Here is a 115,343-nt window from a genome sequence, read left to right as displayed (position 1 = left end):
CAACACAAGAAGTAAAAGCCGATATGGAAAGCGATCGCCCGATGGATCGTTTGGTCTGTGGTGACGTTGGTTTCGGTAAAACCGAAGTTGCGATTCGTGCTGCTTTTAAAGCTGTAGACAATAGCAAGCAAGTGGCCGTTTTAGTTCCGACAACTATTTTGGCTTATCAGCATTATAGAACTTTTACAGAACGTTTGAAAGATATGCCAGTTTCTGTTGGTTATTTGAACCGATTTAGAACCGCAAAGCAAAAAACGCAGACTTTAAAAGATTTAGCTGAAGGAAAACTGGATATTGTAATTGGAACACATCAATTAGTAAATAAAAATGTAGTTTTTAAAGACCTTGGTTTATTGATTGTTGATGAGGAACAAAAGTTTGGCGTAAACGTAAAAGATAAATTAAAAACGATTGCCGCAAATGTTGATACATTGACCTTAACAGCAACGCCAATTCCGAGAACACTTCAGTTTTCGTTGATGGCAGCGCGTGATTTGTCTGTAATTACAACACCTCCTCCAAATCGTTATCCGATAGAAACAAATGTTGTTGGATTTAATGAAGAAATAATCCGTGATGCGATTTCGTATGAAATTCAAAGAAACGGACAGGTTTTCTTCATCAATAACCGAATCGAAAATATAAAAGAAGTGGCAGGAATGATTCAGCGTTTGGTTCCAAATGCGAGAGTTGGAATTGGTCACGGACAAATGGAAGGCGCGAAACTTGAGGAATTAATGTTAGGTTTCATGAACGGAGATTTTGATGTTTTGGTAGCCACCACAATTATCGAAAGCGGTTTGGACGTACCAAATGCCAACACGATTTTTATCAACAACGCGAATAATTTTGGATTGTCAGATTTGCATCAAATGCGTGGGCGAGTAGGGCGAAGCAACAAAAAAGCATTCTGCTATTTCATCTGTCCGCCGTATTCTTCTATGACTGAAGATGCCAGAAAACGTATTCAGGCTTTGGAACAATTCAGCGAACTCGGAAGCGGTTTCAACATTGCCATGAAAGATCTTGAAATTCGTGGTGCCGGAGATTTATTAGGTGGCGAACAAAGTGGTTTCATTAACGAAATTGGTTTTGATACTTACCAAAAAATCATGAACGAAGCCATCGAAGAATTGAAAGAAAACGAATTCAAAGATTTATATCCGGAAGAAAATAATATTGATACCAAAGAATACGTAAAAGACATTCAAATCGATGCTGATTTTGAGTTGTTGTTCCCAGATGAATACATCAATAATGTCTCAGAACGTTTAGTTTTATACAACGAATTGGGCGCAATAAAAGACGAAGCAGGTTTACAAGAATATGAAAGAAAACTGATCGACCGTTTCGGACCACTGCCAAAACAAGCAACAGCTTTATTAAATAGCATCCGCATAAAATGGATCGCGACAAAAGTCGGAATCGAAAAATTAGTCTTGAAACAAGGCAAAATGATTGGTTATTTCGTCTCAGATCAACAGTCCGATTATTATCAATCTTCGAAGTTCAGAAACGTTTTAACATTTGTACAAAAACATAGTTCACTTTGCAAAATGAAAGAAAAACAAACTGTAAACGGATTACGTTTGTTATTGACTTTTGATAATGTAAAATCAATCAAACGAGCTTTGGAATTGATGGAGTTGTTTGAGGAGTAGATTGAAGTAAAAATAAAAAAGGTTTTCGCTTTTTTGCAATCAAATTGAAACTTGAAAAGTCATAGAACATATGTGTTAAATTGCTAAACATAAATTATTTAAAGTTTTTTTTTAATCACATTTTTGCATTATTAAAAAAATAACTTCACAAATAAAGTATTTCACCGTTAGTTTTGTAATTTTAATAAAAGATGTCTTAAATTTAAACAAATAAATAAATTGGTTTTAAAGCTATTATTAGATCAACTTCTTGAACAAAAATATAGACAAGAAGCAGATTTTGTCGATGAAGTGCGTTTTTAACTAAAAAAAATAACTAAAAAAACATCTTTTTTTAGTTATTAACATTTGTTATTAACAAAAGTTGATATATTTGTATCATTATTTATAATGAATTTTATGTTTAGAGTTCAAAACTATTGATTAAACTAAATAATTCCTTATGTATCTAGCGCAATTAAGTACTCTTCAAACCCAGGCTCCTTTTTATATCAATATAATCGAAAATATTATATCAGGTAAAAGTAATGTTGAAAATAAAAACAACATTGATTCTGCTATTTCAGAAGCCATAGAAGTTGCAAAAGAACAAAAAAATGTTTTTTCAATTAACAATAATCATTATTTCTTTATAACAACCTTGCTATCTAAGTTTAAGGAAGAATTATTGCAGATAGAAAATAATAACTATTCAAATCAAATATATTCTAAAATATTAGATACATTGAAATAGTTGTTAGATGAATTATAAAACAATTGAACTTCAGTTACTTCAACTAGAAGAATCTTTTTCAAAAAGTAGGAGCAACATCTATTCAGATAAGAAAAAGGAAACACATTTCTCAGAGTTATTTAAATTATTTAATTGTATTAAATCAGGTAATTATTCATCATTTACAGACGATGAAATTAATTCTCATTTCCAAATCTTAACTTATATTTTTAAAGGTTTAGAGTTTTTGGATAATAGTACTTTAAATGTTATTCCCTATGAAATAATTTCATGCCTGCAAATAGCTCTTGATGAGTGGATTAAAGAAGATGATTTTATTATAGTAACATCTTTGTCGAATAGAAATTTAGAGTTTTATTTTGAATCAGATGACTTGGAATTTTTCAATAATTTGAATGGCTATATTTATAATTTGTATGGACTACATATTACCAACAGATTAATTAAAATAGTTCTTCCAAAATCATTATCTAGAGATTATTTATCTATAGTCGTATTATATCATGAATTGGGTCACTTTGTTGATACGGAATTGCATATTAGTGATAAGATTATTATAAATAAATATGGAGTTCTACCATATTATACTGAAATACAAATAAAAGAATATAACCATTACAAAGAATTTTTTGCTGATTTATTCGCTGCACAGTATATTAACGATGCATCTAACTTATTTTTAAATTATATTGCATATAATAATTTAGATTCCCATACTCATCCATCAACAAAAAAAAGAATTGAAGTTGTTGATAATTTTTTAAAAGAGATAGATGATACTGAAATAATAGAGATTAATACAGCTCTAATTAATTCAGGAAATGAAAGATTTAAAATTAAACATGAAATAATTCCTTTAAAAAAATCTGATTTTTTAAATTTAATTCCTCAGAAAATAAATAATAATTCAGAATTACATTATCTATTTAAATTAGGGTGGGAATGTTGGAACACATCAGAAACTAATTTTTTGAAAAAATTTAATTCAAGGCAGAAATATCATATTATTAATAATCTTATTGAAAAATCTATTTCAAATTATACTATAAAGAAGAAATGGCAAGAAATATCATCAAGAGAGTTCTTGGATTAGATGATAGGGGAACTTTATCTAAAATTCAAATTGAAGATTTATTAAAAAAGAAGAAGTTAATTATTGAACCTCTTTTAGAAAAAAATCAAATAGGAGAGGTAAGTATAGATTTACGAATTGGAACTGATTTTCTTGCTTTAAACCAAGGTAGACAAGCCTATATTGATACAACTCAAGACAATTTTGAAAAAAGACCAATTAAAAGTCATTTTACAGAAACTAGGAGAAATATTGGGGAAAGTTTTTTACTACATCCTTCACAACCAATTTTATTTTCAACATTAGAGTATTTGAAATTGCCTTCCGATGTTTATGCTATTTTAACCCTTAGAAGTTCATTTAGTAGGCTTGGACTCACGATTTCTACGATTATTCAGCCAGGTTATTGTGGTTGTGCTTCTGTTGAAGTTGTTAACTCAGGAAACACACCGATTAAAATTTTAGCAGGAGCTCGTTTTATACAGGCTCGATTTGTGAAAATTAAAAATGATTCTGAATATTTTAAAGTTCATAGAAAATATACTTGTCAAGTACGACCTATGGCATCTAAAGCTAATGAGGATGAAGAATTGATTAAATTGTTAAATATCAATTCCTCTAAAATATAAAATTTCTGTACAAGAATAAAAAATGGCGTATGAAAATCTCATACGCCATTTAGTTTAATCTAAACAGAATTATTTAACGATCAGTTTTTTAGTTACTTTAAAATCTTTAGACACAATATTTACAATATAAATTCCCGAAGCTAAACGATGATCGATTTTTCCTGAAGTTGAAAGTCTTTGAGATAAAACTGTTCTTCCGTTCATGTCTGAAACTGAAATTGCAGCAGAATCTCCATTTTCTAATTCTGGCAATAAAACATGAAATTCATTATTCGTTGCCGGATTCGGATAAATACCAATTACCTTTTCAGTTTCTGAAACTCCATTAATTGTTATTGCAGATTTCCCTGTTCCAACTGTTGTTGGCTCTAATTGCCATTGAGCACTGTACCAGCCATCTTGCGAATTGCCGTATTGTGCAGAACCTGTTTGGTTTTCAACATGAATAATATTTCCAGACTGCCATCTGTTTCTTAATCTTGTCCATGTTCCATCAATATAATCGCTAGACCATTGTGCACTCCAGAAAGTAGTATCTGTTATATTAGATTGAACAGTTCCTGTTTGGTTTTCAATATTGATTAATTCACCTGTTGCTACATTTTTCAAAACAAAATAAGTCGCATCAATAGCAATTTTTTGCCATTTGTAACTGTTGCCAGAAACCGTAGTTCCGTATCCAACATTTGCTCCGGCATCAGATAAATAAGCACCAGTCCATCTGTTTTTGATCGTGTAATAAGTTCCTGTTGCCGTCGAAACGGTTATTGAAGCTGTACTTGTTTTGCTTCCATCAACAGTTGTAACCGTAATAGTTGCAGTTCCATTTGCAATAGCAGTAACCAAACCTGAACTGTTTACAGTTGCAACAGTTGTGTTGCTTGAACTATAATTCACAGATTTGTTTGTAGCATTTGCAGGAAGGACAGTTGGTGTTAATTGCTGTGTTCCTCCAACTGATAATGAGGCTGAAACCGGACTTAAACTCACACTTGTAACGGCAACATTTGATGCATTTACCGTAACTGCACAAGTCGCAGTTTTTGCGCCATCCTGCGTTGTAACGGTAATTGTTGCAGAACCTGCAGCAACAGCAGTAACCAAACCTGAACTGTTTACAGTTGCAACAGCTGTATTACTTGAACTATAAGTTACCGTTTTATTTGTTGCATTTGAAGGATTAACTGTTGGAGTTAATTGCTGTGTTGCGCCAACTAATAAAGTTGAAGTTGTTGGTGATAAAGTTACGCTTGTAACCGCAACAACAGTTCCCGGATTTGAATCGTACCAAGTCGTATTCATGTACCATCCTGTTTTGTTTCGGCTTAAATCGGCAGTTTGGTTTGTTCCGTCGTTAAAAATTAAATTCGTCGACGTTACATTTGTAAATGTATAACTGTACCATCCGTTTCCTGCATCGGTCATGTTTACGCCAGGCCAGTTTACAGCTACTAAAACTCCTGTTGGCAATGCATTCCAATAATAAATTTTAATTCCTGTTCCCCAATTTGATGGTTTATAGAAATACACCGTAAAATTAGTATTTGGATTTACGGTAATTGTAGCCGAAGCTATTTTATTGCCATCTTGTGTAGTGGCTGTAATAGTTGCTGTTCCGGCAGAAACCGCTGTTACAAGTCCGCTTGAATTTACAGTTGCAATTGCGGTATTACTTGAACTCCAAGTTACATTTTTATTAGTTGCATTTGCTGGCGAAATTGTCGCTGAAAGCTGTTGTGTATTTCCTGCATACAAACTTGCCGTAGTTGGCGAAACCGCTACAGAAGAAACAGGAATTGCAGCGACTGTTACAGCCGAAGTTGCCGTTTTGTTTCCGTCAACTGTTTTTACTGTAATTGTTGTTGTTCCTGCTGCAACAGCTGTAACTAAACCAGATGCATTTACAGTTGCAACAGCTGTATTGCTTGATGTCCATGTTAAGTTTTGGTTTGTTGCATTTGCCGGAGCAATTGTTGCATTTAATTGTTGTGTTGATCCTAAACCAACAGTTACTGTTGTTGGGCTCACAGAAACTCCTGTAACGGCTACAACCGGAGCATTTGTATTAGTTAAAACTAAATATTCATAAGCAGCAAATGTTCTTGTCGCGCCTGTTGTTAAAGTTACTGAAGCGTTATTGTTATATGGATTTACGTAAGTTCCCGCCAAAGCTGCCGGAATTACATACGATTTTGAGGCATTTCTCAAATTCGACATTACGATTACTTTTTCTGTACCTAATATTTTAGTGAAAATGCTGATGTCATCATTGGCATACGTGGTTAAATCACCGCGTCTGATGGCTGCGCTTGTTGTTCTGAAATTTAAGATTTTCGCGAAATCTGCAGCCGCAGTTGGATTTTGTGACCAGTTGAATTTAAAGTTCGTCCAAGGCCAGTCTGTTTTTGGTTCGTAGTCGATTTCCTGTCCGCTCATTAAAAAAGGAACCCCTTTCATATAAGCTGAAACTAAGAAGTTAGCAACGATTCCGTTGTGACTTTTGAATGGAATAATTGGTCTTCTTACGCCATCATCATTTGTGTAAGTATCATGATTTCCAGTATATCTAACTATTTGCTGGTTTCCGGTTGCTTTAGCATATTCATAAGTGGACTGGTCCTGAAGCCTTTGAGAAACAGGCCCTCCATTAGCAATATCATATAAGCCGCTATGAAACCATCTGTCACCATAATTCATGTCGAAACCAACCTGAAAGTTCTCTTGTCTATCTCCTTCGGCTAACATTAATAAATTATGAGAAGAAATACCTCGAAGGTTTGAATTCACTTCAGACCAAAAATCCAAAGGCGGATTATTGGCATAATCGCAACGGTATCCGTCAATATTTGCTGCGAAAATCCAGTAACGCATTGCATCTTTTATAGCCGCTCGTGTAGCTGAACTATTAAGATCAAGGGCTGCAATATCAGAGAAGTTTCCTAATTGCTGAATCGTTGTTCCGGTTCGCTTATAATATTCTGGATGCGAAACGGTCCAGACATTATCCCATGAAGTTCCGTTGATGGCTATATCCAAAATAACGGCCATTCCACGACTGTGAGCTCCATCAACTAAAGCTCTTAAATCCGCAAGAGAACCATATTCTGATCCTACGGCTTTAAAATCTTTAATACAATAAGGTGAAGCCGAACTTCTGGAATCTGTACCATGCGGATAAATTGGCATTAAATAAATAACATTAGTGCCGAGTGCTTTTATATTGTCTAATCGGGCGGTTACTCCGGCTAAATTTCCATTGGCACTAAACGGACGAATATGAACCTGATACATATTTACATCTCGTGTATCTGGTACGCCGGCAAATGGAGTTCCATATTGAGGCGGATCTTGTGCATAAACTGAACTTGCAAATAATAATAGAAAACAGACTAGTGCTTTCGTAATATGAAATAATCTTGTGGTAATTTTGATTTTCATAACAATAGTTTTTTTGCATGCTTGTCAGCATCTCTAACTAAAATTCATTCTCACTCGCATTGTTTTTAAATTTGACAAACATTTTGTGGTTAATAGTTTTCAAGTAGTAAAATTTTAATTTTTGCCCAAAAAAGAGCATAAGTTTCTGCCACGAATTCACAAATTAAGCATTCATCTTAGTAAATCTTAATTTGAAAAATTCGTGAAATTCGTGGCAAAAAAACTCAGTAATCTATAACTTTTTCAATCCCTTTAATTCTTCAGCATTTGCTTCTTTGATGCTGATTGCAACTCCTCCTCCCGGAGCTAAATACTGCTTTAATTTGCTTTTGGAGTTTACAATAACTTTGGTAACGGTATATTTCTGTGGATTTTTATTCCAATTGGCTTCTTTGGCATCGGCATAAATTGTAGCTATGAAATTTTTTCCGGCAGGTAAATAATCAAATGAAATGTTTGTTGTTCTTGCATTTTCATCTGTAATTCCGCCAATAAACCACTCATTTTTGCCTTTTGCTTTACGTGCAATTGTAATATAATCTCCAGGTTCAGCTTCTAAAATGTAACTGTTATCCCAATCTACAGCAACATCTTTAATGAACTGAAATGCATCTGGAAAACGCTCATAATTCCCCGGAATATCAGCGGCCATTTGCAATGGGCTATACATCGTTACATAATACGCCAATTGTTTTACCAAAGTAGTATTGACACGCTGTGAGCTTCCGGTTCCATAATACGAAAGATCGGTTTGGAAAATTCCCGGTGTATAATCCATCGGACCCCCCATTAAACGTGTAAATGGTAAAATCGTAGTATGATCTGGAGCTAATCCTCCCATAGATTCAAACTCGGTGCCGCGCGCTGACTCCTGAGCGATCCAGTTTGGAAAGGTTCTGTTCAAACCAGTTGGGCGAACTGCTTCGTGGCTGTCAATCATAATTTTATAATCGGCAGCACGTTTCGCTACGTTAATGTAATGGTTTACCATCCATTGTCCGTCATGATGTTCGCCACGTGGAATAATTTTTCCCACATAACCTGTTTTTACAGCATCATAACCATTGTCGTTCATAAATTGAAAAGCACGATCTAAACGACGTTCGTAATTGGTTGCAGATCCTGAAGTTTCATGGTGCATGATAATTTTGACACCTTTTGAAGCGGCATATTCATGAACTGCTTTTACATTAAAATCAGGATACGCTGTTACGTAATCAAAAACTTCTTCTTTCCAGTTGTTGATCCAGTCTTCCCAGCCAATGTTCCAACCTTCGATAAGGATGGCATCGAAACCATTTTTAGAAGCAAAATCAATATATTCTTTTGCACGTTCTGTTGTGGCTCCGTGTTTTCCGTTTGGAGTAAGTTTTGTAAAATCGTCAGTTAATTTTACATTATTTTCTTTTCCAAAAGCCCAGGTACTTCTTCCTGCTACAAAATATTCCCACCAAATCCCGATGAATTTTACAGGTTTAATCCACGAAACATCTTTATAACTTGTTGGTTCGTTGAGGTTCAGAATTAATTTTGAAGCTAAAATATCTGTTGCTTTATCGCTTACTACAATGGTTCTCCAAGGCGATTGAGCATCGGTCTGTATATAGCCTTTTGCCCCCACAGCATCTGGTGCTAAATGACTAATCATTTTGTTGTTTACAGCATCAACTTCAAGATACATTGCCGGATAATTGATTAATCCCGCTTCGTGAATGTTGATGTATAAACCATCATCAGATTTCATCATTGACGGCGTTTGTACTGATAATTCTTTTATTGGCCACTGCGAATTGATTTCGATAGTAGCTTTTTTCATCAGCGAAGGAATCTCTGAAATTTTTGATGTTGTATACGCATATTCGTTTGTATCATAATCTCCCGGAATCCAGAAAATTTTATGATTTCCAGCCAAATTAAACTGCGAACGTTCTTCTTTTATTACAAAATAGTTTAGATCATTTTGTTTTGGAAATTCATATCTAAATCCCAGTCCGTCATTGAATAAACGGAAACGAATACGAATAAATCTATTGTTGTTTTTTGCTTGAGCTAAAGTGACAACCAATTCGTTGTAATGATTACGAATTGTTTTTTCTTCGCCTAAAACCGGATTCCAATTTTCATCAACAGAAGATTGTGCTGTATTTGTAATGGAAAAACCATCCAAAAACGAAGGCAGGTTTTGCAGTTCTAAACCCAAAGAACTTGGTTTTATTACGGCTTTTTGTTTATATGATAATTGGTAAGAAGGAATGCCGCCTTCTTTTAATTCAAATTTTAGAGTAAGATTTTTGTCTGGCGAAGTTATTTCTTGTGCCTGAAGCCAAATTGTGCTTATGAATACAAAAAATAAAAGCGCTGTTTTTTTGCTCAAACGAATTTGAAGCAATAATTTTTGGGATTGAAAATTCATGTTATTTTGTTTTTTGCAAATCTAATTTTATTTAAAACTGCATTCGAATTAATTTTTCAATACTATATATTGAAAAGGCTGCAATGTTATTTCTGCACCAACAGTAACTGCTGCTCCGGTAAAAGCGTCTTTCCAGTTTCCTTTTAAAGTCGACGGAACAAGATGTTTTACTGTTGCATCTGTTAAATTAGAAAGGACAAAAACTTTTTCGGCATCTTTTATCATCGTAAATGCACTTACAGCGTTGGTGCTGTATCCTGTAAAAGTTCCTGTTTTAATAGCTTTGCTTGTATTTCTAAATGCAATGATTTTTTTGTATTCGGCAAGCATTTCATTATCTGCGGTCGACCAGTCGATTGGGGTTCTTGAGAAATAATTTAGTCTTTGCGCATATCCAATTTCTTGTCCGTTATAAATCATTGGAACAGATTTTAAATAAGCAGCAACAACAAAAGTGGCAACAGATCCTTTTTTACCTCCAAAAAGTTCTAAAGGCGTCCCATCTGAAAGGTTAACGTCGTGATTGCTTGTATACCTAACTACTCTGTTTTCCGGATTGTAATTATTAGCATATTCTGTTGCATTAGAATCCTGAATTGTAGTTGCAGGTTTATTTTCTTTAAAAAGCTTTTCTAAAGTACTGAAGAAATTAAAACCAAATGTATAATCAAAACCAGAAGCAAAGTGGTTATATTTTGAACCTTCAGCCAGCATTAAAATAGATTGGTTTTTTTTGATTTTTCTCAATTTTGTTATGGCATCTGCCCAGAAATTATTAGGTACAAAATCAGCATAATCGCATCTGAAACCGTCAATATTAGCATTGTAAACCCAATATGACATAGCATCAATCATAGCATCTTTCATTTCTGTATTATCGAAATTTAACTGCGCTACATCATTATAATTTGTTCCCGACGGAATTATAATGTTTCCGGCAGCATCTTGCTGATACCAGCTTTTATGCTGTGTAATCCAGGCATTGTCCCAAGCTGTATGATTGGCAACCCAGTCTAAAACAACGGCCATGTTTTTCTTGTGTGCTTCTTCAACTAATGTTTGAAGATCTTGTAATGTTCCAAAATCAGGATTTACGGCTTTATAGTCTTTTACAGCGTAAGGAGAACCTAATTCGCCGGAAGCTCTTTCTTTTCCAACAGGAAAAACAGGCATTAAATAAATAACATTTACTCCCAATTCCTGAATTTGAGAAAGTCTGTCCTGAACTCCTTTTAATGTTCCGGCCTGACTAAAGGCACGAATGTTTACCTGATAAATTATCGCATCTTCTTTTTTTGGCATTTTTTCAAAAGGAGTGCCATATTGTGTATATGGAGATTCGGGAGTTTTTTCTGAATCATCATCAGAAGAACTGCACGAAACAAACGCTACAGCCAACAGTAATGCGTAAACAAATTTTATATTAAATTTCATAATTTTTATATTTTAAATGGTTGAGGAGTAACCTGCCTTTCGAAGTAAAAAGACAGGTAAACTCAAACCAAACTAAACTTAATTTTTGTTATTTTTTAACGATGGAAGTTATTGCAGTTGCCGGATAACCTGTACTTGCCGGATCTGTTTCAACAATTTTAAAAGTTACTTCATAAGTTCCTGCTTCACCAATGGTGTAAGCGCCGCTATTATCAAGATTAACGATGTTTGTTGAAGCATCTGCAGGTCCGTAATTCACTGTCCATGCATCATTCAATCTGAATTTTAAAGCACCCGCTAATAAATTTGCTGTTATTTTCCATGTTTTTGTTACATGGTCATAAGACATTGGTACGGAATGATTCCATCCATAATTTGGATCTCCAGCTGTTTGTTCTGCTGTTGCAGATGCTGGCCCAACAATTCCCCAGGCATAAGGAGTCTGCGTCCATTTTAATGTATTTGTATTTACTTTGATTTGATATGAACCTGCACCCGGAAGCACAAAATCAGTATCGCTCATGTTTTTCAAATCATTATTTGTTGCTCCTGCACCATAGAATTGTGCCCAGTTTCTTCCTTTATTTAATTTAAATCCAGGACCTGCACCTTCTGCGACAGTCATGTAACCCTGATACACTCCTAATTGAATTTCGGTTAACGCAGCTGCTGTTTCTACAGCCCATCCCTGATAGCTTCCCGGCATATAAATTTCTCCAAAAACAACGGTCTTCAAGTATGGTGTAACCGTTATTGTAACAGGATTTGAGTAAGTTCTATGATCCATTGAAGCTTCTACACGAATTACTAATTCTCCCGGAACATTAGGTTTTAATCCTAAGTCTAAGGCGATTTTATTTAATTCTAATCCGGTAAATGATTTGCTTAAAACATCTTCTCCGGCTTCAACTCGTTTTGCTTTTGACCAAGCCTCACTTCCTTTGATGTCAGTAGGCAAATCTAATTGTACGGCATAGCTCACAGGCGCTGCAATTGGGTAGGTTACTTTTGGATAGGAAACTAGTAAAGCAGCCTGGTCTGAAGTCTCTTCTTTAAGTACTATTGTATTAGATGATACCTCAATTCCAGAAGGAAAATTTACTGATTTTAGTGTCGTTACTGTTCCTTCAGTTTCACAGGAAGCGGCTAGAAAAACCAAACTTCCAAGTAAGAATAATTTATTGATATATTTTTTCATGATAGTTTTGTTTTTAGTAACCTGGGTTTTGTTTAAGCCCACGATTGGCATCTAAAGCAGATGTTGGAATTGGGAACAATTTTCTATAAGCAGGTGATGCAGGTCTAAATTCGTTTGCCAATAAAAATTTGTCAAAACGAATCATGTCTTGTCTTCTGTGGCCTTCCCAGCTTAATTCGAACCCTCTTTCATTATAAATATCATCAAGAGTAGGATTAGCAGCTAATGGATCTAATCCTGCACGTTGTCTGATTTGATCTACAAAAGGTTTTGCATCGGCAAAATTTCCTAAACGAGCGTTACATTCTGCCATCATCAAGATTACGTCAGCATATCTGAAAATTGGAAAGTCATTCGAAGCTCCTCCTCCTGATTTTACTCCTGCAGGATAAAATTTAACATTACGAACTCCTGCCTGAGGAAGTGCTCCGGGATTGTCTAAAGAACCAACTTCAAGAGTGTAATTGAATCCGCCAGGCTGTTCACCTACTAAAAACTGTTTTCTACGAATATCATTTACATCGTATTTCAGGAAGAAATCTTTAGGAACAATAGTTCCGTTCCAACCGCTTAATCCAAATAAATTTACACCCTGTGGACCATATACACTACGAACAGCATAAACATTACGAGAAACAACATCAAGAGTTGCATAAATAGGTAAAATAGTTTCATCATCAGGAAGTACATCTCCAAATAATTCAAAATACTTATTTCCTAAAGGATTTGCAGCATCGGCCGTACCAGAATGAAGTGTAAATCCGCCTTCAGAAACTTTGTTACAAGCGGCTAAACATTCTGTCCATTTTGGAGTTCCTGTGTAAACCTGAGCGTTTAGATACACTTTTGCAAGCAATGTGTAACCAGCCCATTTGTTGAATCTTCCATAATAATTGCCGCCTTTTGCTACCGAAAGTTGTTCTACGTTTTCTGTTAATTCTTTAACGATAAAATCAAAGACTTCCTTACGGCTTGACTGAGGAATTTTATCAACGGTAATATTGTTGTTTGTATAAAAAGGAACATCACCAAAATCATCAATTAATAAATAATAAAAGAAAGCACGTAATACTTTTGCTTCAGCAATTTTTGAAGGATCTGCACCTGATTTTTCTAATAACTCAACGGCCAAATTTGCATTGAAAATAGATTTGTATAACCAGTTCCAAGTATTGTTGATAATGAATTCAGAAGGAAGCCATTCGTGTTTGTGCAAACGGGCAAAATCCTGCTGCCAGTTACCATCTGTTCTATGTGGAATTACCTGCTCATCTGATGACATACAGTTCATGTCGTACCAGCCGTTATCAGCTCCTGCATAACCTACGCCAGGTACACCTTTACGTTCAAAGTCTCCAGGAATTTCTGCATAAACACTGGCAAGGGCAATATTAGCTCCTTCCGGAGTTCCATAAAAGCTGTCGGGTTGATATTTGTCGTATATATTTTCGTTGATATCTGTACAGCTAAAAAGTGTTAGAAAACATACGCTTCCTGCTGCTACTATATTTTTAATTTTCATCTCTTTTTACTATTTAAATTTTACAGTCAAACCAAATGCAACACTTCTGGTACGAGGATAAATTCCTTTATCGCCTCCAAAATTATCATTAGGGTCACCACTTCCGCTTACATTCAATTCAGGATCAACACCTGTGTAATCTGTAATTAGCAGTAAATTGCTTCCTGTAAGAGAAAGTCGAACAGAGTCTACATATTTATCAGTAAAACGGAAAGTATATCCTGCTGTAACGTTCTCTAAACGAACAAATGAACCATCTTCTAACCATGCATCAGATCCGTATGGAGAAGAAAAAATTCCTTTATCAGGAGCGCTTTCCAAAACATTCGAACTACCAGTGTTCTCCAGCATACTCAACCTTTGATTAAGGTTGTTGTAAATTTTGTTTCCTCCAGAACCTCTCCACAACATAGAAGCGTCAAAGTTTTTGTATCTGTAAGACGGGTTAAATGCAAAAGTGTAAGTTGGCAATGCTGAACCTGCATAGTAACGATCCGGACTTGTAACGCCCTGATCAATTTTACCATCTCCATTTTGATCCTTTACGGTTTCAACACCATTTGAATTTGTACCGGTACTTTCTAAAATATAAAATGATCCAATTGGCTTTCCTTTTACCAATAAAGAGTTCGGTGCTCCCCAATTTACATAGTCAGTATTTAAAGGAATACCGTTAATACTGCCGCTTAAATTAAGTACTTCGTTTTTCATAAAAGAAACGTTTCCTGCTAATGTCAGTGTACTGTTATTAGTTCTGATAACATCGTATGCAAGTGCAGCTTCTAAACCTTTGTTAGAAATGCTTCCTACGTTTGCTTTGATTCTATTATAAGGATATGGAGGCTGAGGTACAGTATAATCAAATAAAAGATTATCTGTTGTAGAATCGTAAACATCTATGCTGCCTCTTAATCTATTATCTAAAAGAGCGAAATCAAGTCCAATATTAGTTTGTCTTTTAGTTTCCCATTTTAAGTCAGCATTTGCATTTTGAGCAATACCAAAATTGGTAATGATAGATCCTCCAAAATAAATATTTCCTGCGCTGTCCACTAATGGTAACGAAGTTTGTGGATAAAGACCTTGCTGATTACCCGTTTCACCATAACCTACACGTAATTTTAATTCACTAAATAGATTTTGATTCAACATAAACGACTCTTTGTTAATTTGCCAAGCAACAGATGCTGATGGGAAATTTCCCCATTTGTTGTTGGCACCAAATACAGATGAACCATCTCGTCTGATACTTGCTGTAAGTAAATAACGATCTAATAAAGAGTAGTTTAACCTTCCTAAATAAGAAACTAACGATCTGTCATTTTTATAAGATCTGATGTCTCCGGCTCTTACTTTAGATAAATCACCAAACTGAAGTGCATTGTAAGTAGCTTCATCACTAATAAAACCTCTTGCCTGAGTGTAATTACCCTGATAAGTCTGGCTTTGCCATTCGTATAAAGCTAATGCATTAAAAGTATGGATTCCTAAAGTTTTTTTATAGCTAAGACTAACATTGGTTAATTTTTCATTTTGTCTGGCATTGTCAATATTTGCAAAACCTTGCTGTTCAACTGCATACGCTTCTGTAGATTCTGCCGGCATGTAATAACCTATAGTTCTATTGGTTTTTCTCCAGCTTCCAAACCAGTTTGCTGTAAAACCTTTGCCTAATTCTAAATCTGCTTTTAAACTTCCAAATAAATTATCATCTTGTCTTTCATTTGTAACCGTTTGTGCAGCTGCATAAGGGTTTAAATAATGAAATACGGTTCCATCTGTAAAATAAGTTCCATCAGTATTATAAACAGGATCTGTTGGTCTTGCCAATAATGCATTTGTAATTAGGTTTGATGTGTAAGCTACTGTACCAATGCTTCCAATACTGCTTGTTGTATTATTTATTCCTGAGTTTAAGTTAAAAGTCAATTTTAATTTATCATCAAGTGCCAATTGTGTTGCCTGAATACGCCCAATATATTTTTGATTACTAGAATTAATTACAACTCCGTCTTGCATAATAGCTGTTATAGAAGCTCTGTAGTTGAATTTATCCGTTCCGCCGCCAAATGATAATGTGTGGGTCTGGGTAATTCCCGTTTCAGTCAAAAGGCCGTACCAATTTGTATTTGATCCGTGATTTGAAGATGCCGGAACACCAACACTTTGAGCAGTTTCCCACCATTGGTTAGCATCAAGCATGTCTAATTTTTTTGGAATAAAATCAACAGATGTTGATCCGATGTATTCGATCGTAGTTTTTCCGGCTTTGTTTTTCTTAGTTGTTACAATGATAACTCCAGGCGCTCCTCTAGAGCCATAAACAGCCGTAGCAGAAGCATCTTTTAAAACATCGATACTTTCGATTTCACTTGGAGGAACCTGATTTAACAAATCCATGTTTCCCTGAATTCCATCCACAACAACCAAAGGATCATTTCCTCCAATTAAAGAAGAAATTCCACGAATACGAACACTTGGTCCTGAACCGGGCTCGCTTCCTATCTGAGTGATATTTACACCGGCAGCTTTACCTGCAATTAACTGTAAAGGATTTACAATTGCACCCTGATTCATATCTTTTGCAGCAATTGAAGAAACTGCCCCAGTTACATCTTTTTTTATTGCAGTTCCGTAACCAACTACAACAATTTCCTGTAAGTCAGTTGCATCCGGAAAAAGCTGAATGTTTATTACATTTTGGTTTGCCGTTACTTTTTTCTCTTTATATCCTACAAATGATACAATAATTACAGACTGGCTGCTTTCAACAGTAATTTTATATTTTCCGTCAAAATCAGTTACCATTCCGTTTTTAGTTCCTTCTTCAAGAACAGAAGCTCCGGGTAAAGGCAGACCATTTTCATCGGTAATTACACCTGAAACAGTTTGTTTTTGAAATTCGATTACCTGTGTTCTAAGTTCTGGTTTTTTAAGGATAATCTGCGTATCTCTGATTTTAAATTCAGTTGGAGTTCCTTTAAAAATTTTATCTAAAACCACATATATCGATTGATCTTTTACAGAAATGGAAACTGTTCGATCTAAGTCGATATCGTTCAGTTTATAAATAAATCTGAAATCTGTTTTTTGTTCAATGGTCTCAATAACCTTCTCGATTGTTGAATTGTTTAATTCAAGGGTTACTTTTGTTTTTTGGGCATAAGTATTCCCTCTAATATTAAACATGGCGACCAAAATAAGTAGTGTAGTTAGTTTCAATTTTAGGTCATTTTGGAACAATGAGTATAGGAACCCATTATTCTTAGATTTTTTTTTCATAATTTTGTTAATTGATTGTAGTTAATTCGTTATATTCAATCACTTAGTTAATCGGAAATTGTTCGCAGCTCTTTCCGATTTTTTTATTCCTGTAATCTTAGTTTTTCATATTTTTTCATTGGTTTTAGTGGTTATTTAATTAGTATTTGATCGTTTTTTATGGTGTAATTAATACCGTGGATGTCGTTGAAATAACTCATCACTTTATCAATTGATTCGTCGCTGAAACTTGCATTGAATTTTTCGTTTGCCAGTTTTTCATTTTTATTTACAATAGTAACATTGTAGCGTCTTTCCAGTTTTGTAATAATATTTTTGAAAGTCATGTTTCTAAATGTCAATCCGCCGTTTATCCATGAAGTATAAATATCAGTAATAACCGGTTTAGTCGAAATTTTGGCATTTTCTTTGTTGAAACTTCCTTTAAATCCTGGTTTTAGAATAGTATTTTTTAAAGCATCAAATTCTTCGTTTGACTGATACATTCCAACAGAACCTTCAACTAAAACAACATCTGTCGCAGCATCTTCAGGATAATTTGAAACGTTGAAATGGGTTCCTAAAACTCGAACGTTCAATTCATCGGCATTTACGATAAAGGGATGTTTTTTATCTTTTGCAACATCAAAAAAGGCTTCTCCATCAAGAAATACTTGTCTATTTTCGCCGGAAATAAACTTTACAGGATATTTTAAAGTTGTTCCTGCATTTAAGTGAACCATAGTTCCATCGGATAACTGGAGGCGGAATTTTTTTCCGTATGGAATTTTAATCGTGTTATAAACTAATTTTTCCGGATCTAAACTGTTTTCATAAACAATTTTATCTCCATTTTGATTTCCAATAATATTTCCTTTTGCATCTTTTACCTGAGCCGAATTATGCTCTGATAAAATTTGAGTCTCTCCATTTTCTAACTGTAATACAATGTCAGAGCTTTTAAAATCGAATTTTGGTTCAACAACTTTGTCTGAAAGATTTTGTTTATAGAAAAAGCCAATTCCCAGTAAAACAATTACAGAAGCAGCGATCGAAATATATTTTCTGAAATTTGATTTTCTCTCAGGCATTTCAATTACGGTTTCTTCTTCTTTTGAAGCTGATAAAATATTCATGAAAATATCATCAGCAGTTTGTTTATCCATTTTCGGCATTTCGACAAGAAGATTTTGAATGTCTTCTACCGTTGGAAAATCCTCAGTAAGCTGGTTTTTTTTATAATAAGCAATTACCTCGTTTGTTTCCTCGGGCGTACATTGGTTTAAAACAAACTTTTGTAAAAGACTTTTTATTTCAGAATTTGAATTCATTACGAATTGTTTTTAGGTCGGGTTCTGAATATAATACAGCCGAAAACGATTTCAGTACTACTCAAACGTTGTAAATTTTTAAATTTTAACATTTAAAAAGATAAAATTTATCGTAAGTTGTTGATTTGTAAGTGATTTTAAAATGAAGTTTTTTTGTAAAAATTAAATGGAATGCAGTTTTTGCCCACAGATTTAGCGGATGAAACAGGTTTACACAGGTTTTTTATTTAAAATATAGCCCGTGGTTTCAACCACGGGACACGCATCGTGATTATACATTGCTTATATATTGCGTCCCCACGGTTGAAACCGCGGGCTATATTTGAAATTCAGTGTTATAAAAGAATATTGAGTTGAATGAAAAAAAAACAAAAAACCTGCGAAAATCCATTTCACCCGTAAAATCCGTGGGCAATCTATTACAGTAAAGGCAAAAAAAAATCACCCGGAAAGAGTGATTTAATTGGTTAAAAATTGGTTTTGGTTAGATAATCTCGTCGTGAACCTGAAAAAAGACCCGCATTGATTCTAATGCTTTACTCATTTGATTCCTGACAGTATTTATAGAGATGCCGAGTTCCTGACTAATTTCTTCGTAACTCATGCCTTTCTTTCGTGACATTTTAAAAATTTGTTTCCGCTTTGGCGGTAATTGTTTCATTGCCTCTTTTCGCAGTTTCTTGCAGTCTTCTTCCCGAATGGAATAATCTCCGTATTCATGCGATTTTTGACTTTCATAAAAAACAGCTTCCTTCAAAACCAAATCATTTGCTGCCTTATTCAATGTATTAAAAGCCTGATTTCGGGCAATGGTAAAAATATAAGCTTTAAAAGATTGTTCTATGTTTAAGTTCTTTCGATGCTGCCAGACTTTCATAAAAACATCCTGTACATTTTCTTCGGCGGCTTCTTTCGATTTTAAAAGACTTATACTGTAACCATAAATATCCTGGTAATACAAATCAAAAAGAGAACGAAATGCTTTTTCGCTGCCATTTTTTAATTCGCTTACCAATAATTTGTCGCTATAGTCTTTGGCTTTCAACATTAAATTAATTAGTTTGTATTTAAATCTAATTATATTACGATACTATCAAAATCGATACTCTAATGCGTTGAGTGGTTAGCAAATATATAAAAATATTATTCGCAGCAAATAATGGTAAAATAAACTTATTTCGGTTTTTTGTGATTTATTTTATATGAAATCTCAGTAAACACGGCAGTAAAATGCTTTTTATCAAGTTGATGGCTTTTTTGCTAAAATTTTAAAAATTAACTATATTGAACCCTATTTTTTGAGAATATTCTTATTTGATAATGGTTTGATTGAAAAGCATGAATTGTGAATTTGTAAAGAAAATCCTTTTATCTTTTTTGAGAAAGACAAAAGGATTATTGAAAATTGAATTTATTTAAGATCTAAAATTAAATTTTTGGCGATTAGTTTTTCAAATCTTTAATTACTTTAAAAGCAACATCAACCTGATCTTCTCCAACAAGAATTGTAAATTCATTTGAAGTTGAAATTACCTCATTTATAATAATTCCTTCCCAAGCTAAACGCTGGAAAATAAAATAATAAATACCAGGAACAACAATATTTTCTTTTGGTAATTTTACAGTAATCGAAGCCAGATTATCTAATTTCTGAATTAGTTTTTCTCTCATAAAGTGTTTCTCCACTAAATGATTTACACTGCTGCTTACTACAATATTAGTTTCGTTTACACCACGAGATGAGGTATAGAAAATATCAGATAAAGCGTTGATGTCAGAAATTAAATCGGCTTGTTTGTTTAATACAGTTTCAGAAGCTGCGAAGGTGTAATCTGTCAACTCAGATCTAACTGTAATTTCACCAATATTCTTGATTACCTTATTGATTTTATGGTTTAATTTAAAATCTAATTCTTCTGTCAATCGCTTCAGTGACATTACAACAGCCCCTTGTTTTACTTCTTTGCCAAATTCATTTTCTAACTCGGTCATAATGTTCCGAGAAAGAGAAGTCAGGTTTATAATCCCAAGAGATAAAGCGTTTAACAGAAATGGTTTCGTTTTGATGTAATTTTCGACGATGGAAGAAACGGTTTTCATAATTTTTTTTTCTTTTTTTTTGTAACTTAATAGGTGTGGTTTAGTTAATTTGATGTTATAAATCTATGCAAATATAAATAAAAAAACAATTTGTTACAATTATAACAAGAAAAAATTATGTTAAAAATGATAAAAAGCATCAGTAAGATGTTCAATTGCAAATGATTCCCCGTCTTTATGGATCGCAACGATGTCAAAACGGATATTTAAATCATCATTAAAATCCTTTTCCCTATAGTTTATGTAGGCATTTACTGCTTTTATTAAGAGTTGAATTTTTTTTGGCTTCACAAAATCCTGCGGAGAACCAAAATCTAAACTCGATCTTGTCTTCACTTCGACAATTGCTAAAACATCATCTTTTTGAGCGATAATATCTATTTCGGCTTTTTGAAAAACCCAGTTTCGATCTAAAATTTCATAACCATTTTGTTGTAGATATTCTACAGCAAGTTCTTCTCCTTTTTTGCCAAGTTCATTGTGTTCTGCCATGTTTTTTGGTTTTCAGTCTCAGTTTTCAGTTTCTTCTGATGGATTTGGGATTATTTAAAAATAAAAAACGCAAAGTCACAAAGTATCCAAACTTTGCGGCTTTGCGTCTCTGCGAGATTTTATGTGTGGTATTTAAGAGACTTTCTTAAATCGAATTATTATATGCTGTTATTTCTGAAAAGTAACCGTGCTTCCGGATGCATTTACATCAATAGAAATAGTACTTCCCATAACTAACGCTCGATTATCCTGAATATGTCCGGCCGGGAAATTAAAGATTACAGGAATATTGTATTTTTTGGTTACATCATCAATGATTTCTAATGCATTTTTCCCCCACGGAACTTCATTGTCTTTCATTTTGGTCATTCCTCCAATGATAATTCCTTTAAGGTTTTCGATACAGCCGTTGCGTCTTAAATTCATCATCATACGATCGATATGATATAAATATTCATCTAAATCTTCAATAAACAAAATCTTGTCTTTGCAATCAATTGCAGAAGGAGAACCTAATAAACTGTATAATATGGAAAGATTTCCACCGACTAATTCGCCTGATGCTTTACCAAAACGGTTCATGCTGTTTGGTTCGACAGAATAGGAAAGAGGCTCACCAAATAAGCTGGATTTCATTGAACTAATCGCAGCCGGAGTAGCACGCGGAATCGTAACCGGCATAACACCATGAATAGATTTATACCCCATCGTGTTTAAGTGATTGTGTAAAACGGTAACATCACTAAAACCAATAACCCATTTTGGATGTTGTTTGAATTTTGTAAAATCCAGCAGATCTAACATTCTTACAGTTCCGTAACCGCCTCGAACGCACCAAATAGCTTTAATATTCGGATTATCTAGTTGCTTTTGAAAATCGGCGGCACGCTGTTCATCAGTTCCGGCTAACTGATGGTAATCTAATCCAATTGAACTTCCAACAACAGCTTCTAATCCCCAGCTTTTAAGCAAATCAATAGTTGGTTTTAAATTGTCGTCGATATTTTTTCTGGCAGTTGCTAAAAGTGCTACAGTATCTCCTTTTTGTAAATAAGGTGGTGTTATCATGATTTGTTGGGATTGACAGGTAAATGATTGTAAAGCAAAAATAAGAAATGCCAGTTTAACACCATTAAAATATTTCGTGATAGTAAGGAAGCTTTTCATAGTTTCTTTTGCTTATTTGAATGTTGAGATTAACAAATATAAATTATTTACTCAATTAAAATATTGAGAATTCTTACAAAATATTTAAATTGAGCTCTTAAACTTTTAAAGTTATGCAAATTATTAAATTTCACTTTTGTTTACTCGCCTTTTTTATAATTTCTCTTTCAAATGCACAATCTAAAAAATATGTTATTCATACCGCAGCCTTTTACAATTTAGAAAATCTCTTCGATATTTATGATGATGCAGGCAAAAATGACGACGAATGGACACCAGCTGGAGCTCAGCATTGGACAAAAGAAAAATACGAACAAAAACTAAAAAATCTTTCAAGAGTAATTTCTGAAATAGGGACTCCTGAAAATTCTAATGCACCCACTTTGATTGGATGTTCAGAAGTTGAAAATCGTGGTGTTCTTGAAGATTTAATTAAACAAGAAAAAATATCAGGCTACGATTACGGAATTATCCATTTTGATTCTCCCGACCAACGTGGAATTGACGTTGCGCTTTTGTACCAAAAGAAATATTTCAGGCCAACTTCTTATGCTAATATTCCGTTATTGATTTACAAAAACAAACCGATTATTAAGGAAGATAAAAATGAAGATTTAGGAGATGTTGAAATTAAAATAGATACTAAAAACCGGGTTTTTACCAGAGATCAGCTTTTGGTAACAGGTTTTTTAGAAAATGAAGAAATCCATATAATTGTCAATCACTGGCCATCAAGATCTGGCGGAGAAAAAGCCAGCAGTCCGTTTCGTGAAGCGGCAGGAAAATTAAATCGAAAAATTATCGATTCGCTTCAGCAGATAAATCCAATGGCAAAAGTAATTACAATGGGAGATCTAAACGACGGACCTTTTAATAAAAGTGTGAAAATCGAATTAGGAGCAAAATCAAAAAAAACAGACGTTCCTGAATTTGGGGTTTATAATCCATTCGAAGAAATGGCAGAAAGAGGAATGGGAACTTTAGCGTTTAGAGATTCCTGGAATATTTTTGACCAAATTATAATGACCAAATCTTTTACTGAACCTGATTTTTCAAGTTTCAAATTCTGGAAAGCCGGGATTTTCAATAAACCTTATCTTATCCAAACTTCGGGAAGATATAAAGGATATCCGTTACGGAATACTTTAACTGAAGCTGGTTTTAGCGATCACTTTCCGGTTTATGTTTATTTAATACGAGAGATAAAATAGATCACAGTTTGCAGTCACAGTTTGCAGTCTGAATACTGAGACTGCGACTGTTTACTGAATACTTTTCACTACCTTAGCTTTTCATAAATTCTGAAAAAAATGGCTATAGCAAAACCATTCAATCTAACAAAATGGATTGAAGATAACCGACACTTACTAAAACCACCAGTTGGGAATAAAAATCTATATGTTGATTCAGGCGATTATATCGTCATGATTGTTGCCGGACCAAATGCACGAAAAGATTATCATTATAATGAAACCGAAGAACTTTTTTATCAGCTTGAAGGAAGTATAAAAGTAGTGATTCAGGAAGATGACGAACGTAAAGAAATGGAATTAAATGCCGGAGATATGTATTTACACCCCGCTAAAATTCCGCATTCTCCAGTTCGTTCAGAAGGTTCAATAGGGCTAGTAATTGAGCGTAAACGTGTCGGAAAAGGATATACTGACGGTTTACTTTGGCATTGTGATAATTGCAATCACAAACTTTACGAAGTGTATTTTGAACTGCATAATATCGAAAAAGACTTTCTTCCTCATTTCGAACATTTCTACAATTCAGAAGAATTAAGAACCTGTGATAAATGCGGAACCGTAATGGAAACTGATCCAAGATTTACGGCTAAGAAATAACTTATTGATCTAGAGTACGAGTATTAAACCCGACAGGTTTTAAAAACCTGTCGGGTTTAGATTAAGTAAGTTAATCTAACAATTTCTGAAAATTTGTTAGGTATTATTAAATACAAAGAATAATATAAAAATGAAGGATTCAAAAAAGCTAGAGGACTCAAATGCAAATATAAATAATAGCTTAGAAGAGGATTTCTTGTCACACTTAAAGGCATTGAAAAAGCAAAAGTAGAACTTAGGAATGGTGAGTTTATTACTCATGAAGAGATGTTATTGGAGTTGAAAAGAAAAAAAATTATTTAAACTACAACTCAATTTTTTTCCCTTGTTCGGGATACTTAATCTTCAATCCTAAATCATTTTGAGCTTTTAATTGCTCTTTAATTTTAGCAATATTTTTAGCCGGCGGTTTTAAATGCGTAATAATGATTTTGAAATTATTCAAAGAACCTTTTCCAGCTAATTCTTCCAAAACATGAAGTTCAGTCATTAAGTGGTTTGGCGTTAAGTGTCCAAATAAAAATTTGTCCGGCTGTTCATTCGGGAAAGAAACTTCGATTAAAATACCTTTCAATTGTTTGTTTTGAACCAAAGGGGCAATTGTTGTCCACAGAGCTTTTAACTTATCGCTTTTTTCTACAGAATCAGGGCCTGTATCTCCTAAATAAAGAACGTAATTATCTTCATTTTTAATTAAAAAAGCAGTGCTTTCAAAAGGATTTACATGACTTAAAGGAAAAGCTTTAACTGTCATTGTTGTATTCGAAAGCGGCGTTTCTTCATTTATATTTAAAGTTTGAAAATGATATTTTTTCAACGGAAATCCCACGCCTTTATCTCCAAAATTAGCCCAGGTTTGATCGTTGAAATAATGATTTTCCATCATTTCCATACATTTTTCTGTTGCATAAACTGTTTTAGAAGAATCGGCAGGAGAGTTGATAATTAAACCAGAAACATGGTCTAAATGTGCATGCGAAATCAAATACCCTTTTATATATTTTCTTAAAACTTCGCTGGTCGACACTTTGAAGACTTTGTTTTCAATTGCTTTTTCAATTCCGGCATTTACAGTTCCGGCATCCAGACAGACAAAATCTTTTGTATTTGATGGCGCTATTAAATAAGCCGAAAGATTTTTCTCGTCGATTCCGCCTTTTATTCCTAATGGCACTATTTGGAAAGAAGATTTCTGTTCTTTTTGAGAAAAAGCATTAAATGAAATTAAGACAAAACAAAGCAAAAGCCGACTGAGAAAGTTCATATTTATAATTTTTAAGAATGCAAATTTCATCAATTTTACCGAATAAATCAGGATGACTTTGCGTTAATACTTGTAAAATAACGCTAAATTTACTTTGTCTTTAATAGTTCAATTCAATTTGAAATTAATTCTAAAATAATATCTTTACATAAAAATATAACAATTTTAACTAAAAAAGTTACAATGACAACAATAGCATCACAATTTGGCATGAATGAAGCTTTGGAAAAACTAGGAATTAAACTAGTTAACGAAGGAACTTCAACTGGAGTAGAGAACTTTTCATCGGGTGAAATTTTAGATAGTTTTTCGCCTGTAGACGGAAAATTAATTGCATCTGTAAAAACTTCAACACTTGAAGATTACGAAAAAGTAATGCGTTCTGCAACTGAGGCATTCAAAACTTTTAGATTAATTCCTGCGCCGCAGCGTGGAGAAATCGTGCGTCAGTTTGGAGAAAAATTACGTCAAAATAAAGAAGCTCTTGGTAAATTGGTTTCTTATGAAATGGGAAAATCATTGCAGGAAGGTTACGGAGAAGTTCAGGAAATGATCGATATCTGTGATTTTGCCGTTGGACTATCTCGTCAGTTACACGGATTGACAATGCATTCAGAAAGACCGGGACACAGAATGTATGAACAATATCACTCATTAGGAGTTGTCGGAATTATTTCGGCGTTTAATTTTCCGGTTGCCGTTTGGTCTTGGAACACTGCTTTAGCATGGATTTCTGGAGATGTTTGCGTTTGGAAACCTTCTGAAAAAACACCTCTTTGCGGAATCGCCTGTCAAAATATTATTGCTCAGGTTATCAAAGAAAATAATCTTCCGGAAGGAATTTCTTGCTTAATAAACGGCGATTATAAAATAGGCGAGTTGTTGACAAAAGATACTCGTATCCCACTAATTTCTGCTACAGGTTCTACCAGAATGGGAAAAATTGTTGCACAAACCGTTGCCGCAAGATTAGGAAAATCTTTATTAGAATTGGGAGGAAATAATTCAATTATTGTGACTCCGGATGCTGATATTAAGATGACTGTTATTGGAGCAGTTTTTGGAGCCGTAGGAACTGCGGGACAGCGTTGTACATCAACTCGAAGATTGATTATTCACGAAAGTATTTATGATAAAGTTAAAGATGCTTTAGTAGCAGCTTATAAACAATTACGCATCGGAAATCCGCTTGACGAAAACAACCATGTTGGACCGCTTATCGATACACATGCTGTCGAAATGTACGCTGTGGCTTTGAATAAAGTTGTTGCTGATGGTGGAAAAATTTTGGTTGAAGGAGGAGTTCTTTCGGGCGAAGGTTACGAAAGCGGCTGTTACGTAAAACCTGCAATTGCTGAAGCTGAAAATTCTTTTGCAATTGTACAACATGAGACTTTTGCTCCGGTTTTATATTTGATTAAATATTCTGGTGATGTCGATAATGCTATCGAACTTCAAAATGGAGTTGCACAAGGATTATCTTCTGCAATTATGACAAATAATTTACGTGAAGCTGAAAGATTTTTATCTGTAACAGGTTCTGACTGTGGAATTGCGAATGTGAATATCGGAACTTCGGGTGCTGAAATTGGAGGCGCTTTTGGTGGTGAGAAAGAAACCGGCGGCGGACGTGAATCTGGTTCTGATGCCTGGAAAATCTACATGAGACGTCAAACGAACACGATTAATTATACAACCAATCTTCCTCTGGCACAAGGAATTAAATTTGATTTGTAATTAAATATTTTTTAAAAGATAAGCAAAAGGCTTCCAAATTTTGGAAGCCTTTTAGTTTTTATAAATTATTATCAGTTTTATTTTTTAATAATAGTTTGGTTAAACGAATCCTCAGCAGTATAAATTTTTGCTAAGTAAGTTCCCGTTGAAAGCTGACTGATATCAATACTTTCGTTTCCTTTTTGAATAGTTTTTACTAGTACGCCTGAGATATTATAGATCAGAACCTTTTCTATTTTTTGATTTGGATCTGATACATATATAATGTTTGATGCCGGATTAGGATAAACAAATACTTTTTCAACTTCTGTATCAACAGGAGCTTCTATTTTTGCCATACGAAGCGTTCCGCCGCTGTAAACTGTACTCATGTAAAATAAATTTGAAGTGTCTTTTTTCGTAATAGTATGACTTCCCGCAGCCAATGATACTGTTACGATTCCGTTAGAAGCTGTTTTATCAACATTGTCAACTTTTATTGTTGCCGAAGCTTCCACAAAAACAAGTGTCAAAGTACTCGCCTGACTTGTAGTAAATGAAATATTGGTAGAAGACTCGATTTTTAAACATTGTGTCAAAGTCAAACCGTTATAGGTAACAGTGCCTTTACTAGTGGAAAGATTTCCTGTAATTGCATAGAATGTGCTTGTTTTTCCAGAAGTTGTAAAATTGTGAATTTCGCTTCCAGATGTACCTGTATTTACCGTAATTGTTCCAGATCCTGTTGCTGCAGTCCCTGTTCCTGTCGTCGTAATTGAATACGAAACTGTTGCAGTTGGAGTTCCTGCAATAGTTATTGTTTTGGCCGATGTATTTTTTACAAAAGTTAATCCAGATGCTGGTAAACCAGTTAAAGTAGCATCAGTTGCGGTTCCTCCCCAAGTAAATACGATTGAGTTAATGGCAGTTCCGCTGGTTACAGTTTGGCTGTTATTATTTGTTGATGTTAAGGTTTGAGTTCCCGCTGCATTTACGGTAATAGTTCCTGAGCCAGTTGCAGGAGTTCCTGCCGTTCCTGTTGTAGCGATTGAATAATTTACGGTTGCAGTTGGAGTTCCTGAAATTGTAATTGTTTTGGCTGAAGTGTTTTTCACAAAACTAATCCCAGAACTTGGCAAACCAGTTACAGTTGCATCGGTTGCAGTTCCTCCCCAAGTAAAAACAATTGCACCAATAGCAGTTCCGTTGGTAACGGTTTGATTGTTATTAGAAGTTGAAGTTAAAGTTTGATTTCCAGCAGGAGGATTTGTTCCGTCCTGAACATAAACTAAATTAGTTTGATAATTTGTCAAAGCAGATTTTAATCCTGTATTTACCGCATCGGCAGTATCATCAACAGCATTATTAAAAGTCCATTGCAAATCACCGCCAGACACACGACCGGCATATTGCATAACATTTGTTCTTGCAGTTTCTGGACTGTCAGGTGTATAAGAATACATTACACTTGAATTAGTATCAAAATTATTATACGTTTTAGCACCTTTTTTTGATGTAATACTGCTGCTGATAGTTTCATTTCTGGTCGATGCTACATAAGCATCAAATTCAACAGGATAAGTTGAAGAATTGTAACCTACAAAACGAGTTTGTCCGCTCATTGTATTATTAAAAGCTTTTATGGTTCCGCCGTCTTCGCTCGAAAAAGTTCCCTCGGCACCATTATAAACATCAGTTCCCTGCATTGAAGTCAACATTGGATATTTACAATTTCTAAAATAATTAGCTTCTACAAAAACGGATGAGCCTAAAGTTGATCCAACACCGTATTTTGAATTTCCATCATAATAGTTATTATAAACGTGAGCAGAATAGTAGCGCACACGAGGATGACGAGAATCGGAATGATCGTACCAGTTGTGATGGTATGTAATATATAAACCAGCAGTAGTTCCTTCGCTTAAACCTAAAAGATTACTTTTTCCTGAATCCCAAAAGTGATTGTATGAAAAGGTAATATATGTAGATTTTTTACAGTCTAATGCTCCATCGCCTTTAACCTGGTCGGCATCACTTCCTGCATTTCCATAAAAGAAATCACAATTATGTACCCAAACGTAATCATTATCTTGCTGCAGACCAATATTATCGCCTTCACCGCTGTCGCAGTTCATTGTTCCAATATTTCTAATTTCGATGTTTGACGCATTTTTAACTCTTATTCCCCAGCCATCTGCAACAGCATCATTTCCTATTCCTTCCAGAGTTAGATAAGCCGAAGCATTTTTGCTGTTTTCAATAACAATATCACCGCTCATCATATAGGATAAATCAGTAATTTGCCCAACCAAACGAATGATTATAGGTCTTAACTCTTTACCTTTTTTGTATCCGTCAAGAATGGTTTGTAATCCAACACAAGGATTTGCTGTCGCACCGGTTACATCAAGAGAAACGGTATTTTTAGTCTGCTCCGTCACGTAAATAATCACAGCATTACTTTTTGGTGTTCCATCAGCATTGTACCCGCCAGGAACACGAGAATTGGCAAAAGCAAATCCAGATCGGTCATGTGCTTTAACAGTTAAAGAACCAGTTGTTGTGCCAGTTCCTTCCACACCGGAAATAACCGGTTTGATTTTTACATTATAAGACCCAGCTTTTAAACCCGGAATATCGGCACGAAAATAAGTTCCATAGCTTCTAATAAGCTGATTGTCAATTTTTCTGTCAACAATTCCTTCTCCAGAATAATAGACATTGTAAGTTTGGGCATTGCTTACTGGCTGCCATTTTACAAAAACGGATTCAAGCCATCCGCTGGCTTCATTAATTTGCTGGGACCAAGTTTGGACAGCAATAAAAAACATAGCTAAGAAAAGTAGGTTTTTTTTCATAATTGTTTAAGTTAGACATTAATAAAAGTTTTTGTGGTTTTTGTGATTCTCGATTAAAATAAAATTGTAATCGATTACACGAAATTATACAAAATTTTGATATTCTTATTTATTTTGTCTTAAAAAAACATATATGAAAAATTAATCAACAATATTTTAGTTAAAATGTAATTTATTGCATAAATTGTAATTTATTACATGTTAAAATATTTTAATTAAATGCCTAATTTTATTGATGTTTTAAAGAAATAAAAGTGAATGTATTTTTAGAGGTTACATTTTTATAACTTTTTAAGTTATTTTTGTTAAACATTATTTTTTGTAGGAAAAAGAATATTTTTTTAAATTGTTTGTATTTTAACCTGCGAAGTAATTATTAGAATATATAGCACAAAAAAAGCCTTTTTGAATTTCAAAAAGGCTTTTGTATTTAGAAAGAGCGAAATTAATTCTTACTTGACAATTTAGATAATAATCTTAAAAATTCGATATACAACCAAACTAATGTAATCATTAATCCCATTGCACCATACCATTCCATGAATTTCGGCATTTTTTCTTGGACACCTTTTTCAATAAGGTCGAAATCTAAGAATAAATTCAGAGCCGCAATTATAATTACAAAAACACTGATACCAATACTCATCATTCCATTTCCGTAATGTACCGGAGTAAAATTAAAAATTAAAGAAGCAATCCATGAAATTAGATAGTAAGTAGCGATTGCCAAAGTAGCAGCAATTACAACTGATTTGAATTGTTCTGTAACTTTTACGATTTTAAATTTATATAAACCTAAACAAACTAAGAAGGTAACCAATGTGGCCCCAACTGCGTTTATTACGATTCCAGGGTACATAGCTTCAAAAATAGCTGAGATTCCTCCAATGAATAATCCTTCAAATAAGGCGTAACCCGGAGCAAGATACGGTGATAATTGTGGTTTAAATGCAGAAATTAGAACAAGAACAAATCCAACAATTGCACCACCAATAGCAGGAAGCATAATATTCATTCCGTTAAAAGCCATCCACCATGTTACCATAGCAGCGCCGCATAATATTAAAAATAAAATAGCTGTTTTATTAATCGTACCAGACAAAGTCATTTCCTGATTGTAATCAATAATCTTTGCTTCGTGTACTTCTTCAGCTCTTGAAACAGCATTTGATGAAAAACGCTTGTTACTTAAAAAAGGATTTTTTGAATTGAAGGCCATAGTTTTTATGCTTTTAGTGAACCCAAATATATGGAGTTTTTTCGAAGTCTGTAATTTACCTTTGAATTTTTAACATGAAATTTTCTTTTGAAAACGGCTGTAAAACAAAAAATCCATCAAAAGAAACTCTTGATGGATTTGTATATTTTTTATCTGAATTTTTAATTCAATAAATCTAAAACTAATGAAGGGAACAAGCCTAAAGCAATATTTAAACCAATTGAAATAATAGCAACGGCATAAATAAGAAATGGTTTTCCTGTACGCTCTTCATTTGGTTCTTTAGAATACATTGCCAAAATTAATTTGAAATAATATCCAACACTTATGATAGAGTTGATTACTGCAACAATTACGATGGCAATATAACCCGCATGAAGTGCCTGATCAAATAAGAATAATTTTGCAAAAAATCCTGAGAAAATCGGAATACCGGCCATAGATAATAATGAGCCAGTCAAGATTGCAGCCAATAACGGATTTGTTTTTCCTAAACCGTGAAAATTTGTAATATCTTCGTTATCCTGATTTTTACAAACGTATAAAATAACACTAAATGCAGCAATACCAGCTAAAGCGTAGGCAGCAGTATAATACAATAGAACTCCTGCAGAAGTGGCAATAGTTAAGAATGTTATTAACATGAAACCTGCATGTGAGATTCCAGAAAAAGCCAGCATACGTTTTACATTTACCTGACGCAAAGCCATGATATTTCCAACGGTCATAGAAGCGATTGAAATTACAAGAATGATATTTTCAAAAGTTCCTAAAAGATCTTGGTTTTCTAAAGATGGAATTAAATTCAATCCTGAAACTAATTTAAATAATGTTGCAATCGCTACTACTTTTGCCAAAGTACTCATTAAAGCAGTTGTTAAAGCCGGAGAGCCTTCGTAAACGTCTGGCGCCCAGAAGTGAAATGGTACAGCGGCAACTTTAAAGAACATTCCAATTGTCATTAAAATCATTCCGATAGGAAACCAGATTGGCAGCTCGGCAGATAATGAACTTTCGTGAATTTCTGCAATATCAAAAGTTCCCATAGCCCCGTAAATCAAACAAATTCCGAACAAGATAATTCCAGATGCGAAAGATCCCATTAAGAAATATTTCATACCGGCCTCATTACTTTTAATATTCAAACGATCGCTCGCTGCAAGAACATATAATGCGATAGATAAAATTTCGATTCCAAGGAAAAACATAGCTAAGTTTCCAAAAGAAACCATAGCAACTGATCCGGCTAATAAAAATACTTTTATAGCAATATAATCAGAGATTTTTGTCTGATGATTTTCGTAAAAATTATGACTTAATGCTACAAGGAAAATAGTCAAAATAATAAACAATGATGAAAATGCAGTAGAGAATTTGCTCACCGTAATCATATTATTGTAATAACTTGCTGTTGTTCCAAATTCGTAAAAATTAAGCGCCAAGACACCCAATAAACCTAAAATGGTAAACGGAACAATGCCTTTTCTAAAATTTAGAATTTCAAACAATAGGCAGAAAATACCCAATCCTGTTATAGCTATTAATGTATTCATTTTTGTTTTTTTGATTTAGGAAATCTAAAACTAATGATGCCCTAATTTATTTTTATTTAAAATATATTTTTAATTTTTCCTTCGATAATAATTTTAACTTTTTAAGAGTCAGGTAAATCTGAAATCACAAATCGTTAACCTTCAATCTAAAATCTTAATTTTTATTGATAACGTTTAAAATCGTTTCTAAACTTGGAGTAATCAAATCTGTAATTGGTTTTGGATAAAATCCAAAGAATATTAAAACAGCAATAATTGCTACCATAGAAATTCCTTCGTTTATAGAAACATCAGCAAAAGTTTTTGAATTAGTTTCTCCCAACATTACATTTTGGAACATTTTCAGCATATAGTAGGCTCCTAAAATAATAGTTGTTCCACCTAAAACAGCAAACCAGATATTAATTTGAGAAAGACTGTATAATACTGTAAACTCTCCAATAAAGTTAAATGTAGTTGGTAAAGCAACAGATGCCAATACCAAAATTAAAAACATTGAAGTGAATTTTGGAGACTGTGTACGGATGCCGCCTAATTCGCTAATATTTCTAGTTTCAAATCTTCTGTAGATAATTTCTGCAGCGTAGAATAATCCAACTACTACAAAACCGTGAGCGATCATTTGTAAAACAGCTCCGCGGAAACCATCAAGAGTTAAAGTATAAGATCCTGCAGCAATTAATCCAACGTGAGCAAGAGAGGAATAAGCTAATAATTTCTTTAAGTCTTTTTGTCTCAGCGCTACGATTGAGCCGTAGATAACTCCGGCAATTCCCAAAGCAATAAAAATATTCATGTATTCTTTTGCAGCAAGAGGAGCAATTGGCAACTGCCAGCGAATAACACTATATAATCCCATTTTTAACATGATACCAGATAAAAGCATTGTTCCAACAGTTGGTGCTTTTTGGTATACGTTTGCCTGCCATGTATGGAAAGGAATAATTGGAATCTTAATAGCATAAGCAAGGAAGAAAGCAAGGAAAATCCAAAGCTGCTCGCAAGCAGATAATTCTACTTTATATAAATCTTGAATTAAGAAAGAACCCGCTTTTTGGTATAAATAGATAAAAGCAGTCAACATAAACAATGAACCGGCAAGTGTGTAAATAAAGAATTTAACCACTGCTTTTCTGCGTTCTTCAGCATCTCCGTTACCCCAAATAAGAGCAATAAAATAAATAGGAATAAGAGCTAACTCCCAGAAAATATAATATAACAGACCATCTGCAGCAAGGAAAGTTCCTGTCATTGCAAATGCCATAAATAAAATTAGAGCATAAAAAGCTTTAGCATTTTTATATTCATTCCCAAAAGAAGAGAATATAATAATTGGGGTTAAAGCTGTTGTCAATAAAAGCATTGCAAGACCTAATCCGTCTGCATTTAGCGCAAAAGAAATTTTAGGCTGTGTGATCCACGCATTAATAAGGCTGATGTTTTCTCCAGCATTAAAATGGCTTAACAATACAACCGAACAGCCTAAAGCTGCCAAACTAAAGAACAAAGCTACTTTTGAAGCGAGTTTGTCACCAGCAAAATAGGTGATAAATGCACCAACTAAAAGAATAATTAATATAAGAGAAACGTTCATAGTTATAAAATTATTGAGCTAAAAATATATAAGAAACAATCGCGCAAAGACCTAAAACGAAAGCAAAAAGGTATAATCCGATACTCCCAGTCTGTAGTTTTTTACCTTGAAAAGCTAATTCATTTGTTATTTTTCCTAATCCAAAAACAAGTGTAGATAAGCCTGTTTCAACTTTGTCTCTAAAGAATCTTGATAATATGTTTACGGGGCGAACAATTATGAAATCATAAATTTCGTCTACATAATATTTGTCATATAAAAGTCTGTTCAAACCTATAATATTATCATCTGATTCAGGAACATTATCTTGTTTGAAATATTTGATATAAGCAATTAAAATTCCTAATAATCCGCCTAAAACAGCAACTCCCATTAAAATATATTCTGTTGCTCCTAAATGATGTTCTTCGCCAGCCGCTTTCGTGAAAAGAGGAGCTAAATATTCATTTAACCAGCTGTTTCCAGGTAAACTTATTAATCCTCCAAAAGTAGCTAAAAGAGCTAAAATCATTAAAGGGAAAGTAATTAAACCGTCACTTTCGTGTAAATGATGTTTTTGCTCTTCAGTTCCTCTAAAATCTTTAAAGAAAGTTAAGAACATCAATCTGAACATATAAAAAGCTGTCATAATTGAAGCAATAGATCCAATAACATATAATGGAATACTATGGTGGAAAGCAGTTAATAAAATTTCATCTTTTGAGAAGAAACCTGAGAAAAACGGAACTCCTGAAATGGCTAATGAAGAAATCAACATTGTCCAGAAAGTGATTGGCATTGCTTTACGCAATCCACCCATTTTACGCATATCCTGCTCACCGTGTAAACCGTGAATTACAGAACCAGATCCTAAGAATAAACAAGCTTTAAAGAAAGCATGTGTGATTACGTGAAAAACAGCTACTTCATAAGCTCCAAATCCTAATGCCAAAAACATTAATCCCAATTGAGAAACTGTAGAGTAAGCCAATACTTTTTTAATGTCAGTCTGTACTAGACCAATTGTAGCCGCAACTAATGAAGTTATGGCTCCCACAATTGCAATTACAGTCTGCACATCTGTTGCAAGATCAAAAACAAAGTTCAATCTCGTCACCATGAAAATACCAGCTGTTACCATCGTAGCAGCGTGAATCAACGCAGAAACAGGAGTTGGTCCCGCCATCGCATCTGGCAACCAAGTGTACAACGGAATTTGAGCTGATTTACCACAAGCTCCAATAAACAAACATAAAGCAGCTAAAGAAAGCAATGGTAAATTTAAGTTTGCTGTTCCCGCGATTGCAGTTTTTAAAGTTGTATAATCTAATGTTGAGAACATTGAACCAATAATGAACATACCAATTAAAAGACCTAAATCTCCAATTCTGTTCATGATGAAAGCCTTTTTTGCAGCATCATTATAATCCTGGTTTTTATGCCAGAATCCGATTAGTAAATAAGAGCAAAGTCCAACACCTTCCCAACCAATAAATAGAACTAATAAGTTGCTTCCAATTACAAGCGTAATCATAAAGAATACGAACAGATTTAAATAAGCAAAAAACTTGTGCATATTCTCATCGTCATGCATGTAACTGATAGAGTATAAGTGAATCAAAGATCCAATTCCGGTTACAAACAATAACCAAAGAACAGATAATTGATCTAATAAAAATCCAAGATTGATTTTTAGATTACTAATTTGAATCCAGTCAAATAAAGTAACTTCAATTCCTTTTCCAGTTGAAGTTATTTGATTAAAAAGAACAAGAGTAACTATAAAAGAAACAGCCACGGCAGCAGTTCCGATAATTCCGGAAACTGTTTTCCCTAAGCTTTTTCCAAAGAAAACATTGATTAAAAATCCTAAAAAAGGAGCTAAAACTAAAACTAAAGCTAAATTGGTATCCATTTCTATTTTATCCTTTTAAATTTTTTAAATTATCGATACTAATTGAACCGATGTTTCTGAAAATAGAAACTAAAATCGCCAATCCTACCGCAACTTCAGCAGCAGCAACCGCCATCGAAAAGAATACAAAAACTTGTCCTTGTGCATCCTGATGGTAAGTTGAAAAAGCCACAAATAAAAGGTTTACTGCATTTAGCATGATCTCGATAGACATGAAAACGATAATTGAATTTCGTCTGTACAATACACCAAAAACACCAATACAAAAAAGTACAACACTTAAAAAGATGTAATTTTCAATACCTATTTGATTTAATATATTACCCATTATTTATTTAATTTTTCTTTTTTAGACAATAATACAGTTCCAATCATCGCTACCAAAAGTAAAACAGAAGCAAATTCAAAAGGCACCATATATTCGTTTAATAATATTTTACCCAAAACTTTAATTGATTGGAAATCTTCTCCAGTTGAATCGTAATCACCAACAATTGGTTTAGAATTGATGAAGATTGCAATTAAAACAATAACAATCAAACAGAAAGAAACAATAGCTCCCAAACGCGTAATCCTTGGTCGGTGAACATCTTTTTGTTCGTTAAGATTCATCAACATAATCGTAAACAGGAACAAAATCATAATCGCTCCGGCGTATACTATTATATGTACAACAGCTAAAAATTGAGAGTTCAATAATAAATAATGGCCAGCAATAGAGAAGAAGCAAATCACTAAATAGATAGCAGAGTGAATTGGGTTTCGGCTAAAAATGGTTAAAAATGCAGTTATTACCGTAATAAACGCTAAAATACAAAATATAACACCTACAGGAGTTGCGTTTGCGAAATCAGGAATATGTATCATTAGTTAGCGTTATTAAGTTGCGAATTTTTAATAGCCATTTCTAAAGGCATCACTAATTTGTCTTTTCCAAAGATGAAATCTTCTCTTTCATAACTTGCAGGAACTAAAACCTTAGAAGTTGTCAAGTAAATCGCGTCTTTTGGGCAAGCCTCTTCACATAAACCACAGAAAATACAACGAAGCATATTTATTTCATAAATCGAAGCATATTTTTCTTCTCTGTATAAATGTTTCTCGTCTGGCTTACGTTCAGCAGCTTTCATTGTAATAGCTTCAGCAGGACATGATAAAGCACATAATCCACAGGCAGTACAGTTTTCACGACCTTGCTCATCACGTTTCAACATGTGCTGACCACGATAAACCGGACTCATTTGTCTAACCTGTTCAGGATAATGAATCGTAACTTTTTTTCTAAAAAGGTGTTTAAGCGTGATAGCCAGACCCTTTACAATCGCCACAAGATACAATCGCTCAATAAAAGTCATGTCTTTATTTGACACCACCTTTTTTCTACCCGATAATGATATAGTTTCTATTGACATTTTACTATTATAATTTATGATTCAAAATTTGATTAATCAAATTCAAATCTATTTTGTTTTTTATTTGAAACCAATTACGGTTCTTAGAATCCTAGAGCTGCTGCGATATCGTGTCTTAAAATAACAGCACCCGTAATCATAATATTAATAATCGAAAGCGGAATTAAAATTCTCCAGCCCAAGTTCATTAATTGATCATATCTAAATCTTGGAATTGTCCAACGTACCCACATGTAAAAGAATATGAAGAAACATATTTTTACAAATAATACCGCAATCCCTAAAAGATTAGCTGTGTTTACACCAACATTTTCTACCATCCATTGCATTCCAGGATAGTTGTAACCTCCAAAGAACAATACAGAAATAATAGTTGCAGAAGTAAACATACTCGCATATTCAGCAAATAAATAGAATCCCATTTTCATGGAAGAATATTCAGTATGGTAACCTCCAATTAATTCAGATTCACATTCAGCCAAATCAAAAGGAGTTCTGTTAGTTTCTGCAAATGAACAAATTAAGAAAATTAAAAATGACAAAGGCTGATAAAAAACATTCCAGTTCATTCCTTGTTGCTGTAATGACATTTCTTTTAAACTCATTGTCCCTGTCATCATCAATAATGCGATCATTGATAATCCCATGGCAACTTCATAAGAAACCATTTGCGAAGCTGCGCGAACTGCTCCCATTAATGAGAATTTATTGTTAGAAGCCCATCCACCAATCATGATACCATAAACTCCAACAGAAAGAACTCCAAAAATGTATAATAAAGCGATGTTTACATCAGTTGCCTGAAGAATAATGTCTCTTCCAAAAAGATGAAGTCTGTCTCCCCAAGGAATTACAGCACTTGTCATCAAAGCTGTACTCATGGCAATTGCCGGACCTACAACAAATAAGAATCTATTTGGTGTGTTTGGGAAAAATTCTTCTTTAGAGAATAATTTCATACCATCGGCAAGCGGCTGTAATAGACCTCCCCATCCCGCACGGTTTGGTCCAACACGGTCTTGTAAGAAAGCCGCAACTTTACGTTCAGCCCAAGTAGAATACATTGCCATAATCATTGTTACCGCAAAAACGACAACAATAACAACACTTTTTTCTATAATAAATGCACCATCTACCATTGTTAAGAATTTTGGTTGTTAGTGTTTAATGGAATTTCAGCCATACTAATTTTTTTACGGTCAATATCTCTACCCATAAGAATATTCTTTTCAGTATCGATTTGTACTTTTTCTAATTTTTGTACGTAATTGTTTTGGTTGATAACAGAATCTTTTTCAAATTCTCTTGGTCCTTCAATTACCCAGTCATTTACATTTTTGTGATCAAAACGACAGCTGTTGCAAATGAATTCTTCCACTTCATGGTACTCGTCTTTACGGCCCGTTACACGTTGAATTTCTCCACCAAACATCCAAACTGTAGTTTTTCCGCAGCATCCAGGAGTAGTACACTCTCTGTGCGCGTTATAAGGTTTATTAAACCAAACTCTTGATTTAAAACGGAAAGTTTTATCAGTTAAAGCTCCAACCGGACAAACGTCAATCATGTTTCCAGAAAACTCATTGTCGATTGCTTTAGAAATTCCAGTTGAAATATTAGCGTGGTCACCACGATCTAACACTCCGTGAACTCTGTTGTCTGTCAATTGATCTGCAACTTGTACACATCTTTGGCATAAAATACAACGGTTCATATGCAGTTGAATATTTGGACCAATATCTTCTGGTTCAAATGTTCTTTTTTCTTCTATAAAACGTGATTTTGGGTTTCCGTGCTCAAAACTTAAGTTTTGAAGATCACATTCACCCGCCTGATCACAAATAGGGCAGTCTAATGGGTGGTTGATCAATAAAAATTCGGTTACAGATTTACGTGCTTCGGTAACTCTGTCAGAAGATTTACTGTTTACTTCCATTCCGTCCATACATCCTGTTACACAAGATGCCATTAATTTTGGCATTGGTCTTGGGTCAGCTTCGCTACCTTTAGAAACTTCAACTAAACAACAACGGCATTTTCCGCCACTGCCTTTTAATTTTGAGTAATAGCACATGGCTGGCGGTACCAAATCTCCACCAATCATACGTGCAGCCTGCAGGATCGTTGTTCCTGGCTCTACGTCTATACTTTGACCGTCTATGGTTACTTTCATCTCTTATTTGTTTTTTTAGTTTCAGGTTTAAAGTTTCAGGTTGCTAAACGTGAAACTATAATAACTTGAAACTTGAAACTATTTTAAACTTTTTTGTTGAAAGTCGGAATATTTTAAAGAATTGCTGTCCTTTTTAATATTATGAACTTTATAACTTTCTGCTTTTTATTTTTATACGATTACTTTACCGCCTACTAAATGCTTTACTTGCGAAAAAGGTTCAGCAACAAAGTGATCTCTATTTTTGATTTTTTCTGGGAAACGAACGTGATATTCGAACTCATCTCTAAAGTGACGAATCGCTGCTGCTACTGGCCAAGAAGCTGCGTCACCAAGCGGACAAATTGTGTTTCCTTCAATTTTACTCTGAATACTCCAAAGCAATTCGATATCCTCTTCACGGCCTTGACCGTTTTCGATTCTCCACAAGATTTTTTCTAACCATCCAGTTCCTTCACGGCAAGGTGTGCATTGTCCGCAAGATTCGTGGTGGTAAAAACGAGCAAAGTTCCAAGTGTTTCTTACGACACAAGCAGTATCATTGTAAACAATAAACCCGCCTGAACCTAACATAGATCCGGTAGCAAAACCACCATCACTTAATGATTCGTAAGTCATTAAACGATCTTCACCGTTTGCTGTTTTGAAAATCAATTCTGCTGGTAAAATTGGCACTGATGAACCTCCCGGTACAAATGCTTTTAATGGACGGCTAGAAGACATTCCTCCTAAATATTCATCAGAATTCATGAATTCGTCAACACTTAAACCTAATTCAATTTCATAAACTCCAGGATTTTTGATGTGTCCGGAAGCAGAAATTAATTTAGTTCCTGTAGAACGTCCAATTCCAATTTTTGCATAATCGTCACCTGAATTGTTTACAATCCACGGCACAGTTGCGATAGTTTCAACATTGTTTACTACTGTTGGATTTGCCCAAAGTCCCGAAACCGCAGGGAATGGCGGCTTAATACGAGGATTTCCTCTTTTACCTTCCAAAGACTCGATAAGTGCAGTTTCTTCTCCGCAGATATAAGCTCCGGCTCCACAGTGAACATGCAGTTCAAGATCGTAACCTGAACCTAATATATTTTTTCCTAACCAGCCTGCAGCTTTAGCCTCGGCGATTGCTCTTTCTAAAATTTTGTAAACCCACATATATTCTCCACGAATGTAGATATACGAAAGGTTAGCGCCTAAAGCGTAACTAGAAGTAATCATTCCTTCGATCAATAAGTGAGGAATAAATTCCATCAAATAACGATCTTTGAAAGTTCCCGGTTCTGATTCATCGGCGTTACAAACTAAGTGTCTTGGTTTTCCTGATTTTTTATCAATAAAGCTCCATTTCATTCCGGCAGGGAAACCCGCACCGCCACGACCACGAAGACCTGATTTTTTTACTTCTTCAGTAACTTCATCTGGTGTAAGTGTTTTTAAAGCTTTTTCTACAGAAGCATAACCGCCATTTTGACGATATACTTCGTAGGTTTTAATTCCAGGAATATTGATTTTATCTAATAATATTTTTTGTGACATCTTATTTATCGTGTAATATTATTTTATCATCTTTACAATCAGCGATTAACTGATCGATTTTTTCTTCTGTCAATTTTTCTTTGTAGAAATCGCCTAACTGCATCATCGGAGCGTATCCGCAAGCACCTAAACATTCTACACCAGCAATGGTAAACATTCCATCTGCAGTTGTTTCACCCATTTTAATGCCTAATTTTTCAGAAGTATAATCCATTAAATTTTCGGCACCGTTTAAACAACAACAAGAAGTCTGGCAAAACTCAAACATGTATTTACCAATTGGCTTTTGGTTGAACATGGTATAGAAAGTAACCACTTCATAAACCTCAATTGGTTTTATCTGAAGAATTTCGGCAACTTTATCTTGTAGTTCAGTACTAAGCCAGTTGTTATGTGCATCTTGAACCTCATGCAAAACAGGCAGTAAAGCCGATTTTTGTTTGCCTTCCGGATAATGACTAATCAATTCATTGATACGAGTGATCAATGCCTCAGTCATATTTATTTCTTGTTTGTAATGTTTACGTTCCATTTTTATTTTAGATTTTAGATTTTAGATTTTAGATTTTTTCAATCTTTGTCCGTAATCCATATTCTGCAATCTTGTATTAGTTTTTAGATCCTTGATCTGAATTCTTCAATTCTATATAAGTTAGATTTTCAATCTAAATTTTGGATATGCATCTGCGATCTAAAATCTAAAATATTCAATCTAAAATTTTTTTACGCGTCTAATTCTCCTGCAATTACATTTAAACTTGATAATATAACAATTGCATCAGAAAGTAAAGCACCTTTAATCATTTCAGGATATGCTTGATAATAAATAAAGCAAGGTCTTCTGAAATGTAATCTATATGGAGTTCTGCTTCCGTCTGTAACCAAATAAAACCCTAATTCTCCATTACCTCCTTCAACAGGATGGTAAATTTCGGCAACAGGAACAGGAACTTCTCCCATTACAATTTTAAAGTGATAGATTAAAGATTCCATCGAATTATATACGTCTTCTTTTGGAGGAAGATAATAATCAGGAACCTGAGCATGATATTCGTTTCCTTCTGGCATTTTTTCCAAAGCCTGGCGAATAATGCTTAAACTTTCCCAAACTTCAGCGTTACGAACACAGAAACGATCATAAGTGTCACCTGATTTTCCAACCGGAACAATAAAATCAAAATCTTCGTAGGAAGAGTAAGGTTGTGCAACACGAACATCGTAATCAACTCCTGCAGCACGTAAGTTTGGACCTGTAAATCCGTATGCCATTGCCTGCTCTGCAGTAATTGCACCAACGTTTACAGTTCTGTCAAGGAAAATTCTATTTCTTTCGAATAAGTTTTCGAATTCTTTCCAAGCAATTGGAAATTCTTCAAGGAAAGTATCTAGTTTTTTGAAAGCTTCTGGAGACCAGTCTCTTTCAAAACCACCAATTCTTCCCATATTTGTAGTCAAACGAGCTCCGCAAATTTCTTCGTAGATTTCGTAGATTTTTTCTCTAAATTGAAAAACGTACAAGAAACCAGTATACGCACCAGTATCTACACCTAAAATCGAGTTACAGATAAGATGGTCTGTAATACGGGCAAGTTCCATTATGATAACTCTTAAATACTGCGCTCTTTTTGGAACTTCAACACCTAACAGTTTCTCTAATGTCATCCACCATCCCATATTATTAATAGGAGAGGAACAATAGTTCATACGGTCTGTAAGAGGTGTAATTTGGTAAAAAGGACGATTTTCGGCAATTTTTTCGAAAGCTCTGTGGATGTAACCAATAGTTGGTTCAGCTTCTAGAATTCTTTCACCATCCATTAATAGGATATTTTGAAAAATACCGTGAGTCGCAGGGTGGGTAGGACCTAAATTTAGAACTGAAAGCTCGCTTCCGTCTTCGTTTAGTTTCTCCTTAATTATTTTAGCATAACGATGCTCTGGTGGTAATAATAGTTCTGACATTTTATAATGTTGAATTATTTATTTTTTAGCAATTTGTTGTTGTTCTTCCAAAGAATCTGTCGTCTTTATCAGTTCTTCCGCTGTCTTCCATTGGGAATTCTTTTCTCATTGGGAAAGACACCATTTCATCCATATTCAAAATACGTTTCAATTGCGGGTGGCCAATAAAATTGATTCCGTAGAAATCGTATGTTTCTCTTTCCATCCAGTTTGAACTTAAGAAGATATTAGAAACAGTTTTGATCTCTGGTTTTTCGCCATTCAGATAAACTTTAATTCTAAGACGTTTGTTTTCGTACCAGTTGTGTAAATGATATACGATAGCAAACTGACGTTCTGAATCGTTGTCCGGGTAATGAACCCCGCATAAATCTGTTAAAAAGTGAAAACGCAGTTCAGAATCGTTTTTAAGGAATAAAATCAACGCTGTAATTTTATCAGCTGAAGCTTCTAAAGAAAAAATATCTCTTTCTTGCTGAAAGTTAAAAACATCGTTATTAAATGTTTCTGTAAGTTTATCTTGAATCAGGGTATTTTCTAAAGCCATCTTATGAGATATTATATGAAGCTAATAATTCTTGGTATTCTGGTGAACTTCTGCGTCTAACAGATTCGCTTTTTACCAATTCTTGTAATCTCATTACACCATCAACAATTTGCTCTGGTCTTGGCGGGCATCCAGGAACATACACGTCAACCGGGATTACTTTATCAATTCCTTGTAAAACTGAGTAAGTGTCGAAAATACCTCCTGATGAAGCGCAAGCTCCAACAGCAATTACCCAGCGAGGCTCAGACATTTGTTCGTAAACTTGTCTTAAAATTGGAGCCATTTTTTTAGAAATTGTTCCCATTACTAATAACATATCTGCCTGACGAGGAGAGAAACTCACACGTTCAGATCCAAATCGTGCTAAATCGTAATGTGAAGCCATTGTTGCCATAAACTCAATTCCGCAGCAAGATGTTGCGAATGGTAAAGGCCAAAGAGAATTCGCGCGTGCCAAACCCACAACATCATTTAGTTTTGTAGCGAAGAAACCTTCTCCTACAACTCCTTCCGGTGGCGCAACCATATTTACATTTGAATCGCTCATTTTAATTTTAGATTGTAGATTTCTGATTTTTGATTTTGTCAATCCTGAACCGAAATCAATATTTTAAAAATCAATATTGTATTTTGAGAATTTTTGTTTTTCAAATCTAAATTCTAAATCTCTTTCAATCTAAAATCTATAATCTGAAATCTAAAATTTCTTTATTCCCACTCTAATGCTTTCTTTTTGATGATGTAGAAAAACCCAACCAAAAGTAAAGACATAAAAACGATCATTTTAAGCATTCCTTCTATGCCAAGATCTTTAAAGTTTACTGCCCAAGGATAAAGGAAAATTACCTCTACGTCAAACAATACAAACAAAATTGCTACCAGGAAATATTTTACAGAAAAAGGAATACGGGCATTACCAACAGATTCGATACCACACTCGAAGTTTTTATCTTTAACTTCAGAGGTTCTTTTTGGGCCTAATTTTCCAGAAATAATGATTGTTCCTACCACAAAACCAACAGCCAGAATGAACTGCATTAAGATAGGAATGTAACTGTATTGATCAGATTGCATAAGCTTAGCTTTTTTACTTAAAGAATAAGCCACAAAGATAACTTTCAACTATGTAAATCACAAACTAAAGGGAGATATAAGTACCCCATCAAAGCGCGTTTACATGTAATTTTTATTGATTATAAATAACACATGCTTTTTTTAATATTTTTTTAAGAAATGGACAAAAAAAAACGTTTCGAAATTAATCGAAACGTTTTTAAAACCATTCAGAGGCAAAAAAAATAAATTGCTATATTTTTCTTAGATTACTGCTACTTTAGCAGCAACTTTCCCTTTTCTTCCTTCTTCTTCTTCATAGCTTACACGGTCTCCTTCGCGTAATTCTTCCGCGTTAATTCCTGAAGCGTGAACGAAGATGTCCTTTCCTGTTTCTTCGTCTGTAATGAATCCATAACCTTTAGATTCATTGAAAAATTTTACTGTACCTGTACGCATTGTAATTGTAATAATAATTTATAATAAAGCAAATGTAATATATAAATTCATACAAAAGACATCTACCTGTTAATTTTTTGTAAAAATTATTGATTTCCAGTGTTTTTACGTAGTTTATTGCATCAAATTATATATGAAATACCATAATTTGAGAATCATTAATTGTAAGAATATCAAAAAGATGAACTTGTAGGAATTTAATATTTTAATAAGTGTAAATCTGCCCATTATTTTTTGTGCCTTTAAGACATAAAAAAACAGCTGAAACTCAGCTGTTTTTAATATTTAAATTTCTATTAATATATAGAATCAATTTTAATATGTAATTCTTTCAATTGAGATTCATCAATTGTTGATGGAGCATCAATCATAACATCGCGTCCTGAATTGTTTTTAGGGAAAGCGATAAAATCTCTAATAGTTTCCTGACCGCCTAAAATGGCAACCAATCTATCCAAACCAAAAGCTAAACCGCCGTGAGGAGGCGCTCCAAATTGAAAAGCATCCATTAAGAAACCAAATTGAGCTTTTGCTTCTTCTTCAGTAAATCCTAAATATTTAAACATTAACTGCTGTGTCGCTTTATCGTGAATACGAATAGATCCACCGCCAATTTCGTTTCCGTTTAAAACCATATCGTAAGCATTTGCACGAACTTTTCCCGGTTCTGTTTCCAACAAAGCCATATCTTCTGGTTTTGGTGAAGTAAATGGGTGATGCATCGCATGATAACGACCGCTTTCTTCGTCAAGTTCCAATAATGGGAAATCAACAACCCATAACGGTGCAAACTCTTCAGGATTACGCAATCCTAAACGAGTTGCTAATTCCATACGAAGTGCTGAAAGCTGCGCACGTGTTTTATTTGCCGGACCAGAAAGTACAAAAATCATGTCTCCGGAATTTGCTTCTGTAGCTTTTGCCCAGTTTGCTAAATCATCATTATCGTAGAATTTATCTACGGATGATTTGTATGTTCCGTCTTCATTGCATTTTACATAAACCATTCCAGACGCTCCAACTTGCGGACGTTTTACCCAGTCAATTAATCCGTCAATTTCTTTACGGGTATAATTTCCTGCTCCCGGAACTGCAATTCCCACCACTAATTCAGCTGAATTGAAAACTGGGAATTCTTTATGCTGTGCAAATTCGTTTAACTCACCAAACTTCATCCCAAAACGAATGTCCGGTTTGTCATTTCCGTATGTTTTCATAGCATAATCGTAGGTAATTCTCGGAAATTTATCTACTTCTATACCTTTAATTTCTTTCAATAAATGTCTTGTCAAACCTTCGAAAACATTCAAAATGTCTTCTTGTTCTACAAATGCCATTTCGCAGTCAATTTGTGTAAACTCAGGCTGACGGTCTGCACGTAAATCCTCATCACGGAAACATTTCACAATTTGAAAATATTTATCCATTCCACCCACCATCAATAATTGCTTGAAAGTTTGCGGAGATTGCGGCAATGCATAAAATTGTCCTTCGTTCATACGGCTTGGTACAACGAAATCTCTTGCTCCTTCCGGAGTCGATTTGATTAAATAAGGAGTTTCAACTTCGCAGAAATCTAAATCAGATAGATATTTACGAACTTCCATTGCTACTTTATGACGGAACAATAAGCTGTTTTTTACCGGATTTCTACGAATATCTAAATAACGGTATTTCATTCTGATATCTTCACCACCGTCAGTTTCATCTTCAATTGTGAAAGGAGGCGTTAAAGCAGCATTTAAAATCGTTAATTCAGAAACTAAAATTTCGATTTCACCAGTCGGAATGTTTTTGTTTTTTGCTTCACGCTCAATAACAGTTCCTTTTACCTGAATTACAAACTCACGAGCAAGAGTTTTGGCCAATTCAAAAACGGTTTTATCAGTACGACTTTCGTCGAAAATAAGCTGTGTAATTCCATAACGGTCGCGTAAATCGACCCAATTCATAAATCCTTTATCACGTGATTTTTGAACCCAGCCCGCAAGTGTAACTTCGGTATTAATATTTGAAGCGTTTAATTCGCCGCAATTATGACTTCTATACATAATCTCAATTTTAGACTGCAAAAGTAAACACAAAATTCAAATTAATATAACAAAGTGTGCAACTAGATGATTATTAATTTGAAATATTTTGTTAATTCTTAAATTTTGAACTTGTAATTTCTTTAGATTTGATGTACTAAAAACAAACTTAAATACTATGAAGAAACTTCTTATTGCAGGTTTAGTGCTTTTCAGTGCTTTGAATATCAGCGCACAATCTAAAAAATATGTGACTTTTGAAGCAAATATAGCCAACAGAAATACTGACATTATAAAGATTATTAATGAAGGCAGAGTAATCAAAACCATCTATGTCGATAAGAATGGTATTTTTAAAGATACTCTGGTTGTTGATGGAGGCAGAAGCCGATTATATGATGGTGTAGAATCGACAGAATTGTTTCTAAAAAATGGTTACGATATAAAACTGAAAATGGATGCCAAACAATTTGATGAATCTATTGTTTACACTGGTAAAGGAAGTGCAGAAAACAACATTTTAGCGCAGCGTATTTTAGCCGATGAAAAACTTTATGACAATAGTGTTGCTTCTCTGGACGATGCTGCTTTTAATAAGTTGGTCGATGCAAAAAAAGCCGGCGATGCTGCTCGTTTAAAAGATAAAAATCTAGATCCAGAATTTGTAAAAATTGAAACAGAAAATGGAGCTAACGCAATTGCAGAAATATCTCAATATCGTAAAGAAGCTCAGGATATTGCAAAAATGAATAATAAGCCATCTCCTGAGTTTGACTATGAAAACCATAAAGGAGGTAAAACCAAACTTTCTGATTTAAAAGGTAAATATGTTTATATTGATCTTTGGGCAACGTGGTGCGGACCTTGTAGAGGAGAAATTCCTTATTTGCAAAAAGTGGAGGAAAAATATCATGGAAAAAATATTGAGTTTGTAAGTATTTCGATAGATACTCCAAAAGATCATGATAAATGGCAAAAGTTTGTAACCGATAAACAACTTGGAGGTATTCAGTTATTTTCTGATAATGAATGGAAATCGGAGTTTGTAACAAGTTATAATGTAACCGGAATTCCGAGATTTATTTTGATTGATCCAAAAGGGAATGTTGTTGATGCAAATGCGTCCAGACCCTCTTCTCCAGACCTTGAAAAGCAGTTAGATTCATTATTGAACTAATTTATGGATTAAATTTATAACGTTATAGTGATTTTAGTTTTTTGCTAAAACACCAGTAAAACCAATGCTTTAGCGTTGGTTTTTTTGTTTTTGGGAAATTTCCAATGTTAAGTTTTTATTCAATGTTACCAAATTGTTAAGTAAAAGTTTTTTTAATGTAAACATTTGATTATATTTGGTAATGATTTCTTAACATTAATACCTAAAGATATGAAAAAGAGTATAATTTTAGCTGCAGTTTTGTTCTCTGGAATATTAGCAGCACAAGAAGTAAATCCAGAATTAGAAGCTGTTGGTAACACAGTAAAAGCTACTTATTATTATGACAATGGTAAAGTACAGCAAGAAGGCTTCTTTAAAGACGGTAAATTAGATGGTGTTTGGGTATCTTATGACGAAAAAGGAAATAAAAAAGCAGTTGGAGAATACACAGACGGAGTTAAAACTGGCAAATGGATTTATTTTAATGAAAACACATTAAGCGAAGTTGCTTATGTTGACAACAAAGTGAGTTCAGTTAAAAGCTTGCAGAAAAATGCTTTAGCAAACAGAAACTAATTAAGTTTCGACGATTTATAAAAAAACCATCTCGTTTTTTAACGAGACGGTTTTTTTATGCCTGTTTTTTAGATTTTTTTCTTCTTCCAAACCAAATTATAAAACCGGTTACAGGTAAAGCCGACGCTATTAAGCTTACTGTAAAAGCAATAATTTTTCCGGGTAAATCCAAAATTTGTCCGGTGTGAATTCCGTAATTCATTTCCACAACCTGCAGACCTAAACTTTTTGAATGATACGGGTCACTTTGAATTAATTTTCCGTCTTGCGGATGAAAATAATAATTGCTTTGATGATCGTATCTTAAGGTATGAGGATATGCTCCTGTGCTGATGATGTCACCTTTTTGCTGTGGATATAAAACAAAAAGCATTTCGGCTTTTGGCTGTAATTTCAGGGTTTCAATAAAAGCGCGATCGACGGCTGTTATCGAGTTTGAATCGAATTTTGTTGTGTCGATTATTGGTGCTTTTGTTTCTACGGCTTTATCCCCGCCAAAATTGAAAGCTTTATAAATTCCGTCGCCAACCCACTCGTATGTAAAAGTTAAACCAGTTATGGCAAGAATAAATACAATGAGAAAAATGTAAAAACCAGAAGTATTGTGCCAGTCATAATTTACACGACGCCATCTTGCCGACCATTTTACAGTAAAACTTCTTTTGATGTCACTTTTTCGTTTTGGCCACCATTGTATAATTCCGGAAATTAATAAAAGAATAAAAATAATGGTTGAGCCGCCAATAATATGTTTTCCGATATAATCCGGCAGAAGCAAGTACAAATGAATGTATTCTACAATAATGAAAAAATCGGTTTCGGGATTTTCGGTTTTTAAATATTCTCCTGTATAAGGATTAAAGTAGAGATATAAATTTTCGGTATCAGAATAAGTAAAAACAATAGCCGAACGGTTTTTTCCATAATACGAAACCATTGATTGTTTATTCTTTGGAAGAATTTCCTTTGCTTTTTCCTGCAAAACAGAAGGCATTAAAAAAGGTTTGTTTTGAGGTTCAACCAAACGCCACTCTTTTCGTGTAATGTCTTTTATTTCATCATGAAAACAGAAAATGCAGCCCGTAATACAGACTATAAAAACAATAAGCCCGGAAATTAATCCGAGCCATTTATGTAGAAAACGTATTTGCGTTTTAAATCCCATTTTTTTGATTAAAAGCGTAAAAGTATACGCAAAATCAATAGAGGGCAAATTATTTATGCTAATTTTTAAGCGACTGCTTTTTTAGGCTTTAAGTGATACGCTGTATAAAGTGTTATGGAAGCCAAAGCGATCCAGAAAACATCAATAAAGAAGATCTGAATTTTGTGCTCCATAAACGAAGTCCAAAACCAATCTCCAGAAACAATTCCGTTTGTAATTGGGATTAAAAAACCTAAAATACTTCCTGAAATTAAACAGAATTTATTCGTAAAATCATCGTTCTTTTTGATGATAAAGAATATTGTCAATAACAGCCATCCGCCAAAATACAAACTGAATAAGTTGGACTGGTTTAATGGATAAAATATTTTTGAACCGATAAAAGCCAAAGCTGTAATTGGGTACATGCTTAAACAAATCGCCAGATAAATACGTACAACCGCAGCGTTGAAGCGTCTTTTCTTTTCAGGTAAATTATTCTTTTGTCTTGCTACTAACCAAATCATTACTCCAGAAATGATGACAAAACAAGTTATTATTCCCAAAATGAAACTTACGATTTTTAGTGCATATCCTCCATAATCGCCAAAGTGAATTCGGTACAAAACATTTTTTACAACATCAATATAACTATTTTGAGTAACAGGATTTTTGCGGGCAACTTCTTTTCCGTCAGCAATACGATACACTACTTTTCCAATTCCGGTAAACTTTTTATCACTCAATAATTCACCTTCAACCAAAACGTGCATATTGGCGTCGCCATAATTTTGAATAAAAACTCGTGTAATTTCAAAATCAGACCAATTGCTTTTTGCTTTAGAAACAAGCTCATTAATGTTAAAAGGTGAGGCTAATTTTTTATTGTCAAATTTATAATCAGGATCGTTATATTCTAATTCTTTATATAATTTGTTTTCATCGCCTTTATACAAAGCCATTACGGCAGGTGCAACGATTAAAAGTTTAATCATGAAAAATGCTCCGGTTACAGCATAAACAAATTGAAACGGAAGTCCAATCATTCCTAATGCTGTATGCGCATCTGTCCATAATGTTTTTAATTTTTCCTTTGGGCGGAAAACATAAAAGTTAGAAACAATTTTTTTCCAATGCAATAGAAGTCCGGTTACAATAGCAAATAAGAAGAATAAAGCTGTAAATCCTGAAAGATAATATCCAATCGGATACGGAATCTGCGCCAGGAAATGCAAACGATATAAAAACTCACCTAAAGAATAAGATTCTTCGTAAGTATAGGATTTGAATTTTTTGTTGTCCAGATAAAAGAAAGATCCTTCTTTTTGTTTGGCAGGAGCCAAAGTATCTTTGGTGCCTTCCATATAAACCGCAACCCTGTTTTCTGTAGACGGTTTAGATATAGTAATATTTCTTCCGTGTAAAACGTATTCTTTGTCAAGATTTTCTAAAGCTTTGTTGTAATCTAATTGAATTTCTCGTGTAATGGCGGTAGATTCACTTCTTTCCCAATTGATGATTTCATCTCTAAAAAAAGAAAAAGATCCTGCAAAAAAGATCACAAAAAGTACAACGCTTATAACAATTCCGCTAACGGTATGTGTATGAAAATAGATATTATAATGACGGTTATTCATAAGGATTATGCAACAGGATTATAAGTTTGACCAAGATAAATAATAAGAGAAAAAATTAAAGAAAGGAGAATGTAAATTCCCCAAATTTTCCACCCGCTTTTTGCTAAGAAAGCTAAAACCATCAAAGCAACCCAAAGTATAAATCCGCTAAAAGCCATTGTCATCAAAACATCTGCACGATTAAACCAGGAAGCTAAAGCTAAATGAAAAGTAACAGAAACAAAGTAACCACCTAAAATGGCTGCGGTAATTTTGGCAAAACGAGGCCAAAATGCAGGAGTTAAATATTTTGAATTTGCTGGCATTGGTCAAAAAAGTTTAATTGTAATAAAGTTCTAATAAAGCAACAAGAATCAGGATTGTAAAAAGTGCTTTACTATTTACTTTTTTTAATGGTCTAAGAATGATAATTAAACTCCCAATGGTCATTAGCTGAATAAAAAACATTAAAGTTCCGCTTCCTAAAGACTGCGTAAAAAGCCAGATTGCATAAGCAGTTAGAAGAAGTGCTAAACCTGTGATTTTAGTTTGTTTTGGATTTTTCTGCATCCATTTTTCAAAACCCAGATCATACGATAATGCGGCTCTTTTTGAAGTGTAGTAAAGGGTATAAAAAGCTAAAAAAACGATAAGACTTGCTATTGTTATCATGATTTTACAGATTGAATTAAATTATCTTCTATTTTTAAGATGATGATTTTAAAATTGTTTTTGATTCTGCAAATCTAAGTCATGAATGCCAACAATCCAAGCTATTTTTATTTATTCTAAATTAAATTTTAAAAATTAAATGATTTAATTCGGTACTATAAATAAAAAAACCTGCTCAAATGAATGAACAGGTTCTGTATATAATTGAAAAATTATTCTGATTACAATTCTAAAGCACGTTTAGCATCGCCATTCATTAATAATTCTAATGGGTTTTCTAAAGCTTCTTTTACAGCAACTAAGAAACCAACAGACTCACGTCCGTCGATAATTCTGTGGTCATAAGAAAGAGCAACGTACATCATTGGGTGAATTTCAACTTTTCCGTTTACAGCAATTGGACGCTCAATAATATTGTGCATTCCTAAAATTCCTGATTGAGGAGGGTTGATGATTGGAGTTGATAACATAGAACCAAAAACTCCACCGTTAGTGATTGTAAAAGTTCCACCAGTCATATCGTCAACTGTAATTTGACCATCACGAGCTCTTAAAGCTAATCTTTTGATTTCAGCTTCGATGCCGCGGAAAGTTAAAAGTTCAGCATTACGAACAACAGGAACCATTAAACCTTTTGGTCCAGAAACTGCGATTGAGATATCAGCAAAATCGTAAGCGATTTTGTAATCACCATCCATCATTGAGTTAACATCTGGATATAATTCTAAAGCTCTTGTAACTGCTTTTGTAAAGAATGACATGAAACCTAAACCTAAACCACCATGCTTCGCTTTAAAAGCATCTTTGTATTCATTACGAATTTGGTTGATTGGCGTCATGTTTACTTCGTTGAAAGTAGTAAGCATAGCTGTTTCGTTTTTAGCTGAAACTAGTCTTTCTGCTACTTTACGACGTAACATAGATAATTTTGTACGCTCAGTTCCACGGCTTCCACCAGTTGGAGTTCCCATTGAAGGTACTGCATTTACAGCATCATCTTTAGTAATTCTGCCACCTTTACCAGTTCCTGAAACTGTTGCTGGAGCTATATTTTTTTCGTCTAATATTTTTCTTGCTGCCGGAGATGGAGTTCCTGCTGCATAACTTGCTGCTGCCGGAGCTGCTTTTGGAGCCTCAGTTTTTACTTCTGCCTTTGGAGCTTCAGCTTTCGGAGCCTCTGCTTTTGGAGCTTCGGCTGCTGGTGCATCACCTGCAGGTTTTGCTGCATCAGTATCAATTAAACAAACTACAGCGCCTACTGCTACTGTATCACCTTCTTCAGCTTTTAGTGTAATAACACCGCTCATTTCAGCAGGTAATTCAAGCGTAGCTTTATCTGAATCAACTTCAGCAATAGCCTGATCTTTTTCTACATAATCTCCGTCTTTTACTAACCAAGTTGCAATTTCAACTTCTTTTATTGATTCCCCTGGTGATGGGACTTTCATTTCTAAAATCATCTTTGTTTTTGTTTAAGGTTTTTATGGTTTCAGGTCTCTTGTTATTAAACTTGAAACCTGAAACTTGAAACATTTTTTTTATCTGAATAAATTTTTATCGAATACCATTCTAATTGCATCTGCGTGACGACGTTTTGCACGTGTGTAACTTCCAGATGCCGGAGCAGCGTATGCTTTTAATGAAGCCAATCTCCATTTTACAAGATCAAAGTTCATTAACATAAAGCTGTAAGCTCCCATGTTTTTAGGTTCTTCCTGAGCCCAAACATAATCATCAGCATTTGGATATTGTGCGATAATAGCTTTTAACTGCTCAACAGGTAAAGGGAATAATTGCTCGATACGAACAACAGCAACATCATTTCTTCCGTTATTTTCTCTTTCTGCAACGATGTCATAGTAGAATTTACCAGTAACAAAAACTAACGTTTTTACTTTCTTTTTATCTACTGCATTATCATCAATTGTTTCCTGGAAACTTCCGTTTGCTAACTCTTCAACTGTAGATACGCATCTTGGATCACGCAATAAACTTTTTGGAGAGAAAACCACTAAAGGTTTACGGAAATTTGTTTTCATTTGTCTTCTTAACAAGTGGAAGAAGTTTGCCGGAGTTGTACAATCAGCAACATACATGTTTTGTCTTGCACAAAGTTGTAAATAACGCTCCATTCTTGCAGAAGAGTGTTCTGCACCTTGTCCTTCATATCCATGAGGTAATAATAAAACGATACCATTTTGGTTATTCCATTTATCTTCACCACATGAAATATATTGGTCAATCATAATTTGAGCTCCATTTGAGAAATCTCCAAATTGTGCTTCCCAAATCGTTAGTGCATTTGGATTAGCCAATGCATATCCGTAATCAAAACCAAGAACACCGTATTCAGATAAAAGTGAATTGAATACGCCGAATTTTCCTTTTTTGTTTTCGATTCCGTCTAATAGAATTACTTCTTCTTCAGAATCTTCTACTTTAACTACCGCATGACGGTGAGAGAAAGTTCCACGCTCAACATCCTGACCAGAAATACGAACATCAAATCCTTCCGTTAAAAGTGAACCGTAAGCTAGTGCTTCTGCAGTTCCCCAGTCAAGAGTGTTATTGTCGTATCCGGTTTTTCTGTCCGTAACAATTTTAGATATCTTACTGATGAATTTTTTGTCTGCTGGTAAAGTTGAGATTGTATTGATGATAGAATCCAATCCTTTTTTGTCAAAAGTAGTATCTACTTTTTGAAGCATTTGTGTATCAGTTACCTGAACAAATCCGTCCCATTCGTTTTTCATGAATGGAGTTATAATCGTCAAATCTTTTTTACGGGAAGCTTCTAAATTTTCTTCTAAAGCAGATTTGTATTCTTTTTCTAAAGCATTTACATAAGATGCATCAATTACGCCATCAGACAATAATTTTTCTGCATAAATATCTCTTGGATTTTTATGTTTTGCGATGATTTTATATAAAACCGGCTGTGTGAAACGAGGTTCGTCACCTTCGTTATGACCGTATTTTCTGTATCCTAATAAATCAATAAATACATCACGTCCAAACTGCATTCTGTAATCTAATGCAAAAGATACAGCGTGTACAACTGCTTCAGCATCATCAGCATTAACGTGTAAAACTGGAGATAAAGTTACTTTAGCAACGTCTGTACAATAAGTAGATGAACGAGCGTCTAAATAGTTAGTTGTAAACCCAACCTGGTTATTAATTACAATATGGATTGTTCCTCCAGTTTTGTAACCGTCAAGCTGTGCCATCTGAATGATTTCATACAAGATACCCTGTCCTGCAATTGCAGCATCTCCGTGAACGGCGATAGGTAATACTTTAGAGAAATCGTCAGCATAATATTTATCTTGTTTTGCTCTTGTAATACCTTCAATTACAGCTCCAACAGTTTCTAAGTGAGAAGGGTTTGGTGCTAAATTGATGTTGATACTTTTTCCTGATCTTGTTTTTTTGTCAGCCGTAAGACCTAAGTGATATTTTACGTCACCATCAAAATATTCCTGATCGTAATCTTTACCGTCAAACTCACCAAAAATATCCTGAGTTGATTTTCCGAAGATGTTTGCTAAAACGTTCAAACGACCACGGTGAGCCATTCCCATTACGAATTGTTCAACACCTTTTTCTGCAGCCTGCTCGATTAAAGCATCCAAAGCCGGGATAATAGATTCTCCACCTTCTAGTGAAAAACGTTTTTGTCCAACATATTTAGTGTGAAGGAAGTTCTCGAAAGAAACAGCTTCATTTAATTTATTTAAGATTGTTTTCTTTTCTTCTGTAGAGAAATTAGGCTGGTTTACATTAACAGCCAGTTTTTCCTGAATCCATTTTACAACGCCAGGATTCCTGATGTACATATATTCAATACCAATATGCTGGCAGTAAATAGCTTTAAGACGATTTACGATAGTTTCTAATGAAGAAGGCGGAATTCCGATTGTCTGTGCAGCATCAAAAACAGTTGAAAGGTCGGCTGCTGATAATCCGAAATTCTCAATATCTAAAGTAGGAGAAGAAGTTCTACGGTCACGAACTGGGTTTGTTTTTGTAAACAAATGTCCGCGCGTACGATATCCATCAATTAATTTTAAAACATTAAATTCTTTTTGCAGTTTGTCTGAAACCTGACTGTAATCTGTATTTGGGCTAGTCACATACTCAACAATCGTCTGCACTGGATTTTCGTCATTATAAGTCGTTTGTCCAAAGTCAAAACCTTGAAAGAAACTTCTCCAGCTAGGCTCAACGCTGTCTGGGTTAACTAAATATTGATCGTATAATTGTGCAAAAAACTCGGTATGCGCTGCATTTAAAAATGAAAACCTATCCATAATATTAGTGAATATACTTTTTGTTAAATAGAATGGCAAAAGTACAACAATCGACTTTATTTAAACCTTTTTTTTACGTACTTTTACGTAAAAATTTGTTAAAATAAACGTTAACTATGAAGAAAAAACATTTTTCAATCGATTGCAGATCTTTTTTTGTGATTTTGACAGTCTTATTCTCAGGTTACGCAAATGCGCAGCAAACGTATGTTATTGATAACAAAAACCATTTCTGGGATAAAGTGCAGTTTGGAGGCGGACTCGGTTTAGGAATTGGTTCCGGATATACGGATATCTCAGTAATGCCAAGCGCGATTTACAATGTTAACGAAATTGTTTCCTTTGGTGTTGGTTTACAATTTGGTTACTTATCTTCAAAAAACTATTATGAATCGTATGTTTATGGCGGAAGTTTAATTACGCTTGTAAACCCAATTCCGGAAGTTCAATTATCTGCCGAATTAGAGCAAGTAAGAGTAGATACAAGATATGAAGCCAACATCAACAGACCCGCTTTTTCTGATAGTTATTGGAATACCGCTTTATATCTTGGAGCTGGTTACAGAACCGGAAATGTGACAATTGGCGCTCGTTACGATGTTTTGTATGATCCAGATAAAAGTCTTTATGGTTCTGGATTTATGCCTTTTGTTAGGGTATATTTTTAGAAGTTTCTAAGGTTCTTAGATGCTGAGATTCTAAGATTTTTAATTAGGGAAAATAGATTATATGAAAAAATACTTGACTATACTTTTAGGGGTTTTATTTGGAATTTCCTCATGTCAAAAAAAAGAAGTAAATAATTTTGAAGATAGAAAGCAAGCAGAAAAAGAAGCAAATAAAAAAGTAATAAAAGCTTTAATTGATGGAGGGGATAAACTTATTGTACCAAGAGAGGTTTTTCATTGGATTTATTTTAAAAATGAGAATGACAAAAACAATTATCTTAAAGAAGTTATTAAAAAAGGCTTTGTTCTTGTAAGCTCGAATACAATTAAAGATAAATTTCCATACCAATTACAAATTAAAAGAATTGATAAAGTAGATGAAAATAGTGTAAATGAATATGCAATCTATTTATGGGAAAAGGCAATTGAATATAATGGAGATTATGATGGTTGGGAAACAAGTATTGAAAAATCTTAGAATCTCAGCATCTTTTTCACTTGTAATGGTTTCTAAACCATACCTTCTGCCATTCTCTTTTTAAAATCAAAAAAGAAACTTGTTCAGCTAAAATCACCAAATCAGAACCATCGAGTTTTTTGATTTCGATTTCAGAAACATCAATAATATAAAGCAGGTTCAGATATTCAGCAAACTTGTACTGAATCATTCGGTAGATTTTTTCGTGAAGCTGGATTTTTAGTTCTTCGGGAGAAATACTAAGCGGAAAATCAATTCCTTCATTGGCCAGATTAAAATCTTTATTGATTTGCTCAATCAAACTTAAATATAAATTTTCTCTTTCGGCATCAGCCAATAAAAAATCGGTATTTTCAGGAATTGGAAACATTGATGCTCTTTAAGAATTGAGGCAAAGTTAAAACTAAAAAATCATTTAACCGTTGATTCTCTTTCAATGATTCTCGTTGGAAGTTCTATAATTTGATGCGTAACAGGTTTGTGTTCTTTTATGTCGGCAATTTCATCAATTAAAATAGAAACCGCTGTGTGTCCCATTTCAAATCCGGGCTGATCAATTGTCGTTAATTTAGGTGAAATAACTGTACTCATAAACCAATTACTAAAACCAAAAACCGCAACCTGATCCGGCGTTTTTATTCCTGCTTCATTAAAATATTTAATAATCCCGATAGCGACTAAATCCGTAATGGCAAAAATAGCATCAATATCAGGATGTTCATTCATGATTTTTTGAGCATTCTCGTAACCGTCTTCAAAATCAGTATTATTGTCGCAAACGTAAACTAACTTCGAATCGTATTCAATTCCGTGGGCTTCAAGCGCGCGTTTATAACCTAAAAAACGATCAATAGAATTTTGCGGGACATACGAACCTCTAAAATGTGCAATTCTTTTATAGCCTTTATTAATAAGATACGTAACGGCGTCATAAGCAGCTTTTGCATCATTAATAACCACTTTAGAACAATCAACCCTTTTGGCAATTTTATCAAACAAAACAACCGGCGTATTTTTTCGGATGGCTTCATTAATATGAGAGAAATCATCCGTTTCGTTCGAAAGCGACATTAAAACGCCGTCAACCCGCTTTTGAATCAATAAAGCAAGCTGTTTTTTCTCCATTTCATATTTTTCGTTTGATTGCAGAATGATGACCAAATACCCTCTTTTTTCAGCTTCTTCTAAAATGCCATTTAATACGCTCGAAAAAAAGTGATGAACCGTTGCAGGGATAATGACACCAATGGTTTTGGTTTCGTTAGTTCTTAAATTAACCGCTACAGAATTAGGCATGTAGTTCATCGTTTCGGCCATTTCAATAACTTTGGCGCGCGTCGATTTGCTAATGTCTGTATATCCTTTTAAGGCCTTTGAAACCGTTGTAACCGATATTCCTAAGGCTGAGGCTATATCTATTAATTTTGTATCATTCATGAAATAAATGTACTAAAAAATAAACTTCATTGATAAAAAATATGTTTCCGAAAACGTTTTAGGTGATTTCGAAAACGTTTTCGGTTTAGAATTGCTAAATTGTGTTTAATTAGTGTTTTAAGTTTACAGTATAAATGAAAAATTTACTAACTAAACCAAAAAAATCATGAAACAGAAACATTCTTATTTAGGTATATTATTTTTGATAATGTGCCTAATTACTGTTCCAAATAATTTATTTGCCCAGGCAAAAAACACGGTGTCTGGAAAAGTATTAGATGAAACCGGACAATCAATTCCGGGAGCAAATGTGTCTTTAAAAGACACAGGAAAAAATACCATAACAGATGAAAACGGACGTTATGTTTTTACTGATGTTATTGCCGGAAATTATGTTGTAGAAGCAACAAATGTGGGTTACAAAACATACAGTAAGGAAATTTCGGTAAAAGAAGGAGAATCTGTAGTGGCAGATTTACTTTTAGAAACCGAATCACAAAGTTTGAAAGAAGTTGTAGTAACAGGTTCATCTTCTCCGAGATCAAAATTAGAATCGAGTGTTGCCATTACTACAATGGGAGCTAAAGCAATCGAAGACAGAGCGCCATCAAGTACGGCGGCTTTATTGCAGACAATTCCGGGATTTGTGGTTGAAGCATCTGGAGGAGAAATTGGAAACAACCTTTTTGCAAGAGGAATTCCTTCTGCGGGAGCTTATGAATATGTGCAGATTCAGGAAGACGGATTGCCTGTTTTTGAAGATGGTGCATTACAATTTGCCAACGCCGATACATTTTACAGACTTGACGAAACCGTAAGCAAAATGGAAGCTGTTCGTGGAGGTTCTGCCTCAATTTTTGCCAACAATGCTCCGGGTGGAATCATCAACTTTATTTCGAAAACAGGTCAAAATGATTTTCAGGGAAGAGCAAAATTCACGACTTCAGATTACGGAATGTTCAGAACAGATCTTAATTTATCGGGTGCTTTAATTCAGGATAAATTGTTTTTTAATGTCGGTGGATTTTACAGAGCTGATAATGGTGTTAGAAATACTGGTTTTACAGCTAATAAAGGAGGACAAATCAAAGGAAATATTACTTATAAATTTGACGACAACGATTATTTAAGAGTTAACTTCAAACATCTTGACGACAGAAACACATTCTATTTACCAATTCCTTTAAAAAGTAACAACGGAAAAATTGAAGGTATCGACGGATTTAATCCAAATTACGGAACATTGACTTCAGTTAATTTCAGTCATTTAAATGTTCCTCAATATGGAGGCGGAACTTTCAGCGCAGATTTAGAAGATGGTTCTCACCCTGTAATCAACTCAATTGGAGCTGAATTCAAAAAGAAAATATCAGATAAAGTTACTTTCAAAAATGCTTTCAAACAAACGAGCATCGATTTAAATTACAATGCTATTTTCCCAAATGGAGGCCCTTGGACACAAGATGCTTATGCAACGGGAGTTCAAAACACAACAGCCGGAAATCTTGATTATACGTATGTAGATAATGGCGCAGCACTTGATCCTAATGCTTTAATAATGAGAGCAGATCTTTGGCACATCCAGAAAAAGATGAACAACTTTGCGAATAATTTCTCTTTTTCTTTTGATTTAGATCCAGTGAAATTAACAGCGGGTTACTACTATTCTAACTGGAAATCAAACCAATATTGGAACTGGAATTCGTATTTAGTAAGTGTTTCAGACAATCCAAGATTATTAAACGTAACGGATAATACAACTGGAGTTGAGCATACCTGGAATGGTGTAGAAAGAATTACTTGGTTAGAAAGAGATGCACAAACTAAAGGACTTTTGAATGATGTTTATGCTGATGCAGAAATTAAAGCGACAGATAATTTGACTTTTAACGCAGGTTTAAGATACAATAAAGACAAATATTCTGGATATAGAGACAACGCAAGATTTTTTGCGGAAGATTTAGGAATTTTAGACAACAATACAGCTGATGATGCGGTAACAACTGTAAAAGGAAATCCGTATACATACTGGAGATATGATGTAAGCGAATGGTCGTATACAGCAGCTGGAAATTATAAATTTAATGACAATATGGCTTCGTATGTTCGTTACAGCCACGGATTTAGATCTCCAATTGAAGAGTCGTTTTATGATAATGCAGCAGATTTAAGCAAACTTGAAAATACAGAAGTAAATCAGTTTGAATTGGGTTATAAATATTCAAATTCTTTCTTCTCTGTCAATGCGAATTTGTTTCACATGAATTTAAAAAATGTTGCTTTCACCGATATTTTATCTGATGGATCTTCAGAAAATAAATTTGCCGATGTAAACAACATTGGTCTTGAAGTAGAAACTAATGCGAGATATGAATTCGTAAAACTGAACTTTACCTTCACCGTTCAAAAACCGGAATACGATAATTTTACTGGAACAAATGCAGATGGTTCGACTTTTGATTTCAACGGAAATACGGCACGAAGAATCCCTAAATTTTTCTGCAACCTAAGACCAGAAGTTGATATCACAAAAGATTTTACAGCTTACGTTCAGTTTTCTTATTACGATAAAAAATTCACGAATCAGGATAACAGACAAGTTTTGCCGGCTTATAAAGAAGTTGGGGCGGGTTTAAATTACACGTATAATAATCTTCGTTTTGCAGTCGATGCTTCGAATTTATTCAACGAAATTGGTTTAACCGAAGGAGATCCAAGACAAACAACATCTGCAGCAAGCGATGTGTTTATGGCTAGACCAATTTTAGGACGTGCGTTTAGATTTTCTGTAGCGGTTAATTTCTAAATCAATAAATTCTAAATATACGTATATAGTTACTGTAGAGGCGCACAGCAGTGCGTCTCCGCACAGTAACCACAAAGCATAGACAAAACAAATAGAAAATGAAAAACATAGGAATTAAAATCTCACTTTACCTCAATTATTTTGTCTTCGCTATTTTATTAAACAGCGTAGGAATCGTGATTTTAAAATCGCAAAAAAATTACGGAGTTGACGAAGTTCAGGCGAGTATTTTAGAGGCTTTTAAAGACATGCCAATTGCTATTGTATCCTTTTTTATAGCTTCTTTTTTACCAAGAATTGGCTATAGAAAAGCGATGTTAATAGGATTGGGTTTAGTGACTTTGGCCTGTATTTCTATGTATTTTGGAAACTCGTTTGATAACGCTAAAATCCTTTTTGCAACCGTTGGCGTTTCATTTGCCCTGATAAAAGTTTCCGTTTACTCGTTAATAGGAACCGTAACCGAAACCAAGAAAGAACACAACGCTTTAATGAGCAGTATCGAAGGGTTTTTTATGGTGGGAATTGCTTTGGCATATTTTTTATTTCCGGCTTTTAATAACGAAAACGATCCAAATTCATGGTTAAATGTATATTGGTTATTAGCAGGATTATCTTTTTTATCCTTTCTGTTTTTACTCTTTATAAAATTCGAAGAAGCCGAAGTCGCAGCAGGAGCAAACCTCAAAGATGATTTTTTGCAGATGTTCAAATTAATGGCAAAACTGCTGACTGTTATTTTTGTTATCAGCGTCTTTTTATTTGTAATGATCGAACAGGGAATACTTTCGTGGTTACCCACATTCAATACAAAAGTGCTTCATTTACCGGAAAATATAAGTATTATGATGGCCAGCATTTTGGCTATTTCATTAGCAATTGGAAGACTTATTGCAGGAATCGTAACTAAAAAAGTAAACTGGATTTGGGTTTTAAGTGTCTGTATTATCTCAGCCATGTTAATTGTCGTTTTTGTACTTCCAAAAACAGTTGGATTAGAAGTAAAAAACATCAATACACTTTCAGATATTCCATTAATTGGATTTGCTTTTCCATTAATCGGATTGTTTATTGCACCTATTTATCCGTTATTAAATTCAATTGTATTAAGTGCTTTACCAAAGAATTTACAAAGTTCCATGACTGGATTGATCGTAATTTTTTCTGCTCTTGGCGGCACTTTAGGGTCCAGAATAACAGGCTGGCTTTTTAAAAATGAAGGACCGGAAAAAGCTTTTTATTTTACGTTAATCCCAATGACTTTATTACTGATCTCATTTTTTATTCTTAAAAAAATAACTGCAAAAGATGAAATTTAAATTACATATAACCCAAACCATCGAAAAATTATTGGCTCAGGAAGATACTGACGGCGATAAAAAAATAACGATTGATGATAACGGTCCAAAGAAATTTTTACTGTACGACCAAGATGGAAATCCGGCAGTTATTAAAGGAACTTATCAGCTTTCGAATTTATTGCAGGAATTGGCTTTAGCTAAAAAAAACAATACTGAATTTGCAATAATCGATTTAAATGAAATCACCGAAGATCCTGTAAAACGTATTTCAAGAAAAATAAAAGACTTATACTGGAATGGTCTTACCCGAACAATTGATGCAACAGGCGTAAAGAAAATTCTGGAAGACGATAAAATCGAAAATGAGTTTGCCTATTTATATGTGCCTTTTGGCGACGAAATTGTTTTTGATTATTTCAAGAAATTAGAAACCACAATTCCAAAGTTGAAAGTGGTGCAACTGCCAAAAAACATTACACCGGAATATGTTTTATCGCTGAATCAAAAACCGGGAATTCTGGCCTTGGCACTTCAAATAAAAAACAATGAAATTTCGGGCGTTCCGTTTGTGGTTCCTGGCGGAAGATTCAATGAAATGTACGGCTGGGATAGTTATTTTATAGCCAAAGGGCTCTTGATCGATGACAAAATTGAACTTGCTTTGGGCATTGCCGAGAACTTTAAATATCAAATTGATCACTACGGAAAAATTCTAAACGCCAATCGGAGTTATTATTTAACCCGCACACAGCCTCCGTTATATACATCGCTGATTATAGATGTTTTAGAAAACTCAAGTCCAGATATTTTTTGGATAGAAAGACATTTAAAAACCGCTATAAAAGAATATCTAACGGTTTGGATGGAAGAAGGAAAAAGGCTTACGGCAAATGGTTTAAATCGCTATAAAGCAGAAGGAATCGGGCTTCCGTTTGAGGTTGAAGAAGGGCATTTTGATGATATTCTGGAACAATATGCACCAAAATATAATTTATCGACACGTGAATTCGAAAAGAAATATCTCGAAAGAGAAATTGTTGATCCTGAACTCGATAAATATTTTACACACGATCGAAGCATGCGAGAAAGCGGCCACGACACCACACATCGATTGGTTGGAGTCTGCGCTAATTTAAATACGGTTGCAATTAACAGCTTACTCTATAAATACGAAACTGACATTGCTTTTTTGATTAAGAAATACTTTAAAAATGAATTTCAATATTTTGAAGATAAATCTTTTTCAAGTGATTATTGGCTTTTAAAAGCTTCTTCCAGAAAAGAAAAAATAAACAAATTGTTATGGAATTCTGAAAATGGAATTTATTTTGATTATGATTTTGTAAACGAAAAACAGCATGTTTTTGATGCAGCAACAACTTTTTATCCGCTTTGGGCAAAAATAAGCACCCAAGAACAAGCCGATATTTTGGTTAAAAAAACACTTCCAAAGTTTAAAATGAAAGGCGGAATTGCCGGGAGTACCAAAGAATCAATTGCAGGATTTGATGATAATTCGCCAACAAGACAATGGGATTATCCCTTTGGCTGGGCACCGCATCAAATGCTTTTGTGGGAAGGCCTGCTGAATTATAATTTTAATGAAGAAGCACAGGAAATGGTTTATCGCTGGCTTTGGCTTATTACCAGAAATGCAGTTGATTACAACGGAACAATTCCGGAGAAATTTGATTTATCAATAAGTTCACATAAAATTTTCGCCGAATACGGAAACGTAGGAACCGAATTTAATTATATAACAGAAGAAGGTTTTGGTTGGATGAACGCTTCTTTTCAATACGGTTTAACAATTTTAGAAGATGATTTGAAAGAAAAATTATCAGATTTAGTTGATCCTGATGAACTTTTCTAATTAAACAGCCTTCGACTTCGCTCAGGATGACACTCAGTTCTATAATAACGTTTGTCAGGCTGAGCGAAGTCGAAGCCCTTTTCTATACTTTTCTTCCCATTAAATTTTCACCGAAAGTTCTCAGAATATCTTTCTTTTCAGCGTTAATGTCCATTTTTTCTAAAGTTTCAAAAGCCTTAAAAGTATACATTTCAATCGCTTCCTGAGTTGCTTTTGAAGCTCCTGATTCGTTAAAAATAGCTTTTGCGGTTTCTATTTTTTCTGAATTATCATCTAATTGTAAGCTGAATAATTTCTGTAATTCTGAAGCTTTTTCAGGAGAAGAAAACTCTAAAGCTTTTATATATAAATAGGTTTTTTTGTTTTCGATAATATCGCCGCCAACCTGTTTTCCAAAAGTTTCCGGATCTCCAAAAGCATCTAAAAAATCATCTTGTAATTGAAAAGCCAAACCTAAATTCAATCCAAAATCATAAATTGCATCAGCTTCTTTTTCTGAAGTTTTGGCCACAATTGCACCCATTTTCATGGCAGCAGCAACAAGAACAGCAGTTTTATATTCAATCATTTTTAAATATTCTGGAATGGTTACGTTATTTCTTTTTTCAAAATCAACATCCCATTGCTGTCCTTCGCAAACTTCAAGAGCCGTTTTGCTAAAAAGCTTTGCTAAATCTCTAAAAACTGCCGGTTCGTATTGTTCAAAATATTGATACGCCAAGATCAGCATTGCGTCGCCAGAAAGAATTCCCGTGTTTAAATTCCATTTTTCATGAACCGTAACTTGTCCTCTTCGCAAAGGCGCATCATCCATAATATCATCATGAACAAGCGAAAAATTATGAAAAACTTCAACCGCCATTGCCGCCGGAAGTGCCACTTTATAATCAGTATTAAAAACTTCTGCGGCCATTAAAGTAAGTACAGGACGCATGCGTTTTCCGCCAAGTTGTAAAATGTATTCAATAGGTTCGTAAAGATTTGTAGGTTCTTTATGTATGTCTTGTTTATTTAAATATTCAATAAAAAAATCCTGGTACTGACTAATATCGTGCATAAAATGAAATTCTGATTATTGTGGCTCAAAGATACAATTCAAATATGAATTTAGTTTCTTAAAATTTAAATGAAAGTTTCCATTTAAAAAGGAGCTTAAAGTGCCGTATTTTCAAGGAATTAAAAAATATTTAAAAAAAACGTGGAAACTTTTTTGGTGTTTAGAGTTTCCTGTATATATTTGCACCGTGAAATGGAAACTCAAAACACTGTAAAAGTTTCCATAAGCAATTTGGGTGATTTATAAACTCAATAAAACCAGATACTTATGAAAACAACATGGACCTTAGATTCAACACAATCAGATGTTTTAATTAAAATGAGACATTCGATAATCGCTTATTTAGGAGGAACAACAAATAAATTTGGCGGTTATGTGAATATTGATGACAATGAAATTGAAGATGCGTCGGTTGAATTCTCATTAGATATTAATAACAAAAACGAAAGTTTTCAGCAAATAGATACTTATCTGCAGCTTCAGGACTTTTTTGATGTAGATGAGCATCCTATTATCAGCTTTAAATCGACTTCTTTTCAAAAAGTAAACAACAATATAAATTTCTTCAAAGGGGATTTAACTATAAAAGATGTTACAAGGGTTGTAGAACTTGATGCAGAATTTATTGGAGTTAATACCTATAACGGAGAAAGAAAAGTAGCTTTTGAAATTAAAGGAGATATTAAACGTCAGGATTTTGGTTTAGATTACAACTCATACAATCATAACGGCGGTTTAGCTCTTGGAAAAGATATTAAACTAATTGCCAATCTGGAATTTAGTATATAAATCTTACATGATGAATAATTTAATGTAAAATTATTACAAATATCATGGAAACTATTTTTTAGATTTTAGTTTCCTACTTATATTTGTGATACAATTGGAAAAATCAAAATGAAAGAGAAAATAATATCAAAAGCAAGCGAACTATTTTTAAAGCTTGGTTTTAAGAGTGTTACAATGGATGATATTGCGGGTGAAATGTGTATTTCAAAAAAAACGATCTACAAGTATTTCTGCAATAAAGAAGTTTTAATCGAAGAAAGTACTTCGACAGTTCACAGACAAGTTCACGAAATAATTGATGGTATTGTGGCTAAGAACTTCAACTCGATTCATGAGAATTTTGAAATTAGAGAAATGTTTCGTGATATGTTTAAAAACAATACTGACACATCTCCAATTTATCAGTTAAAAAAACATTATCCTGAAATCTATCAAAATATATTGTCATACGAAATCGATCAATGTACACAATATTTTAAAGAAAATATCGAAAAAGGAATCAGAGACGGATTATACCGCCCGGATTTAAATATAGATATCTACGTGAGATTTTATTACACTTTAATTTTTCACATCAATGAAAATACTGTTTCTGAAAGAGAAGCACAAGAAATAGAATTAGAAGCATTAGAATATCATACCAGAGCAATGGCAACCGCAAAAGGTATAGCTGAATTAGAAAAACAGCTTAAAAAAATTAGAGTTTAATCATCAATCTATAAATAATATTTAACTTCATATGAAACGAATAGTTCTTATATTTTTGTGCACAATTGGTCTGTCGGCCAACGCGCAAGTAACAACTTTAACCTTAAAAGACGCAGTTAACTATGCGCTTCAAAATAAAGCCGATGCTAAAAAAGCAAAACTGGAGGTTGAAAACAGTGAATACAAAATTCAGGAAGTGCGTTCAAGAGCATTGCCACAAATTTCTGCAAACGGAAACTTAACATACAATCCGGTTATTCAAACAACAGTAATTGACGGAGCAGGATTTGGCCAGCCGGGAACTACAATTCAGGCAGCATTTGGTCAAAAATGGACCTCAAATGCAGGACTTTCTTTAACTCAGGCAATCTTTGATCAATCTGTTTTTACAGGTTTAAGAGCTGCAAAATCGACTCGTGAATTTTATCAAATAAACGATCAACTGACAGAAGAACAGGTTATTGAAAGAGTTGCAAATAACTACTATTCTGTATATGTTCAAAAAGAGAGATTGGTTTTACTAGACAGCAATTTCGTAAACACAACAAAAGTTCGTGATATCGTAAAAGGACAATTTGATAACGGTTTAGCCAAAAAAATTGACTTAGATCGTATTATCGTAAAAATGTCAAATATCGATACTGAACGTCAGCAAATTAAAAATCAAATTACTTTACAGGAAAATGCATTGAAGTTTTATATGGGAATGCCTATTGAAACTCAAATTGATATGCCAAAAGAAGAATTTGAAGTGGTTCCTGCAGCATTAACAGAACTTCCAAATGTTGAAAACAGAACAGAATATCTGCTTTTGAAAAAACAAGAAGAGCTTTTAGTATACAATAAGAAAGCTGTCGAAGCGGGCTATTACCCTACACTTTCATTAACAGCAGGATACAATTACATTGGTCAGGGTCCTGAACTGCCTTGGTTTGCAAAACCAAAAGACGGCGTTTACTGGTCAGATTACTCTTCAATTGGATTAAACTTACATGTACCAATCTTTACAGGTTTTGGAACTCGTGCAAAAGTAAGACAAGCTGATGTTCAAATCAGATCACTTCAGGAAGATATTAAAGACACTAAACTTTCACTTGATTTAGATTACAGAAATGCAATTGCGCAAATCGAAAACAATCTTGTAACGATCGAGAATCAAAAAGAAAACATGCGTTTGGCAACTGAAATTTTAAGCAATACAAAAAACAATTACCTTCAGGGTTTGGCATCTTTAACCGATTTGTTAGATGCTGAAAACGCATCACTTGAAGCACAAAATAATTACACAAGAGCAGTTTTAAATTATAAAATTGCCGAAATATCTCTAATCAAATCAAAAGGCGAACTAAAATCTCTTATTAAATAACTAATTACAATGAAGAAAACTATTACAACAATCGTAATCATAATTGCAGCCCTGGGTGTAATTGGATATGTCTTAAATAATAATAAGAAAAAGAACAAGGCAAAAACTGATATCGTAGCTGAGAAAAATGCAGCAGTTTCAGTAAAAATATCTCCGGTAAAAACAGAAGAAGTTTCATTAGATTTCGTTGCAAACGGAAACTTTCAGCCAATTCAGGAATTGACTTTCTCTGCTGAAAAATCTGGAAAAGTAATCAGCGTTTTAGCTAAAGAAGGTGACTACGTAAGAGTAGGACAAACATTATTAACTGTAAGAGGAGATGTTATTAATGTAAGTGCACAACAAGCTCAGGCAGCTTTTCAAAATGCAAAATCTGATTACAGCAGATACGAAAATGCATTTAAAACAGGTGGTGTAACAAAACAACAATTAGATCAGGCAAAATTAGCTTTGACAAATGCAGAGTCTAATTTAAAACAAGCTAACATCAATGTTGGAGATACTAAAGTAAAAGCGCCAATCAACGGTTTTATTAATAAAAAATACATTGAGCCGGGATCTATCTTAGCAGGAATGCCAGCTACAGCATTGTTTGATATCGTAAACGTTTCTAAATTAAAATTAGTAGTTACAGTAAACGAAAATCAGGTTGCAAGCTTAAGAGTAGGAAACCATATTAATGTAACGGCTAGTGTTTATCCTGATAAAAATTTCTCTGGAAAAATCACTTTCATCGCTTCAAAAGCAGATGAATCTTTAAATTTCCCAGTTGAAATTGAAATCACAAACAATGCAAACAACGACTTAAAAGCAGGTATGTACGGAACTGCAAACTTTGCATCAAACCAACAAAAACAAAACCTGATGGTTGTACCTAGAAATGCATTCGTAGGAAGTGTTAATAGTAACGAAATTTTTGTTGCTGAAAACGGTGTTGCAAAATTAAGAAAAGTTGTTGCTGGAAGAATTTTGGGTGATAAAGTAGAAGTTATCAAAGGATTATCTGATGGAGAAAAAGTAATTGTTACAGGTCAGATTAACTTACAAGACGGAAATACAGTAGAAATTATTAAGTAAGCTTTAAGCTGTAGGCAATAAGCTTTTTAAAAAGCCTAAAACTTACAGCCTAAAGCCTTAAATAAAATAATGAATTAAACCTTAAAGCTTAAAGCCTACAGCCTAAAGCCTATAGCATTAAAAAAATATGAAATTAGCCGAAATATCCATAAAACGTCCGTCGTTGGTAATTGTATTGTTTACAATTCTAACACTTGGTGGATTGTTCAGCTACAGCCAGTTAGGTTATGAGCTGATCCCAAAATTTGAACAGAACGTTATTACAATTTCTACTATTTATCCGGGAGCTTCTCCAAGTGAGGTAGAAAATACAGTGACAAAGAAAATTGAAGATGCGATTGCGTCTTTAGAAAATGTCAAGAAAATTGATTCGAAATCATACGAAAGTTTATCTATTGTTTCGATTACACTGACATCAAATGCAAAAGTCGATTTCTCTTTAAATGATGCACAGCGTAAAATCAACGCGATTATTAGTGATTTGCCAGAAGATGTTAAAACACCGGCATTAACTAAATTCTCGCTGAGTGATTTACCAATTATGACGCTTGGTGCCAACGGAAAAATGGACGAAGCAGCATTTTATGACTTAATTGACAAAAAAATTGCGCCTATTTTATCTCGTGTGCAAGGTGTTGCTCAGGTAAATATTATTGGTGGTTCTGAACGTGAAATTCAGGTAAACCTTGATGCTGTAAAAATGCAGGGTTACGGATTATCTGTTCCGCAGGTACAGCAAAATATTTTGACTTCGAACTTAGATTTCCCAACAGGAAACATCCAGACTCGTAATCAAAAAATATTAATTCGTTTAGCGGGTAAATATAAAAGTGTTGAAGAATTAAGAAACCTTGTAGTTTCTTCTCAAAACGGAATCCAAATACGTTTAGGTGAAATCGCCGACGTTCAGGATACGCAAAAAATCGCCGAGAAAATTTCTCGTGTAGATCAAAAAAGTGCGATCGTTTTACAAATCGTAAAGCAATCTGATGCGAATGCCGTTGCCGTAAGTGAGCAGTTATTAAAAACAATTGCAACTCTTGAAAAAGATTATGAAAAAAATCATTTAAAACTTGAAGTTGCAAAAGATAGTACCATCTTTACTCTTGAAGCTGCAGACTCTGTAGTGCACGATTTATTGATTGCGGTAATTCTGGTAGCACTTGTAATGTTGTTCTTCCTGCACAGTATTAGAAACTCATTGATTGTAATGGTTTCTATTCCGGCATCCTTAATTGCAACTTTCATCGGAATTTATTTAATGGGATATACACTAAACTTAATGAGTTTATTAGGATTATCTCTCGTTGTAGGTATTCTGGTCGATGATGCGATTGTGGTACTGGAGAACATTTACAGGCACATGGAAATGGGTAAAAGCCGAATTCGTGCATCGTATGATGGAACGGCTGAAATTGGTGGAACCGTAACTTCGATTACTTTAGTAATTGTTGTAGTATTCCTTCCAATTGCGATGAGTTCTGGTTTAGTATCTGATATTATTACACAATTCTGTGTTACGGTAATTATTTCAACGATGTTATCGCTTTTAGCTTCTTTCACCATTATTCCTTGGTTGTCATCTCGTTTCGGGAAATTAGAACATATTGAAGGAAAGAATTTCTTTGGAAGAGTTATTCTTGGTTTTGAAGATTATTTAACTCGTTTCACCAACTGGATTTCTGTATTGTTAACCTGGTGTTTGGATAATTACGGTAAAACAGTGATTCTGGTATTGCTATTATTCTTCGGATCAATTTTTGGACTTGGAGGTTTTATTGGAGGAGAGTTTTTCGCATCTTCTGATAGTGGAGAGTTCTTAGTTCAAATAGAGATGCCAAAAGATGCTTCGTTAGAACAAACGAACTTTATGACGCAAAAAGCAGAAGCTTTCTTAAAATCTCAGGAATACGTTCACAGTCAAATTACAACGGTAGGACAAACCAGTGAAGGTTTTGGAGCATCGCAGGCAACTGCTTACAAAGCAGAGATTGATGTAAAAATGATCGAACAAAAAGATCGTACAGATGATGCGAATGTTTACGCAGCAAAAATCAAACGTAAACTTGAAAAAGTATTGGTTGGAGCAAAAGTAAAAACAGTTCCGGTTGGTATTTTAGGTACAGCAGAAGATGCTACATTAGGATTAATCGTAACGGGACCTTCAACAGAAGCAGCGATGGCTTTTGCTAAACAAGCCGAAGCACAATTACGCACAATTCCCGGAACAACAGAGATTAAATTAACGGTTGAAGACGGAAATCCGGAGATTAACGTAAAAGTTGACCGTGATAAAATGGCAGCTTTAGGATTAACACTTCAAACAGTTGGTTTAACTATGCAGACTGCTTTTAGTGGAAATACAGACGGTAAATACAGAGCTGGTGAATATGAGTACGATATCAATATTAGATACAATGCTTTTGACAGAAAAAGTATTACTGACGTAAGTAACTTAATTTTCGTAAATTCAGCAGGACAGCAAATTAAACTGTCTCAGTTTGCAGATATTACAGAAGGTTCTGGACCTAGCCAGTTAGAGCGTAGAGATAAATCTGCATCTGTAACTGTAAAAGGACAGAACGTGGGGGTTCCGTCAGGAACAATTGTTACACAATGGCAGGCAAAATTAGACAAACTAAACAAACCAGCTGGAGTAAACTACATTTGGGGTGGTGACCAGGAGAATCAATCTGAAGGATTTGGTACTTTAGGAATTGCATTATTAGCCGCTATTATTTTGGTTTACCTTGTAATGGTGAGTTTATATGACAGTTTCGTTCACCCGTTTGTCGTACTGTTTGCTATTCCATTATCATTTATTGGAGCTTTATTAGCATTAGCTTTAACGAATAATTCATTAAATATCTTTACTATTTTAGGTATCATCATGTTGATTGGTCTGGTGTGTAAGAATGCGATCATGCTTGTCGATTATACCAACCAAAGAAGAGCAGCTGGAGAATCAATCAGAAATGCATTAATTCAGGCAAATCACGCTCGTTTACGTCCAATTTTGATGACAACAATTGCGATGGTATTTGGTATGTTCCCAATTGCATTAGCATCTGGAGCTGGAGCTGAATGGAAAAACGGTTTGGCTTGGGTAATTATCGGAGGATTAATTTCTTCTTTATTCCTGACCTTGATTGTGGTTCCTGTTATCTACCAAATAATGGAAGGAATCATACGCAGATTATCTAAAGGAGAAAAAATCGATTACGAAGCTGAAATGGTTGCCGATTATGAGCACACAGAATTAAGCGAAGACGGTTTTAACCCTAAACATACCCATTAATTGATTTAATTTTAGACGAAAAAATCCCAGATTCCGAAAGGAGTTTGGGATTTTTTAATTTTAGATTTATGAGTTTAGATTTTAGATTTTTTATTCTGATTGGAATTTGGAATTTGGAATTTGGAATTTGGAATTTGGAATTTGGAATTTTACTATTTTAAATACAAATAATGATTATAATAATCAATAATCGCTTTACCTTCAAGCAAAACATCTGCACCAATAATACCGTGAACAGGTTTTGCTTTATACGATTGTAAAGCTTCATTTACATGCGAAAGATCAAAAATTACTATAGTGAAACCTTTGTTTTTCCAGTTTCCTAATTGTAATGAATTTTGAGAAGAAATCTGCGTTGCCATTCCGGTTCCGCCCGCTCCGGAAGCTTTTGTTTTGGATTTTTTTGCAGATAATTCAAAACGTTCGATGCTTTCAAAACCAATGCAGGTATTTGATGCGCCCGTATCTAAAATGAAACTTCCCGAAACGCCATTAATTTTTGCTTTTATAGAAAGATGCTGTGTTTTAGTAACTTTGAATTTTATTTTTTTATAATTCTCTTTTTTGAGAACCTCGTGAAGATTTTCCATTTTTGATAATGATTGAAAATCAAAAATAAGCCAATTACAATCAATAAACTAATCGCATAATAGATATAATTTCCGGATTTTTCTTCTGCCGAAATTGATCCGTAATATACAAATGAACTCCAGTAATAAGGTGATTTCTTCGCATTAGGAATCGATTTGTTGTTTAAATATTCCAATTTTGCATTCGAATTTGCTTCAAAATAAGAAACATCATTTTTGACATTTTTATAAAAATCAGTCATAAAAACCGAAGTTGTAAAATCATTTACTTTCCATAAAGAAAACAGCAGATTCTGCGCGCCCGCAAACTGAAAACCTCTTGCAATACTCATGGCGCCTTCGGCTTTATACAATTTTCCAATTCCGGTTTCGCAGGCACTTAAAACCACTAAATCAGGATTTATATGGAGATTATACAATTCAGAATATAAGATTTCCTGATCATAAAATTTAATACTTGCCGGAGTTTCAATATCGCCAGATGAAGCGTGTGTACTCAAATGGACGATAGAATAATTGGAAGCATTATTTTTAAAATTAGAAAAACTGGCATTCGAATTTTCTAAATATTTCCCCTTAAAATTACTCCGAATCGATTCTAATTCTTTCTTAGAATAACTCAATTCAAAAGCCGTCTTTTCGAAAACCGGAAAAACTCCTAAAACCGTTTTCTCTGATTTTGAAACAGGTCTTGAATTCAGATAAATATTGGCTGAGGTATTATAAGCAATCCTGAAATCGTTCAATAAATAATGCATTTTAGCAAAATTCGTTGTTTTTGATTCCTGAGTAATTAATGCTTCAAAAGGAAGGAAATTTAAAATTCCGTCAGGAACAATTATTAGATTTTGATAAACCGAATTAGTTGGTAGGTTTAATAAATCGTAAGCCGCTTTTCCAGAACGATTATATCCTGTAATATCGTTTGTAATTGAATTGGCGTCATTAAAATAATTTATAAAAAAAAGAATATTCACTATTTTTCCATCTCCAATAGGAACTTGATTTAATGAAATTCGATTGTGTTGTAAAGTAAAATAATACAATTTTTCAGAACCCATAAAATAATAAACCATCGTAGCTTTATCATTTTCTAATTTTGAAAATAAGGTCTTTAGGTCGCAATTTTCAGGAAGATAATTTTGATTTTCAGACTGAATTTTTTTCAGCGAAAGCATCAATTCATTTTGGTTTTTTATAAGATTATTTATTTCTGAAATATCCGCTAAATCTCCTTTTTGCTGTTCTTTTAAAATCGCATTATTTAGATTTTGAAGTTCTTGCAAAAGCTGTTTTTCTTTTGCGGAAGCGTTTTTAATATTCGAACGATAACGTTGCAAAATTCCCGATTTTGTTCTTTCAGATAATTGAAAAGCTTCTTCCAAATATTGAACTTTTCTTTCCGTTTCATATAAATTACTGTAAATCGAAATACATTTTTCAGTTCGATTACGAGATCGTAATTGAGATATAATTTTTGAGTTTTCATAAACCAGTGAATTCATCAATAAATCTTCAATATAAAAAGAAAGGTCAAAAGCCTTTAAAGCTTTTTTAGGCTGCTTCAACTGCAGAATTTCTGCTTGCAAATCAATTGCGTCGATTAAAACTGTTTCGGCATACAATTGGTTTTGATTTGGAAGAATATCTTTAGAATTGAAATTTCGAATCAGGATTTTAAAAACATCAGAAATCTGCTTTGTGCTTTCATCATATTTTCTTTCATCAAAAAGCAGCAACGCTTTTTCATAATACAATTTTGCCAATTTTCTAGGTTGCTGATTTTTTGTTTGCAGAAGAAGTTTTTCGGCTTTGTCTAAATAAGGTTTTGCTTCTTTTAAATTATATCCTTGACGATTAAATGTGGCAAGACTTCTATAAGAATTTGATAAAGTTTCTGATTGCCCTTTTTCATTTTCAAGGTATTTTACGGCTGACTTAAATGCGTTTTCAGTTTTTTTATATGTTTCAGGAATCAATAAATTTCCTCCAGAACTTAGTAAATAATTATTCCCCAAATTATTCCATAAAATTCCCTTTTGCAAATTCGATAATTTCTCCGTTTTTAAAGTGTTCTCTAAAAGTTCAATTGCTAAAGAAACTTTCCCTGAATTCTGATAAACATTAGATAAATTCAAAATGGCAGCAAATTTTTGCTTTTGCGCATCAGGATAATTTTTCGAAGTATTTATAATAAAAAAGTATTGTTTAATAGTGTTTTCAGCACTATCATAATCACCCAAAACCGTATATAAATTTCCCAAAGGTTTTAAGCAGAATTCAATAATATCGTAATTGCTGAGTTTGTATTTTTGGTAAATCTGCCAGGCTTTTTCATAACTCGAAATCGCATTTTGTGTCTGCCCAAACTGATTTTCATAATACGCTTTATTGCAGTTTAAAACCACAATGGCTAACAATTCATCGTTGGTTTTAGGTTTTGGATTTCTCCAAAAATCAGTTTCTGCAGCGTTTAAATTTTGTAACGCTTTCGCGGAAGGATGAGCAACAAAACTATCAACAGCATTATATATTTTATCTTCCTGATTCTGTCCAAAAACATTCAGATTTATAAAAAGGAAGATTAAACCATATAAGTGATATAATTTCATGCTAAATTTTATTTCACGGAGATTCGTAAAGATTCACAAAGTATAAAAAATCTTCGTGTATCTCTGTGCATCTTTTGTGTGTCTTTGTGGAATAACCTTAAAATTTCCATATTCCATAAACCTGAAAGTAATTAAAATTTTGTTCAAAATTAATTACGTAGCGTGCACCCAAACTTGGGCCAATTCTGGCGAAACCAGCCGTTAAATCAAACAAAAGCCCCGTTTTGATATCAGTAAAAGAAGTTTTCACATTGTTGGTTTCTGTTTTTGTACCAATCAAAAAGTTTTCTTTATCGCCTTCATAAGTATCAATGGTTAAGTTCTGATTTTGTTCTTGCGAGACATTTATGTTAGCCTGAATTCCGGCGCCAATTCCGATATAATTATTAATGTTATACCGAATCAAAACAGGAACTTCCCAATTAATGTTTTTATTTTCAGTTGCTGTAGTGGTGCGTATTAATTGTCTTACTCCGTTTGCATTCGTATTTATTTGATCTACAACAGTAACCGCATTATTATATTGATTTAAAGCATTTACCCATTCTACCTGCCAGTAAAAACGATACGATTTAAAAGGCGAAAGCGTTGCTCCAACAAAGTAACTCGTTGATTTGTCCAGATCAGGATAAAAGTTGTAACCGGCTTTTACGCCAATCGAAATTCCCGGTAAAAATCGGGTAGTGGCATAATTGGTAATAATAGGTTCATTTTTATCGAAAATAATCGAAGTTCGGCTTTTGGTTTTTACTTTATGAAAATCTTCTCCAAACTTCATCGAGTATTTTACAAAACCTTTTGTACTGTCTTTTTCTTGAACATTTTTTTGTTCCGTTCCCGGAAGATAAATATTCTTAAACGTAAATATAATTTGCTTTTGTTTAATAATCGTATCGAGACAGCTCACGGTTGGTTCTTCGCCTTTTGGACAAATGGGACATTCGGGATACATACTTTCAATCTGGAAAGTTTTCTTGTCAAACATATCCGGAATATCAGTTTCTAAACGAATTTTTCTCGCCGGACCTTCACCATTATTTTGAAAACGGGTTTTAAAATTTACTCTCTTAAAACGCACTAATCTGTAATTCATAAAACGTCCGTTAGAACCCATTTTATTTGGGTCGTGAGATGTAACGATTTCCATTTCAAGATTTTTGATCTTATGATTTTTATAACTTCGATTCGGAACAAAAATACCGCGCATTGTAACCGTTGCGCTTGTATCTTTTATCATTTCCGGAGTTGTCTTAAACGTATAAAAAACATTGCGGGTTTCTCCCGGATTGGCATCATCAAATTCTAAAACCGAAACATTATGATAGGTTTTATTAGCATCTAAAAGTGAAGCATCGAGATCTTCTTCGGTAGTTGTATTTCGGTATTTTTTAAGTTTGAAACTGTTTTCGGCGGAAGCCACAAAATTATTCGAATCATCAAGATCATCGACCGATGCAACTAAGTTTTCTTTTACTTCACGTTCGTTTGCATACGTTCTAAAATCACTTAATTCGAAGTTATTATGTTTGAATTGTTTCTCATTATAAAAAAGATAAAGCTTGCCGCTTGAAACATAATTTTCGAGATTTTGATAACTTACTACGACTACCATTTCCTGCTCTGGAATAGGATCGCAGTTTTTCAGGATCGCAAAACCATTTTGATCTGCAATAGATGCAATGTCTTTATAATTAGTATCTGTAATATCATTTACGGCTACTTTTTTAGGGCGTGTTGCCGGAGGTTTTCCGTTGTCGTAATTGTTGGTTACGGCGAGCCTTGTGGTGTATGTTCCTTTGTTTTTATACACATGTTTTGGCTCTGCTTCTTTACTGTAATGTCCGTCGCCGAGTTCCCATAAATAAGAATAACTTGGCTTTGGAGCACCTGCAATTGGAATCAACGGCGGCGTTTCGGGTTTAAAAGAAACGGCATTTCCGTTTTGGATAAATCCAATATTGGCTCTTCGGGTTATGGTGTCTTTTACTTTGGTTTGTCCTATTGATAAAATTGAAAATAGAATAAAGAAAATAGACAGTTGTGGTTTCATAACTAGACAGTTTTTAGTCTTAAAATCATCAGAATCAATTTTAAAACAGGATTAAATGTAAAAAAAAGTGATGAGCAAATCATCACTTTCTCTTAAAAAAGCATTTATAAGTTACTGAATGGCATTAATTGCAGCAACAAGTTGAGCTTCGGTACCGACTGTTGTTTCGGCTAGTGTAAAGGTGTAAACGGCATTTGCAGTTGTTGTCACTCCTTTTATGGCATATCTCCAGTTACCATTGTCTTCGGTAGCGAAAATAATGTGGCAGGCAAGACCAATTGGAATTTGTCCGTAGTGTTCGCTGAACAATCCTTCGGCAGTATATGTATCCAATTTTGCAAGCGCATTTGTACCTTCTCCATCATAAGAAAGATATACAGCACTATTTGTGTTGTTGTATCCGTCTGGAACATCAACTAAAATAGTTGTTTTAGGTCTTGGATCGCTGTAAAAACGGTCAACATTTGTCCATCCAAAGTTTCCAAAAGTTACATAGTAACTGTTTCCTTCACCTTGAACGCCGCCTTTTCCGTCAGCACCTTTTGCATCTCTCCAGGCCAAATCACCATCTTCCTCAATTACACCAGTCCATAATGTCATTGCATTGTCATAACCGTCAGTCAGCGCAGTTGGAACCACCAAACTCAAATAACAAGAAGTTTGTAGTTCAACACCGCCTTGTGTAGCTTTAATAAAGAATTCTCCGCCCGAAATTAAAAGGTTTTTCTTTCCGTCTGGCGTAATTCCCATTGTTGGTTTGTTGGTTACCAGCATATTTCCTTTGTCAAAAAGTTCGATATATTCGATATTAACTTCTCCCGTTACAGCATTTCCGTTTTTAGTAAGGCAGTTTCCGTTAATATGTAATTTTACACCTTTTGCAGAGGTAAGCGTTACCATACCATCTCCGGCAGTAATCGTAAAGTTTTGTGTATTTCTTTTAACTCCTTTCTCACTTATGCTTCTAAATGCTGCCGATGTTGGTGGCAGAATAACATTGCTGCTGTTATCGCCATCACTGGTGTCGCAGCTTACAAAAGAAATTAATAATAGAAATAAAAGTCCGATAGTTTTAAAATTTGTGTTCATAATTTCTAGTTTTTATAAATCTGTCTTGATCGTCAAGTGGTTTTCAGATTCTGGTTATTAATTACAATCTTATATCAATTAAGGTTTGATATTGTTACCCTTGTTTTCAAAAATTATTTTTAGTGTGCTTATATGCTTATATCAACTTGTGGTTTTATTTGTTACCCTTCGTTTTATATTTTTTTTGATTATGCTGAAAGGCACTTATCTTCAAAGAGATTTCCGTCTTCATCAACAGCCACCAGAATGTTTTGCTTCCGCGAAAGCGTAATAATTAAATAAATCCAGACAATCGACCAAAGCCCAAAAGTGAGGCAGGTAAGAAATAAGTGCAGAAAATGTTTAATGACTTTTTTTTCTCTGCATAAAACAACATAGGGTAGTTTCTCGTTATGTTCTACGATTACAAAACCGTTTCGGGTCTTGGCAGAAATCATTTTGTAGAATTGATCTAAAGTCTTGTCGTTTGTAAATTGATAAGTTTCCATTTTCTCTTAATTTTTAACTCTTTTAAAAGATTTTTGTTTCCTTATATCAACTGCAATTGTTAATTGTTACCCTTTTATTTGAAATTTATTTGAGATTCTTTTTAACTTTATCTGATTAAAAGTTTTTTTATGAGTAAAACTAAAGTGCATCCTGACCAAAAGTATATTGACGGACTTGCTGCAAATGATTCGGCGGTAATTCAATCCATATATAAAAAGTATGTTCCTAAAGTCGTCATGTTTATTATGAACAATTCTGGTGATAGAGATCATGCTCAGGACGTTGTTCAGGAAGTATTGATTTTGCTTTTTAACCAGGCTAAGGCCAATTCGCTGCAATTAACCTGTCCGTTTGATGCGTACTTTTTTCTTTTGTGTAAAAGAAAATGGCTCAACGAATTGAAAAAAACATCCAACAAAGGGGTAACAATTATTGAAGATGCAGTATCTATTAATGAATCTGCACTTGAGCTGATTGGACAAACCGAAGAATTTGATGAAAAACAACAGCTTTTTGATACCATGTTTCAGAAATTAGGAGACAAATGCAAAGAGTTATTAAAGTTGAGTTTTGAAATTAAATCGATGGAAGAAGTGGCCGAAAAACTAAACGTAACGTACGGTTACGTTCGTAAAAAAAAGTCACTGTGTGTTGGCCAGTTAACGCAATGGATTCAGGAAGCAAAAAACTTTAATTCTTTAAAAAACGATTAGTCATGAACGAAGAACGTTACATATTATTTGATGAATATCTTCAAGGCGAATTAACAATTGAAGCCAAAAATGATTTTGAAAAACAATTAGTCGAAGATCCCGAATTTGCTTTGGAATTTGAAACTTTCAAAAACATACAATTTCAATTGGACAATAAATTTGGATTTGAACAGGAAAGACAAGCGTTTAAAGAAAACCTAAGTCAGATTGCAGAGAAACATTTTGATAATAAACCAAAAGTTATTGGTTTAAAACCTTGGTATTTGGCGGTTGCGGCTTCGGTTGCCGTTTTGTTTGGATTGTTCTTTTTCAATTACAACCAAAATCCTGTTTATGGAGATTACAATAATCCGGAACACGCTTCTTTTACCGAAAGATCTACTTCAGATGAAACTTTAAAACAGGCCGAAAAAGCATATAATCATAAAACATATAATAAAGCAATTCCGCTTTTTGAAACGATTTTACAAAAAAATAAAACAGCAGAAATTCAATTCTTTTATGGAGTTTCTCTTTTAGAAGAAAGCCATTATATAAAAGCTGAAGCCATTTTTAATGAATTGAAAGCAGGAAGTTCTGCATACAAAGAAAAAGCAGTTTGGTATCTGGCTTTATCTAAACTAAAACAAAAAGATTACGAAGGCTGTAAAAAAATCCTGGAAACCATTTCTGAAGATTACGAAGGTTATGATCAGGTTGAAGAACTTTTGCATCAATTGGATTAAATTTATTCTTAGAAAAAAAATATAACTCCTTTACGGGAAACCTCAATCGAATTTGGAATTTTAGTTCTAAATTCGATTTTTATTTTTATAAGAATCTGCCCAAAAACGATCTAAAACCTAACCAACTTAATGAAAAAAATTACTTTATTACTTTTTATTGTATTTTCTCAAACCATTCTTAGCGCTGCCAAAATTACCCAAACTGAAAAACTCGCTGCAACCTGTAAAGTTTGGGGTTTCTTAAAATATTATCACCCAAAAGTGGCCGGTGGAGAAGCGAATTGGGACATGCAGCTTTTAGAAAAACTGCCTAAAATAGAAAAAGCAGAAACGAAGGAAGAGTTTTCGTTAATTCTCGAAAACTGGATCGATGATCTTGGTCCAATAAAAGAAATTGCACCAATTGTAATTCCAAAAGAGGTTGAGTTTTTTGATAAAAACTTCGATTTAAGCTGGTTTAATAATAAGTTGTTTTCTAAAAAACTTTCGAAGAAATTAAAATATATAGAAGATAATAGATTTCAAAGTAATGAAGAATTTGGACCTGACTTTGAGGGTTTTAAAAACGGAGAATACTCCAATTTAGATTATAAGGATAAGAATTCCAGAATTTTAATGTTGTTTGCCTATTGGAATTTAATGGAATATTATTTTCCTTATAAATATGTAATGGATCAGAAATGGGATTTTACTTTGGAGCAGGCATTACCTAAAATAATCGATGTTAAAGAGGAAAATGATTTTTTCATTTTAATAAAAAAAATGACAGCTAAGCTTAATGACAGCCATGTTCAATTTGCCATATACGGGCCTTTGGGCATTGGAAGAAAATCAAATTATTTTCCGGCAAATGGAAAAATAATAGATGAGAAAATAGTTATCACAGAGATATTAGGAGATAGTCTGGCAGAAGCAGATAATATTAAGATTGGCGACGTTATAACTAAAATAGACGATAAAACTATTGCAGCATTAATTTTAGAAAATAGAGATTTAATAAGTGCTTCAAACGAATCAAGTTATTTAGCTAAACTTCCTAAAGTGCTTTTCAAAAGTCACTCTGAAACAGTTAAAGTAGAATTTTTAAAAGACGGAAAGTACGAAACAAAATCAATGACTTGGTTTGATTATCATGATTCTCACCGAAATGAATTTAAAAAAGGAGCCCTGAAAATAAAGGAGAAATTTAAGCTTCTGGATAATAATATCGGTTATGTAAATATGGGAGTTATAAAACCCAGACACATTCCTGGTATGATTGAAGCCTTAAAATCAACAAAAGCAATTGTTTTTGATATGAGAAATTATCCAAACGGTACCTGGAAAGAAATTTCGGATTTTTTAAATGCTCAGGAAAAGAAATTTTGTGATTATACAATGCCTTATCTAAATTATCCCGGACGATTTGTATGGACAGAAGGAAGAAAATGCGGATTTGAAAACAAAGATAATTATAAAGGGAAAGTTATTGTATTGCTTAACGAAGAGTCGATAAGCCAGTCAGAATGGACTGCAATGTGTTTTCAAACAGCAGGAAATACTATAATTATTGGAAGCCAGACCGCTGGAGCAGACGGAAACGTTTTTGAACTTGATGTTAATGGATTTCATACGATGTACTCAGGAATAGGAGTTTATTACCCAGATCACAGAGAAACCCAAAGAATAGGAATCGTTCCAGACATCGAAGTAAAACCAACTATTAAAGGAATTCAGGAAGGAAAAGATGAAGTTTTAGATAGAGCTTTATTGTTTGTAGAAACAGGGAAATAACATTTTGCGTTTTGTTTGTCGTCCTGAGCGATCCCAAAGCTTCGAGAACGCTCAGTCTGACAAAAAATGCGAATATAAAAATCCGTTCTCATCCGCGCTTTCACAAGTGAACCTGTAAAATCTGTGTGCCAATAAACCTGCAATTGCTATTCTTTTAATATTGTCGTAATTTTGACAACTTTAAAATTAGACCATTGAATTCAACACTTATTATTACCGATACACACACACATTTATATTCTGAAGAATTTGATCAGGATCGTGACGAAATGATTCAAAGAGCTATTGATGCCGGAATTACACGTTTTTTTATTCCTGCCATCGATGCCGCGGCAACACAGTCAATGTACGATTTAGAGAAAAATTATCCAGATAATATTTTCCTGATGATGGGTTTGCATCCAACCTATGTAAAAGATAATTACCTGGAAGAATTAGCGCATGTAGAAACCGAATTATCAAAGCGAAAATTCTATGCGGTTGGTGAAATAGGAATCGATTTGTATTGGGATAAAACACATTTAAAAGAACAGCAAATTGCTTTTAAAAGACAAATTCAGCTGGCAAAACAATACAAATTACCCATCGTAATTCATTGCCGCGAAGCCTTCGATGAAATCTTTGAAATTTTAGAAGAAGAAAAATCTGAAGATTTATTTGGGATTTTTCATTGTTTTTCCGGAACTTTAGTACAAGCACAGCAGGCGATTTCTTACAAGATGAAATTAGGAATTGGCGGCGTAGTAACTTTTAAAAACGGAAAAATTGATCAGTTTTTAAATCAAATAGATTTAAAACATATTGTATTGGAAACAGATTCGCCTTATTTGGCGCCAATTCCGTACAGAGGGAAAAGAAATGAGAGCAGTTATTTAATCAATGTAATTTCGAAGCTGGCAGACCTATATGATGTGTCTGAAGAAGAGATTGCAGCAATAACAACTCAAAATTCAAAAGACGTTTTTGGGATTTAACCTATGCCTTACAAAACTTTAATTTTTTTTTTGTTCTTTTGCCCACTTAAAACCAATATAAATAATGCAGAAATTTGATGCCATTCGACCGTTTTATGATTCTGAAATAAATGAAGCACTTCATGATGTTGTAAATCACCCAATGATGAAAACCATGATGAACTTTACTTTTCCGGAAGTAGAAGATGAGGTTTGGAAGGATCAATTAAAGAAAACGCATTCGATACGTGATTTTCAGTGCAATTTTATTTATAATACCATACAAAAGGTTTTGGAGAAAAGTTCGGAAGGGCTTACCACTTCGGGTTTTGAGAAACTAGAAAAAAATACTTCGTACTTATTTATCTCGAATCACAGAGATATTCTTTTAGATACAACTTTGCTGAATGTTTGTTTGTTCGAACATGGTTTGGTCATGACAGCATCTGCAATTGGAGACAATTTGGTTAAAAAAGCCTTTTTGTCAACTTTAGCAAAATTAAACAGAAACTTTTTGGTTTTAAGAGGATTAACACCTCGCGAAATGCTGCAAAGTTCAAAACTGCTTGCCGAATATATGGGACAATTATTGCTTCGTGAAAATCGTTCGGTTTGGATTGCACAAAGAGAAGGAAGGACAAAAGACGGAAATGATGAAACCAATCCGGGTGTTTTAAAAATGATTGGAATGGGTTCTGACGAAGAAAACTTAATGGATTATTTTAAGAAGTTAAGAATCGTTCCGGTTTCTATCTCTTATGAGTATGATCCTACAGATGTTTTGAAAATGCCGCAATTAATGGCAGAATCAAAAAACGAAGTTTACGTTAAAGATAAAAACGAAGATTTCATGACCATTTTAAGTGGTATCATGGGAACTAAAAAAAGAATACATATTTCTGTTGGCGATGTTTTAGACACTGAAATTGACCAGATTGTAGCAGAAAATGATAACGTTAATAAACAAGTTCAGGCCTTGGCACAAGTTATTGATGATACCATTTTGACAAACTATGAATTATGGCCGACAAATTTTATTGCTTACGATATTTTAAACGAAACAACAAGATTCTCTCATTTGTATAAAGAAAGTGAAAAATCACTTTTTGAGCGTCGTTTAGAAATGCGTATCGGAAGCGATAATCCTGTTACAAGACAAGGATTTCTGGCAATGTATGCCAATCCGGTTGTCAATAAATTAAAATACCAAGATGTCATCTAAAGCTAAAATACTTTTGATTTATACCGGAGGAACTATCGGTATGAGCAAAGACTTTGAAACCGGAGCACTAAAAGCATTCAACTTTAGTAAATTAATACAGAAGATTCCAGAAATTAAACAATTAGATTGTGAGATAGAATCTGTTTCATTTGAAAATCCGATTGATTCATCCAACATGAATCCGAAAATGTGGACTAAGATTGCCACAATTATCGAAGAAAATTACGCTTCGTATGACGGATTTGTGGTTCTTCACGGTTCAGATACCATGTCATATTCGGCTTCGGCATTGAGTTTTATGCTGGAGAATTTAGCTAAACCAGTCGTGTTTACAGGATCGCAATTGCCAATTGGAGATTTGCGTACCGATGCTAAAGAAAACCTTATTACAGCAATTCAAATCGCTTCATTACAAGAAAATGGTAAACCTGTAATTAATGAAGTTTCTTTGTATTTCGAATATAAATTATACCGAGGAAACAGAACCTCAAAAGTAAATGCAGAACATTTCAGAGCTTTTACAGCACCAAATTATCCTGAATTGGTAGAATCTGGCGTGCATTTAAAATTAAACTCGCATTTATTTCTTCCGATAAAAAAAGATGCTGAACTGATTGTTCATAAAAACTTAGACAATCATGTTGCAATCATAAAAATGTTTCCGGGAATGAGCGAAGTAGTTTTGGCTTCGATCCTGTCAACTCCGGGTTTGCGCGGTATTGTTTTAGAAACTTATGGTTCAGGAAACGCTCCAACCGAAGATTGGTTTTTGAATTTAATTGAAAAAGCAATCAAATCCGGAATGCACATTGTAAACGTAACGCAATGTTCCGGCGGAAGCGTAAACATGGGGCAATACGAAACTAGTACAGCCTTAAAATCGCTTGGCGTTATTTCAGGAAAAGACATTACTACAGAAGCGGCAATTACAAAATTGATGTATTTGCTAGGACATAATATTCCTCAGAACGAATTTAAAGACATTTTTGAAACCGCTTTGCGCGGGGAAATCTCTTTATAAATAAAATCCCAATATTTTAAATTCCAAATTCCAAAACGCATAACAAATATAGTTTGTCATTTCGAGGAACGAGAAATCTTCGTTAGAAGCTCGACAAAGTTTGGTACTTTTTGAAGCGGAGTTACTTGCGGAGATTTCTCGTTCCTCGAAATGACAAGATTGCGTACAATTGGAATTTGGAATTTTTTAATTGGAATTTCCTCTTTAGAATTTCGAATTTTCATAAGGAACCGGACAAGTTTCTAATTCTTCAGAAGATTTATGTTTTTTGTAATAGACATAAACAATCACAGAAAGGATACAAATTATTCCCTGAATGGCAACTGTATGTCGGGTTCCGATAATGTGCGAAACATATCCGATAATTAAACTTCCCACAGGAATCATTCCCTGATAAGCCATTAAGTAATAACTTATACTTCTTGATCGCATATTTACCGCACTTTGTGTCTGTACATAAATATTGATAGATGAGGTTTGTGCCATCATTCCTATACCACTGATAGCCATGCAAATAAGCGCTACAGTCAAATTATTTGAGTAAGCCAGTATAATGATGCTGAAACCTAATAATAAGCTCGCAGCAATCATTATTTTACTCATCTGATCTGATTTTTTTAGGTTTGCCAGGTAAATTGCAGATAAAATAGAACCTATTCCTGCAGCACTTTCAAACCAGCTGAAAGTTTGTGCGTTTCCGCTAAAAATATCTTTGGCAAAAACCGGCATCAGCGTATTAAAAGAAATCACAAATAAACTGCTGCACATTAACATTAAAAGCATCTTGGCCATTTCGGCTTCTTTCTTTACATAATCAAAACCTTCAATAAAATCTTCGAGCATTTTAAATTTATCCACAGCTTTGATGTGCGGCGTAATTTTCATCATTAAAAGTGAAATTAAAACCGGAATATAGCTAAGGAAATTTCCAATAAAACAAATGTCTTCACCATAATTGTGCAGAATAATTCCGGCCAGTGCAGGACCCGCAATTCTGGCAAAATTATTTAAAGTTGAATTTAACGCAACGGCGTTTGGGAGATCTTCTTTGTCATCAACAATATCAATCATCATCGTTTGCCTGCAGGTCATATCAAAAGCATTTATAATTCCCTGTATAAGACTCAAAGCCAGAATAAAGTTGATATTGTAAATTTTAAAATAGATAAGAATTGCCAGAGTCCCAGCCTGTATCATGGCCATAGACTGCAATAAAAGCATGGATTTGTGTCTGTCGTATCGCCCAATAATACTTCCGGCTAATGGAGCCAAAAACAAAGACGGAATCATGCTTAAAAAAGTAGTCAATCCTAATAAAAATACAGATCCGGTTATGCTGTAAACCATCCAGCTTATGGCAGTTTTCTGCATCCACGTTCCAATAACTGAAACGGATTGTCCGTAGAAGAATAACTTGAAGTTTTTAGATTTTAACGCTTTAAACATGATCTTAATTATTTAATACAAAGGTCGGGATTATGATTTCATTAGAAAAATTAATAATTTTACTGATAATAAGTATTAAAACTTATCAATATGGAAATTTATCAACTCGAATATTTTATTAAAACAGCTGAGATTCTTCATTTTACAAAGGCTGCAGAATTGTGTTTTGTAACACAATCCGGGCTTTCACAGCAAATAAAAAAACTGGAAGAAGAACTCGGTCTGCCTTTGTTTAAGCGGATTGGAAAAAAAGTACAGCTTACAGAAGCTGGTTCTGTTTTTTTAATTCACGCCAAAAAAGTGGTAGAAAATGTAGAAAATGGAAAACAGGCGATTGAAGATTTAAACGAAATGATTGGCGGTGAATTACGGATTGGTGTAACTTATGTTTTTGGTTTATTAATTCTTCCTATCGTCAATACATTTGCTAAAAAATACCAGCATCTGAAAATTGTTGTTGAATATGGAACTACCGAAGCTTTAGAACAAAAACTTATTGATAATCAATTAGATGTTGTTTTAGTTGTTTCATCGCACGAAATTGAATTGCCAATTCAAAAGGTGCCTTTGTTTACTTCTTACATGGTTTTGGCGGTTTCCAAAAACCACGCTTTAGCAGATTTGGATAAAATAGCTTTTAAGAAAATAGAAGAAATTCCGTTAGTATTACCAGGAAAAGGATCGAATTCGAGAGAATTTGTAGAAGAGTTATTTCAGAAGTTTAATATGAAACCCAAAATCTCAATAGAGCTGCATTCTATACACGCATTACTGCAAATGGTAGAGAACAGTGATTGGGCAACAATCGTTGCTGAAAAGGCTTTAAAAGGATGGGATCAGCTTAAGGCAATACAAATTACAGGCGTTGCAACCAAAAGAGAATCTTTTATGCTAACGATTGGGGGTTATCAAAAAAAAGCAGTAAAAATATTTATGGAAGAATTTAAAAAAAGCATTTAAAAGTAATCTTCGATTTTACTTTTGAAACTCGATTTTTTTTGTGTTCTTTGCAGACCAAAATAGAGAGGTGTCCGAGTGGTTGAAGGAGCTAGCCTGGAAAGCTAGTATATGGGTAACTGTATCGAGGGTTCGAATCCCTTTCTCTCTGCGAAATAAAACCCTCATAATTTTACCGAAATTATGAGGGTTTCTTGCTTTTTAAGATGAATATTAAATAATGCAAAAACATGATAGAAAACTGGAAAGGTTATTATAAGTTTGATAATGAGAAAATTCAAAACGCTATGGGTTTTGAAAAGACATTTTTTACAATAGTAATTGAAAGTTCCGAAGGAATTAATTTTCAGGGAAAAGTAAATGATGATGTCTCTACAGGAGGAATGCAGGAGACAGGAATTGTTATTGGGAAAGTAAATAAAAATACAATTCAGTTTAAAAAGTTAATGCCTAAGAATGTTATAATACATGAAAACGGTTATAGAGAAACTGTAGATAAAAAACATCCAACACTTTATTACAGAGGCACTTTTTCTGAGGATAAAACAGAAATTAGTGGAGAATGGTTTTTTAAAAGAAAGATTGTTTTCTTGTTTGGTGTTGTTCCGATACTTTTTCGCCCGGGAAAAGGAACATGGAGCATGAAAAAAACATCTGATCAATTGATTGAATAGGTTTAATTTCAAACAGTTACGATTTCACTTCGCAAAAGACTTTTTTATTACGCTACTGGAATATAAATATCAAATTTAGCTCCTTGGTTTAATTTTCCGGTTGCTGTAATAATTCCATTGTGGTTTTCAACAATTTTTCTCACAATGGCAAGACCAATACCAGTTCCTTTATAATCAGTTTTGCTGTTCAGCTGCTGAAACATTTCAAAAATACGTGTTTCAAACTGCGGGTCAAATCCAATGCCATTATCGCTGATTGTAATGTGGCAGTAATCAGTCGGGGATTTTTTATTTGCCTTAGTTTTTGGCTTGGTATAAAGGGTTTCAATAATTATATGAGGAGCCTTTTCGGGTTTCGAAAATTTAAGTGAATTACTTATTAGATTGCATATTAATTGGTCAAACTGTGATGGAATTATATTGGCTTTACAATTACCGGATAATTTGATGATAGCTTTTTTTGCTGTTATTTCTTCTTCTAAATTTTCGAGCACTTTGTTTATAACATCATTAAGAGAGACGGTTTCAAATGTTTTTTCGGTGACATTTGTACGCGAATAAGTCAATAAATCATTTATAAGTGCCTGCATGTGGGAGGCCGAAACTTCTATACGTTCAAAATAGTACTTCCCTTTTTCTGTTAAATTTTGATTCTCATCTGTGGTAATTCGGTTCGAAAAAACCTGAATTTTTCGCAAAGGCTCCTGAAGATGATGGGTTGATATATAAGTAAATGCCTCAAGTTCTTTATTAGCCAGACTTAATTCGGCAGCACGTTTTTCTTTTTCATTGTTCTGAAAAGTAAGTTTTTCATTAGCAATAAGAAGTTCTGCCGCTCTTTTTTCTTTTTCTTTATTTTGATAAGCTAATTCTTTATTGGCGATTACCAATTCTGCAGCACGTTTTTCTTTCTCTTTATTTTGAAAGGTTAATTCTTTGTTTGCAACAGCAAGTTCAGCAGCTCGTTTTTCTTTTTCCTTGTTTTGATAAGCAAGTTCTTTATTGGCGATTACCAATTCTGCTGCTCGTTTTTCTTTTTCTTTATTTTGGAAGATCAGTTCAGAATTAGCAATACTTAATTCGTCTGCCCGTTTTTCTTTTTCTTTATTTTGATAAGCAAGTTCAATATTGGCAATTACAAGTTCAGCAGCGCGTTTTTCCTTTTCTTTATTCTGATAAGCAAGTTCGGTGTTTGCTATAACCAATTCTGCAGCACGTTTTTCTTTTTCTTCATTTTGAAAAGCCAATTCAGCATTAGCAATAATTAATTCGGCCGCGCGTTTTTTTCGTTCTTCGATTTGCTGTGCAAGTCTTTTATTAACAAGCAGCAATTCATCATTATGATTTGCTTTAATCTTTTCTGAAAAAGTAACAGCCTTAGACGAAACAATCTTTTTTTTACTCATTTTTCCCGCGCATTTATCTCAAATATAACCTAACTGGATTTAATGTCTTTGTTTTAAATATTAATTAGTACAATTTTAATCTGGAAATAAAGCGATCACTCATATTTTTATTTCAATTATTGTAAGTTTTTTCTTTTTTTTAATGAGGTTTATCAGGGAATTTTTTTTAAATAAAAAATGATTTTAAATCTTAATCTCAAATAAACTAAAAGAACCTTCTTTATAATGCTCTGGTAATTCGTTTGTCCATTCAATAGTGCTAATTCCTTTGTAATCAAAACCACAGCTGGTATAATATTTATTTATTCTTTCATTCCCGCTGTGTGTGTCAAGTCTAATGTATTCTTTTCCATTTTCTTTGGCGTATGTTTTTGCCCATGCAATAATTTTCCTGACATACGATCGACCTCTGAATTTTGGATTCGTAGCAATACGATGAAGATAAACTGCTGAATCTCTGCTGGCTTCTTTCCAAATAATTAAATCGTTAAAAGTAAGTACAAATGTACAAGCGACTTCATTTCCTTCTTTGATTATAAAATGACGATTTTCGGCAATTTCTTTTTCTATTAATGTTCTCTCAAAACCTCTCCAGCTTTTATTGTTTACTGTTTTTTGATAAGATGTAGCTTTATTATAGATATCGAAAACAGCATCGATATCTTCGGCTGTAGTTTTAAAAAATTCCATTATTGGGCTTTATTCTGTAGATTAATGATGTTTTCAAAGATAAATCTTTCATCAGCTTTAAGGGGGGAAAACGATTAATTTATGCTTTTTTTATCAGAGTTCAACCAGACTACATTTTGTTCTGACTTGTGATTTTGACCAATAATATCTTTGTACAATTCTGGTCTTCTAGCCTTTATGTAACGATTTCCTCCAGCCTGAATACATTTTTCAGGAGTAAGGATGGCGGTTACAAAAGAATCGTCAAAAGTTCGGCATTCTGCTAAAATATCTCCAAAAGGATCAATAATCATAGAACAGCCGTTTTTTAATTGGTCATCGTCCATACCAATTGGATTTGAAAATATCGTATAGATTGCATTATCGTAAGCTCTCGCCGGCAGCCATTTCATTAACCAGTCCCGGCCTTTCATTCCGTCAAATTCTAATCGTAAAGAAGTTGGATCAGCTTCGCGGTTTTCCCACAGCTGTGGCGAAACAAAACCAGCTCCAGGCCGGGTAGAAGGAGTACACATCGTTACGTGAGGCATAAATATAATATCGGCGCCTAAGAGTTTTGTAGCGCGGACATTTTCGATAATATTATTGTCGTAACAAATTAAAATGCCGCATTTCCAGCCTTCAATTTCAAAAATACAATAATGATCTCCAGGTGTTAAATACGGATTTATAAACGGATGCAATTTTCGATATTTGGCCACTAAACCATTTTTATCTACACAAACATAAGCTTTGAACAAATTGTCATTTTCATCCTTTTCGAAGAGTCCGGCTAATATTACAATGTTGTTGTTTTTGGCAATTTCGGTCAATTTTAAAATACTTTCCCCACTCGGAATTAATTCTGCCAAGTCTAACATTTGTTCTTTTGATAAATTTCTTGCAAATGTATATCCGGTTATAGAACATTCATGAAACGAAATCACATCGCAGTCTTCGTCAGATGCCTTTTGGGAGAGTTTTTCAATTACAGATAAATTATAATTTTTATCGCCGCTTTTGTTTTCAAACTGAGCTGTGGCTATTTTTAGGTTTTTCATATTAAACGCTATTAATTTTAGCCAAAAATAGCGTTAGTAATATTTTATAAATTGTATAAAACCGACATTTTAGAATGACGAGGCAGGAAATCTTTTTATAAGATTATTGGTTAATTTTCCGGTATTGCATAAATATTCCTTTGGGGTTATTCCTGTATGTTTTCTAAACTCTTTTATTAAATGTGATTGATCTGAAAATCCGGCATCGTAACAGATTGCTGTTAGATTGGTGTTGCCAGGCTTGTCTTTTAATAATTTTAAGAAATGATGCAGTCTTATAACGCTGCCAAATTTCTTTGGATTTAATCCGATGCATTCTTTGAATTTTCTTTCAAGATGCCTTTCGGTGTAACCAGTATATTCAACTAATTGTTTTATAGAAAAATGACCTTTACTGGCAATAATAAAATTTAAAGAAAGGTCTATTATTAACTGATTTGAAATCGATTTTTCGGCAATCAATGATCTAAAAAAATGATTTAAAAGTTCAACTCGTGTTTGATTGTTTGGTTGGGATAATTTTTCCTGAAGAGCAGTAATTTTTTGGTCAAATACATCTTCAACAGGAATAATAGAATCGTGAAATTCACTGGCAGGAATTCCTAATAATTGATGGATTCCTCTGGGTTGAAAAACGACAATTATCAGCGTTATTTCATTCTCAGAATAAAGATCTTTAAAGCCGTTGAGCTGACCGTATAAAAACGAAGCGGGGAGATACTCTTTTACTTCGTATTTATTAATTTCAGAAATGAGTTTGCTTTTTACCGAAAACACAAGACCAGTATTCCCATCAGAAAATAAGCGAAATTTTTGTACAGCAGTTTCTGTATTATCTAAAAACAGATAATGCTTAATATATGGTGACAACTCTTTTGATGGTGAAACTTGCATGGTTATAATCGATTATCACTTTGCTTTTGGTAAAATTAAGTATATTTTTCTTGAAAAAACGAAATTTTCCTTTACTAGCCCCGATAGAAACGGTATCCTTTTGTGGTCTCGTTTCTTTAACGAGACCACAAAAGATAAAGTGTATAGCGGGACAAATGGTCTTTTGAAAATTAAATCTCTGCTTCTTTAAAATAAAAAATTAATCTTGTAAGGTCATTTTTACTTTTGGCATCATACGCTCAACAAACATTGTATAAGCAGATTCCGAAGGATGTAAACCATCTGAGGCGACTAAACTTGTATTGTATAATCCGTTTCTGGTAATATCAGTAATGGAAACAAATGTTACGTCATTCATCATGCAGTAGTTTTCGGCAAAAGTATTGTACTTGTTGATTTCTTCGGTGATTTTCATTCTTCCCTCAGTTCCAAACATCATTCCGAAAGAAGTATAAGCATAATCTGGAATCGAGAGTACGATTACATTTTTTTTATTGCCCTTGGCCAATGCAATTGCTTTTGTAACTAATTCTGGGAATTCTTTTTCATAAATAGAAAAATCCCTGTGTTGATATTGATTGTTTACGCCAATTAATAAAGTTACCAAATCATAATTTGATTCTGGATTTTGTTCTTTTATTGCTGTGAGTAAATTTGTAGTTGTCCAGCCTGTTGTTGCAATTACTTTTAATGAAAAACTCGTTTCGGGATAAAGTGCTTTTAAACTTGTTTTGAGCTGTTCCGGATATCTGCAGGTTTCGCAAACGCTTTGCCCAATTGTATAACTGTCTCCTAAAGCCAGATAATTTATGGATTTAGAAATTGGAGTCGTCGGAATTTGTGTTGTGGGAGAAGGAGTTACAGGTCCTGGCGAAACAGGAGTTTCTGAAGAAGATTCTTCGGGACTGCAGCTTAATAAAAATGCTGAAAGAATAACGGTAACTATTTGTTTGAATTGCGGTTTCATAATTTGTTTAAATTAATTTGGCTTGTTTAAACAAATAGTTACGTTAAATATCTTGTTCTGGTTTTTAGACCATTTCTGTTTTCATTAGAATTTCTTCTTCAATGGCATTCCAAAGTCCAATTCGTTTCTCTAGAGCCAGAATTGAAACTTCTTCAACTTCTTTCCACTTTTGTGCGTCGTCTTCACATAAATCGGTAATCATCTGCATTGCCATTGGTCCATGTTCATCTGCATCCAGTTCAATATGTCTTTCGAAATAATAAAGCAATTTGCTTAAATTGGTATCCGGAAGGTTTTTTTGAAAGTTTTTCAGGATTTCGGTAAACATACTCGGAATCAAATCTTCTCTTCCAAAAGTAAATGCTGCGGCAATTTGATGCGGCTTTCCTTCTTCGATAACTCTAAAAGTAAAATCAAGGAAAGCTTTTATTTCCGGATGAAGCGAACTTTGTTTAATAGCAACAAAAATATTGTGAAGCGAATTTACTTCGGCTAAAAATTTGTTGATTTCTGTAGTATCTGCACCGCAGTCTTCCATTGCTTCAAGATACATTTCGTAATGACTTTGTCTTCTTCCGTCGATGCTTAAATCGGTCTCTTCGGCAAGAACAATTTCATTGATTAAATATCTTGTTTCAGGATTTTTAGTGGCGAACCAAGGTGTTGTTGTGCAGGTAAGTTTGGCTTGAAGTGCTTTTAATAAAGACATAAAATCCCAAACAGCAAAAACGTGATTTTCTACAAAACTATGCAAGTCATCAATTGTTTGGATTTTATTGTACAATGAATGTTTTAAAAGCTGTTCTTTTTGAGGTTGAATGCTATTGTTTATAGTTTCAATATTCATTTATGTAAATTTTGGGGCAAATATAAAAAGCTTCTCGGTTAGAAGAAGCTTTTTTATATTGTTTTTATATATATTTTAATAGATGTTTATGATTTAAATGCTGGAATTCCAGTTACATCCATTCCGGTAATCAATAAATGAATATCGTGAGTTCCTTCGTAAGTTATAACACTTTCCAGATTCATCATGTGACGCATAATTGAATATTCACCTGTAATTCCCATTCCGCCTAACATTTGTCTTGCTTCACGGGCAATCTGGATCGCCATATTGACATTATTACGTTTTGCCATCGAGATTTGAGCAGTTGTAGCTTTTCCTTCGTTTCTCAAAACGCCTAAACGCCATGTTAATAATTGTGCTTTTGTGATTTCGGTAATCATTTCGGCCAATTTTTTTTGCTGTAATTGAGTTCCTCCAATTGGTTTTCCAAATTGAATTCTTTCTTTAGAATAGCGTAAAGCAGTATCGTAACAATCCATTGCAGCTCCAATTGCTCCCCACGCAATTCCGTATCGTGCTGAATCTAAACAGCCAAGCGGAGCTCCTAAACCAGATTTATTTGGTAATAAATTTTCTTTTGGAACTTTTACATTATCAAAAATTAATTCTCCGGTTGAAGAGGCACGAAGCGACCATTTATTATGAGTTTCAGGAGTTGTAAACCCTTCCATACCGCGTTCAACAATTAAACCGTGAATTCTTCCTTCTTCGTTTTTTGCCCAAACAACAGCAATATCTGCAAAAGGAGCATTCGAGATCCACATTTTGGCACCATTTAAAAGGTAATGGTCTCCCATATCTTTAAAATTGGTAATCATGCTTCCCGGATCAGAACCGTGATCTGGTTCTGTCAAACCAAAACATCCTATATATTCACCGGTTGCCAGTTTTGGTAAATACTTCATACGCTGTTCTTCGTTACCGTATTTCCAAATAGGATACATTACTAAAGAAGATTGTACTGATGAAGTTGATCTTACACCAGAATCTCCTCTTTCAATTTCCTGCATAATTAAGCCATAAGAAATTTGATCTAAACCGGCACCTCCATATTCAACAGGAATATAAGGTCCGAATCCGCCAATTTCTCCAAGCCCTTTTATAATTTGTTTAGGAAATTCTGCTTTTTGAGCATATTCTTCAATAATAGGAGAAACTTCTCTTTTAACCCACGCACGTGCAGATTCTCGAACTAATTTATGTTCGTCTGTTAACAAATCGTCAAGGTTGTAATAATCTGGAGCTTGAAATAAGTCTGGTTTCATTTTTGAGTAATTTTACAAAACAAATTTACGCAATAAAAATATAACAAAACAAAGTTAAATTGTTATATTTTTATACATTAGTTAAAAAATAATCACAAATAAGGTGAATTAATTTTAGTTTATTGATAATTTATAACCTAATTTTGAGATTCCAAAAAAACATAAATTGAATGAGGCTGATCATCTCTTTTGTACTTTTTTTTGTTCTTAATACTGCATTTGCCCAACAGATAAGTGCACTGACTGAAGAGGAGTATCTCATATTGCAGGATAAAATTCGACTAAACTTTAATGCGAATGTCGATAGTGCCCTTGTATATGCTAATCAATTAGCGCGATCTAATAATAATAAACATTTAGCTTTTGCAAATGCAGCGATATCAAGCTTGCTGCAAATGAAAGGAGATGTAAAACAATCTCAAGAAAAATATAAAAAAGCATTTTTTTACTTAGAAAAAATGCCTGAATCCCGAGACAAAATACAATTAAAGTCCTATATCTACAATTATGGAGGCTTGTCTGAATGGAAAAGAGGGAATTTTAGCAAAGCTCTTGAAATTTATCAGCAGGGAATTAAGCTTTCTATGCAGATTAATGATGTCAAGCAGATATTTAAATTCAAAGCCAATATTGCATTAATTAATGAAGGAGTTGGAAATTATCAACTGGCCATCAAGAATTTAAAGCAGCTTAATGATTTTATTGATCAAAATGAAAGTGTTTTTACTAAAGAACAGCTGCTGAATTATAAAAGTAATGTCAATACTGGTTTAGGAAGCTCTTATGAAAGTTACTACATGAAAAATGTAAGTAAAAAACATTTGATGGATTCTGCAGAATATTATTATAAAAAATCTATAAATTACTCCCAAAACTTTGCTGAGAATAAAATAAAGGCAAAATTAAGTCTGGGTAATATCTACAATTGGAAAGGGGATTACAAAAATGCAGAAAAAACATACTACGATGTAGTGTTTTTGTCGAGCCAAAACAATCAAAAAGACATTTTATGTGTTGCAAATTATAATCTGGGAGATATTTATTTTACTACAAAAAAGTACGATAAAGCACTTGTTTTCTTTAAAAAATGCGATTCGCTTTCAGAAATAACAAAAGTTAATGAAATAGATTATCTTAAATCTAATTTTTATCAGGCAAAAATTTATAACATCCAGAAAAAACCGGAACTCGCATATAAGCACTCGCGAATCTATTTGGATAATTATGAAAAATTTGAAGCTAAGCTAAATACAGAAGCACTTGAAGTTAACTATAAGCAAGGAGTAGATGATTTGACGGATGAAATGGTTAATATCGAGGAAAAATATAAAAATGAAGTTTTTCTAAATAGAGGTTTAAAAGTTTTTTATGTCTTGTTATTTGTGGCAATTGTATTTTTGTTAATCAAAAATATAAGAGATAAAAATAAGGCACACAAAAAAATGAATGCTTTAATAGAAGAGTTTAAAGCAAATATAGAGAAGAAAAATAATGCTGAAATTGTGCCGGAAGAAATTGTGGAACAGGAAATGTTCGAATTGGAAGAAATCCATCTCAAAAAAGAGATTGTAACTCTAAGTATTGATGAGGCAAAAGAGAATAAAATAGTAGAAAAACTATTAGCCCTTGAAAATAAATTAGAGTATTTAAATGCTGATTTTACGCTGTCGTACGTTGCAAAAAAGATAAAAACAAATACCACATATTTATCCTATGTTGTAAATAAGAGATTTGGTAAATCATTTGGTGAATATTCAAATGAATTAAAAATCAATTATGTGATTAATGAGATGATCACCAATCATATGTATAGAAAATATTCAACGCAGGCTATCGCCGAAAGTGTAGGCTTTAAAAATGCAGTATCTTTTGCTAAATCATTTCGCAAAAGAACTGGAGTATCTCCAGCTCAATTTGCGAATAACATTTAGAATTTATTTATTAGTGACTTACACTGAATAATTAAGGATCAAATTTTATGTTGTCCCACTTCCTCCTCCTTTTCCAGGATCAACTGGACCAGGTACTGGATCTCCTCCTACTACCATTTTTTGTTGGTTTTTTGATAACTTTTCTGTCTCAAAATCTTCGAAATTTAATTTAATATTTGCCATCTTTTTACATGTTACGGTTACTGATTTATCAAAACTAAAGAAAATGCAAACCTCTTGATCGAGAATTGGGTTTTGAACTCTTTTTTAAAATTAATAAAAGGTTAATTATTTGTAAATCAGTGATTTATCATTAAATTATAACTACTATAATTTATAAATTGTATGTAGTATAATATATAAAATGTGTGCTTTCGGCAATATTTTTTGAATAAAAACAACAATCTTTGTACTGTAATTCGATTTAAAACAGGTTTCAAAGATGCTAAAACTTATCCAAAAATTTCTTCAAATAAACAGATATTCGGATGTAAAGAATGAGTTTAAAGACTTGTTTCTTTCACACCCTAATTATCCAAGTTTATTTGCGATAACAGATTCGTTTGATTTGTTGTCGATAGAGAATGCTGCTATAAGAGTTCCAAAGGAACAAATAGTTGATTTACCGTCAAACTTTTTAGCTTATTTTAAAGAAGAATTAATCTTAGTTGAAAAAGCAAAAGATTTCGTTCGTATTAACACTATTAAAAAAGGTGTCCAAAAAATTTCATACGAAAAATTCCTTTTAGACTGGAATGGAGTAATTGTTGCAATCGAACCGAATAATGTAGTAGCAAGAGAAAATTTAAAAGTTGAATTAAACTGGTTAAAATATCTTATACCTTTTATACTTGTAGCTGGATTATCATTTTTTTATAGCTCATACAGTTTTTTTAGTACTGTGTTTTTGTTAACATCAGCTTTAGGATTAATTGTAAGTATTTTAATCGTTCAGGAAAAGCTTGGCTTTAAGAACAATCTTATTACGAACTTTTGTAATCTAAGTACAAATTCTTCTTGTAACTCTGTTTTGAGTTTTAGCGAGAATTATGAGAACAGATGGATTAGTTTTTCAGACTTACCACTTTTGTTTTTTGGTGCAAGCTTTATTTCAATATTAGTACAGCCTCTTAGCTCGTCAATTTTTGTTGGATTTTTAAGTTTATTGGCGATTCCAATTATTGTGTCTTCAATCTGGATTCAAAAATTTGAACTTCAAAGATGGTGTGTGATGTGTTTAATGGTTTCCTTTTTAATATTTACACAAAGTATAATTTGGTTTTCATCAGACTTATTTACGTTAAGCTTTAGTTTTGGTACAATTTTCCCGTTTTTATTTTCTTTAATTCTTCTAATACCAATTGCATTTGTTGTAAAATCAATTGCAAAAGATGTTCTTAATAATGAAAACTCTTTAAAGGAGCTTAAAAAATTTAAAAGAAACTATTCATTGCTAAACTTTTTATCTAAAAAAGTTTCTCATCAAAATGGATTTGAAGATTTAAGAGGGCTAAATTTTGGAAACAGAAGTGCCGTTGTAAAACTGGCCGTAATTATAAGTCCAAGTTGTGTTCATTGTCATAAAACATTTCAGGAAGCTTTTGACTTAGTTTTAAAATTTCCCGACAAAATCTATCTAAGTGTTTTATTCAATATCAATCCTGAAAACATAGACAATCCGTATAAGGCAGTTGTAGAAAGACTTTTAACAATAAACAGGTCAACACCGGGAAAAACAGTTGAAGCCATCTCAGACTGGCATATTAAAAAAATGAGTTTGAAAAAATGGTTAAAAAAATGGAATGTTGACAATGTCAGCATGATGATAAATCAGGAAATAAATAAACAATACGAGTGGTGTTCTAAAAACAACTTTAATTACACTCCGGTAAAAATTGTTAATGAAAGATTGTTTCCTAATGAATACGAATTAAGCGAATTGAAATATTTTTTAAACGATTTTGTCGAAGAAAAAGAGACAACAGTACTAGAAAGAATAGCCTAGTTTGACATTTGATAAATTCTCTAACAATTAAAAATTTACAGTTATGTTAAAAAATATATTAAACCTGGAAGGAACGCAAGAAATAAGTGCTAGTGAACAAAAAACTATCATTGATATCTTTAGTAAAGAAGTATCATCTAAATGTGATGCAAATTCGATAATAGCTTATGATGATTGTACAGATTATTTTTCAGAATTAAATTATTCTGGAGGAAACTAAAAAATTGTACGGTTATTGTTAGAGTAGAAGCCGGCAGAGAATTTTCAAATCATCCTTTGCTACTAATTTTTTAAATTATTTAAAGTAATATACAATAAAGCCTTTTTAAAATTTAGTCATGTTTTTTTTAATTTGTAGGCGCTCGATCGTGGAACATTGAGCAATTTATCCCAACATTGATGATTGGTGTCGGGATTCTCAGGATAATTGGTCACTTGGGTCGGTTTTATTTGGTTAGGGCTGATCAAGTGCCATCTCCTAGAGAAATTGGTATTACTAAAATATATTGAATATTTAAGAGAGAATTATGTTCTCTCTTTTTTTTGTTATTAATAGAATGAGTAATAAAATTACTATACATGATGTTTTGAAGTGAAAAAACAAAACTTCAGGTATTTTAAAATTATTGAAGTAGTAACAAACAAAAACTAATTATCAAGAAAAGTTTATCCGGAGCTGAAGCTTTAAGTAATTATGAAAAGAAAAGCATTATTTGAAGCGGAAGCGGAGGGCAATAGTTTGACATTGCCGACTATGGTAAAGATGTAGTGGATTGATTGATTACAATTGTCCCCTTGAGACTAGGATTTAAAATAAATATAAACTAAAGAAGCTTTGTTATTTTTAACAAAGCTTTCTTGTTTTCTAAAATTAGTTAAAGCTCAATTATAAAAAATCAAAATTTGTCTATTTAATTAAAACTTTGATTTATATTTTTAAGAATTTTTGTATAATATTGCTATGAATAAACCCAAATATCAGAATTGAAAAAATTCACCCATTACAAACAGGCAGATTTTAAAGATTGCGGACCTACATGTTTAAAGATCATTGCCAAACATTACGGTAAAACAATCAACATTCAGGAGTTGCGCGACAGCAGCGAGACAACTCGTGAGGGAAGCAATTTGCTTTTTTTAAGCGATGCTGCAGAGAAAATTGGATTCAGGACTCTAGGAGTAAAATTAAATGCAGAAAGACTCGAAGAAGCACCTCTGCCATGTATCTTGCATTGGAACAAAAATCATTACGTTGTACTCTATAAAATAAAAAAAGGAACTTACTATATTTCAGATCCCGGTTTTGGATTAATTGAATATAACAAAAAGGATTTTCTAAAATTCTGGATCGGAAATAATGCCGATGATTCTACTAAAGAAGGTATTGCTTTACTTATAGAAGCCACGCCAAAATTCTTTCAGTCAGAATTTGATAAGGAAGACAATAAAGGTTTAGGCTTTGGAATGTTGTCTCAATATGTCTGGCGATATAAATCATTTTTAGTTCAATTAATTATTGGACTTTTGGCCAGCAGTTTACTGCAGATGATTTTTCCTTTTTTAACCCAAAGTATAGTTGATATTGGTATTCAAAACCAAAACATTCATTTTATATATCTTATCCTGTTTGCAATGTTATTTGTTTTTGCAGGAATAACTGGTTTAGAACTTATCAGAAGCTGGATTTTGCTGCACCTTTCAACCAGAATAAATATCTCCTTAATTTCAGACTTCTTTATTAAACTAATGAATCTGCCTATTTCCTTTTTTGATGTGAGAATGACAGGAGATATTATGCAGCGTATTAATGATCATAGAAGAATCGAAAAAATACTGACCACGTCCTCTCTAAATGTATTGTTTTCTGTAATTAATATGTTTGTCATGGGGGGAGTTTTAGCTTATTTTAATCTCCAGATATTTTTAGTGTTTTTTGTAGGAAGTATTTTTTATTTTGGATGGATTACCTTATTTCTGAAAAGAAGGGAAGTTCTGGATTATAAGCGTTTTGCAGAGGTTTCTCAGGAACAAAGTAAAGTAATGGAACTTATTAACGGTATGCAGGAAATTAAACTCCACAATGCCGAAAAACAAAAACGCTGGGGCTGGGAGTATATACAGGCAAGATTATTTAGGGTTTCAATAAAAGGCTTGGTTTTAGAACAGACTCAAGCAATAGGTTCATCAATAATTAATCAGTTAAAAAATATTTTTATCATATTTCTTTCCGCTAAGTTGGTAATTGATGGTTCGATTACCCTCGGAGTAATGCTGGCTATAAGTTCAATTGTGGGGAGTTTAAATGGACCCATAACCCAGCTTATCGAATTTGTGAGAGAACTTCAGGATGCTAAAATATCTTTGGCAAGATTATCTGAAATTCATGAAAAGGAAGATGAAACCGAGCAGGAAATTCATCAGACCAATGATGTTCCGTATGATGCAGATATTGAAATTAAAAATCTTTCCTATCGCTATTTAGGATCAGATATTCCGGTTTTGGATAATTTAAGCCTTGTAATTCCTGCCAATAAAGTAACTGCAATAGTAGGTGTGAGTGGAAGCGGAAAAACCACTTTAATGAAACTGCTTCTTAAGTTTTATGAACCTGAAAAAGGCGAAATCAATATTGGCAGCTCACAGTTAAAAAACATTTCGCAGAAAGCCTGGCGTTCAAATATCGGAGCAGTCATGCAGGAAGGTTATATTTTCAGTGATACAATAGCTAATAATATTGCTTTTGGAGTAGATAAAGTAGATAAAGAACGATTGGTTTATGCCGCAGAGGTTGCCAATATAAAAGAATATATCAGCGAGCTTCCTTTGGGTTATAATACAAAAATTGGCGCCGAAGGAACCGGAATGAGTACTGGACAGAAACAACGTTTATTAATTGCAAGAGCGGTTTATAAAAACCCGGAAATATTGTTTTTTGATGAAGCGACATCAGCTTTGGATGCGAATAACGAAAAAGTAATTATGCAGAAATTAGATATTTTTTTTAAAAATAAAACTGTAATTGTAATTGCGCATCGTTTAAGCACTGTTATGAATGCAGATCAGATCGTGGTTTTAGAAAAAGGAAAAATTATCGAAATAGGTTCACATTCGTCTTTGGTTGAACAAAAAGGGAATTATTTTGAATTGGTTAAAAATCAATTGCAGTTAGGAAATTAATCATGGAAGAAGATAACAGCACATTCGAATTAAGAAGCGAGGAAGTTCAGGACATTCTCACCAAAGTACCGCACTGGATGATCCGCTGGGGAACGGTTTTGATTTTTGTAATCATACTGATGCTCTTTTTTGTTTCCTGGTTTATAAAATATCCGGATGTTGTCAATACAGAGATTGTTATTACGACCAATATTCCTCCAGAGAAAATTGTGGCCAAATCATCTGGACGCATTGAAGCTATTTTGGTTAAAAACAAATCGATTGTATCTAAAAACAGTACACTTGCCATTATAGAAAATACGGCGAATTATAATGATGTTTTTCTGTTGAAAAGCATTGTTGATAATTATAATATCAATGATCCAAAAAAAGAATTTCCGTTCTCAAAACTAAAAAACACACAGTTGGGAGAAATAGAAAGTGCTTATGCTGTTTTTCAAAAAGATTATCAGGCACAGGAATTAAATCACGATCTGCAGCCTTTTGCAATTGAAAACAGAGCACAGATTTCTGAAAAAATTCAAATAAAGGAAAGACTGGAGATTCTGCAGCAGCAAAAAGTAATCAATGAAAGCGAACTCCAGCTTCAAAAGAATGAAGTTGCCCGTTTTGAAGTTTTATTCAATAAAGGCATTATTTCGGCTCAGGAAATGGAAGCTAAAAAACTGAATTTTCTTCAGGCACAAAAGAGTTATAGAGGCTTATTATCATCGATTTCTCAGTTAAGATCTTCTCTTATCGATAATACAAAATCGAGCCAGAGCTCGCAGGCAAACAGCACTAAAGAAGAAGTTAACCTGGGCAGAAACATGGCGCAGTCATTTTATCAGCTTAAAAAAGTGATAAAAGACTGGGAACTGGCTTATGCCTTAAAATCTTCTATCAGTGGAAAAGTTACTTTTTTGCAGGTTTGGACAGAAAACCAAACGATCAATTCGGGAGATAATGTTTTCTCGATTATTCCTGATGAGAAAAATGGTTTTATTGGGAAAGTAAAAGCTCCGGCCTTAAATTCTGGAAAAATAAAAGTGGGACAAAAAGTGAATATACGTCTGGCAAATTTTCCCGACAGAGAGTTTGGAGTTTTAAGGGGAAAGATTCAGAATATATCTCTTGTTCCCGATAAAGATGGAAATTTACTATTGGATGTTGCGCTCCCAGACGGACTGGAAACTTCATATAAAAAGAAAATCCTATTTCAGCAGGAAATGAAAGGCAGTGCTGAAATTGTAACCGAAGATTTACGATTGATTGAAAGAATATTATATCAATTCAAAAGTATTTTTGAGCAAGTTTAAATTAAACCAAAACTAACTAACCTAACCACTTTTTTCTAATGAAGAAAACACTGCTTCTTGTACTTGTATTATTATTTCAAAATGCATTTTCAAAACCCATTAACGAAACTCAAAAACTTGCTGCGACTTGCAAAGTTTGGGGATTTTTAAAATATTATCATCCGAATGTTGCAAATGGAAATTTTAATTGGGACGAACAGCTTTTCAAAATATTACCAAAAATAGAAGAAGCGAAAACAGATATAGAATTCTCCAATATTATAGAAAAATGGATTACTTCGTTAGGAAAAGTTAAAGCTTATAAAGCTGAAGTCCCAGCAGAAAAAATTGATTATTTCGACAAGAATTTTGATCTTTCGTGGACACAAAATACAGAGTTCTTTTCTAAGAGTCTTTCTCAAAAACTTAAATTTATTGAACAAAATAAAATTCAGGGAAAGCAATATTATGTTGAGCAGGGAACTGAATTTAGAAATGAAGTAGAATATACAAAATTCGATGATGAAGATAAAAACTTCCGTCTTTTGCTTTTGTTTCGTTTCTGGAATTATGTTGAATATTTCTTTCCATACAAATATCAAATGGATCAGAACTGGGATTTGACTTTGATCGAATTCTTGCCCAGAACAATTAATCCTGTTTCTGAAACGGATTATTATCTTTCATTAAAAGAATTTAGTGCTAAACTAAATGATTCTCATGCCTTGTTTGGAGCAAATAAACTATTCGATTATTTTGGACGACATGGAATTCCTTTTGATTTTAAAATTATTGATAATAAAGCAGTTGTTGTGGGGTTTAAAAATGAATCTTTATCCAAAATAGATGATATAAGAATAGGAGATGTTATTACTGAGATAGAAGGAAAATCAATTGTGGATCTCATAAAAGAAAATCAAAAATACATTGAAGGATCTAATTATGATGCAGTTTTAAATAAGATAGATTATCCAATTTTTTTCGGAAATACAGATACCTCTACAATTGAATTGACAAGAAATAACAAAACGGAGACAAAAACAATACATAAATACCTCTATAATGATCTAAAAATTAATTATGAGAATAATAGCGAGAAATACAAATCTTTAGCTGACAATATTGGTTATGCTAATATGGCGGTTTTAACTCCAGATGATGTTCCTGCTATGATGGAGCAGTTTAAAAATTCCAAAGCCATTATTTTTGACATTCGAAATTACCCACAAGGGACTAATTTTGCAATCGCAGAATATTTAAATCCACAACCAAAAGATTTTGTGAAATCTATTGATGCTGATTTAAATTCTCCAGGGACGGTATATTTGGAGAAAAAACGACGAAACTTGTGGAAAAATTAATCCAGATTATTATAAAGGAAATGTTATTCTTTTAGTGAACGAAAAATCGATAAGTCATTCTGAATTTACCGCTATGACACTCAAAGTGGCTCCAAAAGCAACTGTAATTGGTAGTCAGACAGCGGGTTCGGATGGACGAAGTTACCGATTCGAAATTATAAAAGGCATTTGGACTTCCTTTACAACTTATGGTGTTTTTTATCCCGATAAAAAGGAAACCCAACGCATTGGTATAGTTCCTGATATTGAAATAAAGCCAACAATTTTAGGTATCCAACAAGGTAAGGATGAAGTTTTAGAAAGAGCAATTCTTTTTGCTAAAAATGAGAAATAAAAATCATATAATCTTTGTCAAAGATTCAAACTTTTACAAAGATGTTTTACATCTTTAAATAAAATTCATTTGTCAATTCAATATATTCAGGAGTATAAACATGTCTGTCAATTTCGATAGTCAATTCATCGATCTCAATTTTTGGGCTTTCGTTTCGGCTAAAAGCCAACAAACTGCGCTTGATTTCAGATTTTGGGGTTCCTTTAACGCGGGTTATTTTTATGGGATACAATTCAGATTCTTTCGCTAAAGCGATGAATTTTTCTTCTTCTTTGAATGGAATAATTAAAGCGAATATTCCGTTTTCAGAAAGTAACAAATCGGCAGCTTCTACAAGTTCTTCAAAAGGCATTGCATCCTGAAAACGAGCTAAATCGCGTTGTTCATTTTCAGTCTTATAATCCTCAGCATAAAAAGGAGGATTTGAAACAATCAAATCATATTCGTCTTCAGGTTCTTCAATAAATTCATCCAATCCGGCATGAAAACAAAATAACCGATCTGCCCAAGGAGAATTTTCAAAATTATCTACTGCTTGTTCATAAGCATCTTCATCAATTTCTAAGGCGTCAATTTGTTCAGCATGAGTTCTCTGAGCAAGCATTAAGGCAATGATTCCTGTTCCTGCACCAATGTCTAATATACTGAAGGGATTATGGTGAATTGGAGCCCAAGCGCCAAGTAAAACGCCATCTGTGCCTACTTTCATTGCAGTTTTATCTTGCTTGATAGAAAATTGTTTGAAACTAAATAGAGACATTTCTAAAAAATTAAAAATAAATTGCGAAAGGCAGTGACTGAATACTAAAAACTGTAAACTGAATACTTTTTTAAAGGTACATTTCAACCAGACCCTCAGGCAGATTCATGATTACTTTTTTGTTTTCCCGGTCAATTTTTACCAGAAAATGGTCGATCATTGGAACTAAGATTTCTACTTCGCCATTTAAAACTTCAAAAAGAGGTTGTGCTGTAGTATCGTTAACAGCAACTATTTTTCCAAAAATACCTAAACGCTGATCTTCGATTTCAAAACCAATAACTTCATGGAAATAAAATTTGTTGCCAGAAAGTTTTGGCAGCATTGATAGAGGAAGATAAACAGCATTGCCAACAAGTGCATCAGCCTCTTCCTCATTATTTACATCTTCAAAACGAACTCTAAGGAAGTCGTTTTTATGTAAAGAACTTGTTTCAATAAAAAAAGGAACCAAGTGTTTGTTGTGTTCAACAAACACTGATTCCAGATTTTCGTATAACTCAGGCTCGTCTGTGTCTAAATAGATCAGAACTTCACCTTTGAAACTAAATTTTTTAGCGATTTTACCTAAATAAAAACATTCTTCTTTACGCATTATCGCTAAGTAAAATTATGCTTCAGTTGTTTCGTTATTCTCTTCAGCAGCAGGAGCTTCTTCAGTAGCAGCTTCTGCTTCTACTTCAGCAACTTCTTCTTCAACTGCAGGAGTTGCAGCAGCGATAGCATCAGCTTCAGCCTGAGCTGCAGCAGCTAAACGTTTAGCATTAACTTCTTTTTCAGCTTTTAAAGCTTTAGCTTTAACATCAGCTTGCGCTTTTGATAAACCATCTTTTTTAGCATCAACTTTTCCAGATTTTGCCTCTAACCAAGCAGCTAATTTAGCATCAGCTTGTTCTTGAGTTAAAGCTCCTTTACGGATACCTCCATCAAGATGGTGTTTCAATAAAGCACCTTTGTAAGAAAGAATTGCTCTGGCAGTATCAGTTGGTTGTGCACCATTGTGTAACCATTTAACTGCGCTGTCAAGGTTTAACTCAACAGTTGCTGGGTTTGTGTTTGGATTGTAAGTACCGATTTTCTCTAAGTATTTACCATCTCTTTTTGAGCGTGCATCTGCAGCTACAACCCAGTAAAAAGGTTTTCCTTTTTTACCGTGTCTTTGTAATCTAATTTTTACTGACATAATCTTATGATTAAATTTTGAGGTACTCGACCTCTGTTAATTAAGGGCGCAAAGATATAATTTTTTTATCAATTATCCGTTTCAAAAAGTATTAAATATATTTAAGACAGATTTTTAGCTTTTTTTTGACTTTTAATTTTAAATATTTATCTCATAATGCGATACTTTTGCATTAAATTCATCTTATATATGAAAAAATATTTTTACTTCTTATCCTTTTTGTTAATGCTTACCTCTTGTACAGAAGATGTGAAATTTAACAATCCGGCTTTTCAAACCCTGAAAAATAATGTTTTCTGGAGAGCTCAAACGTATAAAGCTTATTTAGGTGCAAACGGGACTGTATTTGTTGAAGGATCTTTAGGGTACGAAAAAGTTATTTTGCAAACTGCTTCTTCTGCAGAAGAAACTTTTATTTTAGGAGTTAATGAAACTTCAAAAGCGTCTTACGAAAATACGCTGCCTGCCGAATTGTCTTCATTTTCTACAGGAACAAATACTGGTAACGGACAAATTGTTATTACAGATTACGACGCGGGTAATAATACGATTTCTGGAACATTTAAATTTACTGCGGTAAATGAAGATGGAAGCGATACTGAGAATCCAAAAATTAATTTTACAGAAGGTGTTTTTTATAAAGTTCCGCTTGAAATAAGTGATATTGTTCATCATATGTAATTTTTTTCGTGAATTCAGGGCGTATTGGCCGATTTTTAAAATCAAAATAAAAACATAAATAAACTAATATATAGTAGATTACAGAAAAATAAGACTACATTTGCTACATTATTATAAATAAGTACATATGAACATTTTTGTTGGAAGCCTTCCATTCAGTATTGAGGAAGCAGATTTAAGAGAGTCTTTCGAGGCTTACGGAGCAGTAGATTCAGTTAAAATTATCACTGATAAATTTACTGGAAGAAGCAAAGGTTTTGGTTTTGTTGAGATGCCAAACGATGCTGAAGCTCAAAAAGCAATTGATGAATTGAACGGAGCAACTGTTCAAGGTCGTTCAATTGTAGTTAATAAATCTGAACCGAAACCTGAAGGTGAAAGAAGAAGCTTCAACAATAACAGCCGTGGTGGAGATTCACGCGGAGGTTATGGTGGAGGAAACAGCCGTGGTGGAAATGACCGTGGTGGTAACAGAGGAGGATATTAATATTTTTTTCTAAATATATAAAAGGGATCAACGAAAGTTGATCCCTTTTTTTGTTTAAATTGTTTCAAGTTTCAGGTTTCACGTTCCAATAATAACTTGAAACCTGAAACCTGAAACCTGAAACAAATAAAACTATAGATTCTCTACAAGCCAGTCTCCAACTTCGCTTGTTTTGTAAGCTTTTGATCCTTTTACAGCTAAATCTTCGGTAACAACTCCTTGTTCTAATGATTTATTTACAACTGCTCTAATTGCTTCAGCTTCATCTTTTAGTCCGAAAGCATCTTCGAACATCATTGCTGCAGATAAAATTGTAGCTAATGGATTAGCAATATTTAATCCAGTTGCTTGTGGATAAGATCCGTGGATTGGTTCGTATAATGAAGTATGTTCTCCAACAGAAGCAGAAGGCATTAATCCCATTGAACCAGAAATTACAGAAGCTTCGTCAGTTAAGATATCTCCAAATAAATTTTCTGTGATCAATACATCATAAGAGTTTGGCCATTGAACCAAACGCATGGCAACAGCGTCAACAAATTCGTAAGAAACTGTAACTTCCGGATAATCTTTTTCCATAGCCTGAACGGTTTCTCTCCATAAACGTGAAGTTTCCAAAACGTTTGCTTTATCAACGCAGCATAGTTTTTTAGAACGTGTCATCGCTAATTCGAAACCTTTTTTAGCTAAACGCTGTACTTCGGCTCTTGTGTAAACACAGTTGTCAAAAGCAGTATCTCCATTGTCTTTTCTTCCTTTTTCTCCAAAGTAAATTCCGCCAGTTAATTCTCTTAAGAAAACTAAATCAGTTCCTTCGATTCTTTCTCTTTTTAATGGAGAATTATCAATTAAAGAAGGAAAAGTAAACGTTGGACGAACGTTAGCAAACAATCCTAATTTTTTACGCATTAATAATAAACCTTGCTCCGGACGAACTGGTGCACTTGGATCGTTATCATATTTTGGGTGACCAATTGCTCCAAACAAAACTGCATCAGCTTTCATACAAACTTCGTGTGTTTCGTCTGGATAAGGAACTCCAACTGCGTCAATAGCGCAAGCTCCAGTAAGAGCTGGTGTCCATGTTATTTCGTGATTGAATTTTTTTGCAATAGCATCAGATACTTTTACAGCTTCATTTATTACCTCAGGACCAATTCCGTCTCCTGCTAAAAGGGCTATGTTAAATTTCATTTTTTTTAAGGTTCTAAGGTTCTGAGTTGCTAAGGTTCTAAGTTTTTTTTCTTAGTAAGTCAGAATTCTAATTTATAATTTTTTTTAAGGTTCTAAATGTTCTAATTTTTTTCTTAAGGTTTTAATTTTTAGGACTCTAAGTTCAAAGAAAAAATCTTAGCATCTTAGAGTCTTAGCAACTTAGCACCTTAGGCAATCACATTCAACATCTTTTGAGTTGCAATAATCGCCGCAACTGTTTGATCGGAATCTAATCCTCTTGTTTTAAATTCTTTTCCGTTGTTTGTCCAGGTTATAATAGTTTCGCATAAGGCGTCAGAACTACTTCCTGGTGGGATTCTCACTGCATAATCGATCAATTTTGGAAGCGTTAGTTTTTTGCTTTTGTAAATCTTGGATAAAGCATTCATAAAAGCATCAAACTGACCATCGCCTTGTGCATTTTCTTCTATTATTTCTCCATTAAGATTTAAAGATAGAGTAGTGGATGGTCGCATTCCTTTAGAATGAACCAGCATATAGGATTCAATAGTAATTTTTTCTTCGTAAGTATGACTGTCCAAAACATCTGAAATAATGTATGGAAGATCTTCCTTAGTAACAGTTTCTTTTTTATCGCCCAGTTCGATAATTCTTTGGGTAACCAATTTCAAATCTTCCTGATTTAATTTCAAACCTAATTCCTGAAGATTTTTCTCGATATTAGCTTTTCCGGAAGTTTTTCCTAAAGCGTATTTTCTTTTTCTTCCAAAACGTTCCGGAAGCAAGTCATTAAAATATAAATTATTTTTATTGTCTCCGTCAGCGTGGATTCCTGCGGTTTGTGTAAAAACATTGTCGCCCACAATAGGTTTGTTGGCAGGAATTCTATATCCGGTAAACGTTTCGACTAATTTGCTTACGGTGTATAAAGAAGTTTCTTTGATGTTAATGCTTACTTCTGGCAGATAATCATTTATTACGGCAACCGTACTTTCAAGAGGTGCATTTCCGGCGCGTTCTCCCATTCCGTTTACCGTTACGTGAAGTCCGTTTATACCGGCCTTTATAGCTTCCATAACATTGGCAACACTTAAATCATAATCGTTATGAGCGTGAAAGTCAAAATGAATCTGCGGATATTTTGTTCTGATTTTAGAAATAAATTCAAAAGCCAAAGACGGAATTAAAACGCCTAAAGTATCCGGCAGTAAAATTCTTTTTATGGGTTGTGTAGATAAGAAATCCAGAAATTGAAACACATATTCAGGAGAATTTCGCATTCCATTGCTCCAGTCTTCTAAGTAAACATTCGTTTCAATATCATTTTCTTTTGCTAAAGCAATGATTTTGGCGATTTCAGAAAAATGCTGTTCCGGTGTTTTTTTTAACTGATGCGTTAAGTGGTTCATTGAGCCTTTGGTCAACAAATTCTGTACCTTGGCGCCGGCTTTTTTCATCCATTCAATCGAAACTCCGCCGTCAACAAACGAAAGGACTTCGATTCTGTTAATATAGCCGCGTTCTTCGGCCCATGAAGTAATGCCTTTTACGGCCTGAAATTCTCCTTCGCTTACGCGCGCCGAAGCAATTTCGATTCTATCAATATTTAATTCCTCCAGTAATAATTGCGCAATGGTTAGTTTTTCTGCAGCAGAAAATGATACTCCTGAAGTTTGTTCACCATCACGAAGCGTCGTATCCATTATTTCAATTTTTCTTTTTTCCATTTCAAATATGATATGACTGTAAAAACTGTTCGAATTTTGAGTCAGGCAGTTTTATAAATTATAAAGCAGTTACCAAGATCAACCTGTAAAGCTGAGCTTGAGTAACTGCATTTTTTAGGTTGTTTGTTAGTAAGGAAGCTTATCGGCGAAAGCTTTAATGTCTTCTTTAATATTTTGCAAATAATCAATGTCATCAAAGCCATTGATCATGTTGTTCTTTTTGTAACCATTAATCGCAAAAGACTCTGATTGCCCAGTTGCCAATAAAGTAATCGTTTGGTTTGGCAAGTTGATTTCTAATTCTGTTTTAGGATCAGCTTCGATTGCTTTGAAAATAGTTTCAGAAAACTCAGGGCTGATTTGTACTGGTAAAACACCAATGTTTAAGCAGTTTCCTTTGAAGATATCTGCAAAGAAACTAGAAACTACAGCTCTAAAACCGTAATCGTAAACTGCCCAAGCAGCGTGCTCTCTAGAAGATCCTGAACCGAAGTTTTTTCCTCCAACCAATATTTTTCCACTGTAAGTCGAATCGTTTAAAACGAAATCAGCTTTTGGAGTATCGTCTCCGTTATATCTCCAGTCTCTAAAAAGATTATCTCCAAAACCTTCACGTTTTGTAGCTTTTAAGAAACGAGCCGGAATAATTTGATCTGTATCGACGTTCTCAATTGGCAGTGGCACTGCACTGCTGGTAAGTATAGTAAATTTATCGTATGCCATTGTTTTTTTTTGCTTTAGGCTGTTTTTTTGCTTTAGGCTATAAGCTGTATGCTTTAAGCTTTTTGCACAGCGTTTTATATTTTTGTTTTAGAGGGTAAGCTATAAGCTGTAAGCCTTTTTTAAATTTGTTAGAAGCTTAAAGCCTATTGCTTAAAGCTTACAGCGGGAATTAAAATAATTCTCTCGGATCTGTTAGTTTTCCTGTAACAGCAGCAGCAGCAGCCATAATTGGGCTTGCTAATAATGTTCTTGAACCAGGACCCTGACGACCTTCGAAGTTTCTGTTTGAAGTACTTACTGCATATTTTCCAGCAGGAACTTTATCATCGTTCATGGCTAAACAAGCAGAACAGCCCGGTTGACGTAATACGAAACCAGCTTCGGTTAAAATATCTAAAATACCTTCTTCTTTAATCTGTGCTTCAACAACGTGAGAACCCGGAACTAACCAAGCGGTAACATTATCTGCTTTTTTTCTTCCTTTTACAATTTCAGCAAAAGCTCTAAAATCTTCAATACGTCCGTTTGTACAGCTTCCTAAGAAAACATAATCAATTTGTTTTCCAATCATCACGTCATCTTCGTGAAAGCCCATATAAGCTAAAGATTTTTTGTAAGTTTCCTCACCGCCTTCAACTTCTTTTGCATTTGGGATATGTTTTGTGATACCAATTCCCATTCCAGGGTTTGTACCATAAGTAATCATTGGTTCGATATCTTCAGCTTTAATATTTAATTCAGCATCAAATACAGCATCAGCATCAGTTTTTAACGTTTTCCAGTATTCAACAGCTTTTGTCCAGGCTTCACCTTTTGGAGCATATAATCTTCCTTCAAGGAAATCAAAAGTAGTTTGGTCAGGAGCAATCATTCCTCCACGAGCACCCATTTCGATACTTAGGTTACAAACCGTCATACGGCCTTCCATAGTCATGTTTTCGAAAACATCACCAGCATATTCAACAAAATAACCTGTTCCTCCAGAAGTAGTTAATTGAGCAATAATATAAAGTGCAACGTCTTTTGGACCAACACCTTTGCTTAATTTACCGTTTACGTTAATACGCATTTTCTTTGGTTTAGGCTGCATAATACATTGAGTAGACAAAACCATCTCAACCTCAGAAGTTCCGATACCAAAAGCAATTGCTCCAAAAGCACCGTGAGTAGAAGTATG

The 115,343-nt window shown here is 33.7% G+C and carries 96 protein-coding genes and 1 tRNA gene (2 of these 97 cut by a window edge); 37 read left to right on the top strand and 60 right to left on the bottom strand.

The features are described from left to right. From mfd to dcd, 4 genes are all read left to right on the top strand, one after another. Positions 1 to 1,661, top strand: the 3' portion of a protein-coding gene (gene mfd / locus ASD98_RS17620) for a transcription-repair coupling factor (RefSeq protein ID WP_056206893.1). The gene continues 1,705 nt to the left of window position 1, outside the view; 1,661 of the gene's 3,366 nt are visible here — the last part of the coding sequence; its start codon lies off the left edge, out of view; it ends in the stop codon at positions 1,659 to 1,661. Between the two features lie 442 nt (positions 1,662 to 2,103). After that, a complete protein-coding gene (locus ASD98_RS17615; protein ID WP_056206891.1) occupies positions 2,104 to 2,394 on the top strand; it encodes a hypothetical protein in 291 nt (96 codons plus the stop codon). 7 nt (positions 2,395 to 2,401) lie between these two features. Continuing rightward, a complete protein-coding gene (locus ASD98_RS17610) occupies positions 2,402 to 3,487 on the top strand; it encodes a hypothetical protein (protein WP_056206888.1) in 1,086 nt (361 codons plus the stop codon). Further along, on the top strand, positions 3,451 to 4,095 hold the full coding sequence (dcd, locus tag ASD98_RS17605) for a dCTP deaminase (protein ID WP_056206885.1): 645 nt from the start codon (positions 3,451 to 3,453) through the stop codon (positions 4,093 to 4,095). Before ASD98_RS17610 ends, dcd begins: the two co-directional genes overlap by 37 nt. A 69-nt stretch (positions 4,096 to 4,164) precedes the next feature. On the opposite strand, the gene ASD98_RS17600 is transcribed toward dcd, so the two are convergent. The 11 genes from ASD98_RS17600 to ASD98_RS17550 form a co-directional block, all read right to left on the bottom strand. Further along, a complete protein-coding gene (locus ASD98_RS17600) occupies positions 4,165 to 7,533 on the bottom strand; it encodes an Ig-like domain-containing protein (protein ID WP_056206882.1) in 3,369 nt (1,122 codons plus the stop codon). Positions 7,534 to 7,765: 232 nt separating this feature from the next. Beyond that, positions 7,766 to 9,946 carry a glycoside hydrolase family 97 protein gene (locus tag ASD98_RS17595; RefSeq protein WP_056206878.1) on the bottom strand — a complete coding sequence of 727 codons (2,181 nt, stop codon included), beginning with the start codon at positions 9,944 to 9,946 and terminating at the stop codon, positions 7,766 to 7,768. 48 nt (positions 9,947 to 9,994) lie between these two features. Next, positions 9,995 to 11,380, bottom strand: a complete 1,386-nt coding sequence (locus ASD98_RS17590; protein ID WP_056206875.1) for an alpha-amylase family glycosyl hydrolase — start codon at positions 11,378 to 11,380, stop codon at positions 9,995 to 9,997. Between the two features lie 88 nt (positions 11,381 to 11,468). Then, positions 11,469 to 12,578 carry a SusE domain-containing protein gene (locus ASD98_RS17585; RefSeq protein ID WP_056207420.1) on the bottom strand — a complete coding sequence of 370 codons (1,110 nt, stop codon included), beginning with the start codon at positions 12,576 to 12,578 and terminating at the stop codon, positions 11,469 to 11,471. Positions 12,579 to 12,591: 13 nt separating this feature from the next. Continuing rightward, positions 12,592 to 14,100: a RagB/SusD family nutrient uptake outer membrane protein gene (locus ASD98_RS17580; protein WP_056206872.1), complete on the bottom strand. Its 1,509-nt coding sequence runs from the start codon at positions 14,098 to 14,100 to the stop codon at positions 12,592 to 12,594. Between the two features lie 9 nt (positions 14,101 to 14,109). Further along, positions 14,110 to 17,322: a TonB-dependent receptor gene (locus ASD98_RS17575; protein WP_242412134.1), complete on the bottom strand. Its 3,213-nt coding sequence runs from the start codon at positions 17,320 to 17,322 to the stop codon at positions 14,110 to 14,112. Between the two features lie 191 nt (positions 17,323 to 17,513). After that, positions 17,514 to 18,692 (bottom strand): FecR family protein, encoded by a 1,179-nt coding sequence (locus tag ASD98_RS17570; RefSeq protein WP_056206865.1) that lies wholly within the window; start codon positions 18,690 to 18,692, stop codon positions 17,514 to 17,516. A 484-nt stretch (positions 18,693 to 19,176) separates the two neighbouring features. Then, complete coding sequence (locus tag ASD98_RS17565; RefSeq protein WP_056206862.1) at positions 19,177 to 19,740, bottom strand: RNA polymerase sigma factor; 564 nt, start codon at positions 19,738 to 19,740, stop codon at positions 19,177 to 19,179. Positions 19,741 to 20,135: 395 nt separating this feature from the next. Further along, positions 20,136 to 20,792, bottom strand: a complete 657-nt coding sequence (locus ASD98_RS17560; RefSeq protein WP_012023298.1) for a hypothetical protein — start codon at positions 20,790 to 20,792, stop codon at positions 20,136 to 20,138. Between the two features lie 120 nt (positions 20,793 to 20,912). Further along, positions 20,913 to 21,284 carry a YraN family protein gene (locus ASD98_RS17555; RefSeq protein ID WP_056206859.1) on the bottom strand — a complete coding sequence of 124 codons (372 nt, stop codon included), beginning with the start codon at positions 21,282 to 21,284 and terminating at the stop codon, positions 20,913 to 20,915. Between the two features lie 168 nt (positions 21,285 to 21,452). After that, positions 21,453 to 22,352: an LD-carboxypeptidase gene (locus ASD98_RS17550; RefSeq protein WP_056206857.1), complete on the bottom strand. Its 900-nt coding sequence runs from the start codon at positions 22,350 to 22,352 to the stop codon at positions 21,453 to 21,455. A 212-nt stretch (positions 22,353 to 22,564) separates the two neighbouring features. On the opposite strand from ASD98_RS17550, the gene ASD98_RS17545 reads away from it, so the two are divergent. Together ASD98_RS17545 and ASD98_RS17540 are read left to right on the top strand one after the other, a co-directional pair. After that, entirely contained in the window at positions 22,565 to 23,662 is a 1,098-nt protein-coding gene (locus ASD98_RS17545) for an endonuclease (protein WP_056206854.1), read from the top strand. Between the two features lie 99 nt (positions 23,663 to 23,761). Then, positions 23,762 to 24,301, top strand: a complete 540-nt coding sequence (locus tag ASD98_RS17540; RefSeq protein WP_056206852.1) for a 3-hydroxyanthranilate 3,4-dioxygenase — start codon at positions 23,762 to 23,764, stop codon at positions 24,299 to 24,301. Between the two features lie 304 nt (positions 24,302 to 24,605). Here ASD98_RS17540 and ASD98_RS17535 read toward each other — a convergent pair whose 3' ends face one another. After that, complete coding sequence (locus tag ASD98_RS17535) at positions 24,606 to 25,565, bottom strand: MBL fold metallo-hydrolase (RefSeq protein WP_056206849.1); 960 nt, start codon at positions 25,563 to 25,565, stop codon at positions 24,606 to 24,608. 183 nt (positions 25,566 to 25,748) lie between these two features. On the opposite strand from ASD98_RS17535, the gene ASD98_RS17530 reads away from it, so the two are divergent. Then, the gene (locus ASD98_RS17530; RefSeq protein WP_056206846.1) at positions 25,749 to 27,302 is read left to right on the top strand and encodes an aldehyde dehydrogenase family protein; all 1,554 of its coding nucleotides are present in this window, start codon (positions 25,749 to 25,751) and stop codon (positions 27,300 to 27,302) included. A 77-nt stretch (positions 27,303 to 27,379) separates the two neighbouring features. Here the strand turns inward: ASD98_RS17530 and ASD98_RS17525 are convergent, their stop codons facing one another. The 18 genes from ASD98_RS17525 to aspS all read right to left on the bottom strand — a co-directional run bounded on the left by ASD98_RS17525 (position 27,380) and on the right by aspS (position 47,601). Then, on the bottom strand, positions 27,380 to 30,139 hold the full coding sequence (locus ASD98_RS17525; protein WP_056206843.1) for a T9SS type A sorting domain-containing protein: 2,760 nt from the start codon (positions 30,137 to 30,139) through the stop codon (positions 27,380 to 27,382). A gap of 445 nt (positions 30,140 to 30,584) precedes the next feature. Beyond that, a complete protein-coding gene (locus ASD98_RS17520; protein ID WP_056206840.1) occupies positions 30,585 to 31,358 on the bottom strand; it encodes a Bax inhibitor-1/YccA family protein in 774 nt (257 codons plus the stop codon). Between the two features lie 161 nt (positions 31,359 to 31,519). Continuing rightward, positions 31,520 to 32,911 (bottom strand): NADH-quinone oxidoreductase subunit N, encoded by a 1,392-nt coding sequence (locus ASD98_RS17515; protein ID WP_056206838.1) that lies wholly within the window; start codon positions 32,909 to 32,911, stop codon positions 31,520 to 31,522. 154 nt (positions 32,912 to 33,065) lie between these two features. Further along, on the bottom strand, positions 33,066 to 34,505 hold the full coding sequence (locus tag ASD98_RS17510) for a NuoM family protein (RefSeq protein ID WP_056206835.1): 1,440 nt from the start codon (positions 34,503 to 34,505) through the stop codon (positions 33,066 to 33,068). Positions 34,506 to 34,515: 10 nt separating this feature from the next. Then, the gene (gene nuoL / locus ASD98_RS17505; RefSeq protein ID WP_056206832.1) at positions 34,516 to 36,399 is read right to left on the bottom strand and encodes an NADH-quinone oxidoreductase subunit L; all 1,884 of its coding nucleotides are present in this window, start codon (positions 36,397 to 36,399) and stop codon (positions 34,516 to 34,518) included. A gap of 7 nt (positions 36,400 to 36,406) precedes the next feature. Beyond that, positions 36,407 to 36,727 carry an NADH-quinone oxidoreductase subunit NuoK gene (gene nuoK / locus ASD98_RS17500; RefSeq protein WP_012023318.1) on the bottom strand — a complete coding sequence of 107 codons (321 nt, stop codon included), beginning with the start codon at positions 36,725 to 36,727 and terminating at the stop codon, positions 36,407 to 36,409. Further along, entirely contained in the window at positions 36,727 to 37,266 is a 540-nt protein-coding gene (locus ASD98_RS17495) for an NADH-quinone oxidoreductase subunit J (RefSeq protein ID WP_056206829.1), read from the bottom strand. Before ASD98_RS17495 ends, nuoK begins: the two co-directional genes overlap by 1 nt. After that, positions 37,266 to 37,811: an NADH-quinone oxidoreductase subunit I gene (locus ASD98_RS17490; RefSeq protein WP_056206827.1), complete on the bottom strand. Its 546-nt coding sequence runs from the start codon at positions 37,809 to 37,811 to the stop codon at positions 37,266 to 37,268. The genes ASD98_RS17495 and ASD98_RS17490 overlap by 1 nt, the downstream gene beginning before the upstream one ends. 83 nt (positions 37,812 to 37,894) lie before the next feature. After that, entirely contained in the window at positions 37,895 to 38,950 is a 1,056-nt protein-coding gene (gene nuoH, locus ASD98_RS17485; RefSeq protein WP_056206824.1) for an NADH-quinone oxidoreductase subunit NuoH, read from the bottom strand. A gap of 2 nt (positions 38,951 to 38,952) precedes the next feature. Then, the gene (locus ASD98_RS17480; protein WP_056206820.1) at positions 38,953 to 39,984 is read right to left on the bottom strand and encodes a 2Fe-2S iron-sulfur cluster-binding protein; all 1,032 of its coding nucleotides are present in this window, start codon (positions 39,982 to 39,984) and stop codon (positions 38,953 to 38,955) included. Positions 39,985 to 40,155: 171 nt separating this feature from the next. Beyond that, positions 40,156 to 41,526, bottom strand: coding sequence for an NADH-quinone oxidoreductase subunit NuoF (gene nuoF, locus ASD98_RS17475; protein WP_056206816.1), 1,371 nt, complete (start codon positions 41,524 to 41,526; stop codon positions 40,156 to 40,158). A gap of 1 nt (position 41,527) precedes the next feature. Beyond that, positions 41,528 to 42,058: an NAD(P)H-dependent oxidoreductase subunit E gene (locus ASD98_RS17470; protein ID WP_056206813.1), complete on the bottom strand. Its 531-nt coding sequence runs from the start codon at positions 42,056 to 42,058 to the stop codon at positions 41,528 to 41,530. Positions 42,059 to 42,249: 191 nt separating this feature from the next. After that, on the bottom strand, positions 42,250 to 43,488 hold the full coding sequence (locus ASD98_RS17465) for an NADH-quinone oxidoreductase subunit D (protein ID WP_056206810.1): 1,239 nt from the start codon (positions 43,486 to 43,488) through the stop codon (positions 42,250 to 42,252). A gap of 25 nt (positions 43,489 to 43,513) precedes the next feature. Further along, positions 43,514 to 44,035: an NADH-quinone oxidoreductase subunit C gene (locus ASD98_RS17460; protein ID WP_053471546.1), complete on the bottom strand. Its 522-nt coding sequence runs from the start codon at positions 44,033 to 44,035 to the stop codon at positions 43,514 to 43,516. Position 44,036: 1 nt separating this feature from the next. Continuing rightward, positions 44,037 to 44,585 (bottom strand): NADH-quinone oxidoreductase subunit B, encoded by a 549-nt coding sequence (locus ASD98_RS17455; protein WP_053471545.1) that lies wholly within the window; start codon positions 44,583 to 44,585, stop codon positions 44,037 to 44,039. A 161-nt stretch (positions 44,586 to 44,746) separates the two neighbouring features. Continuing rightward, positions 44,747 to 45,112, bottom strand: coding sequence for an NADH-quinone oxidoreductase subunit A (locus tag ASD98_RS17450; RefSeq protein ID WP_056207419.1), 366 nt, complete (start codon positions 45,110 to 45,112; stop codon positions 44,747 to 44,749). Between the two features lie 243 nt (positions 45,113 to 45,355). Next, entirely contained in the window at positions 45,356 to 45,550 is a 195-nt protein-coding gene (locus tag ASD98_RS17445) for a cold-shock protein (protein ID WP_007137066.1), read from the bottom strand. Positions 45,551 to 45,846: 296 nt separating this feature from the next. After that, a complete protein-coding gene (gene aspS / locus ASD98_RS17440; protein WP_056206809.1) occupies positions 45,847 to 47,601 on the bottom strand; it encodes an aspartate--tRNA ligase in 1,755 nt (584 codons plus the stop codon). Between the two features lie 157 nt (positions 47,602 to 47,758). Between aspS and ASD98_RS17435 the strand changes: the two genes are divergently transcribed. Both ASD98_RS17435 and ASD98_RS17430 read left to right on the top strand, forming a co-directional pair. Continuing rightward, entirely contained in the window at positions 47,759 to 48,757 is a 999-nt protein-coding gene (locus tag ASD98_RS17435; RefSeq protein WP_056206807.1) for a TlpA disulfide reductase family protein, read from the top strand. Between the two features lie 210 nt (positions 48,758 to 48,967). Continuing rightward, on the top strand, positions 48,968 to 49,315 hold the full coding sequence (locus ASD98_RS17430) for a toxin-antitoxin system YwqK family antitoxin (protein ID WP_056206805.1): 348 nt from the start codon (positions 48,968 to 48,970) through the stop codon (positions 49,313 to 49,315). A 55-nt stretch (positions 49,316 to 49,370) separates the two neighbouring features. Here ASD98_RS17430 and ASD98_RS17425 read toward each other — a convergent pair whose 3' ends face one another. The 6 genes from ASD98_RS17425 to ASD98_RS17400 all read right to left on the bottom strand — a co-directional run bounded on the left by ASD98_RS17425 (position 49,371) and on the right by ASD98_RS17400 (position 57,060). Then, positions 49,371 to 50,480 carry a PepSY domain-containing protein gene (locus ASD98_RS17425; protein ID WP_056206803.1) on the bottom strand — a complete coding sequence of 370 codons (1,110 nt, stop codon included), beginning with the start codon at positions 50,478 to 50,480 and terminating at the stop codon, positions 49,371 to 49,373. Positions 50,481 to 50,545: 65 nt separating this feature from the next. After that, positions 50,546 to 52,096 carry a PepSY domain-containing protein gene (locus tag ASD98_RS17420; RefSeq protein WP_056206799.1) on the bottom strand — a complete coding sequence of 517 codons (1,551 nt, stop codon included), beginning with the start codon at positions 52,094 to 52,096 and terminating at the stop codon, positions 50,546 to 50,548. A gap of 5 nt (positions 52,097 to 52,101) precedes the next feature. Further along, a complete protein-coding gene (locus tag ASD98_RS17415) occupies positions 52,102 to 52,401 on the bottom strand; it encodes a hypothetical protein (RefSeq protein ID WP_056206796.1) in 300 nt (99 codons plus the stop codon). A gap of 13 nt (positions 52,402 to 52,414) precedes the next feature. Continuing rightward, positions 52,415 to 52,747: a hypothetical protein gene (locus ASD98_RS17410; protein ID WP_056206793.1), complete on the bottom strand. Its 333-nt coding sequence runs from the start codon at positions 52,745 to 52,747 to the stop codon at positions 52,415 to 52,417. A gap of 221 nt (positions 52,748 to 52,968) precedes the next feature. Further along, positions 52,969 to 54,207 (bottom strand): 2-oxoglutarate dehydrogenase complex dihydrolipoyllysine-residue succinyltransferase, encoded by a 1,239-nt coding sequence (odhB, locus tag ASD98_RS17405; RefSeq protein ID WP_056206789.1) that lies wholly within the window; start codon positions 54,205 to 54,207, stop codon positions 52,969 to 52,971. 78 nt (positions 54,208 to 54,285) lie between these two features. Further along, entirely contained in the window at positions 54,286 to 57,060 is a 2,775-nt protein-coding gene (locus tag ASD98_RS17400; protein ID WP_056206785.1) for a 2-oxoglutarate dehydrogenase E1 component, read from the bottom strand. A gap of 116 nt (positions 57,061 to 57,176) precedes the next feature. Between ASD98_RS17400 and ASD98_RS17395 the strand changes: the two genes are divergently transcribed. Both ASD98_RS17395 and ASD98_RS17390 read left to right on the top strand, forming a co-directional pair. Next, positions 57,177 to 57,728, top strand: a complete 552-nt coding sequence (locus ASD98_RS17395) for a hypothetical protein (RefSeq protein ID WP_056206782.1) — start codon at positions 57,177 to 57,179, stop codon at positions 57,726 to 57,728. Between the two features lie 61 nt (positions 57,729 to 57,789). Beyond that, the gene (locus tag ASD98_RS17390) at positions 57,790 to 58,206 is read left to right on the top strand and encodes a ribonuclease E inhibitor RraB (protein ID WP_056206778.1); all 417 of its coding nucleotides are present in this window, start codon (positions 57,790 to 57,792) and stop codon (positions 58,204 to 58,206) included. A gap of 16 nt (positions 58,207 to 58,222) precedes the next feature. Here the strand turns inward: ASD98_RS17390 and ASD98_RS17385 are convergent, their stop codons facing one another. Further along, the gene (locus ASD98_RS17385; RefSeq protein WP_056206774.1) at positions 58,223 to 58,576 is read right to left on the bottom strand and encodes a hypothetical protein; all 354 of its coding nucleotides are present in this window, start codon (positions 58,574 to 58,576) and stop codon (positions 58,223 to 58,225) included. Between the two features lie 41 nt (positions 58,577 to 58,617). Beyond that, positions 58,618 to 59,643 carry a LacI family DNA-binding transcriptional regulator gene (locus tag ASD98_RS17380; RefSeq protein ID WP_056206771.1) on the bottom strand — a complete coding sequence of 342 codons (1,026 nt, stop codon included), beginning with the start codon at positions 59,641 to 59,643 and terminating at the stop codon, positions 58,618 to 58,620. 166 nt (positions 59,644 to 59,809) lie between these two features. Between ASD98_RS17380 and ASD98_RS17375 the strand changes: the two genes are divergently transcribed. From ASD98_RS17375 to ASD98_RS17365, 3 genes are all read left to right on the top strand, one after another. Continuing rightward, positions 59,810 to 62,449, top strand: a complete 2,640-nt coding sequence (locus ASD98_RS17375) for a TonB-dependent receptor (protein ID WP_056206768.1) — start codon at positions 59,810 to 59,812, stop codon at positions 62,447 to 62,449. 98 nt (positions 62,450 to 62,547) lie between these two features. After that, positions 62,548 to 63,768 (top strand): sugar MFS transporter, encoded by a 1,221-nt coding sequence (locus ASD98_RS17370; RefSeq protein WP_056206765.1) that lies wholly within the window; start codon positions 62,548 to 62,550, stop codon positions 63,766 to 63,768. Next, on the top strand, positions 63,758 to 65,623 hold the full coding sequence (locus tag ASD98_RS17365; RefSeq protein ID WP_056206762.1) for an alpha,alpha-trehalase: 1,866 nt from the start codon (positions 63,758 to 63,760) through the stop codon (positions 65,621 to 65,623). Before ASD98_RS17370 ends, ASD98_RS17365 begins: the two co-directional genes overlap by 11 nt. Before the next feature lie 82 nt (positions 65,624 to 65,705). Here ASD98_RS17365 and ASD98_RS17360 read toward each other — a convergent pair whose 3' ends face one another. Further along, on the bottom strand, positions 65,706 to 66,680 hold the full coding sequence (locus ASD98_RS17360) for a polyprenyl synthetase family protein (RefSeq protein WP_056206757.1): 975 nt from the start codon (positions 66,678 to 66,680) through the stop codon (positions 65,706 to 65,708). 267 nt (positions 66,681 to 66,947) lie between these two features. Between ASD98_RS17360 and ASD98_RS17355 the strand changes: the two genes are divergently transcribed. The 5 genes from ASD98_RS17355 to ASD98_RS17335 all read left to right on the top strand — a co-directional run bounded on the left by ASD98_RS17355 (position 66,948) and on the right by ASD98_RS17335 (position 73,918). After that, positions 66,948 to 67,469: a YceI family protein gene (locus ASD98_RS17355; protein WP_056206754.1), complete on the top strand. Its 522-nt coding sequence runs from the start codon at positions 66,948 to 66,950 to the stop codon at positions 67,467 to 67,469. Positions 67,470 to 67,577: 108 nt separating this feature from the next. Beyond that, positions 67,578 to 68,177 (top strand): TetR/AcrR family transcriptional regulator, encoded by a 600-nt coding sequence (locus ASD98_RS17350; RefSeq protein ID WP_056206751.1) that lies wholly within the window; start codon positions 67,578 to 67,580, stop codon positions 68,175 to 68,177. A 31-nt stretch (positions 68,178 to 68,208) separates the two neighbouring features. Beyond that, positions 68,209 to 69,543 carry a TolC family protein gene (locus ASD98_RS17345; RefSeq protein ID WP_056206748.1) on the top strand — a complete coding sequence of 445 codons (1,335 nt, stop codon included), beginning with the start codon at positions 68,209 to 68,211 and terminating at the stop codon, positions 69,541 to 69,543. 9 nt (positions 69,544 to 69,552) lie between these two features. Continuing rightward, the gene (locus ASD98_RS17340; RefSeq protein ID WP_056206744.1) at positions 69,553 to 70,620 is read left to right on the top strand and encodes an efflux RND transporter periplasmic adaptor subunit; all 1,068 of its coding nucleotides are present in this window, start codon (positions 69,553 to 69,555) and stop codon (positions 70,618 to 70,620) included. 127 nt (positions 70,621 to 70,747) lie between these two features. Continuing rightward, positions 70,748 to 73,918, top strand: coding sequence for an efflux RND transporter permease subunit (locus ASD98_RS17335; protein ID WP_056206741.1), 3,171 nt, complete (start codon positions 70,748 to 70,750; stop codon positions 73,916 to 73,918). 152 nt (positions 73,919 to 74,070) lie between these two features. On the opposite strand, the gene ASD98_RS17330 is transcribed toward ASD98_RS17335, so the two are convergent. From ASD98_RS17330 to ASD98_RS17310, 5 genes are all read right to left on the bottom strand, one after another. Continuing rightward, positions 74,071 to 74,508: a retropepsin-like aspartic protease gene (locus ASD98_RS17330; RefSeq protein WP_056206737.1), complete on the bottom strand. Its 438-nt coding sequence runs from the start codon at positions 74,506 to 74,508 to the stop codon at positions 74,071 to 74,073. Beyond that, positions 74,460 to 77,120 carry a CHAT domain-containing protein gene (locus ASD98_RS17325; protein ID WP_056206734.1) on the bottom strand — a complete coding sequence of 887 codons (2,661 nt, stop codon included), beginning with the start codon at positions 77,118 to 77,120 and terminating at the stop codon, positions 74,460 to 74,462. Before ASD98_RS17325 ends, ASD98_RS17330 begins: the two co-directional genes overlap by 49 nt. 97 nt (positions 77,121 to 77,217) lie before the next feature. Next, complete coding sequence (locus tag ASD98_RS17320; protein ID WP_056206731.1) at positions 77,218 to 79,170, bottom strand: PKD domain-containing protein; 1,953 nt, start codon at positions 79,168 to 79,170, stop codon at positions 77,218 to 77,220. Between the two features lie 111 nt (positions 79,171 to 79,281). Continuing rightward, positions 79,282 to 80,259: a hypothetical protein gene (locus ASD98_RS17315; protein ID WP_056206727.1), complete on the bottom strand. Its 978-nt coding sequence runs from the start codon at positions 80,257 to 80,259 to the stop codon at positions 79,282 to 79,284. A gap of 188 nt (positions 80,260 to 80,447) precedes the next feature. Then, positions 80,448 to 80,747, bottom strand: coding sequence for a hypothetical protein (locus ASD98_RS17310; protein WP_056206721.1), 300 nt, complete (start codon positions 80,745 to 80,747; stop codon positions 80,448 to 80,450). Between the two features lie 129 nt (positions 80,748 to 80,876). Here ASD98_RS17310 and ASD98_RS17305 point away from each other — a divergent pair, with 129 nt between their 5' ends. The 6 genes from ASD98_RS17305 (at position 80,877) to ASD98_RS17280 (ending at position 87,155) form a co-directional block, all read left to right on the top strand. Continuing rightward, entirely contained in the window at positions 80,877 to 81,461 is a 585-nt protein-coding gene (locus ASD98_RS17305; RefSeq protein WP_056206719.1) for an RNA polymerase sigma factor, read from the top strand. Positions 81,462 to 81,463: 2 nt separating this feature from the next. Continuing rightward, positions 81,464 to 82,186 (top strand): tol-pal system YbgF family protein, encoded by a 723-nt coding sequence (locus ASD98_RS17300; RefSeq protein ID WP_056206717.1) that lies wholly within the window; start codon positions 81,464 to 81,466, stop codon positions 82,184 to 82,186. A 129-nt stretch (positions 82,187 to 82,315) separates the two neighbouring features. Further along, positions 82,316 to 83,959, top strand: coding sequence for a S41 family peptidase (locus ASD98_RS17295; protein ID WP_056206715.1), 1,644 nt, complete (start codon positions 82,316 to 82,318; stop codon positions 83,957 to 83,959). Between the two features lie 194 nt (positions 83,960 to 84,153). Further along, positions 84,154 to 84,933 carry a TatD family hydrolase gene (locus ASD98_RS17290; protein WP_056206711.1) on the top strand — a complete coding sequence of 260 codons (780 nt, stop codon included), beginning with the start codon at positions 84,154 to 84,156 and terminating at the stop codon, positions 84,931 to 84,933. 64 nt (positions 84,934 to 84,997) lie between these two features. Then, entirely contained in the window at positions 84,998 to 86,134 is a 1,137-nt protein-coding gene (locus ASD98_RS17285; protein WP_056206708.1) for a 1-acyl-sn-glycerol-3-phosphate acyltransferase, read from the top strand. Beyond that, positions 86,124 to 87,155 carry an asparaginase gene (locus ASD98_RS17280; RefSeq protein ID WP_056206705.1) on the top strand — a complete coding sequence of 344 codons (1,032 nt, stop codon included), beginning with the start codon at positions 86,124 to 86,126 and terminating at the stop codon, positions 87,153 to 87,155. Before ASD98_RS17285 ends, ASD98_RS17280 begins: the two co-directional genes overlap by 11 nt. Before the next feature lie 204 nt (positions 87,156 to 87,359). Here the strand turns inward: ASD98_RS17280 and ASD98_RS17275 are convergent, their stop codons facing one another. Then, the gene (locus ASD98_RS17275; RefSeq protein WP_056206703.1) at positions 87,360 to 88,601 is read right to left on the bottom strand and encodes an MFS transporter; all 1,242 of its coding nucleotides are present in this window, start codon (positions 88,599 to 88,601) and stop codon (positions 87,360 to 87,362) included. Positions 88,602 to 88,691: 90 nt separating this feature from the next. On the opposite strand from ASD98_RS17275, the gene ASD98_RS17270 reads away from it, so the two are divergent. The 3 genes from ASD98_RS17270 (at position 88,692) to ASD98_RS17260 (ending at position 90,232) form a co-directional block, all read left to right on the top strand. Next, positions 88,692 to 89,561 (top strand): LysR substrate-binding domain-containing protein, encoded by an 870-nt coding sequence (locus tag ASD98_RS17270; RefSeq protein WP_056206700.1) that lies wholly within the window; start codon positions 88,692 to 88,694, stop codon positions 89,559 to 89,561. Positions 89,562 to 89,622: 61 nt separating this feature from the next. Further along, positions 89,623 to 89,709, top strand: a tRNA-Ser gene (locus ASD98_RS17265). A 79-nt stretch (positions 89,710 to 89,788) separates the two neighbouring features. Next, positions 89,789 to 90,232 carry a hypothetical protein gene (locus ASD98_RS17260; RefSeq protein WP_056206696.1) on the top strand — a complete coding sequence of 148 codons (444 nt, stop codon included), beginning with the start codon at positions 89,789 to 89,791 and terminating at the stop codon, positions 90,230 to 90,232. Positions 90,233 to 90,279: 47 nt separating this feature from the next. On the opposite strand, the gene ASD98_RS17255 is transcribed toward ASD98_RS17260, so the two are convergent. The 7 genes from ASD98_RS17255 to ASD98_RS17220 form a co-directional block, all read right to left on the bottom strand. Then, positions 90,280 to 91,638, bottom strand: coding sequence for an ATP-binding protein (locus ASD98_RS17255; RefSeq protein ID WP_056206694.1), 1,359 nt, complete (start codon positions 91,636 to 91,638; stop codon positions 90,280 to 90,282). Between the two features lie 183 nt (positions 91,639 to 91,821). Continuing rightward, entirely contained in the window at positions 91,822 to 92,328 is a 507-nt protein-coding gene (locus ASD98_RS17250) for a GNAT family N-acetyltransferase (RefSeq protein ID WP_056206691.1), read from the bottom strand. Between the two features lie 74 nt (positions 92,329 to 92,402). Continuing rightward, entirely contained in the window at positions 92,403 to 93,368 is a 966-nt protein-coding gene (locus ASD98_RS17245) for a nitrilase family protein (RefSeq protein WP_056206688.1), read from the bottom strand. A gap of 69 nt (positions 93,369 to 93,437) precedes the next feature. Beyond that, positions 93,438 to 94,262: a helix-turn-helix domain-containing protein gene (locus ASD98_RS17240; protein ID WP_056206683.1), complete on the bottom strand. Its 825-nt coding sequence runs from the start codon at positions 94,260 to 94,262 to the stop codon at positions 93,438 to 93,440. Between the two features lie 199 nt (positions 94,263 to 94,461). Then, a complete protein-coding gene (locus ASD98_RS17230; RefSeq protein ID WP_056206677.1) occupies positions 94,462 to 95,229 on the bottom strand; it encodes an SGNH/GDSL hydrolase family protein in 768 nt (255 codons plus the stop codon). Positions 95,230 to 95,293: 64 nt separating this feature from the next. After that, positions 95,294 to 96,076, bottom strand: a complete 783-nt coding sequence (locus tag ASD98_RS17225; protein ID WP_056206674.1) for a DUF3050 domain-containing protein — start codon at positions 96,074 to 96,076, stop codon at positions 95,294 to 95,296. An 86-nt stretch (positions 96,077 to 96,162) separates the two neighbouring features. Continuing rightward, entirely contained in the window at positions 96,163 to 97,344 is a 1,182-nt protein-coding gene (locus tag ASD98_RS17220; RefSeq protein WP_056206671.1) for an acyl-CoA dehydrogenase family protein, read from the bottom strand. Between the two features lie 170 nt (positions 97,345 to 97,514). On the opposite strand from ASD98_RS17220, the gene ASD98_RS17215 reads away from it, so the two are divergent. Continuing rightward, complete coding sequence (locus ASD98_RS17215) at positions 97,515 to 99,275, top strand: AraC family transcriptional regulator (RefSeq protein WP_056206668.1); 1,761 nt, start codon at positions 97,515 to 97,517, stop codon at positions 99,273 to 99,275. 45 nt (positions 99,276 to 99,320) lie between these two features. On the opposite strand, the gene ASD98_RS23865 is transcribed toward ASD98_RS17215, so the two are convergent. Continuing rightward, positions 99,321 to 99,458, bottom strand: a complete 138-nt coding sequence (locus ASD98_RS23865) for an rSAM-modified peptide (protein WP_128414856.1) — start codon at positions 99,456 to 99,458, stop codon at positions 99,321 to 99,323. Between the two features lie 259 nt (positions 99,459 to 99,717). Between ASD98_RS23865 and ASD98_RS17210 the strand changes: the two genes are divergently transcribed. From ASD98_RS17210 to ASD98_RS17190, 6 genes are all read left to right on the top strand, one after another. Further along, positions 99,718 to 101,280: a vitamin K epoxide reductase family protein gene (locus tag ASD98_RS17210; protein ID WP_056206664.1), complete on the top strand. Its 1,563-nt coding sequence runs from the start codon at positions 99,718 to 99,720 to the stop codon at positions 101,278 to 101,280. A gap of 43 nt (positions 101,281 to 101,323) precedes the next feature. Next, on the top strand, positions 101,324 to 101,500 hold the full coding sequence (locus ASD98_RS24050; protein WP_157849158.1) for a hypothetical protein: 177 nt from the start codon (positions 101,324 to 101,326) through the stop codon (positions 101,498 to 101,500). Positions 101,501 to 102,264: 764 nt separating this feature from the next. Beyond that, a complete protein-coding gene (locus ASD98_RS17205) occupies positions 102,265 to 104,457 on the top strand; it encodes a peptidase domain-containing ABC transporter (protein ID WP_056206662.1) in 2,193 nt (730 codons plus the stop codon). Between the two features lie 2 nt (positions 104,458 to 104,459). Next, on the top strand, positions 104,460 to 105,755 hold the full coding sequence (locus ASD98_RS17200; RefSeq protein WP_056206659.1) for an HlyD family secretion protein: 1,296 nt from the start codon (positions 104,460 to 104,462) through the stop codon (positions 105,753 to 105,755). A gap of 38 nt (positions 105,756 to 105,793) precedes the next feature. Next, on the top strand, positions 105,794 to 107,095 hold the full coding sequence (locus tag ASD98_RS17195; protein WP_056206657.1) for a hypothetical protein: 1,302 nt from the start codon (positions 105,794 to 105,796) through the stop codon (positions 107,093 to 107,095). Beyond that, positions 107,040 to 107,429 carry a S41 family peptidase gene (locus tag ASD98_RS17190; RefSeq protein ID WP_082577882.1) on the top strand — a complete coding sequence of 130 codons (390 nt, stop codon included), beginning with the start codon at positions 107,040 to 107,042 and terminating at the stop codon, positions 107,427 to 107,429. The genes ASD98_RS17195 and ASD98_RS17190 overlap by 56 nt, the downstream gene beginning before the upstream one ends. Positions 107,430 to 107,475: 46 nt before the next feature. On the opposite strand, the gene ASD98_RS17185 is transcribed toward ASD98_RS17190, so the two are convergent. From ASD98_RS17185 to ASD98_RS17175, 3 genes are all read right to left on the bottom strand, one after another. After that, the gene (locus ASD98_RS17185; RefSeq protein ID WP_056207417.1) at positions 107,476 to 108,189 is read right to left on the bottom strand and encodes a tRNA1(Val) (adenine(37)-N6)-methyltransferase; all 714 of its coding nucleotides are present in this window, start codon (positions 108,187 to 108,189) and stop codon (positions 107,476 to 107,478) included. A gap of 70 nt (positions 108,190 to 108,259) precedes the next feature. Next, on the bottom strand, positions 108,260 to 108,784 hold the full coding sequence (gene rimM, locus ASD98_RS17180) for a ribosome maturation factor RimM (protein ID WP_056206654.1): 525 nt from the start codon (positions 108,782 to 108,784) through the stop codon (positions 108,260 to 108,262). A 15-nt stretch (positions 108,785 to 108,799) separates the two neighbouring features. Continuing rightward, on the bottom strand, positions 108,800 to 109,372 hold the full coding sequence (locus ASD98_RS17175; RefSeq protein ID WP_056206652.1) for a 30S ribosomal protein S16: 573 nt from the start codon (positions 109,370 to 109,372) through the stop codon (positions 108,800 to 108,802). Between the two features lie 189 nt (positions 109,373 to 109,561). Between ASD98_RS17175 and ASD98_RS17170 the strand changes: the two genes are divergently transcribed. Both ASD98_RS17170 and ASD98_RS17165 read left to right on the top strand, forming a co-directional pair. Beyond that, positions 109,562 to 110,053, top strand: a complete 492-nt coding sequence (locus ASD98_RS17170; protein ID WP_056206650.1) for a DUF6252 family protein — start codon at positions 109,562 to 109,564, stop codon at positions 110,051 to 110,053. Between the two features lie 127 nt (positions 110,054 to 110,180). Next, positions 110,181 to 110,540 carry an RNA-binding protein gene (locus ASD98_RS17165; RefSeq protein ID WP_053471494.1) on the top strand — a complete coding sequence of 120 codons (360 nt, stop codon included), beginning with the start codon at positions 110,181 to 110,183 and terminating at the stop codon, positions 110,538 to 110,540. 132 nt (positions 110,541 to 110,672) lie between these two features. On the opposite strand, the gene leuB is transcribed toward ASD98_RS17165, so the two are convergent. From leuB to leuC, 4 genes are all read right to left on the bottom strand, one after another. Beyond that, entirely contained in the window at positions 110,673 to 111,734 is a 1,062-nt protein-coding gene (gene leuB / locus ASD98_RS17160) for a 3-isopropylmalate dehydrogenase (RefSeq protein WP_056206647.1), read from the bottom strand. Positions 111,735 to 111,922: 188 nt separating this feature from the next. Beyond that, on the bottom strand, positions 111,923 to 113,443 hold the full coding sequence (locus ASD98_RS17155; protein ID WP_056206645.1) for an alpha-isopropylmalate synthase regulatory domain-containing protein: 1,521 nt from the start codon (positions 113,441 to 113,443) through the stop codon (positions 111,923 to 111,925). 126 nt (positions 113,444 to 113,569) lie between these two features. After that, on the bottom strand, positions 113,570 to 114,166 hold the full coding sequence (leuD, locus tag ASD98_RS17150) for a 3-isopropylmalate dehydratase small subunit (RefSeq protein WP_056206643.1): 597 nt from the start codon (positions 114,164 to 114,166) through the stop codon (positions 113,570 to 113,572). Between the two features lie 169 nt (positions 114,167 to 114,335). Next, on the bottom strand, positions 114,336 to 115,343 hold the 3' portion of the coding sequence (gene leuC, locus ASD98_RS17145; protein ID WP_056206641.1) for a 3-isopropylmalate dehydratase large subunit. It continues 387 nt past the right edge of the window; only the last 1,008 of its 1,395 coding nucleotides appear in the window; its start codon lies off the right edge, out of view; the stop codon is at positions 114,336 to 114,338.

Origin of the sequence: Flavobacterium sp. Root186, from assembly GCF_001428525.1 — a bacterium.
Classification (GTDB): domain Bacteria; phylum Bacteroidota; class Bacteroidia; order Flavobacteriales; family Flavobacteriaceae; genus Flavobacterium.
This window is presented reverse-complemented; position numbering and strand designations above follow the sequence as displayed.

Coding starts and splice junctions, on each gene's coding strand:
- ASD98_RS17615 (WP_056206891.1), top strand. CDS start 2,104: ATGTATCTAGCGCAATTAAGTACTCTTCAAACCCAGGCTCCTTTTTAT.
- ASD98_RS17610 (WP_056206888.1), top strand. CDS start 2,402: ATGAATTATAAAACAATTGAACTTCAGTTACTTCAACTAGAAGAATCT.
- dcd (WP_056206885.1), top strand. CDS start 3,451: ATGGCAAGAAATATCATCAAGAGAGTTCTTGGATTAGATGATAGGGGA.
- ASD98_RS17600 (WP_056206882.1), bottom strand. CDS start 7,533: ATGAAAATCAAAATTACCACAAGATTATTTCATATTACGAAAGCACTA.
- ASD98_RS17595 (WP_056206878.1), bottom strand. CDS start 9,946: ATGAATTTTCAATCCCAAAAATTATTGCTTCAAATTCGTTTGAGCAAA.
- ASD98_RS17590 (WP_056206875.1), bottom strand. CDS start 11,380: ATGAAATTTAATATAAAATTTGTTTACGCATTACTGTTGGCTGTAGCG.
- ASD98_RS17585 (WP_056207420.1), bottom strand. CDS start 12,578: ATGAAAAAATATATCAATAAATTATTCTTACTTGGAAGTTTGGTTTTT.
- ASD98_RS17580 (WP_056206872.1), bottom strand. CDS start 14,100: ATGAAAATTAAAAATATAGTAGCAGCAGGAAGCGTATGTTTTCTAACA.
- ASD98_RS17570 (WP_056206865.1), bottom strand. CDS start 18,692: ATGAATTCAAATTCTGAAATAAAAAGTCTTTTACAAAAGTTTGTTTTA.
- ASD98_RS17565 (WP_056206862.1), bottom strand. CDS start 19,740: ATGTTGAAAGCCAAAGACTATAGCGACAAATTATTGGTAAGCGAATTA.
- ASD98_RS17560 (WP_012023298.1), bottom strand. CDS start 20,792: ATGAAAACCGTTTCTTCCATCGTCGAAAATTACATCAAAACGAAACCA.
- ASD98_RS17555 (WP_056206859.1), bottom strand. CDS start 21,284: ATGGCAGAACACAATGAACTTGGCAAAAAAGGAGAAGAACTTGCTGTA.
- ASD98_RS17550 (WP_056206857.1), bottom strand. CDS start 22,352: ATGATAACACCACCTTATTTACAAAAAGGAGATACTGTAGCACTTTTA.
- ASD98_RS17545 (WP_056206854.1), top strand. CDS start 22,565: ATGCAAATTATTAAATTTCACTTTTGTTTACTCGCCTTTTTTATAATT.
- ASD98_RS17540 (WP_056206852.1), top strand. CDS start 23,762: ATGGCTATAGCAAAACCATTCAATCTAACAAAATGGATTGAAGATAAC.
- ASD98_RS17535 (WP_056206849.1), bottom strand. CDS start 25,565: ATGAACTTTCTCAGTCGGCTTTTGCTTTGTTTTGTCTTAATTTCATTT.
- ASD98_RS17530 (WP_056206846.1), top strand. CDS start 25,749: ATGACAACAATAGCATCACAATTTGGCATGAATGAAGCTTTGGAAAAA.
- ASD98_RS17525 (WP_056206843.1), bottom strand. CDS start 30,139: ATGAAAAAAAACCTACTTTTCTTAGCTATGTTTTTTATTGCTGTCCAA.
- ASD98_RS17520 (WP_056206840.1), bottom strand. CDS start 31,358: ATGGCCTTCAATTCAAAAAATCCTTTTTTAAGTAACAAGCGTTTTTCA.
- ASD98_RS17515 (WP_056206838.1), bottom strand. CDS start 32,911: ATGAATACATTAATAGCTATAACAGGATTGGGTATTTTCTGCCTATTG.
- ASD98_RS17510 (WP_056206835.1), bottom strand. CDS start 34,505: ATGAACGTTTCTCTTATATTAATTATTCTTTTAGTTGGTGCATTTATC.
- nuoL (WP_056206832.1), bottom strand. CDS start 36,399: ATGGATACCAATTTAGCTTTAGTTTTAGTTTTAGCTCCTTTTTTAGGA.
- nuoK (WP_012023318.1), bottom strand. CDS start 36,727: ATGGGTAATATATTAAATCAAATAGGTATTGAAAATTACATCTTTTTA.
- ASD98_RS17495 (WP_056206829.1), bottom strand. CDS start 37,266: ATGATACATATTCCTGATTTCGCAAACGCAACTCCTGTAGGTGTTATA.
- ASD98_RS17490 (WP_056206827.1), bottom strand. CDS start 37,811: ATGTCAATAGAAACTATATCATTATCGGGTAGAAAAAAGGTGGTGTCA.
- nuoH (WP_056206824.1), bottom strand. CDS start 38,950: ATGGTAGATGGTGCATTTATTATAGAAAAAAGTGTTGTTATTGTTGTC.
- ASD98_RS17480 (WP_056206820.1), bottom strand. CDS start 39,984: ATGAAAGTAACCATAGACGGTCAAAGTATAGACGTAGAGCCAGGAACA.
- nuoF (WP_056206816.1), bottom strand. CDS start 41,526: ATGTCACAAAAAATATTATTAGATAAAATCAATATTCCTGGAATTAAA.
- ASD98_RS17470 (WP_056206813.1), bottom strand. CDS start 42,058: ATGGAACGTAAACATTACAAACAAGAAATAAATATGACTGAGGCATTG.
- ASD98_RS17465 (WP_056206810.1), bottom strand. CDS start 43,488: ATGTCAGAACTATTATTACCACCAGAGCATCGTTATGCTAAAATAATT.
- ASD98_RS17460 (WP_053471546.1), bottom strand. CDS start 44,035: ATGGCTTTAGAAAATACCCTGATTCAAGATAAACTTACAGAAACATTT.
- ASD98_RS17455 (WP_053471545.1), bottom strand. CDS start 44,585: ATGAGCGATTCAAATGTAAATATGGTTGCGCCACCGGAAGGAGTTGTA.
- ASD98_RS17450 (WP_056207419.1), bottom strand. CDS start 45,112: ATGCAATCTGATCAATACAGTTACATTCCTATCTTAATGCAGTTCATT.
- ASD98_RS17445 (WP_007137066.1), bottom strand. CDS start 45,550: ATGCGTACAGGTACAGTAAAATTTTTCAATGAATCTAAAGGTTATGGA.
- aspS (WP_056206809.1), bottom strand. CDS start 47,601: ATGTATAGAAGTCATAATTGCGGCGAATTAAACGCTTCAAATATTAAT.
- ASD98_RS17435 (WP_056206807.1), top strand. CDS start 47,759: ATGAAGAAACTTCTTATTGCAGGTTTAGTGCTTTTCAGTGCTTTGAAT.
- ASD98_RS17430 (WP_056206805.1), top strand. CDS start 48,968: ATGAAAAAGAGTATAATTTTAGCTGCAGTTTTGTTCTCTGGAATATTA.
- ASD98_RS17425 (WP_056206803.1), bottom strand. CDS start 50,480: ATGGGATTTAAAACGCAAATACGTTTTCTACATAAATGGCTCGGATTA.
- ASD98_RS17420 (WP_056206799.1), bottom strand. CDS start 52,096: ATGAATAACCGTCATTATAATATCTATTTTCATACACATACCGTTAGC.
- ASD98_RS17415 (WP_056206796.1), bottom strand. CDS start 52,401: ATGCCAGCAAATTCAAAATATTTAACTCCTGCATTTTGGCCTCGTTTT.
- ASD98_RS17410 (WP_056206793.1), bottom strand. CDS start 52,747: ATGATAACAATAGCAAGTCTTATCGTTTTTTTAGCTTTTTATACCCTT.
- odhB (WP_056206789.1), bottom strand. CDS start 54,207: ATGATTTTAGAAATGAAAGTCCCATCACCAGGGGAATCAATAAAAGAA.
- ASD98_RS17400 (WP_056206785.1), bottom strand. CDS start 57,060: ATGGATAGGTTTTCATTTTTAAATGCAGCGCATACCGAGTTTTTTGCA.
- ASD98_RS17395 (WP_056206782.1), top strand. CDS start 57,177: ATGAAGAAAAAACATTTTTCAATCGATTGCAGATCTTTTTTTGTGATT.
- ASD98_RS17390 (WP_056206778.1), top strand. CDS start 57,790: ATGAAAAAATACTTGACTATACTTTTAGGGGTTTTATTTGGAATTTCC.
- ASD98_RS17385 (WP_056206774.1), bottom strand. CDS start 58,576: ATGTTTCCAATTCCTGAAAATACCGATTTTTTATTGGCTGATGCCGAA.
- ASD98_RS17380 (WP_056206771.1), bottom strand. CDS start 59,643: ATGAATGATACAAAATTAATAGATATAGCCTCAGCCTTAGGAATATCG.
- ASD98_RS17375 (WP_056206768.1), top strand. CDS start 59,810: ATGAAACAGAAACATTCTTATTTAGGTATATTATTTTTGATAATGTGC.
- ASD98_RS17370 (WP_056206765.1), top strand. CDS start 62,548: ATGAAAAACATAGGAATTAAAATCTCACTTTACCTCAATTATTTTGTC.
- ASD98_RS17365 (WP_056206762.1), top strand. CDS start 63,758: ATGAAATTTAAATTACATATAACCCAAACCATCGAAAAATTATTGGCT.
- ASD98_RS17360 (WP_056206757.1), bottom strand. CDS start 66,680: ATGCACGATATTAGTCAGTACCAGGATTTTTTTATTGAATATTTAAAT.
- ASD98_RS17355 (WP_056206754.1), top strand. CDS start 66,948: ATGAAAACAACATGGACCTTAGATTCAACACAATCAGATGTTTTAATT.
- ASD98_RS17350 (WP_056206751.1), top strand. CDS start 67,578: ATGAAAGAGAAAATAATATCAAAAGCAAGCGAACTATTTTTAAAGCTT.
- ASD98_RS17345 (WP_056206748.1), top strand. CDS start 68,209: ATGAAACGAATAGTTCTTATATTTTTGTGCACAATTGGTCTGTCGGCC.
- ASD98_RS17340 (WP_056206744.1), top strand. CDS start 69,553: ATGAAGAAAACTATTACAACAATCGTAATCATAATTGCAGCCCTGGGT.
- ASD98_RS17335 (WP_056206741.1), top strand. CDS start 70,748: ATGAAATTAGCCGAAATATCCATAAAACGTCCGTCGTTGGTAATTGTA.
- ASD98_RS17330 (WP_056206737.1), bottom strand. CDS start 74,508: ATGGAAAATCTTCACGAGGTTCTCAAAAAAGAGAATTATAAAAAAATA.
- ASD98_RS17325 (WP_056206734.1), bottom strand. CDS start 77,120: ATGAAATTATATCACTTATATGGTTTAATCTTCCTTTTTATAAATCTG.
- ASD98_RS17320 (WP_056206731.1), bottom strand. CDS start 79,170: ATGAAACCACAACTGTCTATTTTCTTTATTCTATTTTCAATTTTATCA.
- ASD98_RS17315 (WP_056206727.1), bottom strand. CDS start 80,259: ATGAACACAAATTTTAAAACTATCGGACTTTTATTTCTATTATTAATT.
- ASD98_RS17310 (WP_056206721.1), bottom strand. CDS start 80,747: ATGGAAACTTATCAATTTACAAACGACAAGACTTTAGATCAATTCTAC.
- ASD98_RS17305 (WP_056206719.1), top strand. CDS start 80,877: ATGAGTAAAACTAAAGTGCATCCTGACCAAAAGTATATTGACGGACTT.
- ASD98_RS17300 (WP_056206717.1), top strand. CDS start 81,464: ATGAACGAAGAACGTTACATATTATTTGATGAATATCTTCAAGGCGAA.
- ASD98_RS17295 (WP_056206715.1), top strand. CDS start 82,316: ATGAAAAAAATTACTTTATTACTTTTTATTGTATTTTCTCAAACCATT.
- ASD98_RS17285 (WP_056206708.1), top strand. CDS start 84,998: ATGCAGAAATTTGATGCCATTCGACCGTTTTATGATTCTGAAATAAAT.
- ASD98_RS17280 (WP_056206705.1), top strand. CDS start 86,124: ATGTCATCTAAAGCTAAAATACTTTTGATTTATACCGGAGGAACTATC.
- ASD98_RS17275 (WP_056206703.1), bottom strand. CDS start 88,601: ATGTTTAAAGCGTTAAAATCTAAAAACTTCAAGTTATTCTTCTACGGA.
- ASD98_RS17270 (WP_056206700.1), top strand. CDS start 88,692: ATGGAAATTTATCAACTCGAATATTTTATTAAAACAGCTGAGATTCTT.
- ASD98_RS17260 (WP_056206696.1), top strand. CDS start 89,789: ATGATAGAAAACTGGAAAGGTTATTATAAGTTTGATAATGAGAAAATT.
- ASD98_RS17255 (WP_056206694.1), bottom strand. CDS start 91,638: ATGAGTAAAAAAAAGATTGTTTCGTCTAAGGCTGTTACTTTTTCAGAA.
- ASD98_RS17250 (WP_056206691.1), bottom strand. CDS start 92,328: ATGGAATTTTTTAAAACTACAGCCGAAGATATCGATGCTGTTTTCGAT.
- ASD98_RS17245 (WP_056206688.1), bottom strand. CDS start 93,368: ATGAAAAACCTAAAAATAGCCACAGCTCAGTTTGAAAACAAAAGCGGC.
- ASD98_RS17240 (WP_056206683.1), bottom strand. CDS start 94,262: ATGCAAGTTTCACCATCAAAAGAGTTGTCACCATATATTAAGCATTAT.
- ASD98_RS17230 (WP_056206677.1), bottom strand. CDS start 95,229: ATGAAACCGCAATTCAAACAAATAGTTACCGTTATTCTTTCAGCATTT.
- ASD98_RS17225 (WP_056206674.1), bottom strand. CDS start 96,076: ATGAATATTGAAACTATAAACAATAGCATTCAACCTCAAAAAGAACAG.
- ASD98_RS17220 (WP_056206671.1), bottom strand. CDS start 97,344: ATGAAACCAGACTTATTTCAAGCTCCAGATTATTACAACCTTGACGAT.
- ASD98_RS17215 (WP_056206668.1), top strand. CDS start 97,515: ATGAGGCTGATCATCTCTTTTGTACTTTTTTTTGTTCTTAATACTGCA.
- ASD98_RS23865 (WP_128414856.1), bottom strand. CDS start 99,458: ATGGCAAATATTAAATTAAATTTCGAAGATTTTGAGACAGAAAAGTTA.
- ASD98_RS17210 (WP_056206664.1), top strand. CDS start 99,718: ATGCTAAAACTTATCCAAAAATTTCTTCAAATAAACAGATATTCGGAT.
- ASD98_RS24050 (WP_157849158.1), top strand. CDS start 101,324: ATGTTAAAAAATATATTAAACCTGGAAGGAACGCAAGAAATAAGTGCT.
- ASD98_RS17200 (WP_056206659.1), top strand. CDS start 104,460: ATGGAAGAAGATAACAGCACATTCGAATTAAGAAGCGAGGAAGTTCAG.
- ASD98_RS17195 (WP_056206657.1), top strand. CDS start 105,794: ATGAAGAAAACACTGCTTCTTGTACTTGTATTATTATTTCAAAATGCA.
- ASD98_RS17185 (WP_056207417.1), bottom strand. CDS start 108,189: ATGTCTCTATTTAGTTTCAAACAATTTTCTATCAAGCAAGATAAAACT.
- rimM (WP_056206654.1), bottom strand. CDS start 108,784: ATGCGTAAAGAAGAATGTTTTTATTTAGGTAAAATCGCTAAAAAATTT.
- ASD98_RS17175 (WP_056206652.1), bottom strand. CDS start 109,372: ATGTCAGTAAAAATTAGATTACAAAGACACGGTAAAAAAGGAAAACCT.
- ASD98_RS17170 (WP_056206650.1), top strand. CDS start 109,562: ATGAAAAAATATTTTTACTTCTTATCCTTTTTGTTAATGCTTACCTCT.
- ASD98_RS17165 (WP_053471494.1), top strand. CDS start 110,181: ATGAACATTTTTGTTGGAAGCCTTCCATTCAGTATTGAGGAAGCAGAT.
- leuB (WP_056206647.1), bottom strand. CDS start 111,734: ATGAAATTTAACATAGCCCTTTTAGCAGGAGACGGAATTGGTCCTGAG.
- ASD98_RS17155 (WP_056206645.1), bottom strand. CDS start 113,443: ATGGAAAAAAGAAAAATTGAAATAATGGATACGACGCTTCGTGATGGT.
- leuD (WP_056206643.1), bottom strand. CDS start 114,166: ATGGCATACGATAAATTTACTATACTTACCAGCAGTGCAGTGCCACTG.